The following is a 115,343-nucleotide window of genomic DNA, read 5'->3' as shown; positions in this document are numbered from 1 at the left end:
ATCCGATCTTTTAAAGCTGTTTGTAAAAAATGATGCAGGAGAAATGGTGCCTTACTCGTCATTCATGACACTAAAAAAAGGCCAGGGTCCTAACGAAATCACCCGTTTTAACCTGTACAATTCAGCATCGATCCAAGGTCTTCCGGCAAAGGGATATACAACAGCGGACGCAATTCAGGCAATCCGGGAAGTTGCAGCCAAGACTTTGCCAAAAGGATACGATGTTGCTTTTGAAGGACTTTCTTATGACGAATCGATTCGAGGAAACGAGTCACTTGTCGTATTCATGATCGTATTGGCATTCGTATACTTTGTGCTTGCAGCGCAGTACGAAAGTTTCATTATTCCATTGGCGGTTGTTCTATCGCTTCCGGTTGGGGTATTCGGTTCGTTCCTGCTGTTAAAACTGATGGGCCTTGAAAACAACATTTATGCTCAGATCGGTCTGATCATGCTCGTAGGTCTTTTAGGTAAAAATGCGGTACTTATCGTCGAGTTCGCCGTCCAGAAGCGGCACCAGGGAGAAACAATTCTAAACGCGGCTATTGAAGGAGCGAAAGTACGTTTCCGACCTATTTTAATGACCTCATTCGCTTTCGTTGCAGGTTTGATCCCGTTAATCAGTGCCACAGGTGCAGGAGCAATTGGAAACCGTACGATTGGAGCATCCGCAATGGGTGGTATGTTGTTCGGGACTATTTTCGGAGTAATTATTATTCCTGGCTTGTACTTCATATTCGGCACTTTGGCTGACGGCAGAAAAATGATCAAAGATGAAGAGGACGGTTCGTTGACAGAGCAGTTTGTCCACGCAGTTGATGCTTTTCCTCATACTCAAGAAACTCAAAATGATGCGCAATAACAGAATATTAAACTGGGCAGGATTAACACTCCTCGCCCTGATTTATACCGGATGCAGTGTGCCCCCGATGGTACATAAGACCGAGAACAAAATAACACCTGTGAGCTACAATGGCTCACAGGATTCTACCAACGCAGCAAAACTCAGCTGGAAAGAATATTTTACCGATCCTTATCTGACTGCACTGATAGATACAGCTTTTAAAAACAACCAGGAACTGAACATTACCTTGCAGGAAATAGAAATTTCCAGACAGGAAATCAGAGCCAGAAAAGGAGAATATCTGCCCTTTGTCGGTTTGGGAGGCGGAGCCGGTGTCGACAAGATCGGCCGGTATACTAACCTTGGAGCCAGCGAAGCGACAACCGATATCAAGCCGGGAAAAGAGACGCCGGAATTTTTACCTGATTTTCAGGTCGCCGCTTTTGCAAGATGGGAAGTGGACATCTGGCACAAACTGCGGAATGCAAAAAAAGCCGCTGTATCGAGATACCTGGCGTCTGTGGAGGGTAAAAATTTCATGATGACCAATCTTATTTCAGAAATTGCCAATTCGTATTACGAATTACTGGCACTCGACGCTCAGCTGGCAATTGTCAGACAGAACATCGAAATTCAGAATAACGCACTGAAAATCGTGAGAATGCAGAAAGAGGCAACTCGGGTTACAGAACTGGCAGTTAAGCGGTTTGAAGCACAGGTACTGAATACGCAAGACCTGCAATATGATATCAGACAGCGGATTACAGTAACGGAAAACAAAATAAACTTTTTGTTGGGCAGATATCCTCAGCCGGTTCAGAGAGACAGTGCTAACTTTAGCAATCTTATACCGAATATCATGCAGGCGGGGATTCCATCGCAAATACTGCAGAACCGACCAGACGTGAGACAGGCAGAAAATGAGCTTACCGCTGCAAAACTTGATGTAGAAGTTGCCAGAGCCAATTTTTACCCTTCTTTGAGTCTGGATGCCGGTCTGGGTCTCCGGGCTTTTAATCCCGCTTACATAGCCAAACTGCCTGAATCGCTGATAGCTTCCCTGGCAGGAAATCTTGCCGGTCCATTGATTAATAAAAATGCAATCAAAGCGACTTATGCAAGCGCCAACGCCAAGCAGATACAGGCAGTTTACAATTATGAACGTACAGTTTTAAATGCTTACATCGAAGTTGCCAATCAATTGTCGGCCATCGACAATTTGTCTAACAGTTATAATTTGAAATCGCAGGAAGTTGCTGCGCTTACCGAGTCCGTTAACATTTCCAACCGCCTTTTCACATCAGCCCGGGCGGATTACATGGAAGTTTTGCTTACACAAAGGGAAGCCCTGGAATCAAGGTTCGACCTGGTCGAAACCAAAATGCAGCAGTTGAATGCTACGGTTAATGTTTACCGGGCTTTGGGCGGTGGCTGGAGATAAAGATAATTTATAGTTAAAGCTGAAAGGCTCGTCTCAGATTTTTGAGACGAGCCTTTTTAAAACCCACCTGTCAGAATCAGGATCCATATGATTTTTGATTCAGAATTTTACTCAGACATCCTTACATACATAAACTCATGCAAAGAAAATCCTAATTCCTGATCAGACCTCCTCCGTACCCAAAGTCACAGATACATCGCTTTCCACATATTCCAAAATATCCCCTGGCTGACAGTTCAGGACTTTACAAATAGCATCCAGTGTAGTAAACCGGATGGCCTTTGCCTTTCCTGTTTTAAGAACCGACAAATTTGCAAGCGTTAATCCTACCTTTTCAGAAAGCTCATTTAGTGACATTTTTCGCCTGGCCATCATTACGTCCAGATTTACGATAATAGGCATAGTTTATACGGTCAGGTCGTTTTCTGATTGAATCTCTACACCACGTTTGAAAACCTGGGAAATAATAAAGACAAGTCCGGCCATAAAAATAAACTCTTCTGCCGCCAACGTTTCGCTGGTGATACCTGTTCGCCTTAACAACCATTCCGTCTGTCTGTTGTTTATTACTGCAACGATCCAGACTCCCAACAAATTATAACTGATCTTTTCTAGAATTAAAACCACTTCAATCGTAAAAGGATTCTCCAGGTTAACCTTCGAAAGAGCCTGGATCACCAGAAATAAAACATATGCTTTCATACCTGAGATGGCGACCAAAAATGAAACCGACATGGTATACTGCCAAAAGCTGAATTCCCGAAGCTCCTCTAAATTCAAATCCTTGTACAGGTTTTTTACAGCCTCGGGATTAACACAGCTTACAGCATAGGAAACCAGGATTGCACCTGCCTCTATCATCAAACCAATAAATGCTATCCAGGTAAGTACATGCATCACCTGTAAAATCTGTTTTGTTTTTGTATCCGTTTTCATGTGATCAATGTTTTTTGAGTAAATATAGATAATTATTTATTGTTTATCAATAAATAATAAATTCTATTCAATAAACTTGGTACAGTTTGCGAAGTTCTTCACACAAAATTTAAAACGATTATCTCCATTTATATATAATTAATTTTTATATTTAATTAAATAAATTAATACTTTAAATTTTACTAACATGGCAGCAATTGAAGAATCCGGCAATGATATTGTTAAGGTTAGAGATAAAAAAATTTCAACCCGTATAGATATGACACCAATGGTTGACCTGGGCTTTCTATTGATCACGTTTTTTATGCTTGCAACGACAATGACCAAACCCACGGTAATGTCTGTGTTTTTTCCCGCAAAACAAGATGACGGTACAACAGATCTGAAAGCTTCCGGGGTGCTTACACTGTTCCTGGGCGGGAACGATGACATTTATTATCTGGATGGAATTGCAGCGAATGACGATAAAGCTTTGTCTTCCTTAAAAACGACCCGCCCGGGAGATGCGTTACGAACTCTGATCTTCGCCTCGCAGCGTCGTGTAAGTTCTGTGCGAAATGTTCAGGGTAACGAAGCGCTCACCGTAGTGATCAAACCCACAGCAGTTTCCAGCTATAAAAATATGGTGGATGTAATGGATGAAATGGCCATCACAAAGTCAACGCGATATGCATTAGTTGACGAACTTACAGAATCAGAAAAGAAAATTCTTGGCGACAGGATTGTTGAAAGGAAGTAATGTGTCTTTGTGACTGAACACTGGAATACTTTTTGAATGAAAAAATTGACTGTTTGTTAGTAAAGTAAGCTGCTGTTCATATTATAAAGTACTTTACAAAACAGATCTCTGTATTCTCCATTCAAAAAATTAAAATATGAAATTGACTTTCACCCTCCTGTTTATTTTTCAGGGATTTATTGGTTTGTGCCAAAGCAATGACAGTTCTGCTTATGCATCGATGACAGGCAAATGGATTTTATTGTCTAAAGTAAAAATAGAAACTTCTGACGGACAGCCTCTAAATCAGGAAAAGGAAGTGTACAAACCGGAAGAAAAATCGTTTGAATTTACAGAGAAAGGTGAAGTTATCATTGCGCAGGATTTTGGTAAACACAGTGAAAAATTACCGGTTAGTTTAAAGGGTAATTATCTTTATATTGGTAAATTTCAGAAAAATAAAACACCGTATCTTGTTCGTTATGAAGGAGAACAGATGAAACTGGCGAAAACTGAAACTAAAAATAAGAAAGGAAAAACAATCGTTAAAACCGAGCAGGTTATCATGCAAAAAATGCCGCAGTAGTCTTAGAAGGCAATGCGTGTTCAACTGATAAACTATCGCACTTCCGGCAACTTTCTAAACGATTAACAATCCCACTGTTTTGGTATGGATTTTATATAGGTGACCTAAAATTTTTCCCTTAATAATTTCCGGAACATGGCTGATATAGACGTAATCGTAATTGGCTCTTCCGCTGGTGGAGTTATGGCACTAAAGCAACTGGTCGCTGCTTTACCTGCTGATTTTAAAACCCCTGTTTTTGTTGTCCAGCACCTGGCACCTGGTAAGGATACATTTTTGGCAGACATACTGGATCGAAGCGGCCCTTTGCATGCCATACATCCCGTGGATGGTACTAAAATTGAGGAAGGCACCATCTATGTGTCTTTGCCAGACCACCACATGCTTGTCGAGAGCGGACATATTCTTATAAAAAAAGGCCCGAAAGAAAATAGGTTCCGCCCTTCTATCGATGCCTTATTTCGATCAGCTGCATACAGTTATGGCCCGCGGGCAATAGGAATTGTACTCACCGGAATGCTTGATGACGGATGCTCAGGTATGTGGTCGCTGAAACGACTGGGCGGCATCACCATTGTTCAGGACCCTGAGCAGGCCTTGTACCCCAGTATGCCATTAAGTGTTCTGGAATACATAGCACCGGACCACGTCTGTCCGCTTTCTTCAATGAGCGAACTGCTTGTAGAGCTCACCAGACATTCAATTCCTAAAAAATCCGTTGCGGATCCGTACGAAGTAAAACTCTTGAAAATGGAGGTAGATATTGCCGCTTTGGGAAATGCTTTTGATAAAGGAATTATTTCAATGGGTGAAAAATCTTCGTTAACCTGCCCGGAATGCGGAGGCGCACTTGATTCTTACACCGAAGGGAAACTGGTTCGTTACCGCTGCCATACAGGACATGCTTATTCTTCTGCTTCCCTGTTGTCGGCAGTTAATGAAACAACGGAGCACAAATTGTGGGCTGCGCTTAGAAGCCTGGAAGAGGCAGTTATGATTGTTGAAAAAGATGCAGCTGTAAATCTCCAAATCGCTGAGAGCCAACTGGCGCCGGGCGATGCTATTAAAATCCAGACACTAAAACATCAGGCGACACAGCTGCATAACTTCCTGAATCATTACTTACAGTTAAATGATTTGTCTATCGATTAGCAGGAAAACTTACCGACAGGACACAAATGTATTTGTGCTCCTTAATGCATTTATTTACTTTTTTTGATCCTAAAACAGACATTTTGGGTTGTGTTAACAGGTATACGCAAAAAGTCATGCATATCAGGACTGGTTTTTAAACTGTTAATTATTAAAACAATGAAAAAAAGCACCATTTTAATCATGGCCGGAGCTGTGTTTGCACTTGCTTCATGTCAGAAAAAGGACTCCGAAACTTCGGGCAATTCCCGGGCCGACAGCACCGCTGCACCCGTTGAAACCCAGAAAGCCAACTCTGATTACAAACCGGCTTTTGCCGGTCAGACAAGAATAACCAGCGTGAAATCGGCCATGGCATACGAAGGCAAGGTTTTAACCAGCGAGCTCAAAAATCCATGGGGAATCACAAGCCTGCCGGACGGAAGGTTAATCATTACCGAAAAAGCAGGTACGATGCGAATTGCAACTACCGCAGGTGTATTGAGCGCACCTATTACCGGCATTCCGGCTGTTAACGCCGATGGACAGGGTGGCTTGCTGGGTATCCGCGTTGACCCGGATTTTGAAAAAAACAGGATGGTATACTGGGTATTTGCCGAGGCAGTCAAAGACGGAAACCTAACTGCGGTAGCCAAAGGAACACTATCGGCAGACGAGAAGAAAATCGAAGGTGCGAGGGTAATCTACCGCGCGACTCCGGCTTTCGCTAGTAATCTCCATTACGGCGGACGTATTCTTTTTGATAAAAATGGTGACCTGATCATCAGCACCGGCGAGCGCTCTGATACGATTACAAGACCCCAGGCACAGCAGCTGAATTCAAGTCTGGGTAAAGTAATCCGCATTAACAAAGATGGCAAGCCCGTTGCAGGTAACCCATTCGAAGGCAAAACAGGTGCTAAACCGGAATTATATTCCTATGGGCATCGTAATGTGCAGGGACTTGCGCTTCATCCGGTGACGGGAGATTTGTGGGAAGTAGAATTTGGTCCCAGAGGAGGCGATGAGCTTAACCGCATCGAACCTGGAAAAAACTATGGCTGGCCAACCATCACTTATGGCATTGAATACAGCGGCAGCAAAGTCGGTGGTGCAATTCAGCAAAAAGAAGGATTGGAGCAGCCTGTTTATTATTGGGATCCGGTTCTTTCTCCAAGCGGAATAACTTTTTACAGCAGCGACAGCATTCCGGAATGGAAAAATAACCTCTTCATCGGCGGACTGAGCAGCATGCACATTGCCAGACTAATTATCGAAAATAACAAAGTTATAGGTGAAGAGAGACTCCTTGCAAATGAAGGACAGCGTTTCCGTGATGTTACCGAGGGCAAAGACGGCGCACTGTATGCCGTAACGGACCAGGGAAGACTTTACCGGGTTTACAAAAAATAATATTTAAAAATATATTAATAAAAGGAAGTCATCAGGAATTAAACCTGTGACTTCCTTTTTTTGCTGTAAAATACGCTCAACAACAACTTGTAATTGAATTCAAAATTAAGCCGGTTAAAATCAGTAAATGATCTGCCAACACCCGCCATGTCTCCCGACTGAAGTTCTGATATTTTTGATATCTGAATTCATTCTTCAATCATCCTCCGAGATATGCTTTGTTTGTTTACCGGCGCCCACGGCACCAGGATACTTTTTGCCTGTTTTTGTTTTATAATCAGCATTTCAATTCCCGGGATTCTGCAAACAGCAGCTGCAGCAGAAAAAGAACCTGTCAGGTTTACCGTTTCTATGGACAGTACTGCTGCGCACACCTTTCACGTAACGGTTAAATATAAACCGGAGGCTGCCGACAGCATTTTCTTTAAGATTCCCGACTGGACTCCCGGTTATTACCAGCTCATGGATTATGCAGGAGGTGTGCGGAATTTTTCGGCCAAAAGCGAAAAGGGAAAAAAGTTAGCCTGGCATCGGGCAGGTAAAACCGGCTGGACCGTTGGCCGAAAAGATGCCCGGATTGTAATTCTGGATTATGACGTTGTCACCACACGCAAGTTTGTAGCAACGAGCTATCTCGACGACGAACATGGGTACATTACACCGGCCGGTATCTTTATGTACGTATCCGGAAAAATTGACTTACCAGCCGAAGTTACTATCCGACCCAATAAGGCCTGGCAAAATGTCGCAACGGGACTGGATTCTGCTGCGGGTAAAAAATTCGTCTACACTGCCAGCAATTTCGATATTTTGTACGACAGCCCCATACTTGCCGGCAATCTGGAAGAACTCCCACGCTTTTATGTAAAAGGAATTCCACACCGTTTCATCGGTTACAAGCTTGGGAATTTTGACAAAATAAAATTCATGGCCGATGTGCAGAAGATCGTTGAGAAATCGTCTGCGCTTATCGGCGATTTACCTTACAAACATTATACTTTTATTGCTATCGGGCCCGGTCAGGGGGGGATTGAACATCTGAATTCCACAACCATCAGTTTCAGCGGAGAGCAGCTTAGTTCCCGCGGCTGGGACGGTATGATGGGATTTATCGCGCACGAATACTTTCACCATTATAATGTTAAACGCATCAGACCGGTAGAACTCGGACCGTTTGACTATGACCGGGGAAGTAAAACAAATATGCTTTGGGTTTCGGAAGGGCTGACTGTTTATTACGAACCCATCATTCTAAAGGAATGTGGCTTGCTGACAACACAGCAAATGCTTGAAAAATACAGGCAGCAGATTTTCAATATTGAAAATAAACCAGGCCGGCTGTATCAGACGCTGGCTCAGGCAAGCGCTGAAACCTGGTCAGACGGCCCGTTCGGACGCACGGGCGATGCAGTGAACAAAACGATTTCCTATTATCAAAAAGGTCCTGTTATCGGACTGCTGTTTGATTTTGCAATCAGGCATGAAACACGAAACAAAAAGTCGCTCGACGATGTGATGAGAGCACTTTACAATGATTTTTATAAAGCTAAAAACAGAGGTTTCACGGAACAGGAACTAAGGCAAACATTTGAAAAAGTAGCAGGAAAACCGTTGGACGAGCTTTTTAGCTACATCTATACCACCAACGTTCCGGACTATAAAAAATACTTTGCCTACGCCGGCCTGCAAATTGAAACATCAGCAGCCCTAAGAGACGGTAAAGAAGGAGAAAAACCATTTACAATTACCCCCATGGCTAGTCCTGATGCTTTACAACAGAAAATTTTCACTTCGTGGAGCAGGTCAAGCCCTCAGTAAATGAAGCAGATTAACCACAGGTTCATTCTGGTTAGATTTAAAGACTTTGTTAAATATTAACCACTTCATTACCTATTTTAACAGATAGAGAATGACCTGCATACAGCTTGTTTAAAATGACATATTTTGCATTTATAACCTTATCTATAAACAATTTGCTATGATCAGGAGCTACCTCCGTTACCCGGTGCTGTTACTATTTTTAACGACATCGCTTTTAACTAAAAATCACAGTTATGTAAATGCTCAGGTCCCAGCGAGCCCGGAAAAAGAACTTTATCTGCCGGCTAAAATAATGAGAGTTCCGGAGGGAAACGACTACAACAGCAATGAGAGCGAATTTAGTAGCAAGCGGATGATTCAGTCGGCCAACATCGCGATTTTCTGGCACAAAGAATTTGGGGATGATCCAATGACAAACAATGAGGTTGAGAAACGTTTTGATGTGAATGAAGCGCTCAAAGAATGTGACCGCTTTTACGATTATTATGTCAATGATTTAAAACTTGTTCAAAAGGGAAACTCAGCGACTGATCGTTACAAAATGATTTTGTTCGTCATCAACGGAAAAGAACAAACGGCTTTCGGCGGCGGGGTTGAAAATAAGGTAGGTATTTTATGGACACCCGCTTTGAGAATGTCCAAAGCTCCTTATGGCGCGCTGGCTCATGAATTGGGACATGCCTTTCAATATATTTCCCGCGCCGACAGCAAAACTGGACCTCGCGGACCGATCATGGAAATGTCGGCACAATACATGCTTTGGCAGGTTTATCCGCAATGGATGACTTTTGAGAATTATCACTTGATCAGTTACTTCAAAAAAACACACTTTGCTTTCCTGCACCCGGAGAACATGTACCATTCTCCTTATGTACTGGAATACTGGTCTGAAAAACATGGAAAAGAGTTTTTTGGCAAACTTTGCCGCTCTACTCAGGAAGGTGAAGATCCTGTGATGACTTACAAAAGACTGACAGGTGTAACCCAGGAAGCTTTTAATGACGAAATGTTTGATGCTGCGAGCCGGTTTATTACCTGGGATTTGAAAAGGGTCGAACCCGTAGCCCGTCAATATGCTAATCTTCATACTACTAAATTACATCCCACAACCGATGGTTGGTTTGAAGTCGACTCTGCAAATTGTCCGCAAAACTATGGGTACAACGGAATTGAACTGGCACTGCCGGCAAAAGGGACAAAAGTAACAGTTGATTTCAAAGGCATTTCCGGAGCACAAGGTTACAGCAGCCCAAAATCTGAAAAAGCGGGATGGAGATATGGTTTTGTGGCATTTAAAAAAGACGGTAGCCGCGTGTATGGAAAAGTGTCACGGGATCCAAAAGGAAAAGTCGAATTTAAAGTTCCTGCTAATACCGGACACCTTTGGCTCGTCGTAAGCGCTGCACCCACGGAACACTGGCCGGTTAGTTTTGGCAGACAAAAAACTCCGGTTATACAGGAGCAGTGGCCCTACCAAATCAAAATTACCGGTACTACACTGAGTAAGTCGGAATAAGATTTTTCTAAAAGCGATCCGGCCAACCTGAATTTTGGTTAGCCGGATCGTTTTTTATCAATTTTGTTTAAACGTCTTCGGCAGTGTACCGTAAAAAGGCTGAGCAATTCCTAAATCGATGTAAATGTGATTTAAAATGACGCCGGGATCAATCATATAAATTCTCAAAGTATGTTTACCTGGTTTTAGAATCGGCTCGTTTAATATCCGCTGAGCTGAATTGCTCAACACATTTTTCTTCCATTCGTCGCTTCTCCCAAAAGTCCTGAAATTTAGAATTCTTACCGGACCGTCATCTACACTTACAGCATAACGCACTTCAAAATTTTTATTCAGCGGATAGGTAGGTAAAGATGTAATGGTGATGATAGCAGGTGTTTGACTGAACGAATAAAATTCGTACTCGACAGAGGGATTACTTTTCACTTTAAGCGTATCCAGTTCACCATCCGCCGCTTTTTCAACCAAAGGAAATGCTTCCAGTGCTTTTCCATTGGCACCCAACCCATCCACCACGCTCCATTGACGTGACTTTGTATTTTTTACTGCAGTATAATCAACCGCGTTGATCGACAGGTAGCCATCTGCTTCAACAGAACCTTTGAAACTTTTAAGTTCTTTTAAATCAGTATTGTTTGCTGAAACCGCAAAATCATATTGATCATCACCGGCTTTAACAGTGACTTTTCCTTGTAATGATTTTTGTGCAGGAACTTTTGTCCAGTCAATTTCTACCCAGATACGCTTTTGGCTGTTAAGACCGTCAGGTGTTAGTTCACCTTGTCTACTGCTGGTTTTTATCCAGGTTTCTAAGCATGTAATGGTGAAGTTCTTTTTCTGATTTTGGGTTAAAAAAACATCAATAAAATATTTCTGCTTATTCCATTTGTTGAACTCAGGAAGCTTAAATTGCCTATCAGGCGAAGGTCCGGAAGAATCAGTTTGTTTGTAACCTTCGGGAAGTGCACGAAAAGCGGGTAAACTGTTTGTTTTGGATAAATCAAAAACGGGAAGGTCGAAAACAGGAAGTTTTCTTGGAAACATATCCATCATTCCCTGCCACTTTCCGTTGGCCAGTTTCGTGTTGTAATATTTGGTTTCCCCTCCTATTTTTTCATAAACCTCATCAGATAAAGCAGCGTAAGAAGAAGCACTCAATCTTCCCTGTTTCGCATACAAATAAGCCTTATCCCGATAGAGAAATTTCTTATTTATCAAGGCCGCTCCCCTGACAGGATATTCAATCAATTCGTAAAATGCATCTTTGTCTTTTGCCTCCACATCCCTGCGGATCGCTTCAACTTTGGAAACCAGCGCATCGTATGCGTCGATTCTCAGCTGCGCCTGATCATTGTAAAAAAAATGATTATAAGCAGTGAAATTAATAGCCGTCGTCGGTTCCGTCTGGCTCCAACCCATGTATTCAGGTTTGCGCTCAAATGCCAGGTCATAATACTTCCAAAGCAACGGAGCTATTGAGACTGCCTGCTTACTTCCAAAAATTGCCAACAGCCAGTTTTGTAAATGGGTAAGCGAAAAAGAAGACTTTTCAAATGGTTTGATATCATACGCCATATCCATAAACAGCTGGGTCGCATATTCGGAAGGTTTGATATCGCCAACATTGAGTACCCATAACTGTTTGGCATTCATTGTATAAGCTTTGGTCATTTCCTCCCGGATGTGTGCAGGATGAGAAGTTCCAAGCCATAGGTAGTCATGAGGTCTGCCCCAGTAAGAAGCATGATAGTAAACTCCCGAACCGCCCGACCGCTTGCTCTCCTCTGCATTACTCAACCTTTGGATATAACCATAATTATCGTCGGGCCACACCAGCGTAATATCATCCGGCACTTTAAGGCCCGCATCATATATTTCCAGGACTTCTTTGTAAGGCGTAAATACCTGCGGAACTTTGGTAATATCCTGATTTACATACTTTTTAAGCATGTCTCGCTGAACCCGGATTATGGTGTCCAAAAGCGGAACGGTTTCTTCCATTGTTTTTACACCCTGAATTTCGCCATCATGTATGCCGCGCATTCCGGTCGTGTAAATACCGTTAACTTTGCTGCTTTCTTTTATCCGCGACTCCCAGTAGTCGTTTACTTTTTGTCTGTTTGTCAGATAATTAAAAGGACCCATCGTCTTTTCATTCCATTCACTAACGTTATTTCGAAGCATCGGTTCTGCATGTGAGGAGCCGACTACGATCTGATAATCCTCTGCCGCTTTTATGTTTCCCGGATAGTGGTAAAATGCCTTCGTGCTGGGGTGCATAGCCGGCCATATCAGATTCGCTTTAAGGCGCAGAAGCAGCTCAAAAACTTTGGCATATGTTTTAGGTCCGATATCTTTTGTTTCAGGTTCAAATGTTTTGGCAGACCAGGGTTGTAATCCCCAATCTTCATCGTTGATAAAAATGCCCCTGAATTTTACAGAAGGCGTTTCGGATGTAAAATCATCTATATTTACAGAAAGAGATTTTTGGATTTTCGGAGTAGCGTCCGCCCACCAGTACCACGGCGTTACCCCAATTTTCTCTGAAACAGAAAAAACGCCGTAGGCCGTTCCTCGCACATCACTTCCGGTAATAACCAGTGCATTCGTAATATTTTTTGTTGGTTTGGACAAAATTCGAACCGAGTAACATTCCCACTTTCCTTTCAGGTCCGGATCGGCAGCTTTATTGCCAAAACCTTTGATAAGCCCTGAATCCGTCCGGCCAATGATGATGACGTTGCCCTTCGCACTGGTTATATCATTGTAAACCTTTGGCAAATATCCGCTTACAAGTTTAATGTCTGCGGCAAGTAAATGTGCGGCAATCGAATCAAGTTTGGAATCACCCTTCTGGTAATATATTGTCACCTTATTTTGCGCCGTCACCAGATCAAACTGAGCTGCATTTGCCGTAAATAGACTTCCGGCTGCGATCAGGCAGTATGCTGCAATAAATTTTAAAGGCATTTTTCTCATGTAATCAATATTGTGTTTTAATGCCCTTAGTTCTGAAAATTAAGCACATTTTCATGAATTTCTTTTTTGTCCTGAACCGTATTCGTTTTGATATTTTTCATCGATACATTCTTCACCGGCAGGTCTTTTTGCCCCAAAATCCTTGACACAAACTGTACGTCTTTTGCGACGATATCGCTTAAATAAATATCTGAGATCGGTGTTAGTTTACGAATTGTGGTCGGCACCAAAGTGCGCCATTGATAAAGGACGTCGGTTTCGATACCCAAAACCCCCAGGTCAATTTTTCCGGCCGTCAGATTGGATGCGTAAATATTTTTCACGTAACCGCCCATCCGTTCGTTGGTTTTGATAAATAATAAATGATTCAGCTTTGCACCATCCACCACGGTGCAATTGCTAATGTCTACGTTCTCAACCCCACCGGAAAGTTCACTTCCAATGGCAACAAGCTGATGCCCGTTTTTGACAATGCAATCACGGATCACAATGTTTTTGGAGGGCGTTTTTAGCCGCCAGCCTTCCGGATTCCGTCCTGACTTAATTGCAATAGCATCATCTCCCTGATCAAAAATACAATCTTCAATCAGCACATTCTGACTCATTTCCGGATCAACGCCATCATTGTTATGTCCGTGTGCATAAACTTTCAGCTTTCTGATCACCACATTTTTCGAAAGATAGGGATGTATTGTCCAGAAGGGACTGTTTGTAATGGTAACTCCTTCAAGCAAAATATTTTCGCTCCGGTTGAATTGTATAAACTGCGGCCGGAGATGCGCCGTGTCGTTCACCATCTGACGTTCCTTCACCGGCGTATAAGCTCCCGCCAGGTTGTATAACCGTTTGATACTTTCCATATGCGGCTTAGGACGTGCATACCAGGCTTTCCAAACATCCAGTTTTGCTTTTAACTCACCTTCGCCGGTTATGGCAATGTTTTTACATTCATAGGCATAAATCAACGGCGAATAATTATAACATTCCAACCCTTCCCAGGTGCTGTGAACAGCAGGTAGGTAGTCCTCCGGATTTTCCGAGAAAAGCAGAACGGCGCCTTTATTCAGGTGAAGGTTTACATTACTTTTCAAATGGATTTTTCCGGTCAGCCATTCCCCTTCCGGCACCACAACAATTCCACCGCCCATTTTATTCGCCTGTGTTATCGCCTGAGCAATTGCCTGGGAATTTTTCACTTTGTCACCCTGGGCAGCACCAAAATCCGTGATAAGCAGCTTTTTACTTTTGCTAAAATCCGGAACCAGAATATCAGGCATCGCAAAATGCGCCTTTATCTTTAATTGGGTTGTTGGGACTTCCGCCCAGGTAATAAAGGCAATTAATAGTGAGCTAAAAAATAAAATGACAACAAAGCGTTGTTTCATGTGGTTGAATTTATTTTGAAACAGAAAATTAAAATGTCAAACGTATGGATATCGACGGATGACGTCAGGAACGGGTACGATCAGGAGTCTTGATCCGGCGGAATCCAGATGAAGTCCATCCTTTGTCACGGTATCGATGTTTTGAACCGAAACGGTCAGATAAATATCTGACCGTTTTGGTATTTAACATCAATAATTCGGGTTTTGCGGATATCCTTCCGTATCCCTGTCAATAACCGACTGCGGTATCGGACGCAGATAATATTTGTCAATTACACCGGCAGGATTAGCCAGTTTTGTAAGGATATTATGTTCAAAAGCTCTGGCCAGGCGACGGGTACGTTTGAGGTCCAGCCAGCGTTTGTATTCACCCGCAAGTTCTCTGGCGCGTTCATCCAGAATGAAGTCAATCGTTACGACTGCCGGCGTTATTTCAAGACTTTGCCCGGCCACCGCAGCACGTTTTCTTACGACGTTGAGTTTTTCTGCGGCCTTATCCAGTTGATTCATTTTAAAATAAGCCTCAGCTGCAATCAGATACGTTTCTGCAAGCCGGAAAAGGAAGATATCTCTTGTCGAAGAATAGGCTCTTTCATTATTGCCGGGGAAATTGGCCAAAGGATCAAAGAATTTATTGATCATCGGAAATTTCAAAGCACCTCCTACTCCCTGAAAATCCTGTTTCCAGCGCTCAAATCTAATGATTTCCACATTAGGATTAGCAGCTTTCAAAGCAATGGAATCCTGGCTTGTAAAAGGACGGTCCGGATAGGGAAAGTAAAACCGCAGATCACCTGTTTTGATCACAGAAGTACCAAGTTTATCATCCTTCACCGCTCTGAACTGACTTAAAAAGGTTCCGTCGTAACGGCTGTCTTTTGCTGTATTGTAAAGGGTATACAAAAACTGGGTTGGCATAAAATCGCTCACCCTTCTGCTGTAAACCGCATACTCACCATCATAGAATCCGGGTTCGCGAAAAATCCTCCATCCAAAGAAAAGGTTCTGCCCATGCCCGATGGTCTTATTTTCCAGACTCGCGGGATCAAACTGAATTGAAAAAATAATTTCGTTATTTCTTTGATTGGTGGATTTGAAAACGTCGGCAAAGGAAGGAAGCAAACTGTAATTTCCTCCGGCTATTACCTCCTCTGCATATTGGGCCGACTTTGCGAAATCCGTACCTGCAGCAAAAGTTTTGTAACCACGGGTAAGATGTATCAATGAAAGCAAATGTTTGACGGCTCCCTGGGTTACCCTTCCAAATTCGGTTGTTGTTATATCCACGCTGCCCACCGATGCATTCAGATCTTCTATTATAAAATCATAAACCTGCTGCTCAGAACCAGGCACGAAGTGCGTGATCGGTGTGTTAATTTCATCTTTTACGATTGGAACACCGCCAAAGTTTTCAACGAGCAAATAATAAAAGTAAGCTCTGATAAAACGAACTTCCGCAATACGTTTATTTTTGATTGCTTCTGTAAGGCCCGGAATGCCGTTTGCCTTGTTTATAGCCGTATTACATCGTTGTATGCCCGCATAAAGTCCCGAAAAAATCTCGTCAACACCGGAGTTGTCCGAAGACAGGGTTTTGTACTCATTCAGCTGCGTGGCACGTACCACGCGGTCGCCCACCGTGCCACTCACCGATTCAATTTCTCCCCGTGTTTCCGTATCGGTGCCCCAGGCAAAAAGTTTTGGATCTGTTTTGTAAATGTCACGCAGTGACGAATAACAGGAATTAACCAGTTTTTCGTACCCGGCTGCATCTACATAAAAGTTTTCACTGGTTACACCACTTAGGTTTTCCTCTTTCAAAAACTCCTGGCAGGACACCATTCCTGTGGCTGCCGCAATCAATAATGTATAGAATATCTTTTTCATTAGTCGCTATGAATTAAAATGCAAGGTTGATTCCAAACAGGTATGAAGACGTACTTACTGCCGTTCCGTAGGTATTGGTGGCAGGCCATTCAGGGTCAAAACCTTCATATTTGGTAAACAGGAAAGGATTTGTTGCCGTGGCATAAACTCTCAGATTGCTGATTTTGAATTTCTGGATCAGGCCGGTTGGCAGATTGTAGCCAAGCGTTATGTTACCCACCCTTGTAAAATCAACCTTCCGATAAGTTGGAATCACTGTATAAGGTCCGGGATTCCCCGGCTGAAAATGTGTTTGCGAAGGATTACTTGCCGTCCAGTAATCAACCTTTACCTGATTGTAATCCTGGTTGTAGTTCATCAAAGTGGCGTCAAATGAACTTACATATTGTTCACCGCGGCGTGTATATAACATGATGTACAGGTCAAGATTGCCATAACGGAACGTGTTGGAAAAAGAGCCTGTCCAGGTTGGGATTCTTTTACCAATAATCTGGCGATCACTGGCGTTGATTACACCATTGCCGTCCAGATCTTTAACGCGTATCTGTCCGGGTGTTTGATTGTATTTTTTTGCTGCCTCCAATTGGTCCTGCTGCCATATTCCGTCAAACACATAGTCATAATTTACCTGCACCGGCTGTCCGATGAAGAGTTTATTACCTACGTCGTCCTTTTTACCTCCATTGAGTTCCAGAATTTTATTTTTGTTTTTGTCAAAAACAAAATCTGTTTTCCACATAAATTTTCCTGCATGAACATTTATTGAGCTCAATCCCAGCTCAATTCCGCTGTTTTTAAGCTTCCCAACATTGTCTGTAATGGAGCTAAATCCCGAAGGAGCAGGCAGCTGACGGCTTAGCAAAATGTTATCAATAAGCCTGTTGTACACATCAATGCTTCCTGAAATGCGGTTGCTAAAAAATCCAAAATCCAGACCGACATTAATCTCATGGGTCGTTTCCCAGGTTAAGTTTTTGTTTGGCAGCTGATTGGGTGCATAACCTGGCGCAAACACACCTCCAAAATCGTAGAAAGTCTGACCAAGCGCGGCCTGGGTGGAATACGGATTCACCCTGTCATTCCCTGTTACACCATAACTTACCCTTAGTTTAAGATCGTTGATGGCTGAAACCGTTTTGATAAACTGCTCTTCGGAAATTCTCCATGCCAATGAGGCAGATGGAAAAAAGCCCCACTGATTGCCTTCTGCCAGTCGGGAAGATCCGTCCCAACGTCCGGTTGCAGTTAAAAGATATTTCTCTTTGTAACTATAATTGACCCGTCCCATCGCAGAAGCCAGTGTGGATTTAACATAGCCTGATCCATATCCCAAAACTCTTCCGCCAGTAGCCAGGTTGTACCATAATGACTTGTAAGGTATTCCGTCGACCGTAATTGTACTGGTTTCCGTACGATCTTTCTGCATACTTTGAACGACCGTAGCCGTTAGCTTGTGCACACCAAACTGCGCTTCGTAAGTTGCCTGATTGTCCAAAACCCAGGTCAGTTGCTCCTGACTTGAATTCGATGCCTGTGTAGGAACCGATCCGCCCAGACTCTGTTTTGTAAGTGGTCCAAAATAAAACCCGCTTCTTTCAGTAGAATAGTTTGGCGAAATCGTTGATTTTAATGTCAGGTTTTTGATCGGCTCTACCTGTACATAAATATTACCAAAAGTTCGTGAATTGCGGCTCTGACGGATCTCATTGTCCTGATCGAACAGTGGGTTGGTTACCGAATTGGTACCATAAACCCTGAACGCCGGCGCGCCCGTCTGGTCATAAGGATAAGCCATTGGCGGCAAACGATACGCCGATCTGAGTGCTTCTGAACTCCCCAGATTTGTAAGATTTTGAGAAAAATACATATTCAGCCCTGCTTTCCATTTTGCACTGATCTGGCGGTCCACATTTCCTCTCAGCGTATATCTTTTAAATTGTTCGGGCTTTACGTTGCCATCTTCCTGTAAAAGTCCTGCACTGATCGCAAACCGCGTCTTATCATCTCCCCCGCTGGCTGTGATATTATGGTTCATTTGTAACCCATTTTTCAAAATAAGTTTTGGCCAGTCCGTGAACTTTCCTTCGTCAATATTCTTCCACTGCTCCGGAGTAAAAAACGTTGTGTTATTTCGCGAAACATCTTTACCCTGCGCTTTAAACATTTCGGTTCTGAAAGCTACATATTCCGATCCGTTAAACATTTCTGGCAAATGTGTAGGTGTTCTCACACCTGCGTAAGCATCATATGAAATGCTTGTTTTGCCGGATTTACCTCTTTTGGTCGTTACAATAACAACACCCTTGGCACCTCTCGACCCGTAGATCGCAGTTGCAGATGCATCTTTTAAAATGTCTATTTTCTCAATGTCGGCCGGGTTTAATTCATTCATGCCTGTGGTAGTCGGAATTCCGTCAATAACAAACAATGGAGAATTTGAGCCGCCTATCGAGCTGATGCCGCGAATGTTGATGTTGTAGCCGCTGCCAGGTTTCCCTACATTTTTGACCACCACAACACCTGGCATTTGTCCCTGTAAAGCGCCGGTTGCATCAGGCGTAGCAGCCCTGGCGATTTTCGTACCGTCGAGTGATGCAATAGCACCAGTCACATCTGATTTTTTCTGGCTGCCGTATCCAACGACGACAATTTCTTCAAGTGTTTTGTTATCGACAGCCAACTGAACCGTCAAACTTGTCTGGCTGCCTACCTGAATTTCTTTTTGCAGATAACCCACATAGCTGAAAACAAGGATAGACGCCTTATCGGGTACATTGAAAGAAAATGCTCCCTCCACATCGGTGACAGTTCCCCTTTGCGTACCTTTTAAAATAATACTTACACCAGGAAGACTTTCTCCCTTATCGTCCGTAACCTTTCCCGATACGGTGATATCATCATTGCGAAACACTTCCTCCTTCAAATCCAATACCGATGATTTGGGGGAAGCACTATTCTTTTTAAGAATAATAAACTCTCCGCTTGTCTGATAATCAACATTATAAGGATCCAGAATATGGTGTAAAACATTTTCCAGCGACACATTCCTGAATTTCACTGAAACCTTTGCATCAACCGGAAATATACCTGGTAAATACGTAAACCGTACATTGGTTTTGTGCCCGATGGATGTGAGCACCTTCGTAATTTCTCTATTGTTAAATTCAATTGTCACCGATCTTTTCATCAAATCCTGTGCATTGCCGTCTTTTGCAAGCGCAAGCGTGGCAAGTCCGAGAATGATGACAATTGGTACACCTAATAATTTCATTATAAGCCTTGATTTAGGACCAGTATTGAAAAACTTTTCCATATTTTTACCCATGTTTTGTTTTAATTGATTTTAGAATAGGACATACAATTCCCGCTTCCTGCTCTGCAGGAATTTCGTAACGCGAATTTTGGTGGGAGACTTTCGAACTGGGAGCGTGGCCGCGCTTCCAGTTTTACTTTTCTTGTTTAACTTCTTGTCATGCGTTTTTCAGTTATTTAGGTTAGGTATTATTAAAGATCACAGGCTCCTCCGGAAATAACGATCTCCGTTCCAAACACTTCATAAGTTGCTCCCACTGTCTGGCAGATAATATCAAGTTTTCGAAACAGTGGAAGATCACCCAGAGGCGCCGTTACTTTACAGGTTTTCAGAGATGCATTGTTATAATCTATATTCACGCCGTAGGCAGTTTCAAGTTCGCCGAGAATATCTTTAACTGAGGTATTGTCAAAATAAAATTCTTTCGGATCTCCCGTTCCGGCAAGCTGCACAGGTTGCTCAACAAGCCCTTTCTTAAATATGCTCGTTCTTGCATCATAGACAACCCGCTGATTGGGAAGCAAATAAATCATTTGCTCAGCCTTTTGTTCTGCTGACTCCTCAAATTTATCCGTTGCGAATACTTTTACTTTGCCCGAAGTAACTGAAACATTACTTATCGCTTTTCCCGTATTAGAAACCACGCTAAAACTGGTTCCGACAACCTGTACGACAATTCGACCGGCGTAAACAATGAACGGCTTAGCACTATTTTTCGCAACATCGAAATAACCTTCTCCATCCAGATATACCACTCTTTTATTCGCAGAAAAATCCGAATAACTTAGTTTGCTTCCCGGTTTAAGTTTCACGGTTGACCCGTCTGCCAAAGAGATAGTTTGGCCAGCCTGTGAAACATTAATCTTTTCCCTGAGAGGCATTTTCGCTGCAACAACCTGCGTTTTATATTCTAACGGTACACCTTTAAACGTTGATCGAAATATCCAGGCCAATCCGCCAGCGATCAGCAAGATTGCAGCGGCCATCCACCAACGATAGAAGGGCCGGCGAATGTAATGTGCCTCGCTTTCAGGAAACGTTTTGTCAATTGAACTTTCTACTCTTGTCCATATCTTTTGTTTAACTTCTTTTTCAGCAGGTAACTGAAGCTGGCTCAGTGAAGTAAGAAGTGCCCTGGCAAGTATCAGCTCTTTGTTTTTTTCAGGAAATTGAAGTTTAAAGTTTTCCCAAAACAGGGATTCTTCCTCTCCACCGGATAAAATCCATTTACGAAAACGTTCGTCATGAAGAAAATCTTCGGTTTTATAATTACTGTAATTTTCCAAGGCCTCTACAAGTTAGATCATCATCTTTTGCATTATATACATACAAAGGATGCTTTATCTTATTTGACCCAAAGAAATTTGATATTTTTTTTTGAAAAACTAACAATAGCCGTTTTAAGCGTTGTGGAGCTGATCAATGCCAGAGCATTAGTGTGAGTTTGAGGAAAGTGTAAAGCATGTTGGAATTTTTCCTGAGTAAAGTCAGTGAGTTGTGCAGGGTGTTTCTCACCGTTTTTTCAGAAACATCCATAATGGAAGCTATTTCGGCGATACTAAAATTCTCATAATACCGGAGTGTGATGGATTCCAGCTGGCGCCTGGGCAGTTCTTTAAGGATTGCCACCAGTTTTTGAGTTAGCTCTCTATCGCTATCAGTGCTGCCGTATTCCTCGGCAGGATGGTTATGAGAATCAAGAAAAGAATCAAAGTCGACTTTATTGAATACATTTTCTTTTTCACTGATACGGTGAATGTCCCTTCTCAAACTGCGGAAGAGGTAAAACTTGATGTTATCAACCGCCGAGAGCTTTTCGCGGGTGCGCCAAAGCGTGATAAACAAATCCTGAATCGCATCTTCCACCCTCGTCGGGTCGGACATGAATTTCTTGCCATACGAATAAAGGGAATCAAAATACAGTTCATAAACCTGCGCGTAGGCATTTTTATCTCCCAGGCGGAAGGCATCCCATATTTGTGTATCGTGCTGCGAATCGTGTATCACCTGAACCGAAAGTTTGACCGGTAAAAGTAATCTTTTTAACTAACTACTGTTCCTTTTTTAATTAAAATTTGTCATTTACAAAGAAATACAGAAGCTTTAGTCCATATTCTTCCTAATTGAATTTATAACATGGCAACACAGGCGGAATTTAATACATCAAAGAAAAACCATTTCTGCCAGTATATTTTACATTTGTGTGCTTTCCCACACGGGTTTCCGTAAAATTTCAGCTTCAACGGGCGATCTTTTAAACAAAAATTTACAAATTGTGATCAGTACTAACATCCGATTTTCTTCTATGGTAAAATTCAGTTCGCTCCTTTTATACCTTTTCTGTGTTCCTTTTCTTACATTTTCACAAAGTGGAAAATCTGTTACTTTTCCGGATGGCACAAAAATTCCTGCTTGGTTTTCAGATAGTTCAAAGATCAGTTTAAAGACTTTGGGTAAACAGTATGTGATAACAAAACACGGTGCAAAAACAGATAGTAATGTTGTACAAACAGCTGCCATTCAAAAGATAATTGATCTTGCCAGTAAGCAAGGCGGTGGCGTAATTGTAATTCCAAAAGGGACCTTTTTAAGCGGGGCTTTGTTTTTTAAACCCAAAACCCATCTTTATGTTTCGGAAGGCGGTATGCTGAAAGGATCAGACAAAATTGCCGACTACCCGATCATGGCTTCAAGGATGGAAGGGCAAAATCTGGATTATTTTCCGGCGCTTGTTAATGCCTACGGGGTAAACGGTTTTACGATTTCAGGCAAAGGCATTATCGACGGCAACGGGCTTAATTATTGGAAAGCATTCTGGCAAAGAAGAAAAGAAAACCCCAATTGTACCAATCTGGAAGTGTCCCGCCCGCGTCTGGTTTTTATCTGGAAAAGTAATGATGTGCAGGTTCAGGATGTCCGCCTTCAGAATTCCGGTTTTTGGACAAGCCACTATTATCAGTGTAACAACATCAAGATTATTAACGTCCGCATTACTGCTCCGCACGAACCGATAAAGGCACCGAGCACCGACGCCATTGACCTGGATGTTTGCAGTAATGTGCTGATCAAAGGCTGTTACCTGGCCGTTAATGATGATGCTATTGCGTTAAAAGGCGGAAAAGGGCCTTACGCGGATACCGACCCGGGCAACGGAGCCAATACAAATGTCATTATTGAAGATTGTGAATTTGGCTTTTGTCATGCGGCACTCACTTGTGGCAGCGAGGCCATACACAATAAAAATATCGTGATGCGAAACTGCCATATCACCAACGCCATGCGTGTGCTCTGGCTAAAAATGCGGCCGGATACTCCTCAAAAGTATGAGTTTGTCAGCGTAGAAAACATTGACGGTTATGCATATAGCCTGATTTATGTAAAACCATGGAAGCAATTTTTTGATTTAAAAGGCAGAAAGGACGTTCCCCTATCCTACTGTGACAACATCAGCCTTAAAAACATCAACCTGAAATGCGATGTGTTTTTTGATGTAAGTCCGGGTGAATATGATAAATTATCGAAATTCTACTTTGAAAATCTGAATATTACTGCCAAAAATTCGGATTACGACAAAACCGTTGTGCAGGATTTTAATCTGACGAATGTAAAAGTGAACAACAAAATGATCGATTGATTAATGTTTTATCAATTGTTGATTCTCATAAGTCATTTACTTTATGAGAATCAACTCACTTAAAAAAGTAACTCGTTTTCACCCAGATAATTCCCTATTACTCTCAGCAACTCGCTGCCAAAGTCTGTGGCTTTTACTTCTCCGAAATTCTTAACCTGGGATAGCTGGCTTAACGATCTGGGCAATTTCGCCGAAATTTCTCTCAGTACTGCATCCGAAACGAAGGCGTATTGCTGCACACCCCGCTGAAGGGCAATTTTCTCACGCCAGGCAACCAGCTGCTCATAAAGTTTAGGGTTTATAATTTCGATTTCTTTTGGCCGCTTTTTAGGATTGAGCTCCAATATAACAGGCTGAAAGGACGCGCCAGCCAGCATGAGCGTATCTGAAATATCCTTTCCGGAAGAGGCCTCCGGTAAAATGTCAAAAGCTGCCTTTTTCATCGTTAAATTCAACAGCAAGTGATTTAATCCCGGATAAAAATCTACCGTAACATCACCGGATATTTTTTCTGAATAAATCAGCATTATCGTTTCACCCAGCTTTTCCAGTATTGAAAAAAAGTATCCCGCTGCCTTTTTCAACCTGTCCATGGCGGCGTCAGATTGCCATATGCCTGAACCAGTGAGTAAAACGGAAAGATCGTTTTTTACGAACCTGTTGGAAACTTTAACTATTTCATCTGTCAGAATCGTATTTACTTCTCTTGATCTATCCGAAAGCGCACTTTCCTCAGATACATTGGTTTGCAGAAGGATCTGAAACAGTTTCCAGGAACCATACAGAACAGAAAAATCAAACAAATCTAAAAGTGCCTGCTGATCCGAATCAAGTATGGTCTGATTCAAAAGTCCCATATCCGGTTTTTCGCTCAGCGCCTTTTGCATAAAGCTGACAATCAGCGGATCGCTGAAGATATTCTCCTGTTTTACGGGTTCATTAAGAATCACCCCTTCCAGACTCCGGCAGCGGCTCAGTGCAACATAAGTCTGTCCGTGAGCAAAGGCAGCACTGACATCAATAATCGCCTTTTCAAAACTTAGCCCCTGACTTTTGTGAATGGTTATTGCCCAGGCCAGTCTCAACGGAAACTGCGCAAAAGAACCTTCACTGGATTCTTTGATTTTCCCATCTGTATCCGATAAGGCATATTTGACGTTTTGCCAAATTTCCGGACTGGCAATAATATCGGATCCGTCATCCGGAAAAGTAATGCGGATACGCCGGTCTTCGATGCTGGTAACACGTCCGGTGCGCCCGTTGTAATATTGCTTTTTGCCGGAAGTATCGTTTTTGATAAACATCACAAAAGCACCTTCTTTAAGCACCAGCTCTTCCTCAGCCGGGAAAGCTTCTTTTGGAAACTCACCTGAAACAATGGCTTTAAAAACATGCGCTTCTCCGGGAAGTTGGCTGAGCCGGAGTTGATTTATATCATTGACAAGTTTGTTATGCGTTGAAAGCGTGACATAATCTGTCAGCACATTTGTATCCACAGCTTGCCGGCGGGCATTGAGCTTAGCAAACATACTGCTATCTGATTTTCCGTTACGGACGCCGTTCAGGATATCAATAAATACAGGATCCTTTTGCCGGAAAACCTGTGTCAGTTCGAATGTTAAGAAGGGGAATTTGTTAAAAACAAGACTATCAAAAAAGTAAGGACCACTATAAAACTTTGAAAGCACCGGCCAGTCATTTTGATAGACCGGCGGTAGCTGATACGGATCCCCGATCATCAGCAGCTGCACCCCGCCAAACGGCCGCGACGATGCCCTTACCTGCCTCAGAATCGAATCGATGTAATCCAGGGTATCGGCCCGGACCATACTTATTTCGTCAATGATCAGCAGGTTCAGATTTCGGAGTACTTTTGCCTTTTCCTGGTTTATCTGTTTTAGCGGTGCCTGGTCAGCAGAACTTTCTGTTGAAGGACGTAAGGGCCCGAATGGAATCTGGAAAAATGAATGTAAAGTAACTCCCTGCGCATTGATAGCCGCAACCGCTGTTGGCGCCACCACAGCCATGTTTTTTGAAACCGTCGTTCTGATATGATGAAGAAAAGTCGTTTTACCCGTGCCCGCTTTTCCTGTTAAAAATATTGGCTTATCTGTATTTTCAACAAATTTCAGGATAAGTTCATGTAACTGATTGAGTACCATATGCGTCTTTACTTCATTGCTGATCAATGAACGAAATTAGATCTGCAAGTTTAGCATATTTTAACCCACCAACAGAAAACGAAAATTTTCACACTTATCTTTTATTACATTTAACTGATTATCAGACAAATAAAATCCTTCACTTTTCTATCCTAAGCTAGCTATTGTTTTTTACCGTTACCCACACCTTGTGAAAATTTGTCGGCAAGCAGGTTCAGTATATTTACGAATTATTTATAAAAAACAGATCCTAAATTCAGCACCTCATTTTAGTGAGCCGGGAATCCCGTAAGAAATCCGATTAACGTATGGTTTGCAGAAGCATAAGCAGCAAATCCTGCAAAGAAACCAATTCCCATTTGGCCCAGAACAGCGAATAGTTTTTGGGAAAAGACAGAAAGTGAGAACCACTTATTCCCGGCTTGTCCCAAAATAATAAATGAAAGACTAACGATAAATACAATAATTAACATGTTTTTGAATTTTACGGATGATCAGTTTTAAGGAAATTTCGCTTAAAAGGTAACTTCTTCGGGCCGGCTAACATTTTCTTTTACGGACATATCTGTGATGTTTTCCCGGGGCGTGCCGCTTGTTTCTTTAACTTGATTGGAAACCGGTGTAACTTCCGGCTCCTGGCAGCTGAAAAGAAATGAAGCTGTACATAACACTGCGAATAATTTGATCGTCGTTTTCATGATTTTGAATTGTTTTATGTGTTTGAATGAAACTTTGTCCGTGATGACAAAACAAAGGTGCACGATCAAATTGCTACATAAAATTTGTTGTGATCAACGGTCGGCATGATGTGATCAATGCAGGTCATTGATGGATAAAACCGCAGAAAGCCTGTTTCTGAAAAATTCCGGCTAAAATGAGAATTTTGTCAGCCGGAGCGGCAATTCGGTCAGATAAAATAGCTTGTTCGTAAACCGGCATGTGTCTCCCTCAATCTGCAACGCTAGCAATCGCAGTTGAGATTTAACCATTTCAGCATAAAATGTGTTGGTGACTGTATAGGGCACAGAATTTGTACCTTCACTTTACTACATCAAAAAACAAATTATATGAATACTGAAAAAGCCATTTTGGCAGGTGGTTGCTTTTGGGGAGTAGAAGAATTGATCAGACACTACCCGGGCGTAATTACAACAGTGGTAGGTTACACTGGCGGCGATGTACCTAATGCAACCTACCGTAACCACGGAACGCACGCAGAGGGAATTGAGGTCACATTTGATCCTGCAAAACTGACTTATCGTGGATTGCTTGAATATTTCTTCCAGATCCACGACCCGACAACCAAAAATCGTCAGGGAAATGACATTGGATTATCTTATCGCTCGGCTATTTTTTATTTGGATGAATCACAGCGCGATACCGCCAACGATCTGATAGCAGAAATGGACGCTTCCGGAGTATGGCCGGGAAAAGTAGTCACAGAAGTTGTTCCGGCGGGCGATTTCTGGAATGCAGAAGTTGAACATCAGGATTATCTGCAAAAGAATCCCGGTGGATATACCTGCCACTTCGAAAGACCGAAATGGAAATTGGATTAATTTTTGTCTGAATATTAGTAAAAGCGCGCCCCGAGTGCGCTTTTGTTTTTGAGAGTAACCAGTATGCAAAGGTCAGAGTCAACCGAATTTGTTCAAGCAAAGACTTACTGAATTTGCGGACAATAGATATTAACTATCAAAATATAGAATTAATCGATTGTGATTATTACTTTCGATATTCTAATTTTATCGGCGCGCACAGGATACCGGTGCTGGAAGTTAATTTTAATCATGAACTTATAAAAATGGAGAACGAATCAAACGACAGCAGTCAATGCCCGTTTCTTAACGGAACGCTGGATCAAAGCACACCTGTGAAACAGAATGTTGGAGGCGCAGGAACCAAAAACCGTGACTGGTGGCCTAACCAGCTAAAATTAAGCATCCTTCGTCAGCATTCTTCCCTGTCAAATCCGCTGGGAGAAGATTTTAATTATGCCGAAGCTTTTAAAAGCCTGGACCTTGAAGCTGTAAAAAAGGATCTTCATGCTCTGATGACCGACTCGCAGGACTGGTGGCCGGCCGACTTCGGGCATTATGGCCCATTATTTATCCGTATGGCCTGGCACAGTGCGGGAACATACCGTGTGGGTGACGGTCGCGGTGGTGCAGGTGCAGGACAGCAGCGTTTTGCTCCGCTAAACAGCTGGCCTGATAACGTAAGTCTTGATAAAGCCCGCAGGCTTCTTTGGCCGATTAAACAAAAATACGGACAGAAAATTTCATGGGCGGATCTTCTGATCCTTACCGGAAATGTTGCTCTGGAATCGATGGGCTTTAAAACATTCGGTTTTGCCGGAGGTCGTGCTGATGTATGGGAGCCGGACGAAGACGTCTACTGGGGATCGGAAACAACCTGGCTGGGAAATGACGAACGTTACGGACAGGGTTCACCGGGTGTTGAAGGACATGGCGTAGTATCGTCGGATGAAGATCCCGGACGTAATATCCATACACGTGACCTTGAAAAACCACTTGGTGCGGCACACATGGGTCTTATTTATGTGAACCCGGAAGGTCCCGATGGAAATCCTGATCCGATCGCTTCTGCAAGAGATATACGTGAAACATTCGGCCGGATGGCAATGAATGATGAAGAAACAGTTGCTTTGATTGCGGGTGGACACAGCTTTGGTAAAACCCACGGCGCCGCTCCTTCCGATCATGTTGGAAAAGAACCGGAAGCTGCCGATGTGGAATCGCAGGGCCTGGGATGGAGCAACAGTTATGGCACAGGCGCCGGCGCTGACACCATCACCAGCGGACTGGAAGTAATCTGGACCAAAACACCGACTCAATGGAGCAATAACTTTTTTGAAAACCTGTTCGCTTTCGAATGGGAATTAACCAAAAGTCCTGCCGGTGCACACCAGTGGGTTGCCAAAAATTCAGATGCGATTATTCCTGATGCTTTTGACAGCAGCAAAAAACACGCACCAACCATGCTGACCAGCGATCTTGCTTTAAGACTTGATCCGGCTTACGAAAAAATATCAAGACGTTTCCTGGAAAATCCTGACGAATTTGCAGATGCATTTGCACGTGCCTGGTTCAAACTGACACACCGCGACATGGGTCCGAAAGAAAGATATCTGGGTCCTGATGTACCGGCAGAAGAATTGATCTGGCAAGATCCTATTCCAGCGGTTGACCATGAATTGGTACAGGATTTTGATGTTGTAAACCTGAAAGCAAAAATATTGGCGTCGGGATTGACAGTTTCCGAACTGGTATCCACAGCCTGGGCTTCGGCTTCAACGTATCGCGGTTCCGACAAACGTGGTGGTGCAAATGGTGCCCGTGTTCGTCTGGCTCCTCAGAAGGACTGGAAAGTTAATAATCCTGCGCAACTGCAAAAAGTACTGAATGTGCTTGAGGGAATTCAAAAAGAATTTAATCAGGCAGGTGGTAAAAAAGTTTCTATCGCGGATCTGATCGTTATGGCGGGTAATGCTGGTGTTGAAAAAGCAGCTGGAAATACTATTACCGTTCCTTTCACTCCGGGCCGTATGGATGCTTCTCAGGAGCAAACCGATGTTGAATCAATAGCATTTTTAGAGCCGGCTGCCGATGGTTTCCGCAACTACCAAAAGGCAAAATTCTCTACGTCGACAGAGGAATTACTGATTGACAAAGCACAGTTGCTGACATTAACAGGACCTGAGCTTACGGTTTTGGTTGGTGGTATGCGGGTGTTGGATACCAATTTTGATGGTTCTAAAAACGGTGTTTTCACCACACGCCCGGGCCAGCTGACCAACGATTTTTTCATAAACCTGCTTGACATGCGTACAGCATGGAAAGCTATTTCCGAACATAAAGATCAGTATCTGGGTACTGACCGTACAACCGGCCAGCCAAAATGGACAGCGACCCGTGCAGATCTGGTTTTCGGATCCAATGCAGAACTGAGAGCAATTGCAGAAGTGTACGGCAGTGCAGATTCTCAGGACAAATTTGTAAAAGATTTCGTAAAGGTTTGGACTAAGATTACGAATTTGGGCCGGTTTGATCTGGGTTGATTTTTAAAGTAATATTGTTTTGGAAAGGGATGTCTCGAGTTTTTCGGGATGTCCCTTTTTTTGTTAGGATTAAATTCGATAAACCAAAAAGAGTTTGGTCATGGAGATTTGACAATTTTATTAGCTTTACACTGCTTATTTGAAAAAAGCAATCATTTAACACACACTATAATTATTCATGAAAACACTAAATAAAGTATCTCTCATAGGGAATTTGGGTAAAGATCCTGAAATAAAACACTTACAGGACAACATATCTGTCGCCAAAATAGCTTTGGCAACTACCGAAACATTTAGAGACAATGCCGGAAAACAACATGTACACACCGACTGGCACTCTGTCATATTGTGGAGAGGGTTAGCCGAGCTGGCTGACAAATATCTCCGAAAAGGCAGCTTCGTATACATAGAAGGGAAACTAAAAACCCGAACTTATGACAGCAACGACGGAACCAGGAAACAGGTCACCGAGATCATTGCCGACAAGCTGATTATGTTAGACAAGAAAACGGATGCCTCACCCATAAACAGCGCAAGTCATGATCAACAATAGCATTAAATATGAAATTGCTGTCCACAGCGGTAAAGAAGTGATATTTATTCGGTTTGATTACAACACTGAACTAAATGAAAGAGCCAGAAAGCTAACCGGTGCCAAATGGAGCAACTCCCAAAAGGCGTGGTATGTAGCAGATAGCCATCACTATCGACAAAAATTTGGATTAGAGCCGAAACCTCTGGCCGGAAAAGAAGTGATGGCACATATTTCTGACGTAAATCAACCTGCACTCCGGCTTTACATAGAAACCCTGCAACTGAAAGCGTACAGTCCGAGTACGATAAGAACCTACATCAACGAATTCGCGCAGCTGCTGTATATCATCAAAGATAAACAAGTAAATAATTTAGAACCGGAACAGCTACGCAATTATTTTTTGTACTGTATCAATACCCTTAAGCTCACAGAAAATACGATACACAGCCGAATGAATGCGGTTAAATTCTTCTTTGAGCAAGTTTTGAAGCGGCCAAAGGTCTTTATAGAAATTCCTCGGCCGAAGAAGAGAGTTATCTTGCCTAATGTATTGGCAATCAGTCAGATTGAACGCTTATTTTGCCAACTAGAAAATCTAAAGCATAAAACAATGCTTTTCCTGGCTTATTCGGGCGGACTGAGAGTGAGTGAAGTTGTCAATCTTAAAATCAGAGATATTCATTCAGAACGGATGGTGATCAATATCAAGGGTGCCAAAGGCAAGAAAGATCGAACAGTAGTTTTGTCGCCTGGAATTTTAGACCTGCTCAGAAAATACTATGCATCGTACAAACCGGGCGACTGGCTTTTTGAGGGTCAGTATAAAGATGAACGTTACAGTACCCGAAGCCTTCAGCAAATATTCCAGCGAGCAAAAAATAAAGCTAAAATCATACAACCTGTTACTTTTCACAGCCTAAGACACAGCTACGCAACTCACTTACACGAAAGAGGAACCGACATAAAATTGATACAGGAGTTACTCGGTCATAATGATATACAGACTACCATGCGTTACACCCATGTAAGCAATTTAAAGATAGAAAAAATTGAAAGTCCGTTCGATCAGTTACATTTGAAAAAAGAATAAAGTAATGCCTTGTAACTTGCAATAGGAGCCGTAATTACTTGGCAACAATTCTTATAATAGTTATATTATTTATTGATATATATTAAATAAATACAAAGAGTACTACAAAACTTTCGTATATTACGGAGTTGGCAGTAAGCAAAGACACCGATTATGAAATATCACATTTTGACATTTGCTTTAATAATACTCAACTTATCTTCTTTTGGACAGACAAAGAAGGACTTGAACATTAATTATAAACTTCGAGGTCAAATCTATGCGAAGTCAAGTATTGAAGACTCAACAGCAGCAGGCGGTTTTGGCACTTCGGACAACTTTGCAAAACAAATTAACGACAGTTTGATTTTTAGTGAGACAGGGATATTTTTAAAAATCGACACAGCGAAAACTATAACAATTGCTGACAAATTCAATGCTTACAATTTGTATTTGGGAAATAAATCTGATACGATATTAAGGCTTGAAGCTTCGGACAGCAGACTTTCCGTTGTTGCTGAAGCTTTTTACAAAAATGAATGGAAACCTATTGAATATTTACCGAGTAGTTGGTGTGGAAATAGTTATCACAACATTTACATAAAGACAAATCAATTTTGGATTTTTGTAATTCCAAAGTTTACGGGAAAAATTAAGACCAAAATAAGGTACAGACTTGCAATCTCAAAAGGGCATTACATTTATTCAAACGAAATAAGTACAAGTATAAACAAAGGACAATTATCAGCAAAGCAAGGACACAAGTCACAAGGACTTATGGACCCTTACATTGACTAGTAGCACTACTGCCAACAAGGGTTTGGCGTTATAAGGGCGGACGAACAAATCCTTATCTTTCGTTTTTCAATTTGGCTTTTTGTTGTAGTTTGGCTGACGGAATTCTATTTCCCCTACAACGCCAAGCCCGAAACGTTAGCGGTCAGCTTAGAACGACACCATACAATAAACAATGGGACATAAAAAAGTTTGTTTAGAATGTAAAATATCACTTAACAGACCTTTTGACAGCGTTTCTGAATTAACTTATCCTTGTTCAGAATGTGGTAAGCCAATGACACTTTTACCACATAGATTTCGGCCTCCCAAAAAGACCGAAGACAAAAAATGGGAGACTATTAGGTTTCTAATTGACAATGGATTTTATTATCAGCACATATACGAAAATGTGACCAAAACAGTAAATGGTTTTATAAAGCTTGAAACCTTGGTTAATTACCCAGAAAATATGAGAGATGCCAAAGAGTTTGTAGAAAAGTACAGAAGCAAAACAATGAATATGAAAGACTACAACGTGAAGATATTATTTCAATTTCATAGTGACATTTTTGACGAAGAAATGGTTGAAACTTTGTGGGCTACAATTGTTGACAAGAGCAAAGGGCTTTATAAACTTGACAATATTCCATTCTATGCACCACTTGTCGCTTCTGACGACGTTGTATTTGCGGAATTTGACCAACAGCAACAAATGCTGACATATAGAAAAACCGTAGAATTTTCAGGTAACTCAACAATACAAGTTGTGCTTATGGACAAATCAACAGACATAAATTCTATTCGAAATAAATTTGAAGACCTTGGTTGTGTTTCGGAAAAAGTTAATGACGGATATTTTTCAATGGAAATTCCAGCTTTGATTGACTACAAATTAATAAAACAAAATCTTGACGAATTAGAACAAAATGAAATAATTGGATATGCAGAACCTTGTTTAGCTGACCAACATAGGACGATTTGATAATGAAAGAGATAACGAATAAGACAAAAAGCCGAACCGCTAACATCGGTTTGGCAATATGGCGGCTGATGTGCTAAATTCAATTTCAGTTCTTCGATTAAACTTTTCCACAAAACTGAAATTTTGTGCTTCGATTTCCGCCACATCGCCAAGCCCCAAAACGTTAGCCGCAACCTTTGACCACCATGCAAACCTCAACTGGAGTATTAATAATGACAATGATTAAGTTAAACAGGCACGACTATGATAATTGGAAGGATTACTTCAAAACGACATTTGAGGAGACAAAAAAGTATGACCGTATTCAAGTGGGATTACACGGACAAACAATTATTGAAAAATATGTTCCACTTGACAAGAGTGATAAAACTGAAATCAAAGTTGGCTATTTAGACGAGACACTCATCTACTGGAAATTTGAAAATCCGCTGACAGAAGGGTATAACAGACAACAGGAAGTTGAATATTTTTATCGCTACGACTTTTCTTCTGGACAATCTTACGGTGGACCAGGACTTGAATTTATTGACATTAACGTTCAAGCTATTGATAAACAACTTAGAGAAGGTCTAAAAGGTAAAGAGATTCAATACTTCAAAGACGGACACCTTATAAAATCAGAGGTGTTCATGGACTATGACAGCGACCAAGAGAGTTATCCCAATACAATTTACTTTACCAAGACAAGTGCTTGGCAAAAGTTTCGAAACCTTTTTTCAAAGCCGAAAGACGAAGCCGAGTTACATACAAAGGAGATTGAATTATCAAATATATTTGGAGGGCTGAAATGATCGAAGCATCACACCTTCGGACGGACATTAAGGCAGCCACCAACATTGCATTGGCATTATGGCGGCTGACGAATATAGGCTCAAAAGCTGTACTACTATCGCACCGGCGACCCGGTTAACTTTTGTACTATATTCGGCTGACGGAATGCTATATGTGCCACAAGGCCAACGCTTCAACGTTGGCAGTAATGCTAAACGACCATTCGACTATGACAAGATTTTTAAAACTAAACTTTCTTATTCTCACCGTTATTACTTCTGCACTTTCCAGTTGCGGACAAACCTCTAATTCTAAAAACAAGCCGACAAAAAAATTAGTATTGAAAAATTATTTTGATAGCCGAGACCAAATTTTATTTAGGCTGTATAAGAAAAATACTGATGGAGTTTCCTATTGGGAAACCTGGAATAATGACGACAAAACCGCAGTAGTTCATTGGGGGATAATGGGTACTTATGGAGAACAAAGAACTGTATCATCAGACAACATTTCAAACTTAAAAGACTCTATAAATTCTCTAATTGCAGACAAAATCAAAGAAGGATTTTCAGAAATATCTAATGAAAAGCAATTTACCTTGGCTATTACTTTCAAATTAAAAACTTGGGGGACAACAGAAGACCTTGACATACGAGAAAAGTATAGAAATTTTATAACTGAACATCTTGGGTGGACAGGAAACGGACGTTGCGATGATGGAGATATTGGTAGTGGTGAAATGACTTTGTACGCAGACGTTGTTGACCCATATTTGGCTATCAAGACGATACCAGGTAACTTGTTGAGAAATAACGTAATAGAAAATTATTATTTTACTATTTCTCAAGGTAACAAAACAATTGCAGAAAATATATTGCCTGCCTCTGCTGACAAGCACTAACCACCAACATGGGTTTTTGTGTTATGGTGAGCTGACGAAAAATGGCTCATCTTCATTTTTTCAATTTAACTTTTGGTTACGGGTTGGGCTGACATTCCTTGATTCCCACCACAAAACAAAGCCCGCAATACGTTAACTCCCGCCCCCACAGGACAAAGCGTTCATAAACGGACAGGATAAAAACTAAAAATCCTATAATTATTTTTAAGAGCACCATTGGATAAGTAAGTTTTACCAAAGATGAAAAATAAGATAAACATCAAACTGCCACTGACGGATATTGAAAAAGCGAATTTGAGAAAGAACAAAATCAAAATTGCCAATATTCCTGACTTCGCAACTGACGAGTTGGAAGTGATCCTAAACGCTACAACTGAACGAGCGAGAGAAATTTATGCGTTGGCAGAATTTCAGTCCGTTCCGTCAATAGGAATAAAATTTGCCGAAGACCTTGTGTTTTTAGGTTATTATTCACTCAACGAATTAAAAAACAAAGACGGAGCCAAACTGACAGACGATTACGAACAAAAAAAAGGATTTTGGGTAGACCCTTGCGTTGAAGACCAATTCAGGTTGGTTGTAAACTACGCAAATACAAATGACACAAAAAAAACCTGGTGGAACTTTACCGAAGAACGCAAAAAATATCGTTTGGAAAATGGTTATCCAGCCAGCAGACCCAAAAAAGCGTGGCACGAAACAGTAGAATATAAACGAACGGACGAAATTGAGTGAAATTTAACCTTGTAAAACCAACACTGATTTTTGTAATCGTTGGACTACTAATTCCAGATTTCTCAGCATGATGATCTCATCTGGTCACGACCACATTTTTCCAAAAAAATTCCTGTCCACATCCACCCACCAGAATGTCCAAATAACACATCCTAAATTGCAATCAAAAAATTAATTTTGTGATAAAAAGCCACGAAATAAAATGGATAATTACACACGAAATTTTATAACCCACAAATCGCCGAAGCAGGTTTATGAACTCTTGCTGGATGTGAAGCAATGGTGGTCGGGGATTTACGATGAGATTATTACAGGTGAAAGCCAAAAGGAAAATGATACCTTTTCTTTTTCCGCAGGTGGTGGAATGCACTTTTCTGAGCAAATATTAAAACAGCTGATTCCCTACAAAAGAATTGTATGGGAAGTGACGGAAAGCAATCTGGCATTTTTGAGTGATCCAAACGAATGGGCAGGCACGAAGCTTATTTTTGACATTCAGGAAATAACAGAAACCGAAGCGCAGTTAACCTTTACCCATGAAGGATTAAAACCACAGATAGAATGTTACGGGCAGTGCTCAAATGCCTGGACACAGTACTTTCAAAATTTGCAGCAAAAACTTAATTAAGCTTGTTACACATTTCTTTTGAATATTTCACTAAAATGCATTCTGACACTTAACCAGGATCAAATTGGCAATCGAACAAACGGAGGAAATTTTCAGACATTTTGAAAAGTATATAAAACTCAGCCCCATATTAAAAAATGAGCTCGCTACCCGAATGGTATTTAAAAGCTTTAAAAAGGGTAAGCTGATTCATAGTGCAGACACCATTTGTACAAAGAGTTACTTTATTCAAAAAGGACTTTTGCGAATTTATTTTATCAAAGACGGAAAAGAGATTACCGAGTATTTCAGTGCAGAAAACGAATGGGTTAATTCGCCCAGAAGTCTGATGCAGCAAAAGTTGGATATTTATTATATCGATTCTCTTGAACCAACAGATTGTTTTTGTTTAAACGTCAGAGATCTTGTCTTTCTGTTTGACAATTTCCCTGAGATGGAACGATATGCAAGACTTTCAATGGGTACCGCATTTGGCCATTTTATGGAACGCATAACTTCAATGCGTTTTACAACGGCAAAAGAAAAATATCAGCATTTTTGCGAAACCTATCACGACATTCATCACCGTATTTCCCTAGGTATGGTTTCTTCCTATCTCGGCATCACACAGGAAACTTTAAGCAGAATAAGAGCTGAAAAATGATTTTTTGATCCAGGTCAAAAGTTATTGAAATACGGCAACAGATATTTGTGCTATCATTTAATTCTGATAAAAATGGCAAATATCTCTAAATACATGCTCCTGGTTTCAATGCTGATACTTTCGGCCAATACATTTGCTCAAATCTTTTTACAAACACCTAACGTTGAGAGTGTTTTGTATTTAGGTAAAAGTGAAAATCAACCACTTATTGTGGGCCTGGGAGGTTCCGAGGGAGGCAACGCCTGGACGAGTGATCACTGGAAAAAGACAAGAGATAAATTTCTCGAAAAAGGTTATGCTTTTCTGGCATTAGGATACTTTGGGGCCAGTGGAACTCCCGATACATTGAATAAAATCGCAATTGAAGATGTCTACAATGCGATAAAAATTGCCGGTAATAACAGCTACGTTAACAAGGATAAAATCGCCGTAATTGGCGGGTCCAGAGGCGCAGATCTGGCTTTACTTTTGGCAAGCTACTATAAAGATATAAATTGTGTATTGAGTATTGTTGGCAGTAATGTTGTCTTCCCGGGGCATACCAATCACTTTTCCACTTCCTGCTGGACGTATCAAAATAAAGAACTGCCATTCGTACCGGTGAATGATCCGGCTGTTCCCTTTTTGATGAGGGGGAATTTGAGAGGTGCGTTTGAAGCAATGCTAAACGACACGCTGGCTGCTGCAAAAGCCGCCATAAAAGTCGAGCAAATTAAAGGACCAGTGCTGTTTTTGTCCGCAACCAAAGATGAAATCTGCCCTTCAACACCGATGGCGGAAATGATGGTAGAAAGACTAAAAAGTAAAAATTTCAGCTACCACTTTGAGCATAAGGCCATTGAAGGCGGACATTCAGAACCGTTAAAGTATTTCTACTTGATTTTTGACTTTTTGGAAACCAATTTTGAAAAAAATAATGCTAAGTAAAATGCCGGCACTATTGGCGATCTGCTTTCAACCACGCTTTCTTTTTACGTTTGAAAGTTTTTTGTAAATTTGGCTATTACGGTTCACTGTATACTCTGGTGCAACTTTGATTTCAAACTACTTGCAGATTTTACAATCAATGAACAAATGAGAACCGTCGCACAAAAAATGGGTATTAAGGAAAATGCCAGGACGTTTTTTGTTAACGCTCCGGATGAAGCGATCGAAGCGCTTAATCTTCCTGATGTACAAATAACAAAAACACCGACAGGCGAATTTGATTACATTCATTTATTTGTAAAGCAAAAAAGTGAACAGGAGGATATTTTTCCGAAACTAAAAAGACTGCTGAGCCTCGATGGAATGCTTTGGGTTTCCTGGCCAAAAGGCGGACAGTTAAATACAGATCTTTCTTTACCAAAAGTTATTCAGGTTGGTTACGAATTCGGGCTTGTTGAGAGTAATTGTTTGAGCGTAAATGAAACCTGGTCCGCATTGAAATTTACACATCCAAAAAAAGGAAAAGAGTACAATAACAGTCACGCAAAACTAAAATCAAGAACAACGAACAGGTAGTAAAAATGTGAATTTAACAGGGGAATAATAATTGTCCAAACGAATGAAACTAGTACCAAAAAATTGTTTTTTTGCATATTACTGATACAGAAGGCAATAAAACCAGGCTTCGCTCACTAAGGTAAAAATAAGCGTATACACATATTGCACCGGCGTTATAAAATCCGATAAACAAAAGCTCAACTGTTATACTTTTGAGCTTTTGTGCTATATTGGGCCGTCAAAGTGCTATTTTAACTGCAATAGTTCTGGGCCAAATATTTAAAACAGCATGAAGCAGAACTATCAAATGAGTATAGATTTGGTTGATTGGTTAGCACAAATTCAAAAGCACAATGGAACAAAATAGCAGCAAATCCAGCCCAAGTCCGTTTGCCCAAACCTACTTTCACGGGACAAAAGCAGATTTGGAAATCGGTGACCTGATCGAAGTTGGTTTCAACTCTAATTATGCGAGAAAAAATGCCAGATATATTTTCCTGACCGCTACCCTGGATGCCGCGATCTGGGGAGCAGAATTAGCCTTTGGCGAAGGACGGGAAAGAATTTATCTGGTAGAACCATTGGGAGAAATCGAAGATGATCCTGACCTGACCGACAAAAAATTCCCAGGCAATCCAACCAAATCTTATCGTTCGACCCAGCCATTTAAAGTTGTAGGTGAAATTAGCGGTTGGCAATCACATCCGGCTGAGCAGATTGCAGCAATGAGAGCGCACCTTGACCGTCTAAAACAGCAGGGCATCAATTCTTTGAATGATTGATCCGCCAAATATTCATAATTGCTTGATTATCAGAATAGCTATTACATCTAGTTGCAAGCAGTTGAAAAAATATCAACGATGATTTATAACTTACCCGCATACATATTCCTGACATTTGGACTAACAACCCTAACAACCCTTTTCCTTTTTATTTGGACAATCAGGAGTTCATGTTCGAAACGGACAAGAAAAAAATCACTTTTAATCTTTTTTGGACTTACAATCTGGTTAACATTTCAGGCTGTTTTGACGCTGAATGACATTTACAAAACAAACACAAATTCTCTTCCTCCCAAAATAATGTTAACCGGAATTCTTCCGGCTATTTTAGTAATCATCTTGTTGTTTGCCACCAAAAAAGGCAGACGGTTTATTGATAGTTTGCCACCCAAAAATCTGACTTATTTAAATGTTGTCAGAATTCCGGTAGAGATCGTCTTGTATTGGTTATTTTTAAGTAAAGCAGTTCCCGAACTGATGACTTTTGAGGGACGAAACTTCGACATTCTGGCAGGAATAACTGCACCTTTTATTGCTTATTTTGGCTTAACAAAACAAAAAATCAATAACAACGTAGTTTTAATCTGGAATATCATTTGTCTTGGACTTTTGGCTAATATTGTAGTGAATGCTTTATTATCCGCACCTTCACCCATCCAGAAATTCGCCTTTGAACAACCGAATATTGCAATTTTAAATTTTCCGTTTAGCTGGCTGCCCACTTTTATAGTTCCGATCGTCTTATTTGGTCATTTGACTTCAATCAGACACCTATTGAAACAAGGTGAGAACGGACAAATAAATGAGAAGAAATCGAATGGCTAAATTGTATGATTTTAAAAAAAGCTAATTATGAAAAGCCAGCCAATCGACTGGCTTTTCATAATTAGCAGGTTATATAAACTTTCCCTGAATTTTCCCCAACGGTTTCGCATTTTCCAAAAACTCGGTTCGTGCATTTATCCAGGCATCATCCTTAGTGTAAAGTGCAGAACGCAGGTAAGCCCAGGTAAGCTCCTGCACTGCTGCTACGCGTTCAGGATTTTCATCGGATGTTTCCGTTACCAGATATCCCGAAATCCCGCCGAGCAAGTGCTCACCTCCGAACAAAGTAACCAGCCAGTTGGCGCCGGGGCTTAGCGTGTATGCATCTGTAAACCAATCCCATCCGCGGACGGTCAGTGGAGAAATGTCGTTATCACCGGCTACTACCAGCGTTGGTTTGGTCATTTCAGCATAACCTGGGTTCATAAATGGATAATGTTCTGCCGCGAAATGACTCAGATCTGCTCCGCCTTTTCCCGCTGGTGTAAGCAACACGCCTACTTTGATTCGAGAGTCAGACAAGTCTTCACCCAACGCCCCATCCGAACCGATAATCCTTGCTCCCAGAAGCATCCCGGTAGTTTGTGCTCCAAACGAATGCCCAACCGCCGCGATTCGGCTGGTATCCAGGCGGCCTATCAGTCCTGGTACTGAAGCTTCAATCGAAGTTAAATTATCAAGAATACGTTTGACATCTTCAACACGGAAACGCCAGATCGAAGCGGTTCTGGGATCGTCTGCGCTGAGTGCAAGTGTCCTTGAATCGAGAAAGGTGGGCTGGATTACAACAAAGCCTCTTGCGGCCCAGAAATTTACCAGCGGCGCATAACCATCCAGCGAACTGCCGTATCCATGCGCAAAGACAATGACCGGCAATTGTTGTCCCGTAATAGGTGCTGAAACGCGTATTTGTAAATCTTCGCCACGACCGGGCGCCGAAAGAACAATAGGACTTACTGAGATTACCGCGGCTGGTGCGTTGCTGTCCGGATTATTTGAATTTTGGTTTTCCATGATTTTTGTAATATAAATTCGGGAAGCGCTTATTGATATTGCTTCACCTGATTTGATATTACAAAGCTCCGGTTAACCGGCGGGTATTCTTAAAGAGAATCAAACCAAAAGTTATGATTTTCATACTTCCATTTTAGTTTTCCTGTAAGCATTCGGAGCCAGACCGGCTGTTCTTTTGAAGTAGTTGTTGAAATAACTCGGATACTCAAAACCCAGACTGTATGCAATATCCGACACACTCCAGTTGGTGTGCTGCAAAAGCGCTTTGGCTTCTGCGGCGATGCGCCCGGAGATATGCACCGATATAGGTTTACCAGTAACTTCCTTTACCGAGCGATTCAGATAGTTTTCGTGCACCGAAAGTTGTTCGGCAAAATCCCGGGCTGTTCGCAATCTGAGCGGATCGGAAGTGGTCTCTATTGGAAACTGCTGCTCGAGTAGTTCCATAAATAAACTGGTGATCCTGGTTGCTGCGTTTTTTAGTATCAGCCCGTTTTGCGGCTGAATACGCAGAGCCTCGTGAATGATCAGATCAATACAGCTGCGAAGCATTTCTGCTTTTTGATCGTAATCACCGCTATATACAGCTTGCATCCTTTGAAAAAGAGCGGAGACAAATATGGCCTGCTCCTTGTTTAGAGGAACAATGGGTGTTCCTTCAAAACGGAATATCGGCGCATTTAGCAAACTGTCTGTCCGGTCCCTGCTTCCGATGAAAACCTCGGTAAACACACAGGCATAACCCTGCTGCTCGGGAGAAAGATGTTCGTTGGAATAGGCAATGTGCGGATTACCGAAAAACAGGAAGGTATCATCGATATCAAAAGTCATATCGCCATAACAAATTTTAAAATGCCCGGTCGCCAGGACAATTTTATAAAAGTCTCTCCGGCCATAAAAAAGCGCAGGATAAGCCGGTCCGGTAATCTCATGGATTTTGAAGCCCTTTAGTTTTACATCCGGACTGCGAAAAGCACCGGCTGCACATTCTGGGTTTGTGATCATTGGGCAAAGTTAATGAAATCAAACCTTTGGAAAATGGTTTTTGACAGTACAACCAATAATCTTTCTGAGTTTTTTCCCGACTTCAAATTTCAATTAAAGACTGACTAACCAATATTACTCCAAAGCACCCTACTTTAGCAAAGTTCCCTCCTTCATTTTTTCAAGAGTTGTTTCAAAAGAAGCATGTGGAGTGCCTGTCACTTTTTGCGCTTCCACTGCCTTGGTTTGCCATTCAATTGCTTCTTCCTTCCTGCCAAGTTTATACAAAAGCTGGGCGTAAGTATCAATGTAAGCAGGGTTTCCCAGGCGCATGGGGTGCCCGGTGTTTCTATAAAGGTTATTAAAAAATTCCTGTGATTGGTACGACCACTTCAATGCCCGTTCCAGGTCATCGGTTTTTGACGACATCTGAAAAAAGTGCCACGCATGTTCATTCAGGTCCATGTGTATAAACACCGATTGAGGCATCATCTGTGGGCGGGCTTGTTTCGTTTTCGAACCAGCAGCAACCTTTGGAGGATTCATCATCCTGTCGTCCATCCGCCTTAACGAATCCGCCGTCAGTCGCATGTGCTGGCCGTCCACAAATTGGGCTGTCTCCCGAATATATTGCGTAGTATCCTTAATTTCATACAAGTACCGAAGCATGTTACGCTGACCGGCCATCATACCCAGAAAATGGTCAGGATTGTAACTATTCTGCACAAAATAGGTAAGCTGATAAGCCAGGTTCCGGTCCTTTTTGGCTATTGCTTTTTGCATCGTGGCCGAAATGATCGCATTGTTCATGGCTACTGCTTCCTGATAAGGGCTGGACTTATACATACTGTCAATCATCTGACGGGGCGTGATTGCCTGTATTGCTTTATATACTTTGCTGTCGAGCGAAGGGCCATGCATATAGATAAATTTCACGACCCTGAAACTACTCAGGGAGTCCAGGGGTAGCCCACCGGTATATTTTTCAAGCAGTTCGTCCACCGGCATACCGGCCTGCCTGCGTTTAACAATGTATTCTTCCAGAAATTTTTGAGATCTTACACCGCTGCTGTATTCCCTGGCATAATCGTTCAGTTGCTTTCCTGACCTTCTTTTCAGGGCAACTTCCGCCTGTTCGGCATACATAAATCCGGCCCCGGCTAACCCGTTGAACCTGTTTAAGATGTTACCACCGGCATCAATAAAAAGTGAAACCGGGCCAGCTTTTATCTCAAACTTCTCCGCAAACTTTTGTCCTTCCGCTGTTTCGAGATTTGCTTTTACAGAAATATAATTTTGTCCGAATACGTCCTTTGTATCAGCTGATCCAAAAGCCTTCGTGGTGATCTCGTTACATTCTTCACATTTATCATCTTCCAGGTGCAGAAAAATCAGCTTCTTTTCTGTTTTGGCCAGTGTGGCAACTTCTTCCCAGGTCGATTTTCTGACAAAATTTATTTGAGAAAATGCAGGTATGGCAAATAACGCCAGGATTGTGGAGATAAATATTTTCATGTTTCGGGTAAGTATAGTTTCCCAAATGTAGCAGGGAAAAACACAATCCTGCAACGGATTATGTAAAATTAATATTGAACTTATACCAGTCTACGCATTTTCGATATATTCAATAAAATCAGCGTAGGCTCTGAAAATTTCAGTGTCTTTTTAGTTTTTGGCTAGAATTCCACTCTCACTAAATTCATAAATGATTGAATTTGCGTAAGCAATCGGTATCAGAGGTAGATTAAAAGGATACTTGTCGGGAATGTTATCCTTTTAATGAAATTGAACTTCAAAAAGACTACTACTAAACCTCATATCACGTCTTTATATATGTATAATAATGGCTTTTGTAAAAGGAACATGGTAACGAAGATAATTCATCAGAATTTATTCCGATTCATTCTGTGTGCATACTCCTGATAAAGCAGCCTATATTTACTGGGCGAAATCATGATGCCGCTTACGGAAATGAAAGAGATGTGCAGTAAAAAGGCTTATTACAAACACTGGCACATTATTTTTTTTAAGTTTTGACAATTTAATTATTCAGTACAATGGACTTTGTGATAGAAACGGCTGATATAATCAGCATGCTAATGGCTATACTTTGCGGTGGGATCATCGGTTTTGAAAGAGAGTATAAAAATAAATCGGCAGGTTTCAGAACAATCATTCTCATCACGCTGGGTTCAACTATTTTTACTATTGTATCCAGACATGGTGCCGGTACCGATGATCGCATTTCGGCAAACATCATTACAGGAATTGGCTTTATTGGTGCAGGTGTTATTTTTAAGGATCAGTTTTCTGTATATGGTCTTACAACTGCCGCTGTAATCTGGACTTCTGCGGCTATCGGTATGACAACCGGGATCGGTTATCATGCCCTGGCTTTTGTTTTTACGATTATTACTTTGGTTATATTGTTGTTAGCCAGCAAAATAGAGGATCTGATTGGTAAACTGGATAGACAAAAAATGCTGACTGTTACTTTTAGGAACGCTGATTTTGATCAGATTGAATCACTGGAAAATAAACTCAATTCAAAGGATATGCGTCTGGAACAGTTTCAGGTGAGTAAGGATAATGGTACGTTAACAGTCATTTGGCAGGTATATGGCAAGAAACAGTATTTGCAAATGCTGAACGAGGTACTGGTTAAAACACCTGAGATTATTAGTTTCAAATAAGGTGTGTTTGATGCATTTTTTTGTGTAAACTATTTATCTGTTGCGGTTAATCAAGTAAAAAACAGCCAACGACCTACAAAAGTCAATTGGCTGTTCTTGAAAAAATATATGTAATCCCTAAATCCTACACCAGCTGCGGCGTTGCTTCTTTGGTAGGCTCCGGCAGGCTGTTTTGGTTCATCTTCGCGCTGAATTTTCTGAGATATGCGTACAAAACTACGCCTGTCACTACGCCTACTCCTACTAATTTTTTGAAAGTTCCCATGGTATAATTTATATTAATGAGTCAAAATTTATCTTCCACTTTAACTTGCTACAAAAACAATACCAATAGGCCTAAATCCTGACAATTATTGTACAGAACCCTATTTTTAAGCATTATATCCCCATCTGATTTTCTTTCGACTTCTCCATAGGTAAGGTTTCGTCCGAAATCAGCTGTTTAAATTGAATGTCCAAATCCACACGCGACAAAGTCCATTTAACACCCGGCTGCGCTATTAAACGCTGCGTACATTTGTTGTGTATTAACTACCAGCCAAACCATGTCAGCACAACAGAAACCAACAACCCAGGAGGTTACCGCCAGATTCCATGAGCTTGCTCAGCAGGAAAAATGGTTTGAGATTCAGGATGAGTTTTTTGCCGAGAATGTGAAAAGCATCGATCCGGTAGGCTCTCCCTATTTCGGATATGCGGAGGGGAAAGCGGCTGTTCGTAAAAAAGGAGAAGATTTTGTAAGCCGGATTGAAGCCGGATACAGAACTTACACCGGTGAGCCCATCGTTACCGGAAATCATTTTGCTGTAACCAGGGAAATCGACATTTCCGTAAAACCCCACGGAAGAATCCGGATCAACCAGATCATGCTTTATGAGGTGAAAGACGGAGAAATTATCTCGGAGCAGTTCTTTTATTAGAAAAACTGCCATAACCAGGCTATTCTGTGCGTATTTCGTCGGCGTAGAAGCTGGTTCGATATACCTATTACGCCACCTGCATCAACAACGATTTCAGGATCAGGTCGCCGGAAGCCTGTTAATCTGCCAACTTATCCGGAAAGGCCAGGATTACAGATCTTAGGCGTTCTTCATTATCGTCGCCCCATTTACCCAAAGCCGATAAAACCGGAATTACAGTTTTGCCAAACTCGGTAAGGCTGTATTCGACCTTTGGGGGAACCTGAGCATAAATGATTTTTGAAACCAGGCCATGCTGTTCCAGTTCTTTCAACTGCGTGTTCAGAACCCTTCGTGAAGCACCCGGAATTTTCCGCTGCAGCTCACTCGGTCGTTGAAAACCTTCATCGATAAACCACAGCAAACGGATTTTCCATTTGCCATAAAGCACCTCCCCGATCAGATCCAGTCCGCAGTTTAAATTCAAAGCAATTTTTCTGTCTTTCATATCACAAAAATAACCCTATGTTCCATACGGTACAATATGGGCTAAATTTACCCCTATGCAATTCGATAGCCCGTACTTGTATGAACCTGCTGTATGATCGAATTTTGTCCTATAATCATTTGAATTATATGGAAACGAAATTCAATTTTAACAATGAGTTATCAGGCAAAACTGCTTTGGTAACAGGCGGCACAAAGGGTGCAGGAAAGGCCATTGCAGATCGTCTGCTCAACGCAGGTGCGAAGGTGATCGTAACAGCACGAAATAAACCGGAAGAGAAAAATGACCGGATACACTTTATTCCGGCAGACCTTAGTACTGCCGAAGGTGCTGCAAAAGTGATCCAGCAGATTAAAACAGGTTTTGGCAGACTGGATATTCTCGTGAACAATCTGGGCAGCTCTGAAACCCCGGGCGGCGGATTTGATGTACTTACCGACCAGAACTGGGTGGAAACGATTCAGGCAAATCTGCTGGCGCCGGTCAGACTGGACAAAGGATTTTTGCCGGGAATGATTGAGCGAAAATCCGGTGTCATTATTCATATTGCGTCTACCCAGGCCCGGTTACCCTTGTACGACTCGACCCTGCCCTATGCCGCAGCAAAAGCGGGACTGGTCAACTACAGCAAAAGTTTGTCCAATGAAGTTGCACCAAAAGGCGTCCGTGTGCTGACCGTTTCACCGGGCTGGATCAAAACGACTTCTGCAACACGTCTGATGGAGCGAATCGCAGAAAGTTCTAACACAACCGTTCAGGAGGCTGAGCAAAGTGTGATGGATGCTTTGGGCGGGATACCATTTGGCAGACCGGCCCAGCCCGAAGAAGTTGCAGAACTGGTTGGTTTTCTGGTATCGCCCAGGGCCGGCTATCTGACAGGAACAGAGTTCGTCATCGACGGCGGAACAATTCCGACCATTTAACCATTTCACAAACTTTAGAAATTATGGAATTACCAAAAGTTATCAAAGCGCTGTTATCAGCACAGGCAGCATTTAATAGTGAAGACTATGCAAAATGTTTTACACCGGATGCGGTCGTTTTTGATGAAGGCGCAACGCACACAGGGCGTCAGGAGATAAAACACTGGAATGAAAAGACCAATGCAAATTATCAGATCACATTGGAGCCGGTCGCTTATTCTGCCTCGGAGCAGACCAGTATTTTAAAAACAGAGGTCTCAGGTACCTTTCCCGGAAGCCCGATTGTGTTGCTGTATCATTTTACTTTGAAAGACGAAATGATCACAGCTTTAACAATTACGGGTTCGTAAAAGCAGGCAGCCAGAGAAAACAAAGTTTACCGATCCGGCGGTGTACCAAAGTCTAACTTTACCTACTTTTATCAAATATGCTTTTAAATTTTAACCAGGCAGATCTTAGCCCTTTTTACCAATTTTAACCAATAAACAACGGTAAGGTTTTATGAAGTAATACTTATAATATTTCATAAAAATACTCGCCGCCAGCATGTTTGTTAACAATATTAAAATTGCATTCCGCAACTTACAGAAACATAAAGTTTATTCCCTGATCAACATAGTTGGGTTGGGAATCGGGCTGGCGGCTTCTTTTATTGTCCTGCAGGTTGTCATTCATGAATTGAGCTATGATCGTTTCCATAAAAAAGGCGACCGGATATTCGCTATCCAACATCACAATCCATCGCAGGATTTGGAATTTCCCAACACAAATTACAAGGATGAACTTGCACCTTATTTGAAAGAAATTGATCCGGCAATTGTCAATTACGTGAGAATATCCAACTGGAATTCGGCGTTCGTTCAAAATCCCAGTCAGCCAGACCGGTTAGACACGGATCAGCAAATTGCATTTGCTGACACCTCTTTTTTTAATGTATTTACATTTAAGCTTGTAAAAGGCAACGCTGCAACTGCACTTAAAAAACCGCTCACAGTTGTTATTACCGAAAAAATGGCTGAAAAGTACTTTGGTAATCAGGATCCTGTTGGCCGGAAACTGCTTCACCGAGGGCCTGAGTTGTTTTCGTTTACTGATAAAAAAACAACAGATGCACCCTTTACTAAAGCCAAAACAACACTTTTGGAGGTAACAGGTGTGATGGAAAATACAGCGGCGAATTCCACCCTTGAGTTCGAAATAATCGGCTCTACTGACACGGGCAAAAAATTGGATACATTAATTACCGCACCTTATTATGAAACTTTCCTGATGCTGGATTCCGAAAACTCAGCCAGGAGTGTTTTGAAAAAGATTCCGGCCGCCTGTAAGTTTATCGACGGATACGATTACAACAGTAAGAATAAATATCGCCTCCAGCCGCTTTTTACGATGCATGCCAACGGACCTGCATCCGAAAATATGATGGTTAAAGCCTTCTTTGGTATTGCACTTGGTATTTTGCTGCTGGCCTTGTTTAACTACATCAATCTTACAACTGCCCGTGCGGTTGTGCGGGCGAAAGAAGTGGGCGTCCGTAAAACACTGGGTGTAAGCCGGTTTTCACTACTTGGACAGTTTTTCACCGAATCGATGCTGATCACTTTACTGGCTTTTTTGCTGGCTGTGGTTTTAACATTCGCTTTTCGTCCTTTTTTTAATGATCTGCTCGGTTTTGATATAAAAATCTCAGAGCTCAAAAGAATCCCATTTGTAAGCGCAGCGATACTGGTCCTCGTTCTTACTGCTTTGCTTGCCGGCATTTATCCTTCAATCATACTATCAGGCTTTTCGCCCGCCAAGGTTTTAAGAGGCAATGTATTATTTAATAGCAAAGGCTTATTTGCACGTCGCGTGTTTATCATTTTACAATTTGGTATTTCCACATCGCTGATTCTGGGTAGTGTCGTGGCTGAGAAACAAATCAGTTTTATGAAAAACAAAAACCCTGGCTACAACAAAGAACAACTGGTAAACATTGACCTTGGAAAAAAATTATCCTGGAAGAGCTGGACGCTGAAACAAGAGCTTAAAAATCGCCATGGTTTTGAGAATGTAAGTACATCTGTTTATCCGTTGCTGGGCAGTTTTGTAGGAATTAACCACTACAATCCGGTAAAAAGAGAACAGGCTTTTATATGGTCAAATACGGTTGACGAAGATTTTATTGAAAACATGGAAGTAAAAGTCCTTATACCTATAGATAAAAATATACCCCCTGTTGACGGATATTATTACGTTATCACGGAAACCACGGTTAAAGCCCTTGGACTAACAAATGACAATGCCGTAGGAAGCGACCTATTTTCGGAAGCTAAAAAGCCAATGGGCAAGGTAGCGGGTGTCATCAGAGACATCGACAATCTCGGACCAAAAGTTAAAATGGGAGCTTTTATCTTAAAAGTTCATGACGAAAGAAAGTACAGACAGCCCTTTCAGTCTTTACAGGTTCGGCTAAATCCAAAGGACAACATTCAGCAAAAAATAGCTTTGCTTGAAAAAGTCTACAAACAGTTTGAACCGGAACGTACTTTCCAGTATTCATTCGCAGACGACGATTTCAATGAAATGTTTAAAGAAGATCTCCGGGTTTCAAAAATGCTGAATGTCTTTATGGCAATCGCCGTATTTATAGCTTGTCTGGGACTTTTCGGCCTGGTTACTTTTATGACACAAATACGCATGAAGGAAATTGGTATCCGTAAAGTACTTGGCGCAAATGTATTCAGTATCGTTGCCATGTTCTCATTTGAGTTTGTTAAACTGGTAATTATCGCAATTGTCATCGGCCTTGGTTTGTCTTACCTGGCGGTAAACGAATGGCTGAAAAACTTTGCTTTTCAGGCTGAAATCAACTGGATGATCTACATTTTAGCCGGACTTATTTCGGTTTTCCTGGCATTTATCACAGTCGGTCTTCAAAGCATGAAAGCTGCACTTCAAAATCCGGTAAATTCATTGAAAATTGAATGATTTGGAAAATTGAGTTGATAAGAAGCGATTAGGACGGCGGACTAAAATTTCTTAAAGTAGTCAAGTGCAGGGCCTACTCTTTCAAAACCATGTGCTATTCTAAACGCATCCTGTTCCTTTTCAGATTTCCCTTTCATAACGCCTTCAGAAATTGAAGTGAAAAATTGCTCCATCTTACCCGCCGGCTGGAAGGTAATGATCATTCTGGCAGTGCCTTCACCGACTTTTGAAAAGGTATGAGGAACTCCTCTTGGACCAAAGACGCTATCTCCTGCTTTAACTTCAAAAAGATCCTCTCCAATTTTGATCTTAAATTCACCTTCCAGAATATACCACCATTCATCCTGTTCGGCATGCACATGAAGCGAAGGCCCGCCAATCTTGACACGCGTAGATTCAAACACGTACAAATCACCATTGGTGTCCTTCGAAGATACTTTGGTGTAAAAAGTATCTCCTTCGAGCAGGGAAATGCTCTTGTCAAACCTGTCTTTACCACTGTTTACACCAAAACCTTTTTTAGGCCTTTCAACATCAGAAAAACCACCCATAAAGGGTAAAACAACTGACATTTTAAGAAACTTATCTCTCTTCATAACAATTACTTAGGTTTTTTATTAACATGATTCATGAATGTTTGAGAAGAGCTTATCAAATATAAGTCGTTGCAAGGCAATTGTGACAAACAACTTAGTTAGCGGTTCAATCATTGTATGAAAACCGTTACTTTCAGTGAAGCCACTCCTGAATCGCTTTTAATGTATCCTGGTAAAAGACCTTATACGTGTTTTCAGTTACATAACCGATATGTGGTGTGGCCAGCAGGTTATCCAAACTGCGGTAAATGTGGTCCGCCGGAAGGGGCTCCTGACTGAAAACATCAAGCGCTGCACCGGCAATTTTTCTTTGCTGCAAAACGTCTATTAAAGCAACCTCGTCAACCAGCGGAGCTCTTGATGTATTGATAAAAAAAGAAGAAGATTTCATGCTGTTAAGATCTCCCGAAGTTATTATGCCTCTGGAACGATCGCTTAACACCAGGTGCACGCTTACAAAATCGGCTTCTTTAAAAAGTGTTTCTTTGCTAACCAGTCTGGCCCCGGCGGCGGTAGCTTTTTCTTCTGTCAGGTTTTCACTCCATGCAATTACATGCATACCAAAAGCTTTTGCATAAGAAGCAATTTTAGAACCAATATTGCCGAGTCCTACAATGCCAATAGTTTTCCCTTCCAGATCAATACCAATAGTAGTCTGCCATTTTCCGGAAGTGAAATTTCCATTTTCCTTTGGAATTTTTTTTGCAAGCGCCATCAGCAGCGCCCAGGTAAGTTCAGGTGCACCACTCCACACATAACCTGTATTTTTTACCGTAATGCCAAGCTCCTCTGCCGCCTGAATATCAATTGAAGCGTTCCGGAATCCTGTTGAAACAACCAGCCGCAGGTTAGGCAGCGCGGTAAGCAATGCTTTATTCAAAGGCATTCGTTCCCGCATCACACACACGATTTCAAAGGGATGCAGGTTTTCTGCAATATTTGTCAATGGTTCATTAAAAACAACGACATCAGCCTGATCAGATAAAACAGACCAGTCGGCAAAATCCTGAGAAACATTTTGATAGTCATCCAGAATTGCCACTTTTATTTTTGCGCACATAACTTATTTCAATTTAGTTTTCGTTTCAAGTTCGTCAAAATTACAATAGTTGGCCAACGCTCGTTCCAGCTGATCTTTTAGCTGACAAAATTCATTGGGAATGAATCATTTTATTCAATCCACTTTTCATCCCTGAAATGTGTCAAGGATACCGGATTCTGTATTAAACAGCCGGCACGCCCCCGCAATACCTTTGTAATGTATTAAAAACAAAAATGATATGTCAAAAATAATCTTCATTACCGGCGCCTCACGCGGCTTTGGTAAACTTTGGGCAAAGGCACTTTTAGAACGTGGTGATAAAGTAGCCGCAACGGCAAGAAATGTCAATGACTTAAATGATCTCACAGAACAATATGGCGAAAATATTCTTCCTGTTGAGCTTGATGTCAATGACAGGGAAGCTTGTTTTACAGCCATTAATCAAGCACATTCTTACTTCGGTCAGATTGATGTAGTGATCAACAATGCAGGTTTTGGTCTGTTTGGAGCAATCGAGGAAACAACCGAAAAGCAGGCGCGCAACCAGATGGAAACCAATTTCTTTGGCCTTCTCTGGATTACGCAGGCGGCGCTTCCGATCATGAGAGCACAGAAAAGCGGGCACATTATTCAGGTTTCAAGTTTCCTTGGATTGGTGACACTCCCGGTTCTGGGAATTTACAATGCCTCAAAATATGCAGTGAACGGTTTGAGTGAAACACTTGCCAGCGAAGTCAAAGATTTCGGTATCAAGGTAAGTTTAATTGAACCCAATGGTTTTTCAACAGACTGGTCCGGCGCATCGGCTTTCCAAACAGAGCCCAATGAAGTTTACGCACCGATAAAAAAGGCATTCGCCGAAGGCGCAACTCCGGATAGCTGGGGTAAACCGGTGTCGACCACAAAAGCTGTTTTAGCCTTAATCGATGCAGAGAATCCGCCCCTTCATTTTTTATTGGGAAAAGTAGCCTATCCCGGTGTAAAACAGGTTTACAGTGAGCGACTTGCAGAGTTTGAAGCCTGGAAAGAAGTTTCCGCAGAAGCGCATGGTCACTGATCAAAAGAAGTAATTTTATCCTTAAACACAATCTGCAAACTAATTCTTGTAGATTGTGTTTTGTTTATTTTAACACAAATGAAACATTATAAAAATTTAAGCGAATTACACCGGGAAAACGGATGGCCTCCAAATGAGAACCCGCTATTCAGCATCAATCAGTGTGATGGAACCTGTTCGCTGGGCGACCGCGAGTTTACAAGCGATTTTTATATGATCAGCTTTAAAAAGCTGAAATCGGGCGTTATCCTGTATGGCCGAACGAAATACGATCATGATTGCGGTTCGATGATGTTTGTCAAACCGAGGCAGATCATCGAGATGAAAAACCTCCATCTGGATGAAGATGGCTTTTTGATTTTTATTCATGAAGATTTTTTAAACGGACATGCGCTTCATGACGAAATAAAAAAATACCACTATTTCGATTATGAAACCAACGAAGCACTCCACGTCTCTCCGAGAGAAGAAACAATAATCTGGGAACTGTACCGCAAAATAGAAACCGAGTATCAAAACAACCAGGATGAGTACAGTCGCGAAATCATACTGGCTAATGTTGACACGATGCTAAAATACGCCCAGCGATTTTACAAAAGGCAATTCATTAACCGTTCAGAAATATCGGGTAAAACCGTCAGCCGCTTTACGGAGGAAATGGACAGGTATGTTTCGAATGGCTTACTGACGAGCAAAGGTCTTCCTTCAGTTCACTACATGGCAGAAAAGCTGAACATTTCAGCAGGTTATCTGACAGATGTTCTGAAACAGGAAAGCGGCAAAACGGCTATTGAGCATATTCACATTTACCTGATATCGGAAGCGAAAAATCAGCTTAAATCTGAGCAAAAATCAGTTTCCGAGATTGCTTATACTTTGGGTTTTGAAAATCTGTCGTATTTTTCAAGGTTGTTTAAAAAGGAAGTCGGACTCACTCCTGTTTTATTTAAAAAGCAGATGCTGAATTAAATATAAACTGGCAAGTCATAAAACTTAAAGTAGAAAACAGCGCCAAAGCATTTTTTAAGCAAGCCGGCTTTTGCATTTCCATTTTCACACATCAAGACCATTATTTGCTGCACACGAATTATTTCCAAAGCTTTATCCATAAACCTTACTAAATATCGAGATGAGTCAGATTAGAAAAGAAGACATCAAACAGGAAGTATTTGATCTTTATGACGACTACGCCCACGACCGGATTGACAGGCGAAACTTTATGCAAAACCTATCGGCGTATGCTGTGGGTGGTGTAACGCTGGCTTCACTGATGAGCTTTCTGATGCCTGACTACCAGGGAGCGATCCAGATCCCGGCCAATGATGCAAGGCTAAAATCTGAGTATATTACTTATGATTCTCCAAAAGGCGGCAAGCGGATTAAGGGATTGTTGTCGAAACCTGACGGCGCGACCGGCAAACTTGGTGGTGTGATCGTTGTCCATGAAAACAGAGGACTGAACCCGCACATTGAAGATGTTGGCAGAAGAGCTGCGCTGGCAGGATTTCTCTCTCTTGCTCCCGATGCTCTTACGCCACTTGGCGGCTACCCGGGAACGGATGATCAGGGAAGGGAAATGCAAAGCAAGCGTGACAAAACTGAAATGCAGGAGGACTTTATTGCAGCCTACGAGTATTTGAAAAATCATAAGGACTGCAATGGAAAAATCGGCGTGGTTGGTTTCTGCTACGGTGGTGGCATTGCCAATATGATGGCTGTCCGGGTGCCTGACTTGGCAGCTGCGGTACCTTTTTATGGCGGACAGCCGGCTACGGAGGATGTGCCGAAAATAAAAGCACCTCTGCTCATTCACTATGCGGCTTTGGATACGCGCGTCAACGAAGGCTGGCCGGCTTACGAAAAAGCTTTGAAGGAAAATAAAAAAGAATATACAGCCTACATTTATCCTGATGTGAATCACGGCTTTCACAACGACACAACCCCCCGTTACGACAAACCAGCCGCTGAACTGGCCTGGAAACGTACAATTGACTTTTTCACGGATAAACTGAAAGGTTAACACTTATAAAAGCTTACCGTCCGGTATACTTGTGCCGGACGTTAAGCATTTTTAGTAAAAACAAAGAGCAGTTGATTCGGTTTGCTGATACTGGCTAGCATGCAGCCATTCTTCATTCCAACTTTAAATGAAAATCCAACCGCCGAACAATGCCGTTAAACCTATGCATTATTTTTTAGCCGCCGGAGCTTCGTTGTTGTCCGGGTTATGCTGGTATTTAGGCAACGGACTTTCCGGTGAGTATTGGTATCTGGTTTGGTTTGCGCCTGTTTTCTCTCTGATTACAACATATTATTTTTCACCGAAAGTTAGTTTTTGGCTGGCTTTTGGTTCTTACTTTTTGGGCCGGTTGAGCTGGTTTGCCTATCTGCACACCGTGGTTTCATTTCTGCCGGCAATAGCAATCACACTGGCTCTGCCGTATGTGTACGCAAGAATTGTAGTCAAATCCGGAAATGTTGTATTGACAAATAACAGCTGGCTAACTGTTTTCGCCTACCCCGTTTTATGGACTGCCTTTGAATACCTTTTGTTTCTCTTGTCTCCTGACGGCTCGGCAACCAGTCTTGCCTATTCACAGGCCGGTGTTTTACCACTTATCCAGGTCGCTTCACTAACCGGAATTTCAGGTATCACCTTTTTAATCAGCCTGGCTCCTTCATTGATCGCCGTTTGCTGGTTTACCTTTGAAAGAAAAAGAAAATGGTTTACTGCCCTAACGGTTTTAGCGGCGGTTCTTTTTGCTTTCTCATTTGTCTTTGGAAGTTATCGAATCAATCACCGTTCTGTTTCCGAAGAACGATCAATTAAAACAGGTCTTGTTGCGATGCAGCGAAGGCTTCATTATAACTCCGAGCAAAAGACCATCTCGCAAATAAAATCGGTCACCGAAACTTATGCCAGGGAAATTTCTAAGCTGGCCGGAATCGGTGCCAAAGTTGTGCTGCTGCCCGAAACTGTCATCCAACTCACGAAGCAAAACGAGCAAAGCGTCATTTCGGTTTTTTCAAAAACGGCGAAAGAAAACAGGATTTACATCATTGCCGGTTTTACCAATTACCTGCAGGCACAGGCACGTAATTCGGCTTTAATTTTTGACAGTAATGGCAATATCGCAAACCGGTATGACAAAGTTCACCTTGTTGCAGGCCATGAGCGGCAGTTTGCACCCGGAAGTAAGCCGGGCACTTTTCAGATCGGTTCGTTAAATGCGGGTATCGCTATTTGTAAAGACCTTGATTTTCCACGTTACATTCGTGAATATGGCAAAGAGAAAATCGATCTGTTGTTTGTTCCCGCCTATGATTTTGTTGTGGACGACTGGATGCATTCCCGAATGGCTATTTTGAGAGGAGTAGAGAACGGTTTCGCTATTATTCGTACAGCACGTGACGGAAGGCTTACGATCAGCAATTATCTCGGAGAAGCACTTTTTGAGCGCGACAATTCCTCGGGAGAGAAAACCAATTTACTGGGAACTGTATCCTCCTTTCATAAGGAAACACTCTTTTCGATTGCAGGAGACTGGCTGGGTGCAGTAAGTCTTATTATAGTTTTGATCTATGCTTTTCGAAATAGCAAATCTGTCGGGAAATAGCAAAGGCCAAATCCCGGGAAGCCAATTTTTAACGCAGGAAAAAATCCTCGTTTTTGTCCCAGTCGATTTTCAAAACGGATTCCAGAACCTGAATCAACATTTCAATTGAGTTGGGCTTGGAGATATACCCTTTTGCACCGCTATCTTTTACTTCACTGATAATTTTCAAACCTGAATTTGTGGAAAGAAAAATAACCGGTATCCGGCTTAGCGCCGGCAGGGATTTGATTTGTTGCAGACACTCAATGCCATTGAGCTTCGGCATATTGATGTCTAAAAAAATAAGGTCAGGAATAAAATCACCACAAAGACAGTCTATCACATCCGAACCGTCCGCCACCACCTTCAGACTGACTGCGGTTTTGATTTCAGAAAGAGCATGTTTAAATAAAAAGACATCGTCTTCATCGTCCTCTGCGAGAAGGATCGTAATTTCTCTTTTCAAGTCTTTTGTTGAGTGATTTTTCGCCCCAAAATTATAAAAAAGAATATATTAGTTTGTGAAAATTTCTGTTTGTTCACAAAAACATGACCAAAGTCATAAAATAACTTACCGTTTCAAACTGCATTTGAACACCTTAAACTGTATAATCTTCTGATAACAAATCACTTAAACCACTAATCTCATCTAGAAGCTCAGTGATTTTGATTTCTGTGATATAGGGAGTAAAGAAATAAGTTTTTATAATGCCGTAACCCCAAAGTTCCAACTGCTTGATATGAGCAAAATTGTTCTTCAAAAGAACCTCATAAGCATTTTTTAAATTTATTTTCTTAGGCACATCAAGATTCAACGCGGGCGCTCCCAAAAGCCAAAATAGCTCTCTTAATCTCAAAATACAGTCTCTGAGCGCCATTGTTTGGTTCAGAATATTTATATTTCTCTCCGGATTAACCGATAAATTTATGGTGGTGCTCACCTCTGTTGCAGTAAATACATGGTCTAGATTTGCAACCGCTGCTGACAGCGCAGTAAGCATCGTTTCATATTTTTCTTTCATAGCTATTCAAACATTTTGCGGTGTCAGAATTAAAATTATGCCAGAAAATAAACGGTGATGTATATATGAATCAGATGGTTGTAAAAAGACTGTAGTATTGGAGAAATTCTCTAATAGCCTTGAAAATTATTTCTTTCGCCCCACAAACCGGATTACCGATCCTACGCCCTTATGAAACTGACCTTCATTCAGCATAATTTCCTTTTCCTGCAGTACAATCACATCATATTCCTCAAAATCCGATTGAATTTCTTCAATGGAATATAACATTTCCACATCCTTTGGCCCTCCCACTTTGTCATTTTTGGCGATATAATTCAGATGCTTTTTACTAAATGCCTCGAAAATAACAAATCCACCTTTTTTTAAAAATCTGCTTAGCTGCTTATGATAGGATGATTTAATACCAGCGGGAAAATGTGCGTAGATCAGGGCAATCGTGTCAAACTGATCATCAGTAAAATTTAGTGTTTGCAGCTCCCCGATCTGATAATCTAAACGTACCTGATTTTTCCCGGCCAACTGCATCGCTTTGTTTTTGCCTTCCACACTAATATCAAATGCGGAAACTTCCCAGCCCAGTTTTGCAGCAAAAACGGCGTTACGGCCTTCGCCCTCAGCAGCAAAAAGAATGGAACCGACTGGCAACTGTTCTAATTGTTCTTTGAGATATTCATTAGGTATTTCACCATAGGCAAACGACTCACCAGCGTATCGTTCATTCCACCTGGCTGTCCAGCTGTCTTCCATAATATTTTGATTTTTAAGCTTTTTTCCCTGTCGTAAACTTTCCGGGTTTTTAAGCACTTGAAAATTTTAATCTTATTATCCTACAAAATCAAACCGATATAAAAAGTTCAAAGTTCAGGCTGCATGACGTCATAATCAGGCTTCGCAGATACTAATAGGGCCGGATGAGAAACAGCATTTTCCCAAAACACACCATGCCCTCCTGATTATAAAATCCTTCTTTTGGGAAAAATTCTGCTCAATACGACAGAAGAATATATTTGTTTTTATAACAATTCCTATTTTAGAAAAGATAGAATTGACATCGATTTAATGCGCTTCTCCATACGAATTACATACAGTTTCAACCTGTCATTTGTATAAGATTCTTCAATCACACCTGCGTAAATAAGTTACTAAAACAAAAGATGTCAGTACCCGCATATCGTATACAATTCTTGAAATCAGATATTTTACGGTTCTTAGCTCTTAACTGATTCTATAATTTTTGTCACTCAAACTCTTTCAGTGTCCGGGAGTAAATCTTAATAAAGTCATATTGACAGAAATTTAAAAACGGGAGTAGATGATGTAAGTATTTGCAGTATAGCAGGATTTGAAATTTCCGGGCATTCTATTTGTCAGAAGTGTTTTGGCGGCTTTTGTAATCGCGGCTCATGCATTCTTTCCAAAATTGCAGATTAACAATATACCAATTTTATTTCTATGAATTTAAAGACCAAACTTTTAATATGCCTGGTTCTGCTCGGTCCACTTTCGATACATGCCCAGCAGCTGATTACGATGTCCAATAAATGTTTTAAACAGGTTCAGGCAGGCAACAAACAAAACGATCTGGGACAGTACCAGCAGGCACTCGACACTTTTAAAAAAGTACTGAAAGATTGCTCGGCAAAAGATGCAAAAGAGGAAGCAAACATTGGAATCGCGATTGCAGCAAATGGGCTTGAAGACTATGAAAAGGCCCTTGGTGCTGCCAACAACGCAATTAAAGTAAGCAAACAGAACAACGTAATGGCTTATTATGCCCGAAGTTATGCCTACAGCAAACTAGGCAGAACCACTGATGCAAAAACCGATGTAGTCCGCATTACCGAATTGACCAAAAAGAACAAGGATTTAAAGGGAAGAGCAAGAATGTTTGCTCAGCTGGCCCATCTGGATTTCCAGCTTGATATGCTCGCACAGGCGGACACCAATTTGAATAAAGCAATTGAACTTGACCCCGGCAACCCAGCCTTTTTTATTCAGAAAGGAGACATGATGATCAAGATTAATAATTACGACGATGCATTTGCTGCTTATGACAAGGTAGTGGATCTGGGGAAACGTGATCTGGAAATATATCAGATCCGGACTGAGGCGCGCTTAAAACAGATGCAGCATAAATATGTAACAACCGATATCAAAGAATTGGCAAAGAGGATGACAAAACAGGAACAGAGCGTACTTTGTGCTGATATGAAAAAAGCCCTCGATCTGGGACTGAGAAATTTGCAGCTCGACCTGTTAGCGACAATGATCTGTAAATAATTAAAGAAACTTAAATCATTGAATTGTGAGAAAAAATAGCATCATTATCATTGTGTTAGCCTTTTTTATTGGCTGTAAAAGTTTGAATAACACACAGAAAGGAACCGGAGTAGGCGTTGCTGGCGGGGCGGCCGCCGGCGCAGCCATTGGTGGCTTAACTGGTAAAAACAGCGTTGTGGGTGCTCTGATCGGAGCTGCCGTGGGCGGTTCGGCGGGTTACCTGATTGGCAGACATATGGATAAACAAGCACAGGAATTAAAGCAGGCCATTCCCGATGCAACTGTTGAAAGAGTTGGAGAAGGAATAAATCTGACGTTTAATTCAGGCTTGCTCTTTAAGCTTAACTCTGCCGAATTGAGTGAAGGTGCCAAAGACGAACTTAGAAAAGTGGGTGGCATTTTGATGAAATATGATGATACCCAAATTCTTTTGGAAGGCCATACGGATGATACAGGTTCGGATGATTACAATATGAAACTATCCAAACGCCGTGCAGAAGCAGTATCCTCCTATCTCAAGTCTCAAAATTTGCCTTCTTCCCGACTTAAAACAAAATGGTATGGAGAGTCTCAGCCAAAGTTTGAAAATAACTCAGAAGGAAATCGCGAAAAAAACCGGCGTGTTGAACTGGCCATTTACGCCAATGAGGATATGAAAAAAGACGCTGAGAAGGGAGATCTTAAATAATTATTTTAATCTTTGATCGTCCGGTTGGATTCGAACCAACTAAAACAATTTGAGCGGGGCAATGCTTTACCGGGCTCAAATTGTTTTTTTATTTTACTCCCAATGATAAAAATGATCTGTTACAAAAGCAGTTTATAATGAACGCTGCGTCCCCCGCCTTCAGTGCTAAGTATTCCTAGTTCGAGTAGCTGCTGCAAGTCGCGTGTTGCAGTAGCTTTCGATGTTTTAGTAATAGACATGTACTTTTTTGCAGACATGCCACCCTCGAACCCGTCTTTGCCAGCCTGCATCATTTTGTCTATAACCTTTGTCTGCCGCGGATTCATTTGACTTCCGTGCCGGTCGAAAAACCTGGTTTTTTGTAAGGTGAAATTTATTAGCTGTCTGCTTTCAATCTGAGCATTTAATATTACATCTGCGAAATATCTGATCCATTCCGAAATTTCGTTGCTTTTCTGTGCCTTTTCCAGGGCAGCATAATAACGCTGTTTATCGGCTTCAATGGTTTTTGACAAACTGATCAGTAGCGGCCTTTCTGCTGTTTGCGACAATGCTTTTTCTGCAAGTGCGCGGCCTATCCTTCCATTTCCGTCTTCAAACGGATGTATACTTTCAAAATACAAATGAACGATTGCAGCCCGTACGGGTGCGACTTTGATCGGTTTATTGCCTTGGGGAGCCGTCTGGTTAAACCAAGTTACAAAAAGGTCCATTTCAGCCTCAACCTGCGCGGAAGGTGGCGCCTGGAAATGAATCTTTTCCTTTCCGATGCTTCCGGAAAGGATTTGCATGGGTTCGTTTCCTGTACGCCACTGCCCCGCCCGGATGCGGACGGAATCTATCATCACCATCTGGTGCCACTGCCAGAGCTTATTCGTTGTTAATGCCTGCTGATAGGTACCCCGGATATCGACCATCAGTTGTCCCATTCCCTGGGATTTACGATCATGAACAGGTTCCGGTGTAGCGCTCAGGCCAATATTATTCCGAATAGACGACATTACATCTTGTCTGCTTAAAAACTCTCCCTCAATCTGAGAGGTTTTAATTGCTTCGGAAAGCATGGTCTCAATGATCGACTCCTGTTTTACATGCTCAGGCAAAGATTTCAAAATACCGGTAATTTCTCCGGTTTCCAGCAAAAATGCTTCAAGGACAGACTCCAGGCCCGTCAGAGAATAAGTGAAGTCAGGCCAGTCCGGAAGTTCCCAATTATAACGCATGAGCCGATTGAATTTTCTATTCGGCTCAAATATAGAAAAAAAGTGAGCCGAATAGGTGATTTATTCGGCTCAAAAGCTAGTTTAATATGATGAAAAGAGGAAAACAATCAGATTTTCACACTTTTACCTGAGGCTACAGACTTGTAAATGGCTTCCACCACACGAATATCCTTAAGTCCTTCTTCACCCGGGGCAATCAGTTCTGTGTTATTGATAATTGCCAGGCAATCCTCATCCATCTGTTTTGCCTGCTGACTTTTTACAGGGAAATTAATAATGGTTCCGTCAGAGATGCTCCCTTTGTTACCATTATAGGCCGACTGGGGCTCCATTTTCAGCCAGCCTTTTTCATAATTTACCTGTAAATAATTCATGTTGATCCCAAAACTCGTCTGACAGGCAGCCTTTGCGCCACTTGGAAAATCGAGCATGAACATCATGGTTTCCTCCACTTCCTTATAAATTTCAGGACGGGTCGTGGAAGCCTGGGCAAAAACGCTGATGGGTTCCTCCCCGGTGGCCAGCCTCGCGCCCTGCAATGCATAAACACCCATATCGCCCATCACGCCGCCACCCAGGGCCTTGTTTTGCTTCCAGTGTGTAGTGCGGTTATCGACATAACCCGCTGCGCTGTTCACCATTTTCACTTTGCCCAATTTCTGCTCTTTCGCTACTTTCATGTAAGCCTGGATATTGGGATCGTGCTGGCAGCGGTAACCAATCGCAAGCTTGACCTTATTTGCTCTGCAGGCACTAATCATCGCCTGGCAATCTGCTACGGAAGGTGCCATAGGCTTTTCGCAGAACACATGCTTGCCTGCCTTGGCCGCTCTTACCACAAATTCGCGGTGCATGGCAGGAGGCAAAACAACGTAAACAATGTCAATGTCGGGATTGTTAGCTATCTGATCAAAATTCTTGTAGTTGTAAATATTTTTATCGGGAATATTGTATTTGGCCTTCCAGGTTTCCGCTTTCGCAGGCGTGCCGGTTACAATGCCTGCCAAATAACATTTTTCAGTAAGCTGCAGTGCAGGAGCAAGCAGATCTGTACTGTAATAACCCAGTCCAACGAGCGCTATGCCCAGTTTATCTTTTTTAGGCGATGCCAGTCCAAGGAGTGGATTGCCGGAAAACAAGGTAGCCGCACCGGCCAGTGTCAATGTGGATAAGAAATCACGCCTTTCAATTAACATGGTCTTTCGGAAGTTTAATGTTGTTGGCAAATTAACACTGAAAGTTGATTTTTCTACTCGTTAAATCAGACATTATCATGGACCGATGGTTTTTGCAGCGTTGTTGAGGAACGCCTGCTAAGCTTTAGCTTCCTGGCAAAATTGATCAACTGAACTTTGAGGATAGCCTCCTAGCTAAGCCTTAATCAACAGGAATTATACATGAAACAGGCTTGGTGTATTTAAAGTCAGCAGGTTTTTTCATATATCCGTTACTTGTTTTCCTTCCGTTGTTAAAGCCGTTAAACGGTGTGGGTAACCATAATGCATAGTTGATCACATGCCTGACTCTGCTGCGCTGATCGAACGTAAATGAATTATCATGGCTATAAAAGTAATCCATAAAGTTTGTTGCCACATAAGTTTCTCCGTCGCAACTGGTGCGGTTGTATCGGCTGGCTGTTACAATGTTTTGTTCATAAGCACCCCGGTCATAGTATTTGGTATCCTGACAATAATCCGGATCTCCTTTTGAACATCCGTTGTGAGTCGAAAGGTCTCCATCAAAAACGTGAGATAAACCCAGTGCATGACCCATTTCATGTGCCGTCACCTGCACTCCGTCACCCGGCCCCAAATGCCTGGCATTGAGAAAAGCTCCATACGTGTAATGTATATCTCGGCCTTTAGACAGGACTCCAACTCCCTGCAAATGTTGGGTGACAAACGGAAAATAAGCCCAGCTCGCTCCGTAAAAATCGCCTTCCATATTCGGATAAACCCATATGTTAAAGTACTGCTCCGGGTTCCAGTAATATGCCCAGGCATCTTCAACAGCTTCATTGAGGCTCTTTGAATTATCGACCTTAAAAGTCTGTTTTTGAGACTTCACCCGGTTCAGGCCTTTTATAGCCAGCAAATTTCCGGACGGATCCCGTTCGGCTGCATATACCTCAATAAACAAATCAGATGAATTCGGATCTTTTGGACCACCTGTTGAATTCCACTGGTTTCTGAAAGCTTTGCTGACTCCGCTGATAATCTCGTTAATTTTTGCTTCTGTAAGTGCAGTAGTATTAACTTCATGAAAAATGACGGGAATTCGCACCACTTTATAATTTGCCGGTGCAACTGCCGTAACCGTAATTTCCTCGCTTTCAGAATTAAATCCTTTCGCTTTGAATTTCAAATCCCCACTCTGAGTTGTGGTAAATCTTTTGGTGTAATCAATCACCTGAGATCCGAAAAAAAGTTTCACATCCGGAGTAGGCGCAATGGATTGGCCATTGAAATCAAAAGCCTGTAATGACAATGAAATTTCCGAAACCCCATCTGCCCAGAAAATATTGCCGACTCTGGAATAAGCCAGTTTAAGGCTTTTAACAGGACTCTTTACATCGATGCTTATTTCGTTACTTTCATTTTTGTAACCCTTTGCTCTAAACGTAACCCGACCCAGGTCGTTAGTCTTAAATTTTGTATTTTTATCAATTTCAATGTCATCCTTATATAATTTGATCTCCTCGCTAAGTGCCACGGACTGGCCGTTTCCGTCGAGTCCTTCCAACACCAAACCGGTTTCAGAAATATTATAACCAAAAAAGTTTAAGTCATTATTTTCTTTTGAAAGTCTGAGTGTTTTTACCGGACTGGGAGCTTCTATAACGATTTCATTACTTACCAGATTTGCTCCGCTTGCTTTAAATTTATATTCTCCTGCACGGCGAGTCGTAAACGGGCGATTACCTATCACCTCGTTATTACAATACAAAATAAACTGGGAGGAAAGCGGCACGGCTACTCCGTTGTGAAAAAGCTTTACCTGAAAGTCGAGGCTTGCTTTACCGTCTGCAACAAAACCGGACTGCTGGCTTGCATCCGCGGAGATGTGCAGGGATAATTTCGAAGGATCTAGTGCCCGGACTGTAATTGTATCACTCGCGATTTTACCCAAATGAGCTACAAGCTGATAGGTTCCTTCGGCTTGAGTAGTGAAAGAATTATCATCCAGCCTTTCATCGTTTACAGTAAAATAAATCACTTCATCCGAAACTTCCACTTCCTCCCCGGCGGCATTAAATGCAGTTGCCAGTAGAGGAATGTCGATCCTGTCCAGACCAATAAAGTAATCCGTTTTCGGCACATCAGACAACTTGAGTACGGTTACAGAACGATAGGGATAATACTGATCCAGCCCTTTTTCTGTTTCTGTTTCACAGCTGGCTAACAGTAGAATAAGCAGCAGATATACAGACGATCTTTTTTTACCAAATGTTGAAAATATCATTACCTTATTATTTTAAGAAGAGTTTTTTATTAAAAACGTAGCCTGGCTGCCAGCCCTAAACTTTTGTTACGTAGATTAAAATCGGGGGCGAAGGATAAGGATGGGTTTCGCCGTTTTTCAAGTTGGTCATACATGTTTTTTGCAGCTCCATAATCATCGAACCGGCGGTAGTTTGATCTTGCGAAACCTTCGATGCTTTTGTAGCAGGTGAAAAGGCCAAAGCCCACAGAGAATATTAGTGCTCCGGTCAACAAGTTTTCCGTTTCCTTAAATCCCTCATCGTATGCCACTCCGGCGTAGTGTGAACTGGCTACCACACCACCTGCAAATACGGCTGTCCATATTGCGTTGCCAATACCAGAACTGCGGTTGCCCTTTGCAATCGCTTTTTGCTTTTTCATTATATCACTGTAATGATTCAGCAGCAGTGTGGTTGCCACAAAACTATTTTTGTTATTGGCCGTTTCAAGCAGGAACTTGATTCTGACTTCCTCCAAGTTCTTCAACTGATATGCCTCAGATACTTTCGCAATAGCCTCTTCGTTTCCGTAATTCGCATCGCTCAGATAGAATTTCAGTATTAGATCACCTTTTTCATTATTGGCTTTATCTAAAACCGCTTTTTCCTCCGCACTTCTTCGGTTATTCTCCTCTCTCTGTTCACGAAGGGCCCTTTCGTTATTGATAATATCGGTCGCCATGGTGGTGAGTCCACCAACTATTCGATTTAACTCTTCTTTCTGCTGCTGATTCTTCATTTCAGCTGCTACACGATTTCGTTCCAACTCTGCCAGAGCTGCATCCGCTGCGGCTTTTTTGGCAGCTGCATTTGCCGCCGCATTTGAATTTGCTGTCTGCTGCTTTATGGCCTGATATTGTTGAGCTGTTACCTGATGGTAATCATTATTCACATCTTTCACATAGTGATTACCCTCTTTGTCCATGGCTAAAACCGGTAATGCCGAACGGTCTAAACCACCGGGTGTTGCAACGCCCGCAGCAGAGCCAATTCTGCGATTAGATGTCAGTGAAGGAACCGGGCCCGATGAACCGGTTCGAACAGACGAATTACCAGAACTTACAGACTTATAACCATCTGTATTCCCTTGCAGGCTGGATTGCTGTGCCCGCTGCGCCGTCCTGTTTGCCTGCAGCTGCCGGCTTTTTCCCGATAATTCCTTTTGTAATTTATCGTATTCGTTTTTTTGACTTTGCGTACTCATTCTTTCAATGACGGAAAGGCGGGCCTGAAACGGAGGCTTTTCGTTCGCAGGTAACTGATCAATCAAGAATTGCGTACCATTCTGATAGGATTCATTTTCTTCCTGCAATTTCGTTATTTGATCTTGTTCCTGTTTCTTTCTTGTTTGTTCAACAGCGACTTTCCGGTCTCTGTCACTATAATTTTCAATACTGATCAGCTGGTAGTCAACGGAACTTAATATGGAAATATTTGTCTCTTTGCTGTTTTGTGCAGGGCGGCAATCTGTGGGAACGCCAAATGCCGCATTAAGCGAGGTATACTTAATTTCGGAATATCCGTTTTGGCCGATCGTTTCCTGCGGCATTAATAAAATTCCGTCTCCGGCAATTGCTCCTATACTTTGACTTCTGGATTTCCCACAAGTCAGGTGAGCTGAGAATCGAAGTTTTACAAAGAGCTTGTCATTCGTACGGTTGCTGATAACGACGCCCACGTTCTGGCTATCAAACCACTTATTAAAAAATCTTTCATGTTTCATTGTGACATCGATCAGTGAAGATGATTGTGCCGGGCGATAAGTTACATCGCCGGATTGAGCAAATGCCTGTAAGCCAATAAAAAAAACAAATAGTAACAGCGGTAATTTTTGTAGTATCAAACCTTTCATATCGTTGAAAAAAGAAGGGGAAAAAGACATTTTTAAGTAATCATTTAATCACATTCTTATTCACCAATTCTTTGAAAGCTGAGGAATTTGCAAACGCTTTGTCGACACTTTCAAGAAGCTTATCCTTACGAATGTAGGCCCGGCTGATTGTTCCGGTTTGGAAGGATTTTTCAAACCAGGCCAGTGCCTGCTCAGGCTTTTTTTGCTGAACATAAGCGCAGGCTAAACCATAGTAAGCCTGCCCTTTCACCAGATCCTTTGCCGTTATCCGGGATAAAAATTTAATGGATCGATCCGTTTGCCTCTGATACAAAAATGCAATTCCTGTGTTATAAAACGCATCCGGTATATGTGTAACAGAGTCGATTGCAAAAGCTGATTCATAATCGTCGGTGGCCTGCCGGTATTGTTTCAGGGCATAATAACAATCGCCGCGTTTTAACTTAGAAACCGCCATACAGCAACGATTATCAGCATCAAGCTTGATGGCTTCTGAAAAAGATAAAATTGCATCTTCAAAGTTTTCTTCTTTGTACTGTGCATTTCCTAAAAACTGATATTTAATTGGAGTCTTCCCGTCGAGGCCCGCCGACTTTTTAAAATCAGCCACCGCCCGCCTGAGGCTGTTTTCCTTTTCATAAGCCTTTCCTCTGTTGCAATAAGCATCCGAGAAATTTTCATTTCTCGCAATCGCCCTGTCAAATTCCTCTATTGCTTTGGCAGTTTGTCCGGTTAGAAAGAGGGATACTCCTAACTGATTATAGATATTTGCGAAAACGCTGTCAGAAAATGATTTCCCAATTTTTTTTTCATTTATTTTAATAAACTGATAGGAAACAATGGCTTTATCAAACCATTTTTGTTCGTAATAGGCATGTGCTTCTCCTGCATTAGCCAAATAATTCAGAGGATTGATCTCGTAAGATTTGCGGTAATCAGCGGCAGCTTTTTCAAACTTCCCCAAACCAAACCACAATTGCGCCCTCTCAAAAAAAGCCTGGCTGTAATCCGGGCGAAAGCTGATGGCTCTGTCATATGATTCCAGTGCGGCAAGCGTATCGCTGAGCGCAGTGAAAGATTGGCCCCGATGATACCAGGCTTCCGAAATATCCGGTTTGATGAAGATTGTCTCATCGAACTCTTTTATTGCGTTCTCATATTTTTTGTCTGCCAAACTTTTAAAAGCCTTCTCAAAATAATGGTTGACGATCAGACCGATTTGCTGTTGCTGATCTGCATTGATACCCAGCTTTCTCAGTTGCGCAAAGTCCTGGCCCGCCTGCTCAGGCTGGCTAAGTTTGACGTAAGCCAATCCGCGGTTGTAATAAGACTCACTATGTTTGTTATCAAGCTTTAAACCATTTGAAAAATCGGTCACTGCATTGGGATAATTCTCTGTTTGAAAAAACAATATTCCTCTGCTGAAGTAGTGTCCTGGATATTTGGGAGAGAGCTCAACAGCCTTGTTATAGTCCTCAAAAGCACCGGCAGTATTGCGTGTCAGTATCCGGTATTTGGCACGTCTTGCAAAAACGTCATCCGCACTGTCGTCAATGTTCAGATAGCTTGTCAGGTCGGCAGCCGCTTTGGGATAGTCCTTTTTGGTGGCAAACAATTCAGCTCTGGCTTTGAGCGCGGCCAGGTTTGAAAAATCTAATTCTATCGACTGAGTAAAATCTTTTAAAGCCCGGTCGGACTCGTTGGTCATTACGTAGGCAAGCCCTCTTCCCAGATAATAATCCGAATTACTTTTTTCCTTCCTTAGAATTTTCGAATAATCTTTAATGACTTCTGCATATTTACCGGAATTATACTTTTCATCAAGTTCCGTTTTTACACTCGATTTCTGATTTAGCTGTTTAATTGTAGCACCCAGAGCCAGGGAATCGGGTTTCAGCTCAAACGCCTTTTTATAGTATCCAACAGCTTCCGTGTAATTTCTTTTCTTCTGAGCAATAGAGCCTTTCGCCAGATATTCCCTTAATAGTTCCACCTGGGTTTGTTTCTCTTTTTCGAAAGCTCTTTTTACCTGATAAATCTTCCTGCGGGGCAGTAAATCATCAAAATCATTTCTTTTTTCTGCTTCCGTGTAGGCTTCCAGGGCTTTGTCGTAATCCCTGGAAGCAAAGGCTTTGTCACCGGTCGTTAGCCAGCTGTTGTACTCTTCCAGCGCCTTTCGTTCGGTTTCACGTTCTTTGTTTCTGAGGTTCTCAGCTTCACTAATCACTTCCGCGATCTGCTTCCCGCCGTTTACAGCAATTGAATCGGAAGTTAACAACACATCGTTCAGCGGGCTTTTAGCCGAATCAATTTCTGTTACGAAGGCGACCCTCATGATATAGGTAAGCCATTTTTTACCTTTTTTTTCGGCCCGTACCTCAGCCACACGTCTGACTTGCCCGTAGGGAATTTTTATCTGATTATGCCGGGAATTAAATTGTGATTTAAAATAAACCTTGACATAATAGTATTCCGATTTTTTTAAAGCGGACACGTCAAAATCTGTAAACAGAATAGTCCTGTCCACACTTTTTGGATAAAAAAGCTCAAAGTCACTGAGATATCTGTCGATGGGCAGATCCGTACCTGTTTTGCCGGAAATATGCTCCGGATTGATATCATCTTCAATAATTACTTTATCATTATAAAATACCTTGTTAACCGAATTACCATAACTATCTGTTCTGAGTGCCTTGCGCTCAAAATCGCCCAGGTCCTCAAATGAAATGGTGTTAAGTAAATCATTGAGTCCTTTTTCTACTTTTCGGCGTGCCAGAAGTTGGATTTCCTGACCTTCGCGCACACTGAGTGAATCCTGCGAAAAGACCTCAGGGAGAAAAAACCCATAAAGTATTATCAAAAAAATAGAATAAAAGGCTTTGCTTTTGCAATTTGTAGATAATGTATTCATCTTAAAGTTAGTACTGATCAATTATAGGGCATTTGCGTCATCGAGTATACAGCGATTATTTTTTGAAGATATCGGCCAAACCTACCGCTAATCTTGCTCCCACAGAATGAATGGGATCAGTTAAATCATCAAATGCGCTTTGAGTAAACCGGTAATGTATGTCAGCCTCTACCACAATACGTGAAACCTTTTTGGTAAAACCTATGCCTGCGGAAAAGGATGGACACATCGCTGAAACATCGTACTTATCCTCTTCGCCGTCCCCGGAGTAGGTCACTTTCACTTTTAGGAAATTCGCCCGGCCTTCGCCAAGAATGTATATCGATTCTTTCAAAAAATATTTTACGCCTATCCCTGCATGTGCTCCGTCCAGGCTGTACGTTTCTTTGTACGCTTCGACATCTCCTTCCAGATAATTTTTCTCAACCGATGCACCGTTGTAGCCGGTGGTAAAGTAGATGCTTACAGGTTTATTTAATTTGTAATTAAATCGTAAACTGCCTCCCAGTGAAGTTAAAAAACCAAGTCCATCCTGCTCATCTGTCCAGGCTTTGGTTCCAAGATAATAACCTGCTTCCGGTCCGGCCGTTACAGAAAACTTTCCCGATAACCTGTCTTTCTTCTTTTCTAATTCTTCTTCCTTTTTAACGGGTTCAGATTTCTCAGGTGTCGAAGCACGCGTAACTTTGCCGTCAAACTCTTCAACATTTCCATTTCCATACTCTATTTTGGCCAGATCTTTACGCAGCAATTCGTACACCGGCCCCGAATCATCCTTGCGGTATTCTATCTTCTGGCCGGATACTTTTGTCACCCAGCCGGTCAGCATTGTTTTGTTTTTAAGAAAAATGCGGTCTGCTTCCGAAGCCGCTGCAACTGAAACAGCAGGTGAAGCAGCGGACGGTTCCGTAATCATTTCAATTTCACCGTTGCTGTAAATGATCTTCCAAACTTGTTTACGACTGATGTGTAACAGCGTTCGCTTCGCAGCATCAGCCGGCAGATAATATAAAATTTCAGCATCACCAATTTCATCCACAACAGCTGCAAAATTACTATTATCAGTTTTGTAAATTAGATCGGAACGGGTTTGCCCCTTGGCCGTAAAGGTCATAACCATCGATAAAAAAAGTAAAAAGTGACGCATATGATCGTATTTATAAATGACAGGTTTTTAAAAGCTAAGAAACAGCGACACGCTCAGTCCATGATTTTTGATTTTCAGGTCTTTCATCAGCTCGCCTAATCCATATTCATATTTGAATTCAAGCAGTGGTTTGTGTCCTGAATAAAAACCCAGCATGGCACACAATCCGTAATCATATTTACTTTCAAAAAGCGCTGACGTATCTTCATCGTCTTCGAAATTCTCACCGTCTAACGAATACTGAGAAGATTTTTTGAATAAGTAGGAATAGTAACCTCCTGCGCCTATCACCGGATTAAGTTTTCTTGCCCCTGTTTTTAATATGAGCGGAAGCAGGTTTCCCTGAAAATAGGTGAGTTTATTACGGCTGGTAATTGTCAGCCCATCGTCAGTAAATTTTTCGACAGCCCCTTTATTGGCATAAACCAATTCCAGACGGGCATTGTAGTGTTTACTATTGGCGAGACTAAATCCCAGTCCGGCTTCCCAGTTGTATAAAGGTGTTTCCGGCTTTGCAATTTTATCTTCATAAAACCCTGTCGCCAAACCACCAAATCTGACGCCGACATAATTTTTATATTTGCGACCTTCCGGTTTTGCGGCAGCGTTTTTAGAATCAAAGTCATTTTGAATTTTGATGATGATTTCATTGGACCTGACCGGCTCAGTGGCCTCAGCAGACTCCTGTTTTACTTTGGCGGCAGGCTCAGTTCCGGTATTTTCCTCATCTGTGTTCTTTTTGTTTTTGGATTTCCCTTTGGAAGCTATTTCTGCTTCTTTTTCAGGCACATCTTCTTTTACCTTTACTGACTTATCCCCTTTTTGCTTTTCGGCTTTTATGACTTTGGGTTCGTTTAAAATTTCCTGATGACCGTCTGCGTAGATAATTTTATGAACCTCATTTCTGTCAATTTCACGAACAATACCTTCACCCGCAAATTTATAACTCACCGATTTTAATGTCACTTCTGATATTATGGCTTCCAGGGTTTTGCCATTGCTCAGATTAATTTTATCCAGCACCAATTCAGCTGGAGAATTGAACGTTTCAGTTTCTCCGTTTGCGTACACAATCTTCCATACTTTTGATTTTAGTATGTTTTTAGGCTGTTTTCTAACTAAGTCGCCAGGCAAAAAATAGATGATTTCTGTTTCACCTATTTCATCCACCATTGCCGAGAAATCCGACTGATCTAACTGGTAGATACGGTCTGTCTTGTCCTGGGCATAACAAATGCGGAAAATGCCAAACAAAAAACAGATCAAATAAAAATTTCTCATATTGCTGGTAAAGGGGTTTTGATGATAACTGTTGGTAATAATAATCTTAAAGATTTTTCATAAGCTGAATTTCAACCCTCCGGTTTTTGATTTTATTGGTCTCAATGTCGTTTGCCGCGTTAGGGCTGTTACTGCCAGCGCCCGTGTATTTCATTTGTCCTCTGGCAGCGCCTTTCTCTTCCAGATAGTGATATGCCACTCTTGCCCGGTATTCAGAAAGTATATGATTCAAATTTGCCGGTCCGGTGTTATCCGTATGTCCGGTAATTCTAAGAAAATGAGTGGGATCTGAGCTAAGCCAGGCAGCAATACTATCCAGCCGAAGCTTATTTTCATCACTGAGATGGTAATCACTTTGTTTGAAATAAAGAACTCTTTTAACTGTATCAAATGCACCGGGTTGCATGATTAAAGGTCTTTTAATAGGTTTGGCCAATTTTCCTGCGGGGGCATTAACGTTCAGTGCGTAGAAGTTGATTCCCTCTTTTGAAGAGAATGTTTTTGCTGCCAGTGTCTTCCCGGTTTTATCATTTATTTGTAGGGTGTAACTTTTTCGAGGTAAAATATCGGCGAAAAAATGAACGCCGTCGGAAGACGAGAGCTCAACAGGTTTATCGCCGGTCAGCTGACATTTGATAGATTTTGAATCTGCATTTATAAAAACGGACAGCAGATTTGTACTCCTGCTTAGCCGTATCTGATAAGTGCTTTTTTTACTGTCTAGTTGATCCATGATCAGGTTACCAAAATAGCTTTGATAACCCGCAGATTTTACCTCAATGGCAACAATGTCCGCCTCGCGGAAAGTGGTTTCATAACCGGCACCTCCGGATGCCATTTGCTGACAATCCCTGGCACCCGTTTTTGTATAAAACAAACATAATTCAGCAGCAACGCGCTTTCCTGTCAATGCGTCCACGATCTCAAATACACGAACCGTTGAACCTTGTTTCCCCGTATTATTTTCGTTAAGCGTTACATGATGCTGATCTGTTTGAAAATAGGGTTGATCACTTATTTGTTTATCGGTTGCCACAAGCAAAAGCGGAGCATAAAAACTTGCGTTTTCAAGCCTTTCAATAATATTAAAAGGAAGTTTCTGGCTCCGGTATCCCTTTGCTTCAATCACCACGGATTGCGCATCACAAGGCAGCGATATCTGGTACAGACCATTCATTTTTGTTTCAAATAAAACTTGCTGTTTCTCTTTTGTTTTAAATAGGATCGTGGCACCTGAAACCCGTTTTCCTGAATAAGCATCCGTAATGCGCCCGTATATTTTAAGACATTGCGCCTTACAAAAAGCAGACAAACACAGCATACAGAACAGGCAAAAAACGGCACGTGGCATTTCTATTGATTTACGCTGATCCCTACATTACCAAGTAAAATATCCCAATTGGTGGTTTGCTGTCCTTCTACGGATTTTTTGTAGGATTGCAGCTTAACTTTCACACTTTTCCGGGTAACATCACTGTACATAACATCCTGGCTGTTTGCACCATACCCGGTAAATGTCTGAGAACCAGTGATCGTTCCGTAATAATTGCCGTCACTGGCCTGTGTAAGATCGTTGACATAATTGACCTCATTCCAGGAAATGTTGGTAGATCCATAGGGTAGCAATTTAAGTCTGGTCAGATAGTCCTTAACCGGATACTTCCTTTTCCCCTGTCTGTTAGCCGAAGAGACCTCAATCGTTGCATCTGCAAGAAAAAGCTTGAGTGCCTGTTCAATGGCTTCATCTTTTTTGTCCGGATCAATACTTTTATCGCTGATGATATTAAGATACTGGACAAACTCGTCCACTTTTTTGATACCTTTTTGGCTATACGTACCAAGCTCTTCTTTTGACAAACCATTTTTTTGAGGGATTGCCGACGCGACAACCTCCGCCGGTTTTTCAACGGTGTGTGAAGGTTCCAGTACAGCAGTCGCCGGAGTTTTTATGACGGCAGCACGGATTTCAGTTGCAGCGGTTTTTTTAGCCGGCTGGCTAATTGCCTTTTGAACCTGGGCACTTGCATCTTTCAGAACAGGTGCTGCATCAGCCGGAGAAAGTACAAATTCATGATCGCCGCTTTTAAATATGATCAGTGCCAGTTCATTTCGGTTGATTGAGCCGGTGACTCCCTGAGGTGTGATGTAGTTAACCACATTTTCGCTTTTATAACTGATCGTACATTCAATCACTTTAAGCGGATTGGCTTGCAGCAAAAGATCATTTTGCGGACCGTGAGATGCATAAAAGTTTTGTATTTGCAAAGAAGCCTGTGCAGGATCAGCACTTAAATCTGAAACCAGTAAATAATTACCCTTTGCATTAAACGCAACGAGGACATTTTCTTTTGGCACGCTCCGTTTCACGATCCGGTCACCCTTCATCTCTCCCACCTTTACGATGCTTTCAGTTGCCTCCACCAGTTTGAAAGGAAAACTGCTTCCGTTGGCCCAGTAAAGGGTTTCCTGGGCTTGGGTAGTGAGGGTGGTGAGGAGGAATAAAATAATTGTATATCGTTTTTTCATATTTGACTGTGATGTAAGAGCGAAAAGTTTTGCTATTTTCCTCTTTGATAAAGAGGTGATCTTTTTGAGCGTATTTCTGAATTTGCAGAAGGCGCGACCCGTTGATTAGCACTATTAACTATTCTTAGATTTGGAATTTTGGCAATTCTTTCAAGTTCGAAATAAGAAGAATACCTGACTCCTTCATATATTCCTTCATTAAAAAGTAGCATTTTATGCTCATTCAGAATTATTATATTATCATCGAAGTATCCTCCGTCGTCGTCGCGCTCAGGATCTGTCGGGTCCATTGTAAAGAGTGTTTTTTTATTCTCATCAATTTGATACAAGTAATTGCGTGTATACCATTTTTCTTCTTCAAAATCCTTGCTGACTACGGTTCCGTCATTATTAAATATATAGTAATATTGGTTGCGGCCGTCGTTGATATTTTCATAAGGCTTATTACCCTCCAGCCCATAACTTCTAACCTCACGCCACGTCCCCAAAATCAACTTTGCCAAAGTTCCATCACCAATTTTAGCCTCGAACCGCAATGGCGCCCCCGCTACATAATTCGCATCCTTGTTCTTCACCACAACATCTACCGTCTGTGTACCGGACTGTCCTAAAATCCAGTTTGCACTGGCAGTACCTTCTTCACCGGTAAGCCTGTTTGAATACATAAATGAACCTCCGCCGGATTTAATTTGCCAGTCCACTTCCACTTTAGGAACCGGGTGACCGTACTGGTCAGTCACTTTTATAACCAATGGGTTGGATAGTGCTTTTCCTGCTGCGGCCGCCTGGTTGTTGCCACTTACGATTTCTACTTTTGTCGGAATGCCGGGAATGGCTGTCGCACTAAATGCAACGGTTTTTATTTCTTCGTCTTCATTGACAGAAGCTGTTACCTGCTGAGTGGCAGCCTTCGTACCCAAAGTCCATTTTACTTCAGCTAATCCCTGCGCATTGGTAACGGATTTCTCTGCACTTAGCGAACCCTCGCCGGTATTAATAGTCCAGGTTACATCTGCCTTTTCAATGACCTTACCGGCTTTGTCTGTTACCTTCACGACCAAAGAACTGATTAATGACTTCCCAAATTCACCTTTTTGCGTGTTACCGCTCACAATCTGGATCAGATAATTGAGGTCTTCCCCGCACTTGTACATTTTTAATCCTTTCACCTGAAAACATGTATCGATAGACGATCTTGCCTGAAATAAATCATTAGTATGGGCTGTGATATTCGCACCGGTCATAAACTTGGTCGCATATCCGATCAGTGTAAATGTTCTGCCTATTCCTTTTAGGTATGTAAACATGTCAAGATCACCACTACAACTTTCCAATAGCTCCTCTGCATTTGTCAAAGCTTCGCCAGTTATGTCAAGTGCAATAGATGCAAACACAGCCGATGAACCCGCTGAGTTTAAAGCTGCTTCCTTTTTATCAACTATTGTGGATAGCAATCTAGGAACTCCTTTGGCAAATGCTTCGCCGCAATCCTTCCCAAGTGGCATTATTTCGTTTAGAATTTTAGCCATAAAACCGTAGACATTCCGGGCTCTGGCCATTCTGCTTTCGTCACTGCCATCATCAGTACCGGGTTTACCTGAACGTATTCGGAGCTGATATTTCCCATCCCCTTCTAACGTTATCAGAACCGGCGAAGGAATGCCATATCCATCGCCAAAAACACCAGCCGCAGCTTCTGATAAGCTCGTTGCAAAAATTGTACGTCCGCCAATCACATATTTTCCGCCAACAGGATTCCCCCCTTTATATAACCCAGCCACATAAGTATGAGCTACATTGCTGTTCTGGAGCAGGATAGTTGTATTGGCTGTTTTAATCTCTACCGGTTTACTGTAACTGGTGGTAGCGGAAACCCGTAAATTTGTACTGCTATTAAACAGAGAAGAAATTGCGCTAATCAGCTTCTTATTGGTCGTATCTGTGACTGCTTTGCCGGCTGACAGAGAACCTGATATTTCATTTACAAGTGTCTTATAATTAGAATCCGCTTTTATCCTTCTAACCACTTCAAGCTTACCGGATTCCGATAAAGATCTTAGCGTTAACGTATTCATCAGCAGTGCTAAAGCTGTTGATTCTGTTGAAATATTATTCTCGCTTTGCCCCGGATAGTTGTAGCCCATGAGCACAACGTCACCGGCTTTATTCATTAAAAGCGTAGTGGATGTTTTTCCGGTTGTATCAATCGCGTAACGTGCATTTACAGGCGTTACACTGCCGACTGCTGTAAGAACCTCCAAACCTGTGGTATCCAGTTTTGTATTTGCAGGTAAAATGATCCTTCCGCCCACCTGCCCAGCCTCGGGAAGCGGTCCTGATAACTGAACATCGATTTCATTTTTACAGCCAACAAAAATCAATAGAAACTGAAGAGATAACAGAAGTAGTATTTTTTTCATATGTTGAGTAGGGGGGCTTACGTAAAACAGCATACTAAGGTAATTTTTTACAAACCAATCAGCATGCTTTTCGCTGTGTGCAAAGTTGCACTTACAGCTCAGGAGCTGCAATACCTACTTCGGGGTATTTTTTAATGTACTGTTGTATTTATTTACAGCTTATTTCCTGAAAAGAACATTTAATATCACAGCAGACAAACATAATTTGGATATAACCATGATTTTATTCTTTCAGCAAATTTCTTTTCAATAAACCATACCTACAATACTGATCATTCAGTAATTTACACCACCAACTCCCTCAACGTTTAAAATGAATCATTCAGAACACTACAATTTTGATCTAACTTCATTTCGAAAAATCTGGAAATCGGACATACTCGAATCGGAAATATCTGATATCCAGGGATTGCTTAGCGAAAATCCGTTGCTGAACGAAACACTGTTTCTCCGAAAGTCTTCCCTGGCAATTATCGATTTGCGGACCATGCGTTACACCTGTTCTTTCGGAGATATTGAGCAAGTTTGCGGTTTAAAAAAGGAAGTTATTCTCCGTGAAGGAGTCGCTTATTTTGTTTCAAAACTTCCGCCGTCGGATTATTTAGGACTGCAAAAGATGTCTGAATTAATGGGTAAATATGTGGCTGACCTCTCTAACGAAATGCTGGTAACTTTTAAGGGCATGTTCGACTTTCTGATGGTACAGCCGGATGGAAGCTTTAGACGGATTATTCAGGAAGGCGTTGCCTTAAAGCGGGACGCTAATGGTAATATCCTTTTTTTACTTGCCCTGGTTTCCGACATTACTAACATGAAACGTGAAGGCAGGCAGCATCTTCGGTTAACGGACGGAATAAAAGATCTGATTTACGAGGTGGATTGTACCGGTTTAAATACACGTAAGCTTGAAAGCCTTAGTACCAGAGAAGTTGAAATAGCAAAACTAATAGGGCAGAAATTTACAAGTGAAGAAATTGCGAAAAAGCTGTTTCTAAGTGGTCATACAATAAACACCCACCGACAAAACATGCTTCGAAAACTTGATATGGCTGATACCATGGAGCTGATCAATTTTCTTGGGGTATATCAGCTGATTTAAAGGCGTGCGATGGAAAAGTTAATTGTACAAAACAGGAGCTCCGTATCGAAGCTCCTGTTCCACTATATTCCATAAAAATTCAATTAGAAATCCTGGCGTTTACAAGCGGAATGACTTTTTTACCAATCAGCTCAATGCATTTAAGCAGCTGCTCATGTGACAACCCAGCGTTGTCCATTTGAAAAGTAAATCTTGAAATGCCGCCCAGTGCTTCACTATGGCGTAAGATCTTTTCAGCAACTTGCACAGGATCACCAATGACATACGCGCCGGTATAACCCATTTGTGCATCAAAACCTGCGCGGGTTACCGGTGCCCAGCCCCGCTCCCTGCCTACTCTCGTCATGATTTCAGCATGGCCCGGATAATAATCATCGATAGCTTGCTGCGTTGTATCAGCAACATACCCAAAGGAATGCAGCCCTACCTTTAACTGCTCGGGGGAAAAACCAGCCTTGGCGCCGGCTTGTCTGTAGAGGTCAACCAGTGGTTTGAAACGATGCGTTTCCCCTCCGATAACGGCCACCATTAAAGGCAGTCCAAGCGCACCTGCCCGCACAAATGATTCGGGCGTACCTCCCACTCCAAGCCAGACCGGCAATTTTTTCTGTAATGGTCTGGGATATACCGGCTGGTTTTTAAGTGCTGCACGGAATTTACCCGACCAGGTAATGGATTCGTTTTCCCGGATGGAAAGAAGCAGTTGCAGTTTTTCTACAAAAAGCTGATCATAATCCTGCAAATTAAAACCGAAAAGCGGGAAAGCATCAACAGACGAGCCGCGGCCCACAACCATTTCGGCACGGCCTTTTGAAATAAGATCCAGGGTAGCAAATTCCTGAAAAACGCGGACAGGATCAGCAGCGCTCAACACAGTCACGGCACTGGCTAACTTGATTTTTTTTGTGCGTGAAGCAGCAGCAGCCAGAATTATCGCTGGTGCCGAATCAAGAAACTCTTTTTTATGATGCTCGCCAATCCCAAAAACATCCAGTCCCGACTGGTCTGCAAATTCAATTCTGTCAAGCAATTCGCTCATTGCATCGACGCTGCTGAGTGGCGTTCCGCTTACGTTATTAAGCATTGCCGAAGCAAAACTATCAATTCCTATTTCCATAATTCATTCCTTTGAAACTTTTCCATTGACCGTGAGCGGCCGTGCACAAAGCAATTTGATTTTGTTGACTTAATAAACCAGAAACAAATTGTCTGTTTCGGATAAAACGGTAACTATTACACTTGTTTCGCAAGCTGAATATTTGCGATAATCTTGATATTTTCACCCAAAGCCAAACCGCCTGTTTCGGTAAGTGCATTAAAGGTAACATTAAAGTCCTTGCGGTCGATGGTGCCCGTCACTTCAAAACCTACTTTGATATTGCCATAGTTATCCTTTTCAGTTCCGCCATATTCGGCTACCAATTCTACCTCTTTTGTGATTCCCTTGATAGTCAGGTTTCCAACCAGCTTGTATAAATCTCCCGAAGTCTTTTTAAATGAAGTCGAGCTGAACTTGAACTCAGGATAAGTTTCTGCTTCAAAAAAATCAGCGTTACGAAGATGCTCATCACGTCCTGGCTGGCCGGTATCAATGCTGTTTACATCGATGGTAAAATCGATCTGAGCATTTTCAAACTGGTCGCCGTCAGTTGCTGCCAACCCGCTGAAAGACTTAAATGAACCGGTTACAGTTGAAATAACGAGGTGTTTTACTTTAAACAGAACTTCCGAATGAAGTGCATCTACATTCCAGATTGTATTTGACATTTGTAAAAAAATTATGTGAACTACTTATTTATTAACGAAAAGAATTACTTGTTAAAACCTTTATTATTATTATCACAATCAGCTGATTAACAATCATTTACCCCTAATCAATTCTATTTTGAGCGCCGTAGATATATTGAATTTTGTTGCTGTTTTTAATATGACAATACAAATTTATCTATCTTTGATATGAAAAAGATACTAGTATACAAAAGGATACCGGTATCCTTTTGTATAGTGACATGTAAACGAGAGCATTATGGAAAGAGCAAAAATCTCAACTGAAGTTTGTAATCAGAATATTACAGCAGTACGTGATGCATTGTATGTATTAAACGGAAAGTGGAAAATACCGCTGATCGTGTCGCTGATTCACGGACCAAAACGGTTTAAAGAAATACAAAGAGAACTCAAAGACATTACCCCAAAGGTACTTTCCAAAGAACTCAGGGAATTGGAGCAAAATGAGTTTGTTACGCGAAAGGTATTCGATACGGTGCCGGTCTCGGTCATTTACGAACTGACCGAATATAGTAAATGCCTGGATGATTTGATCGAAGCACTCAGGGCTTTTGGTCAGCAGCACAGAGAAAGGATCATTGGCGGAAACCGCAGGGAAGAAATTATGGAGGACAGTACGGTTTTAGAGGTGGAATAAAAAGACAGACAAAATGTAATGATTGAACTAAGCAAAGGAAAAGTTCCCGTTACTTGTCTGTCAGTGAAGTTGCTTATGAACTCGGTTTCGAATATCCGCAATCATTTAGTAAATTATTCAGGACAAAAACCAAACTTTTACCACTGGAGTTTAGGCAATCGTTTAATTGAGAGTGAAAATTATGCTCTTGCTTTTGGCAACCTTATCTTACACAAGAACCACCGGGCTGATCTCCACTTTTATCGTTTCTTCTAATTCAAAGCGGTGGTCTTCTCCCCATTGCGCTATGAAAGTAATAGCGGGAATCAAGGTTTCTCCTAAGGCTGTAAGCTCATACTCCACTTTTAACGGAAGTTCATTAAAAACAATTTTGGACAGTATGCCATGTTCTGTCAACTGTCGCAGTTGAGTATCCAGTACTCTTCTTGTGGCCTTAGGTATTTTTCGCTGTAATTCTCCCGGGCGCTTAATTCCTGAGTAAATGTTCCAGATCAGGTTAGCTTTCCATTTTCCATTCATCACTTCCATAAACAGGTGAAGCCCGCAGTCCAATAAAACCGGTATCTTTTTTTCGTACATCACAGATAATTTTATCTACAAATATACGCGATACGAGCCTTTTTTTGGCATAGATAAATTTAGCCGTACTTGTATGTTACAATCTGTGCAATCAATTTTGTACCAAAAAAGAGACCATTATGAAGTATAAGTTATTTGGAACGAAGACTGGTTTATATGCCAGTGAAATCATATTAGGTGCAGCCAGTTTTGGAACGCGAAAGGGTTATGGAACAAATCCCGAAGATGCCATGCAGATATTAACTGCATATGCAGATGCCGGTGGAAATTTCATAGATATATCCGACCGGTATCAGTTTGGTGAATCCGAAGAAATTGTAGGCGAGTTTATTGAACATCAACGCAGTAATTTTATTATTTGCACCAAATATACACAAAGCAGTGAAGCTAATCCCGCGATCAGTAATTTCGGGAATCACCGCAAAGCAATGCGACAAGCGGTAGAATCCAGCCTGAAACGGTTAAAAACGGATTATATTGACATTTACATGCCGCACTATGATGACGGTGTAACGCCAATTGAGGAAATTGTAAGAGGATTGGAAGATTTGGTTAATTGCGGAAAAGTTCTGTATACTGGTTTAACAAACTTTCCAGCCTGGAAAGCTGCCGTCATTGCAAGTTCAACACCGTTAACCGCCATCCAAATTGAATACAACTTATTAAATCGTACAGCAGACCGTGAACTTATTCCAATGGCTGCGCAATTTGGTTTAGGCACAATGATGTATTCGCCACTAGCTGGTGGCTTACTGACAGGTAAATACCGCAAAGGAGAAACCGGCCGTATCACATTGGGCTCCAATACTGAATACCAGGAAAATGAGACTGTAAAAGCAATTATCGATCAACTTTTTGTGATTGCAGCGGAACTTGATGTTACGCCCGGCCAGGTAGCTTTTGCATGGGTTTTGTCAAAAGGTGCTTTTCCAATTGTCGGATCACGCACCGTCGATCATATCAATGATGGCTTAAAAGCAGGACTGATTGAATTAAGTCCCGAACATATCGATCAACTCACTCAATTAAGTGCCGTTTCATTAGGTTATCCCCATGATTTACTGGCAACCGTTCAAAGATAATTACGATAATATATTGCTAATTTTACCGGATGAACGCTTTGTTTTTTAAGTCTATAAAGGAATTCACCAACATCTCACCGGAAGTTGCGCCTTTCCTTTTTCACGAAAAGAAATATAAAAAAAACACTGTTTTACTACGTGAAGGAAAAGTAGCTAACGAGTTATATTTTGTTCTGAATGGAGCCTTACGCCAATTCTTGTCAAAGGAAAATGGTGTAGAAAAACATGCGATTTCTCTTTAAGAACTAAACTTTATATTTATGCAAACTATATTAGGTGCCGGAGGCGATATATCAAGTTTACTGGCAAAGGAATTAAAACAATTTACATCAAAAATCCGGTTAGTATCGCGTAATCCCCAGCGCATAAACGCCGATGATGAATTGATGGCACTGGATTTGTCGAAAAGGGAAGACGTATTGAAAGCCATAGAAGGATCGGATGTCGTTTATCTTACCGTCGGACTAAAATACGATTTCAGAATTTGGCAGGAACAATGGCCGGTTATAGTGCGGAATGTGATCGAGGGATGCCTCAAATACAACTGCAAACTTGTCTTTTTCGATAACGTCTACATGTATGATAAAGATGCGATTCCTAATATGACGGAAGAAAGTCCAATCAACCCTCCGTCTAAAAAAGGAAAAGTAAGGTTGCAGGTGGTAGAATTAATTAATGACGCCATCAGGAATAAAAACCTGAAAGCACTTATTGCCCGCAGCGCGGATTTTTACGGTCCCGGTGCAAAAAACGGCATTCTCAACATATTGGTCCTGGATAACCTGGTAAAAGGAAAAAAGGCGAATTGGCAGTCAGATGTCGATAAAATCCACTCTTTCACCTACGTGCCGGACGCTGCCAAAGCTACCGCATTGCTGGGAAACACAGATAGCGCGTATGGTCAGGTTTGGCACTTGCCGACATCAGCCGAGCGACTGACCGGAAGACAATTTATAGAAAAAGCCACCGGAATGTTGAATAAGAAAAATTCCTACATGTTGCTCAGTCCCTTTGTATTGTCTTTTTTAGGCATTTTCATAAAAACATTAAAGGAGCTCGTAGAGATGCAGTATCAGAATACACAGGATTATTTTTTCAATAGTGACAAGTTCTGTAAAAAGTTCTCTTTTACACCAACAAGCTATGAAGATGGGATGCGGGAAGTATTAGCGCATAAGGGCGCCTCTAGCTGATAAAACGAAATACCATCCGATGCACAATCAAAAACTTTATCGAAACATAAGTCAGGCTTACCTGTCCATGATACCCATTGTAACTGCCGTGCTTGGCTTTACCTTAAACAATGTGAGTTATCAAACCTACCTGCCGATATGGCTCACAAGTGCCTTCCTGATGATGGCGGCTTCATGGATACTTGGTGCCCGCAGCTTTACGAATACCAACAATGAGAAGCAGTATTTGGCGGTAAGCGGATTTTTATTGGTTGCGCCATGGATATTCTTTTCCATTTTTGCAGGAATGGGTTCTCCTCCCGAAACTTATGCGGAATGGGTATCAAATGCATTTGAACAACAGGTAAGATATGCTTTTCTTATAACAGGCGGCGTGTTACTCACATTTGGTTTTGCAGTTTTAAGAGACGGCATCAAAGATACCAGCGGGCGAATTTTTTCTATCATTGGGTTTACTGCAATTGCTATTGCAATGACCTTTTTTATTTTGGATATGGGTTATTGGCATAGCTTTCTGCTTGAAACATTTAAAACGAAAGAAGCCGTTTCACTAAATAAATTACCTGAATGGCATAAGCCGGTTCAAAAACTTTTCCTGCTAATATCAATTGTTGAAGTCTCCCTCGCTTATCTTGCAACGGCTGCTTTTGTTGCATCATTGAAATCGGCAGGATGGTTAAAAAATAACGCTTCCCGGATATACATTGTAATAAGTTTACTGGCTTTTATTTTAGTCTCTCTTTACGGTTTTTATCCTGAAAAAGTCACAAACAACGGTTTTCCATTTTATCCATTTATGATTCCTGCTATTCCTTTTGTAATGCCTTTTTATATAGGTGTAAATTTATTGAGGCGTGCCGGAAATTAATTTCAAACGTGGTCCGCACCAGTTCAAAACTATACCTTGCTATCTTAAATATCAAAACTCCCGCAGACCAAACCTCGTATATGCACCAGAAACTTAAGGAACATATCGAAAAAATAATACCGCTTAGTGATGATGAGTTTGCGTTTGTGCTTTCTCATTTTTCTGCCAGAAAATTTAAAAAACACCAGTTTCTTATCCAGCCAGGCGAACCTGTGAAGTATCACTACTTTATCGTTTCCGGACTTACAAAGCTTGTTTTTACAGAAGATTCAGGGAAACAGCATATCGTTTCTTTTGCAATGGAAGATTGGTGGGAAAGCGATTTTTACGCCTTCTATACCCAGACCAATGCAACCATGTCGCTGGAATGCCTGGAAGATACAGAAGTATTCTGCATCTCTTACGAAAACTACAAAAAGCTTCGTAACGACTTTCAAAAAATGGAGCGTTTTTTGCTTGAAAAGGCAAATTTAGGTTTCCTCAGCGCGTAGAGACGTATCATTTCTTCGTTAACGTCCAGTTCCAGAGAACGTTATGAACAGCTCCTTACACAATATCCTTCGCTTGTTCAGCGTGTACCCAAAAGCCTCTTAGCTGCCTATCTGGGCGTTTCGCGCGAAACTCTGAGCAGATTTTCTTCATAATGTGACAAACCTCACACCAAAATCTTGAGGTTTGTCAAGATTTCAATTTCCAGCTTATCCTGAACTTTGCAGTATAATTTTCAACAATGGCCTGAAAGGGCATAAACGCAAAGCAGAATGGAAAAGAGAATCATCAATCCCTGGAAATGGCAGGATGAACGCAGCTATGTACAGGCTGTTGAGGTAAAAAATGTTGAAAGCACATTGTATGTTTCCGGTCAGACAGCCATAAGTGCCGATGGAATATCAAGCAATGAAGACATGAAATCCCAGATGGTTCAGGCTCTGAAAAACCTGGAAACGGTGATTGATGAAGCCGGATTTGAATGCAAAGGAATTGTCAGGTTGAATATCTACACCACTTCGACGGAAGAACTTTGGCCACACTTTCCTGTTTTTCAGGAATGGATTGCCAAACACGGTATCAGGCAGGCAACCATGCTAATGGAAGTAAAAAGTCTTTTTGAAACATTAAAAGTTGAACTTGAAGCAACGGTGGTTAAGTAGTCGTAAGGCTAACCCAATTCTCTGACTTTACAAAAACCACCTCCTTTTCTCTAATTAAACGTCTGCCTGAATTCCAAAGGCGAGAAGTTGGTTTTCTTTTTAAACAGTTTGTTGAAAGACTGAGGGTATTCAAAACCAAGTTGATACGCAATCTCAGAAACAGACAGGTTTGTAACGGCAAGGTATTCTTTCGCTTTATCAATCAGCTTTTCCTGAATGTGCTGCTGGGCGCTTTGCCCGGTAAGCGAGCGTAACATATCACTCAGATAATGAGGTGATAAATTGAGTTTCTCTGCAAGGAGTTCAACTGAAGGGAGTTTGCGATCAGGCGTTTGTTCATTCTCAAACAATTCGCTTAGCACTTTTTCCATTTTGGTAAGCAAATCGTGATTTACAGCTTTTCTGGTAATGAATTGCCGCTCATAAAAACGGTTACTGTAATTTAATAACAGATCGAGTTGTGACAAAACAATTTCCTGTGTGTGCCGGTCGATATGCTGGCATTCCTCATCAATTTTTTCAAAAATTTCAAAAATGTTTTTCTCTTCCTTTTCTGAAAGATGCAGGGCTTCATTTACAGCGTAGGAAAAAAAACCGTAATTTTTTATTGCTGCTGCAAGGGGATGTTTGTAAAGAAAATCCGGATGAAATAACAGCGCATAACCCGTTCCCGATTGCGGACCAAGTATTTCTGCATGAGGCGCACTAAGCGACTGAATTTGTTTGGGAGCAATAAAAGTCATTAATCCCTTATCATAGTCGTAGTACTGCTGGCCATATTTCACTTTGCCTAAAACGTCTCTTTTCAGCGATACACAGTAAAAGTTCAGCGAAAACTGCTCCCAAACCCGATCATCCTTAAAGCGCATATCTGCCACGCGGGCTATGCTTATCAGCGGATGCAAAGGTTCCGGTAAGGAAACCAGACGATGGAATTCGGATATTGAATTAATAATATTCATTTCAACTTTTTTAAAGTTTTAAACAGACAGCTGCTGTTGACAGCTGCCTGGTATGTAAGGCTAGCTCAGAATCTGCTGCCTGATTTCCTTCCGGAACTCCTCGGAGCCGATTTCCAGACGTCTTGCAAACAGCGCTTTTGAATCTTCTCCGGCAACGTAACGAATCTGGTCTTTCCCATCTGTTGCTGCTTCGTAAACTACTTCTGCAACTTGTTCCGCACTGGCAGCGGCGTCCATCATAGAATCGGTTAGCGAGAATAATTTTTCTTCTAATCCCGCATATTCCGGGTGAAAATTTCTGTCGAGCGACCTGCCCAGAAATTCAGTTGCAATGCCACCGGGTGCAATGGTTTTGATTCCGATGTTATGTAATCCCAATTCAAATGACATACCTTCTGACCAGCCTTCGACAGCAAATTTGGTAGCATGGTAAATGGAATGCAAAGGAAATGCCAAAAATCCGCCCATGGAAGTTGTGCTGATAAACAAGCCGCTTTTCCGTTCTCTAAAATAAGGAATAAATGCCTGCGTAACCCGCAAAACACCTAAAAGATTGGTATTGACCTGTTTCAAAATCTGTTCATCGGTGAAGGCTTCCATGGCTCCCATCAGTCCATAACCTGCGTTGTTAAATACCACGTCAACGGATAATGAAATTGCTTTTGCAACAGTAATTTTGATTTGCTCAGTATCTGTAACGTCAAGCGGTAAAATCGTAACGTTTTTCAGTTGATTCAGTTCTGTTTCTTTTTCAGGATTGCGCATGGTGGCAAATACATTCCAGCCTTTTGACTGAAATAATCTGGCGGTGGCTTTTCCCAAACCTGCAGACGCACCTGTTATAAAAATTGTTTTTTGCATGATCTGTTGCGTTAATTTGATCATGCAAAATTCCAAAAACCGCCATAAAACACTGTTTCCAAATCGGGTTATGTTGTTTCCAAATTGACGGATCTTCAAAAAAGCGCAGCTTTCAGGTTATTTATCAATCAAATTTATTGGTTTTGCCAGCAGCTGTGATATAAAACTGTTGACGGTTTTTTCACCACCTCCGAGGTTATTGTAAACCGCCACGACACGGGGATTGATTGAAGGTTTACCCGAGTAAATACTCGCCCTGATGGCACCAAGCGACTGAATCGCATTTTGAACCGAGGTCTGGTTGATCTCACTGGGTAAAGGAATGGAGCCCGTGACACCTTCTCCGCTGATTCCAAGCGTTTGAATCACCAGGGTTCCCAGCACTTTTTTAGATTGTGCCGAAACACCCAAAGCCAGCAGATTTCCCAAGTCGACCTTTCCTGATCTCGGCAGTGTAAATCATCCTGAAATGAAAGAAGTTGTTGTATTGCGAAAAAATGTAAAAAGTGAATGAAGGATTCGCCCGGATGCTTTGCAAAGCTCATTACTACATTGCCAGATTTACTGTCCTGATTATCGTGTATGCAAAAACGGCTGAAATACACAAATTGACAATGGCCACAAACTGCGCTTTATGAAATCCGGAACTGTATCTGAAAGGTGTCAGTTCCATAAAAATAGTGACCACAGAAAAAAGAAAGTAAGAAGTCACCATCAGACGGATGTCTTTCCAGATCATACTTTTGCTAATCTCCCTTAAATCTGTGCTAAAAAGACTCTTTGTTACAAACAGATCATTTGGAAATAACCGAAGTGTGTACCAGGTATAAAAAATCGTCATCAAAATTACCACCAGAGAAAGCAGGTTCAGAATTTTAAGGTTTCTGAGATGTCTTTGATAAATTTTCATCGCCGGTTAATGTTGATGTTCCGTTTCACACTCATTTTCCTCATCATCAGGCTCTTCCTGATCCGGCGTATAAAAAAGCATAGCGGTACAAAAACAGTTTTTACAATCCTTGCTTAACAGGGTCTGGTAGTTCACACAACTTTTACAGCCCTGCCAGAATTTCTTCTCCTTTGTAATTTCATTGTAGGATACGGGCTCAAGCAACCGCTGGATGGATTTGTAAATGTCACTGCTCAGTGCGCTTCTTTTATACAGGCGTGTTAACTGAGGAAATTCTGTTTCTATTAACTGAATGCCTTCTGACTGGGAAATCATGGTTTAAATGTTGGTTGTTATTCAAACCTGGTTATTCCAAACCTGTACCCAGTCGGTTTTTTTTAGACAACAAAATCATAAGTAACTAAATATAAGCAACTTATTGTTTTAAATTTTATCTAGTAGTTATTTTTTAACACAAAACGTTTTATCAAATTGATAGGTTTTATCATTATGGAAGGCGGTAGTAAAATTGTTTTAGACACGGAAGAAAACTCGCGGTTATATCCCGTGGTAAGTTTTACCGTTTGGATGTCATCGCCCGTAGTGAAAAACTTTTCTAGATTTTGGAGCTTATGAGTTTAACATCACACAGCCTTCCCGATATGTCAAATGAAAAAGGTACGCTTCTAGGATACCTGGCCCTAAGTGGCGGGTAACTAATCATGTTTTTGAAAAAATCGCATTAAACTCTTCTACTACCCCCTACCCAACTCAAAAAAGAAAGTACTTCCCATGCCAATCTCACTATTTACCCCAATGTGGCCGCCCTGGGCTTCGATGAATTCTTTGCTGATGGCGAGGCCGAGGCCGGTTCCGGTTTTTGCGCTTCCGGGGACCTGGAAATAGCGGTTAAAAATCTTGGCCCGGTAACGGCTGTCTATTCCCTTGCCTTCGTCCTTTACCGAAAACTGAACTCCGCTGTTTAGTTCCTTGATTTGAATATGTATTTGTCCCTGCTGCTGTGAATACCGGATGGCGTTGGTCAGGAAATTGATGAGCACCCAGGCTGTTTTTTCCGTATCTGCTTTTACATCCGGGAGGTCCTCTTCCATCTCCACAACCAGTCCGATCTGTTTTTGCTCGGCCTGTACTTTCACGGCTTCCAAGGCATACTCCAGAATCTGTTCAGGCCGGGCCTGGTGGATATTGAGCTGAATATTCCCCGTCTCCACCTGCGACATATTCAGCAGTTCGCCTGTGATCTTCAAAAGGCGGTTACTGTCTTCCTTAATGCTCTCGATCAGCTGCTGCTGCTCGGGATTAACATGGCCGGTATTCTGGTTTTCAAGCAAAAGCAGGCTCATTTTAATCGACGAAATCGGTGTTTTCAGTTCATGCGAAACCGTGGCGATAAAGTTGGTTTTGGCGAAATCCAACTCTTTGAAAGGTGTAATATTTTTAAGAATGATAACATGACCAATCAGCTTTTTTTCTTTTTCGCCGGTCGGTGTGATGGAAATACTGACGATCTCTTTTTCAAAATAACTTTCCTTATTATCCGCATAAATTTTTAGCGGCGCAGACTGCTGATTATCCGTTTTTTCAGTCTGTGTCAGGTCATCAACCAGCGAACGCAGCAGGTCGTTATTCAGCGCCGCATCCTGTGCGGGTTTTCCTATGATATCAGCCGGCCGGAGCCCGGAGATTTTAAGTGCTTCGTTATTGATAAAAAGTACAATCTTGTTTTCATCCAGGCCAATGACCGGCTCGTGCATGTTGTTGATCAGCGTTTCGATCCGCATTTTTTCGACCAGAATCCGCGACAGGTTACTGCTGTTGTATTCTTCCAGTTTTTCGGCCATGGTATTAAACGAATTTGCCAGTTCCCCAAACTCGTTATTGCCACGGTAATAAACCCGCTGAGAATAGTTTTTAGCAGCTATCTCCCGGATGCTGTTGGTGAGCTCCCTGACCGGATTGGCAATATTCCCCGGCAGATTGACCAGCAAAGTCATCCCCAAAAGAAAACAAAGTGTGCTGGTTATCACGATCCACTGGTTGGCGGTTTCCGCAGTATTTTGTGCCAGGTCACTTTTACGCTGAATGGCAGCCATATTCAGCTCCATAAGCCGCGATACGTCTTTTCGGATCAAAAGATGAAGATTTACATCCTGCGGATTTTCTTTGAGTTTGACCAGCCGGAGACTTATCTGTTCCGTTGCCTGCTTTTCTCCCGGCTCGGTTATATTGCTTTTTTGCAAATTCAGATTCTTCTCAAAATCAGGAAAGCCGTTCTGGTTTTGCTGAATAACATCCAGGGCAGCAATCATGTTTTTGGCATACTCGAGTGTGTTATAATTGTCGGCAAGAATGTTTTTAGTGTCATTCTTAAGCGCATTGATGTTTCTTAGACCGACCGCCGAAAGCAGCAGGATCATCATAAACAAAAAGCCAATGCCCAGTCTTAGTTTGGTTTTAATATTCATCAGGATAGGATCACTAAGTCAATTTCAGAAACAGAAAGTTTTTTAAGAAGCTGGTTAAATATGTTGGTTGCCAGTATGACCCGAAACAGGTTCATGTGCGGCTTTCCAATACAAATTGTGGTTACCTGACGCTGCTCGGCTACTTCCATAATAGTCCGGGAAACGAACGGACTTTCTACGCGGATGATTTCCCCGCCCAGCTCGGTCGCCAGCTTAAAATTATTGATCAGGTGCCGTTGCTTGTCGAGCGCAATTTTATCGGTGCTTTCCTTTGGCGTCTGCACATAAAGCAACACCCACGGACTGTTGTAATAACTCGCAAGACGGGCGGTTTTACGGATCACATTTTTGGCTGTAACGGCATTACTGCTTATGCAGGCCAGAAACCGGTTTGGTTTTAACGCAGTCAGCCCCCGGGAAGAAATCTGCGTTTCCACTTTGCGAACCACCTGACTGGCCACTTCTTTTAAAGCCAGTTCACGCAGCTGTAAAATGTTGTTGGAAGTAAAAAAATTTCCCAGCGCTGTCGGTACTTTTTCAGGTGCATAAATCTTGCCTTCTTTCAACCGGGTAATCAGCTCATCGGCTGTCAGATCTATATTGACCACTTCATCCGCTGCTGCAAGCACGCTGTCCGGAATTCGCTCTTTGACCTCAACACCGGTGATATCCTTTACTTCTTCATTCAGACTTTCGATGTGCTGGATATTTACCGCACTGATCACATTGATGCCCGCATCGAGGATTTCCATCACATCCTGCCAGCGTTTGTCATTTTTGCTGCCTTCAATGTTTGTGTGAGCGAGCTCATCGATAATCACGATTTCAGGCCGCAAACTGATTACGGCCTGAATGTCCAATTCTTCAAGTTCTTTTCCTTTGTAAAAAAGTTTCCTGCGTGGAATCACCGGCAGGCCTTCCAACAGTGCATGCGTTTCCTGCCGGTTGTGGGTTTCGATGTATCCGATCTTGACATCAATTCCGTTTCGCATCAGCGTATGCGCCTCCTGCAACATCCGGTAAGTCTTGCCCACACCGGCGCTCATACCGATGTAGATTTTAAACTTGCCTTTGCGGGACTGCTGGATCAGGTCCAGAAAATGTTTTACGTGGCTTTCCTTTTCAGTCATCTAAAATGATAATGAAACAGATGTTGTTAAAAAGTAATTCTGCTTTTTGGCCGTATCGTTTTGTGTAAAGATAGCGTCTTTACTATTCAGAGACCTGGCTTCAACCCGCCACAAAACATTTGGTACTGGTAAATAATCAAAGTTTGCAGAATAGCCAAAGGTTTTGAAGCCGCTAGGCGTTCCGGTGCTGATGATCACACCGTTCTTGTCAGCATAATATTCCCCCCGTGCTGCAAGCCGAATTTTATCTGTTGGTGTAAACCGGGCAATTAAAACAGGTGTGTACCAGCTATTACTTCCGCTTCCCTGCACTTTCCTTTCAGTTCCAAAATCCAGACCGGCTATCAGCCCAAATTTTTCAGTCAGCTGAAAAATACCGTAAACATTGTGAAAATAACGCATTTGTTTCAAACTGTCCGGTTTATCATTTCCGATAAATGTGCTGTAATTCAGCGTTACAGACCCTGCCGGTTTGTAAGTGATCTGCGTTCCAAAGGCAGGCGTAGAATTGCCGTCTACCCGTTGAATATGCTGCCAGCCGTTGAGATACATGGCTGAAAGATATAGTTTATCGTCTTTCGTTGTAAAACCAAGTTTCAGTCCTGATTCAAAATAGGGAGAATTTTCAGCCAGGAGACTCCGGCTTAACGTCCAGTTGTCTTTCCCGATCGCGCTTTCAAAACCGATGTGCGAAGGCATAATCCCGGCATCCAGCCAAAGGTTGCTTTTTTGGGAAAGTTTTACGCCAATGTTCGCCTCATAAATGTTCTTCAAAACGCCTGGTTCCGCGCTGTAATTCGCATTCATGTAGGTTCCTGCTGCCAATGCCACGTTGGCCCTGACGCGGTCGGTCTGGTAGTTAATTTTAATAAAAGCCAGGTTCAGATTCACCTCATTAGCCCTGTTAAAATTGTAAAGAAAACCAGGGATGGTGTTGTTGTCCGGCCGGTTAAAATCATGACTATAATACGCCTCAGCATAACCGCTGATGGTCAATTGATTTTTTGTTTCTGTTGAATCCTGCGCGAAAGCCGGCTGCAAAATGGTTAAAGCTATCGCGCTTAAAAGTAAATTTTTCATTCGTACTGTACTTAAATTGGAAATGTAACGACGCTATTTCTCTCACCGGCCGCCGGACCGTAGCGTCGTTTTAGTTGATGGCAGGCGATTTTTTATTTAAGCTCATCAAGAGCGATATTGAGTTTCAACACATTGACTTTTTCCGGCCCGAACATACCCAGCAATGGAGCTTCGGTGTTTTTAGCAATCAACTGTTCCACTTTCTGCTGAGATACTTTTCTGATAGCTGCAATTCTTTTAACCTGTACCAAAGCAGAGTTAGAAGTGATATCCGGGTCAAGTCCGCTACCGCTGGCGGTCACCAATTCAACAGGAATATCCTTTTTTTCAACGCCGGGATTGTGTACCAGAAACGTATCGATACGCGCCTGCACAGTAGCCAGATAATCGGGATTGGAAGGTCCTTTGTTACTGCCGCCACTTCCGGCCGAGTTATACCCAACAGCCGAAGGGCGCGAATAGAAGTATTTATCCTGGGTAAATGTCTGCCCGATATTGGTGTAATACCTTTTACCACCTACCGTAACGACTTGGCCTTTACCTCCGTTTGGAGCCAGCTGGGCAACACCCCAGATCACAGCCGTATAAACCCCTGAAAAGAAAACCAGGGTAATCATTGTTAATTTAATTGCGGGAAATATGTTCGTTTTCATTATCGTTAATTTTTCTTTATTTTTGAGAATAAACACATGTCGTATGTTTCGAAAAATCTTTGTTGCGGAAAGTGCCTCTCAGCTAACTATTAACTTACCAATGGAATACCTTCATAAAGGAATTGAAGTTATTGCTTTTGAAGTAGAGGAAGATTTTAACTCTGTAGCATTAGCTAAGAAAACAGCAGCCCGTAACGCCATTCAATTTTTTAAGACTCTACAAATTGACATGAGTGACTTTAAATTTGACAGAGATGAGGCCAATAAGCGGTAGCTTCTTCGTTGATAGCAATATTGTACTGTATCTTCTTGACCATAATGATAGTCGAAAGAAAGAAATTGCTTCGGCGTTAATCGAAGAAGTCGCTTTTATCAGTCCCCAAGTCATTTTCGAATGTTTGAATGTTTGTATTAAAAAGTTTAAAATGGAACGGCCTCTGGTTGCTGCATTTTTAACTGAACTGATGAATGCCTCATACATACAATCTGAGAATGAGTCAACTGTCAACCAAGCCCTAATCATCTTCCATAAATATCTGATGCAACCTTTTGACTCTAAAATAATCGCTTCTGCTTTGGAAGCGGGTTGCAACACACTTTATTCAGAAGATATGCAGCATGGACTGATCATTGAAAAGCGGCTTACCATTATCAATCCCTTCTTGTAATATTTACAACCAGATACTCACTACCATATCAATCACTTTGATTCCGATAAAAGGGACGATCACGCCGCCTAATCCGTAGATAAACAAGTTTCTGCGAAGCAACGCGCTGGCTCCGATTGGTTTGTAGGCAACACCTTTTAAGGCGAGTGGTATCAGGATCGGAATAATGATTGCGTTAAAAACCACTGCTGAGAGAATTGCACTTTCGGGACTGTTCAGATTCATAATGTTCAAACCTTTTAAAGCCGGAATCGAAGCGATAAACAGGGCTGGAATGATGGCGAAATATTTGGCGACGTCATTGGCAATCGAGAAGGTGGTCAGCGTTCCGCGCGTCATCAAAAGTTGTTTTCCAATTTCCACGATCTCAATCAGTTTAGTCGGGTCATTATCCAGATCGACCATATTACCTGCCTCTTTGGCTGCCTGGGTTCCGCTGTTCATGGCCACACCTACATCAGCCTGCGCAAGTGCCGGCGCATCATTGGTCCCGTCTCCCATCATCGCTACCAGTTTACCGCTTTCCTGTTCACGTTTGATGTAGTTCATTTTATCTTCAGGCTTTGCTTCGGCGATAAAATCATCTACGCCTGCTTTTTCCGCAATAAATTTGGCAGTCAATGGATTATCACCTGTAACCATTACCGTTTTCACACCCATTTTGCGAAGACGCTCGAAACGTTCACTGATCCCGGTTTTGATGATATCCTGCAATTCGATCACACCCAGAACATGTTCGTTTTCTGAAACTACCAGCGGGGTTCCGCCGTTGCTGGAGATGTCTTTTACAGTTTGTTCAATATCGGATGGAAATTTGTTTCCGGCATTGACCGTCAGATTCCTGATCGAATCAAAAGCGCCTTTGCGAATCCGTGTCTGGTCAAAATCGACGCCGGAGCTTCTGGTTTCAGCAGTAAATTTGATAAAAACCGGGTTGTTGAGATTACTGTAAACAGACGGGTTTAAATTTGCCAGTTCGAGGATCGATTTTCCCTCCGGCGTTTCGTCCGCAATTGAACTTAAAACCGCGCATTTTATAAAGTGATTTTCTGTCACACCTCTGGCTGCATAGAAATGCGTGGCTTTTCTGTTTCCAATCGTGATCGTTCCTGTTTTGTCCAGAAGCAGTACATCAATATCCCCGGCTGTTTCCACCGCTTTACCTGATTTTGTAATGACATTCGCACGAAGCGCTCTATCCATCCCCGCGATCCCGATCGCTGACAGAAGCCCTCCGATGGTGGTTGGTATCAGACAAACGAAAAGGGAAATAAAAGCAGCGATCGTGATGGGCGTATTGGCAAAGTCGGCAAAAGGTTTCAGCGTCACACACACAATGATAAAGACCAATGTAAAACCTGCCAAAAGGATCGTCAGTGCAATTTCATTTGGTGTTTTCTGGCGGCTCGCACCTTCTACCAGAGCGATCATTTTATCAAGAAAACTTTCACCCGGAGCTGTGGTAACCATTACTTTGATTTTGTCGGAAAGCACTTTGGTACCACCCGTCACGCTGCTTTTATCTCCGCCAGCTTCCCGGATAACCGGAGCCGATTCTCCCGTGATCGCGCTTTCGTCTATGGTTGCAAGCCCTTCGATGATTTCACCGTCGGTCGGGATGTTATCGCCCGCTTCACAGATAAATACATCGCCTTTTTTCATCGAGGCAGACATTACATTTTTCGTATCCAGACCGAAACCCGGTTTGTTACTAAGAACCAGTTTAGCGGGTGTTTCTTCCCTGGTTTTACGAAGGCTGTCGGCCTGTGCTTTCCCCCTTGCTTCGGCAATTCCCTCTGCGAAATTGGCAAAAAGGAGCGTGAGCAAAAGCACCAGAAAAACTACAAAGTTATAAGCAAAACTACCTTGCGATTTTTCTCCTGCGAGCACCCAAAGGCTCACGATCAGCATGACAAACGTTCCGATCTCGACTGTAAACATAACAGGATTACGAAACATAATTTTAGGATTCAATTTGATAAATGATTGCTTTAAAGCCTCATTCACCAGTTCCTTTTGAAATAAGGAAGTATTTTGATTTTTCATTTTCTGTTAGCTATTGGCTACGGTCCGTCGCACGGCTAGCTTTAGCGGTTAGCCTTGGCTCGTAGCTGTTACTTTAAATAATAAGTGAGTTTAACGCATGCTGAAATACTCAGCGATTGGGCCTAAGGTTAGGGCTGGAAAGAACGATAGCGCGGTAATGATTACAATCACGGCCAGTACCATCACCCCGAACGTGCTTGAATCTGTACGCAGCGTACCCGCACTTTCAGGGATAAACTTCTTGTTTGCCATCAGACCTGCGATCGCAATTGGTCCTATGATCGGGATGTATCTTGACAAGATCAGTACAAAACCAGTTGTGATATTCCACCAAAGATTGTTGTCTCCCAGACCTTCAAAACCACTACCGTTGTTGGCTGACGATGATGTATATTCGTAAAGCATTTCACTGAAACCATGAAAGCCCGGATTATTTAATGTACCCGACGTAATTTCAGGAAAGGCAGCTGCAAGTGCGGTACCGGCCAGGATCAGCAACGGATGTAAAAGTGCAACGATCATGGCGATTTTCATTTCCCTGCCTTCAATTTTTTTACCCAATAATTCCGGTGTACGCCCAACCATCAGTCCTGAGATAAACACAGCCAGAATGATAAAAATAAAGAAGTTCAGCATACCAACCCCGCAGCCCCCGTAAAAGGCATTGGTCATCATGGCAAGCAGCTGCGTCATGCCGGAAAGCGGCGTGAAGCTATCGTGCATCGAGTTGACGGAGCCTGTTGAAATCACCGTTGTGGCGATACTCCAGTATGCCGATGCGGTACTTCCCAAACGAACTTCCTTGCCTTCCATCGCGCCTGAACTGTTGTCGATTCCCATGGCCGTAATTGCGTGGTTACCGCCATTTTCCCAGCTAATTGTTGGAATAGTTAGCACCAGAAACCCGATCGTCATTACCCCGAAGATCATCCAGGCCATTTTCTTTCTTTTTAAAAAGAAACCGAACGCAAATACCATCGCTATCGGAACGATCATCTGGCCGATCATTTCGGCCATGTTCGTCAGGTAATTAGGGTTTTCAAGCGGATGAGCTGAGTTGGCACCAAAATATCCGCCTCCATTGGTCCCCACGTGTTTGATAGCCACGAAAGCCGCAACCGGCCCGGTTGAAACACCAACGGTATCGCCCTGCATATTGACAATGGTATCCTTTCCATCAAAGGTCATCGGCGTGCCGTTAAAGACCAGGATAATGGCAATAACGATGGAAACAGGAAGCAAAATCCTTGTACATGATTTCAACAGCAGATTGTAGAAATTACCCAGCTTATCCGTTGTCCGCTCTCTTAAAGCCATAAACAAAATGGCTGCCGCTGCCAAACCCGTCCCGGCTGTTACAAAGTGCAGGAACATCAGAAACAATTGTGATAAATAACTAAGTCCGCTCTCTCCTGAATAATGTTGCAAATTACAATTTACTACGAACGAGATGCTTGTGTTGAATGCAAGATCAGCGCTTTGGGAAGGGTTTCCATCCGGATTAAACGGAAGCGATCCCTGGCTCATCAATACAAACATACCCAGCAGAAACCATACAAAATTAATCGTCAGCAGCGCAGTCATGTGCTGTTTCCAGTTCATTTCCGACTTTTCGTCAATACCGCTAATGCGGAAAAAGAACTTTTCGATTGGATTAAAAACGGGATCAAGAGGCGTTTTATCGCCTGAGTAAACTTTTGCGATGTACTTGCCAAACGGTATCGCGAATGCAACCGTCAGAGCAAACATGGCAATGATTCCTAATAATTCAGTTTTCATTTTTTTAGTTTTTAAATTCGATTTTAGAAGAATCGAAAAATATTCGGATTAGAATTTTTCGGGTTTGATCAGCACGTAACAGATGTAGACAAAAACCCCGATTGCAATAAAAAATAGCGCTGCCATGGTGTTAGATTTTTTCGAAGAATTGAATGGTTTTGTAAAAAAGCAGGAAGCATAAACTGCCCGCTGCCACTAAGAGGATTGTGATCATTGGATATGGTGTTAAAGTGGTACTAAAATGCGTTGTTCTGTTTGATATATTCTTTTTGAAGACTCGCCGGAAGAAGCATTTTCACATTGCAATGATGCAGCTCTAATATGGATGACAAATCGTATAGAAAGACGTTGATGACAGCATTTCTGGTTTGATAACTGCCACTCAAAAAAAGCTTTTCTGCTGCATCCAGACATTTACAGGCTCTCGCTATTTTACCTGCCAAAACCATCGTCACGGTCAGCTCAGCCATACGCTGCATCCGATTGTAAATACTGCTGTAATTCCCCGTTTTCATGGTTATTTATTTAAGTCTGCCAGAGTTGAGACCAAACTCATTCCATAAAAATTGATTTACACATAAGGAACTGATAAACAAATACTTGTATAAATAAAAATAAGTTAATCACAAAAAAAACCTTATCAATATGATAGGGTCTTATCAAAATGGATGGATGATGGAATGGGATTGACATTTTATTCCGACTGATATAATATCTTGTAACTGCGATTCAATCCAGAGTTACTATATCCAAAAGTGTATCGATCCCAATTGTAAGAAGGTGATTGAAAAATCATTACTTGACAGCCATTATCCATTTAGTAATCAACACATTATATTCAAAAGAGAAAATAATATCCAATTTTAAATAATTTTATTGTTGCCAAACAGTAACCCTCCCCGCGTCCGAATACCCATCCTGGCACGATATTCATAAATGCTTTTATTCACAACAACAAAAAAAGAAACCGTTATGGCAACTACAGCAAATTCAACAGGGGTAATCAACGATTTGATAGAAATTAACAATGACCGCGTAGCGGGTTTTGAAAAAGCAATTGCAGATATCAATGATGAGAACATTGATCTTAAAGCATTGTTCCAGGGTTACGCGGAACAGAGTCGTAAAAACAGTCTTGAACTGGCTGCAATAGTTGGTTCTGCGGAAGAAGTGGAAACTGGCAACAGTGTAAGCGGAACTTTGCACCGTGCATGGATTGATGTAAAATCACTATTTGGTGGCAGCGATCGCGCAAGCATTTTATCAGAAGCTGAACGCGGCGAAGATGCGATTAAAAAAGCATACAAAGATGCGCTAAGCGAAGGTGAACTTCCAACGGAAGCGCTTAATACCGTAAGCAGCCAGGCTGAGGGAATCAACGCTGCACATGACAAGATCAAAGCTTTGAGAGATGCAGCGAAAGCGTAGTCTTAAAATAATTTAAAGCAAAGCCGCCTCGGAAGAGGTGGCTTTTTTTATGGATGAATAACACTATTATGCCGCTGGCAGATATAATTTACTTACTTCTTTTCAATCTTTGGATCAATAAACTCCCATTCCCTGAGCGTTGCCTGATAATGCTCCTTACTTACGATGCCATTTAGTTTTTGAATAATTTCGGGATGGTTTGAAGCGATATCTTTTGTTTCCTTTTCATCCACCTGCATATCGTAGAGCTCCCAGGCTGTGTTGAGATTTATTTTCACATTGCTTTTTACGGCTTTGAATCTTTCGAAACGGATAGCGATTTCTCCGGACTTTTCAGGGAACTCAAAATAGAGATATTCCCGCGGTGTCATTTTTCCCACACCCGTTAAGGCAGGTACCAGCGAAATTCCGTCGGAGTGTGGCGGAGATTCAACCCCGGCTATTTCAGAAAGTGTAGCGAAAATGTCATACTGCACAGACACGTAATCGGTTGTGGTTCCCGGTTTGATATGCCCGGGCCAACGGGCGATAAACGGCTCGCGGATACCGCCTTCGTAAATATCCATTTTCATCCCCCTTAATCCGGCCACGCTGTTGAAAAACTTGGCATCCGTTCCGCCGTTGAAAGTCGTTCCATTATCACTCGAAAACATGATAACTGTATTTTCATCTAATCCAAGTTTTTTGATCTGCTCCTGGATTTTCCCAACCTGCTTATCCAGATAAGTGATCATCGCAGCATAGGTAGCGCGTGGGTATTTTGTGGAAGCATAACTTTTTTCTCCGTAATAAGGCTTTTCTTCAAACTTACCCAAATACTCCTTCACAGCTTCATCGGGAACCTGTAAAGAAACATGTGGTATCGTCATGGGCAGATACAGAAAAAAAGGTTTATCCTGGTTTTCTGTAATGAATTTTTGGGCTCGGTCAGCAATTTTATCGATGGCGTAGTCATTTCCCCTGAAATAATTAAACGCACTATCAGGAGCACCGGGTGCCAACTTTTTGTGCACATCAATGAAAGGATTATTGAGCTTATCCCGTTTACCATTATCCCATAAATGTGTCGGATAATAATTGTGTGCCTGCTTCTGATCGAGGTAACCATAAAAATAGTCAAAACCCTGATTATTGGGATTCCCGGTCGTATTGGCCATTCCAAGTCCCCATTTCCCAAAAGCACCGGTAACATATCCGGCATTTTTCAGCACTTTGGCAATTGTCACTGTTCCGTCCGGCAGCGGCATTTGGCCTCCCTCCTTGTCGTCTGCAAAACCTCCCATTTCGTAGTTGCCGCGGATAAAGGAATGCCCTCCGTGTCGGCCAGTCAGCAACATGCATCTTGCCGGCGCACAAACCGGTGTACTGGTATAATGTTTGGTAAAACGAATACCCTCTTTGGCCAATTTATCCAGATTGGGCGTTTTGATCTTTGTCTGGCCATAACAACCCAGCTCACCATAACCCAGATCATCCGCATAAATGTAAATGATATTGGGTTTTCGGGTTGTTTTCTGCGCAAAACCGGTTGAAAAGAAAAACAAGATCAAAAAAGTCGCCCTGAAAAAATTCATAAAATCCTAGTTGATGTGTTCAATTTAAATCTACCCGCTGTTGAAATATTATTTCTTTCCCGATGTTCCCACAGGCCTTCTGTTTTTACCCTCAGCCTTTTGCAGGTCATCGCCCAGATCTTCTCGTGCGGCTGCAGCAATTTTCTCCAGTTCTGCGACTATCTCCGAATTTTGTTCCAAAACATTATAACGCTCACCCGGATCCCGGGCCAGATTGTAGAGTGCTTTCGGAAACTGGTGATCCTCAGGGGCGGGTCCTGGCTGTCCGTTTTTTCCTGGCAGTGAACCTTCGTAGGTTCTTCCGGGATGTTCAAAAACCAATTTCCAGTCGTGCTTTCTAACTGCTTCAAGGCTGTTTCTACGGTAGTAATACAGGAACTCCTCTCTAGGTGTTTTACTTTCGTCTCCTTTTAACAACTCCACGAATTCAATCCCGTCAATTTTCTGTTTTGGCAGTTTCGCACCGGTGAGTTTTGCGATTGTAGGCAAAATGTCTATTGCCGAAAGCAGCTTATTGGAAACCCTGCCGGCTGGTACCACGCCTGTCCAGCGCATAATCGTTGGTTCGCGCTGCCCGCCTTCAAAAGAGGTTCCTTTACCTTCCCTGAAACCACCCGACGAACCGGCGTGGTCCCCGTAATTTAGCCACGGACCATTATCACTTGTAAATATTACCAGCGTATTTTGGTCAAGTCCCTGACTTTTAAGCTCTTTCAGAATTTCACCCACGGACCAGTCCAGTTCCATGAGCACATCTCCAAAAATCCCTCTTTCACTTTTTCCCTTAAAACGGGCAGAAGCCGCCAGCGGAACATGCGGCAACGGGTGCGGCACATATAAAAAGAATGGCTTGTTTTTATTTTTCCTAATAAATCCTACCGCTTTCTCCGTGATTACAGGCGTGAGTTCACTGGCATCTTCCAGTGTCCTGATTTCTTTACCGGGTTTATTACCATCAATCCAATGAAGCGGAGGATATTTTGCCCGTTCCTGCCATGGGTGCAGCGGCCACATGTCATGAGAATACGGCACACCATAATATTCATCAAATCCTTGCTGCTTGGGTAAAAATTCTTCATCACTGCCCAGGTGCCATTTGCCAAAAATACCCGTCGCGTATCCTTGTGCTTTCACTACCTCCGCAATGGTTTCTTCACTTTGGCTCAATCCGGTATGGCTTTGCGGGCCAAGTGCTCCCGAAATCCCTACCCGATTGGGATAACACCCCGTCAGCAAACCTGCCCGTGATGCGCTGCAAACTGCCTGGGCTGCCATAAAATTCGTAAAACGCGTTCCTTCTGCTGCCATACGATCCAGGTTCGGCGTTTTATAACCGAGTGCTCCGGTTACAGAAAGATCGCCATAGCCCAGGTCGTCTATAAAAAATAAAACAATATTGGGTGTTTTTGCCTTAGGTTTACTTACCAGGGCAGTCATGACGGTTGCAGTACCAAGCAGGATACCTGCAAAAAGCAGGGTTTTATATTTTTGAACTTTTGAAACAAACATACTGACTGTTTTAAATAAAAACGAAACTCAAATATCGCATTCAGAACCCAATTACCAATTAGGATTTTGCTTCAATAACGGGCTCAAATTGATTTCTTTTTGGGGTATTGGCCAAAGATAATGACGGCTGGAATCAAAAACTTTGTTAACAGATACTGCCTCCACGGTTACCAATTGCCCTTGTGCATTGGTAAAAGTGATCCCATAAACCGGACCGGGGATTACTTTTTCAGCCGTTTTCCAGCGACGGATATCGAAAAGATGCTGCCCCTCAAAAGCGAGCTCAACCGTTCTTTCTCTACGGATCAGATCCCTGAGTTCGGCCTGCGTACCAGCTGTAACAGAAGGCTGTTTTACATCATTTCTACCATTTCTGACTAGATTTATTGCGCTGAAAACACTTGCGTCAATCTGATTAAGCTCAATTTTTGCCTCTGCAAATGTGAGAAGAACCTCAGCGTAACGCAGCAGAATGATGTTAATTCCACTGTTTCCCGGATTCGCGTAGTCATCCGTGTTAATATACTTTTTAATATTAAAACCCGTCGTTGAAGCGATGTAGGTACTTCCGATGGCGTCTGCGGTCCCGCTTGTTGGCTGTGGCTTAAAAACAATTCCGCTGGGAAGCACATCGCCTTCAAGAAATACAGAATATTTAAGACGGCTATCTCTTTTTTCATAAGGTTTGGCGGGATTGTACCCACTTCCTGCGTCTGTAATCTTTTTGCCATCAGTCGTTTCATAAGTATCTACCAATGCTTTGGTTGGAACGAAAGTACTTCCGCCGTTTTTCTGGCTGTAAGGCGCAAGCTGCTGGAAAATACCATTGGAATAGGTGTCCTTGATAAATTGCTTATCCAGCAAAACCTCTTTATTGTTCTCAGCTGCATAGGAAAATAACTTTTCGTACGACTCGTACAGACCGTATGCGCCCGACTTGATAACCAGATCCGCAGCATCGGCGGCTTTTTGATAACGGCCGGCAAGCAGATTTGCCCTTGCTAGTAATCCGAGCGCTGCACCTTTTGTAACACGGCCTTTGTCAGCTGCCGGATAGGTTGCCGGCAATAGCGCCGCTGCCTCGGTAAGTTCTTTGTCAATAAAATCCCAAAGCTCCGGCACCGTTGCATTTACAACTTCACGTCCTTCCTGCAAAGAAAGGGAAGTTGTGACCAGAGGCACCGGGCCAAATAATCCAGTCAATTTGATATATTGATAAGCCCGCAGAACTTTGGCTTCACCTTTTAGCTGATTAATAACCGTAGCATTGGCCGAAGGAATTTTATCCACATTCTCCAGAAAATAGTTGGCCGCCCTAACTCCTTTGTAAGCAGCACTCCACTCGTTAAAAACTTTCGAACTTGTGGCGTCGTAGGTACCCGACTCAATATATGCCTCTACATTGAAAGGCTGATTGGTATGTGCAATGTCTGTAACCGCATCCCAGCTGACCAGGTTAGTACCATCCAGATCAGTGTAAAGCGAGTTCACTGCAATCTTGGCATCGTTTTCCGTTTTCCAGAAAACATCCACCGACAGCCGGTCATTGGGAATTGTTTCAAGCAGATTGTTATCACAGGACCATAATCCAAAGCCCAGCAACGTTAGAGCAAAAAGCCGAAATCTTTTATTATTTGTATATTTTTTCATCATTTCAGGTGTTTTCAACAGTTTGTATCTGCTGTCAGTTTTTTTTCAAATACTCGTTTGACAGAGAAAAGATTAAAATTGAAGATTTAAGCCCATGGTGTACAACTTCGTCTGAGGGTAATACACACCGCGGCCGGAAGGGATTTCCGGGTCAAGATTCCATTCGTTTAACTTCGAGATCGTGAAGACGTTTGTAGCAGAAGCATACACCCGGATTTTGTTTAAATGGATTTTCCGGGACAAAGCCGAAGGCAGATTGTAAGCAAGCTGAACGTTTTTGAGGCGTACATAAGCGCCGTTGATTACCAGCCGGTCGGAGGTTGCAACATTCCTCAAATCAAACTTAACAGGACGGGGAAAACGGGCTCCGGTATTTTCAGGTGTCCAGTAATTGTTGGTATAAATCTCGTGTGTAAATCCTTCCTGGTTTCCCATTTCGGCAAGAGCACCGGCAAGTCTGGCATCCACTTTTGCTGTTCCCTGGAAAAGAATATTCAGTTCAAAATTGCGGTATGAAAAGTCTGTGTTAAGACCAAAAGTGTATTTCGGGAAGGAATTACCAATCGCCGTCATGTCGTCCGCGTTGATCTTGCCGTCGTTGTTCAAATCAATATACTTTACGTCACCCGGTTTGGTATTGGCAGCGTAAGTAGCTTTGTACTCCGTAATTTCCTGCTGTGTTTGAAATAAACCCGCAGTTTTAAAACCCCATAAGGTATTGATCGGCAAACCCTTAGCAATAATATAACGTGGATCAATATCGGATCCTGCGATGTAGGGGCCGGTACCTTTCAGGTCAACCACTTTGTTTTCGTTAATACTCAGATTAGCGCCAAGATTATATCTGAAACCCGAAGCAGTCGCAGCCCCACGATAGTTAAGACTAAACTCCCAGCCTTTGTTTTCCACTGTTCCGGCATTCTGAGGGGAAGCAGTCAGTCCGATTGTAGCCGGAATTTCAAGATTTAATAAAATATCGTTGGTCAATTTTCTGTAGTAGTCCACCGTAAGATTCAGTTTTCTGTTTAGGAAAGATGCATCCAAACCTAAATCCAGCTGTGTAGTTGATTCCCACCCCAGGTCGGTGTTGGCCAGCGTAGTTTGGCGGTAACCAGGTACGGCTGCTCCTCCAAAATTATATCCGGACACGGTGAGAGCCGAATAATAGCTGTACAGATCAACAGACTGATTTCCGGTAATTCCCCATGAACCTCTCAATTTCAGATCGTTGACTGTCTTTTCAAGCGGTTCCCAGAATTTTTCTTTTGAAATACGCCATCCTGCCGAAAACGATGGAAAAACGCTGTATTGTTTTTCGCCGGTGAATTTGGATGATCCGTCGTAACGGGCGTTTACTTCCAGCAGATATTTTTCATTAAAGTCGTAATTGATTCTTCCAAAAAAGGATCTGAGCCCGAATTCCGCGTCATTTCCTGAATTACTTTTGGTCCCGTCGTTGGCTCCCTGCCCTATCGAGCCAATGTCATTATTGTAGAAACGCTCGCGATAGGCAGAAAGGAATGTTTGGGTATTGCCAATCTGCGAGTATCCGAGCAACCCTTTGAAATTATGGCTGCCCCAGCTTTTTTCGTAGGTCAACAGATTATTAAGTGTATATTCTTTTAGGTTGTCCCGGACTTCGGTGAGACTGTTATTGGCTACGATTTTGGTAATATTCGTGTTTTTGTCAAGATTGGTATAAGCATTTGTGTAATTTTTCTGTTGGCTGAAAAATCCCCTCCCGGCTAATTGCGTGGAGAAAGTAAGCCCGTCAACGATGTCCCAGTCGGCCTTTACATATCCGGCCAGGTAATCCGTATTCTGCCGCGACAACCCACCGATTTCGACAAACATCAGCGGATTATTTCCCTGTGTGCTCAGCCCGTAGGTTCCGTCGGGATACTTCGGCACTGCCCAAAGTGTTCCATGAAAAAAGTTATTCAGCGGAGCAGAGGCATTGACGGTAGGATTTATCGTTTTGTTATATCTGTAATTCACATCAGCGCTAACACGGACTTTCTTTGAAATCTCATAATCAGAATTAAGCCTGATCTCACCGATTTTATTACTGAAATTCGAAATTACTCCATCCTGATCCTGGTACCTTACACTCAGCCGGGTCCGTAACACTTCATTTCCACCAGCTACCGAAATGGTATGGTTTTGCTGTGGTGCGGAGTGAAGCATTGTTTCAAACCAGGTATTAGGCATCGGATATTTTTCCCGGTCGGTTGCTGTCAGGTAAGTTTGTATTGATGCTTCTGTAAAACGCGCAGGCAAGGCAGCACCGGCGTTGGTATAGGCAGCAACCTGTTCGCGCATGTATGCTTCAAGCCCCATCATTTTTGGCACATTTGTGGATTTTTGAATTGCATAATAGCCATGATAATCAACCTGAACCTTACTTCCTTTCGACCTCTTGGTCTTCACCAGAACAACGCCATTGGTAGCGCGGGAACCATAAATGGCCGTTGAAGAGGCATCTTTCAGAACCGAAACAGATTCAATATCATCCGGATTGATATCACTTAACCGCTGCTCAATACCATCCACAATAACCAAAGCATCATTTTTACCAAGGTCATAACCACTTGTACTGCTGCTGTTTATATTAAAAGTTGTGATACCACGAACACGGATAGTAGCGTTTGACTTACCGGGAGATCCACCCAGGTCGGTTACGGTAACCCCGGGCATTATACCCTGAAACGACTGCTGAATGTTCGAAACCGGTCTGCGGGTAATTTCCTCACCGCTGATCTGGGAAATGGAATTGGTAAGACTATTTCTTTTTTGCGTGCCATAACCTACAACTACCACTTCTTCAAGTAGCTTGGTATCCACGTCCAGCGTAACATCAACAGTCGTTTTTTCTGAAACAGCAATTTCTTTTGTGATAAAACCAATGCCTGAAAAAACCAGGGTAGCACCGGCAGCGGCATTAATTTCATACTGGCCGTCGGCATTGGTCGTGGTACCGGTCACGGTGCCCTTCACAATGATGTTGATTCCCGGCAAACCTGCACGGTCTGCAGCAGAAAACACTGTCCCGCGAACACCCGGATTTTGTGAAAAAACCTGCACGCTGAAAAGCATTGCCACTGACAACAGGATCCACTTTCTGAAAGTAAAACTTCGTTTAGATAAATTTCCAGTCATTTTTTGTTTAGAAATAATTGTTTGATTTTAAAACTTTAAACACAGTACAAACCGAATGAGCGCCTAAAACAACGGTACATAATTGGTAAGACAGCCATCAAAAAAATGGCTTGGAGAAGCGAAAGAATTGACATTCAGCTACAACAATGGCATCGAAGCACTATTGTCCGGCTATGGCCGGGGGGGAAAGAATATTTTACAAAAAAACTTAAATTGCCTTTGTTTTTCATCAATCAGGTTCGTCATAAAGTTAAGATGTAACACTTAACTCTACTTAATCAATAGACAAAGTAAAATATATAATTAGTAATTCGCAACGGATCAGTCAAAGAAATTTCAAATTGAACGACAATTCAATTTAAAATGATGTAGTAAAATAAAATAGTGCAAATTTTAACCGGTGAAAAGGTAAAATTTAAAATCATTTTCGCAACTATCATATTATCAGCCGGTACCGGAACGGGTGGATATCAATTGGGTTCCGGTTAAAAAACTTTCTTGTGGCTGTTTTTTTGTTTTATGAGTCATTGAATCCAATATTTGCAAAAATGACTACTTATCTGGTAGAGTTTATAAGCAGGCTTCTACCATAGAAGGTCAGTTTCAAACAACTTCAGAGCATGCTAACCTGGTTCACAACGATTTCAAATACATTTTACAATGCATTTAATTAAACCCCTGATTACCATCGTATTGATTTTCAATATATCTCTTAGTACCGAAGTACATGCTCAGACTAAGCAGAAAACCGCTTCGCGACCGAATGTGATCATCATCTATTCGGATGATCAGGGGACGATTGACCTGAATATTTACGGTGCAAAAGATCTGACTACGCCAAACCTTGACGGACTGGCACGTAAAGGGACCAGGTTTACGCGTTTTTATGCTGCATCACCAATTTGTTCTCCTTCCCGTGCTTCCCTGCTAACCGGGAGGTATCCGCAACGAGCAGGCCTGGTTGACAATGCAGCGGGCAGTTACGGCGGTGGCGGCATGCCTGGCAACCAATATACACTGGCTGAACTGTTTAGGGATAATGGCTATAAAACGGCTCATATTGGTAAGTGGCACGTAGGCTACTCTCCTGAAACGATGCCCAATCAGCAGGGTTTTGATTATTCATTTGGTTTTATGGGTGGCTGCATCGACAGTTACTCGCACTTTTATTATTGGGGTGGGCCCAACAGACATGATCTTTGGCGCAATGGAAGTGAAATATGGGAAGCTGGTAAATATTTTCCGGATATGATGGTTAGTGAGGCGGGTAAATTTTTAGAGGAAAATAAAAACAAACCATTCTTTATGTATTTCGCCATTAATATGCCGCACTACCCTCTGCAGGGAGAAAAAAAATGGCTCGACCATTACAAAAACTTACCGGTACCACGGAATATGTACGCCGCTTCGGTTTCAACCATGGATGAAAAGGTTGGTTTGCTTTTAAAAAAACTGGATGCGCTGGGACTTACAGAGAATACGATTATTGTTTTTCAGGCCGATCAGGGGCATTCGGAAGAAGAGCGTTCTTTCAGCGGCGGGGGTTCTGCTGGACCTTACCGCGGTTCAAAGTTCAGCCTTTTAGAGGGAGGTGTACGCGCTCCGGCATTCATCAGCTGGCCGGGTCATATTCCTGCCAATGCGGTTCGCGACCAGTTTGCCACCAATCTGGACTGGTTCGTAACACTGCCTGAATACTGCAATATACCTTTGCCCAAACATAAACTGGACGGCCGCAGTTTAACAAAAGTAATCGCTTCACCACAGGCAAAATCACCGCATGAAGATTTTTACTGGCAGAGTCTCGGCACGACCGACAACCCGCAATGGGCAGTGCGCGAGGGCGACTGGAAATTGCTGCATTCACCCAGGCAGGCAAAACAAGGCGAGCTGAATCAGGACAACTACCTGTTGGTCAATATGAAAACAGATAGTTCCGAAAGCACCAACGTGGCTCTTAAACACCCGGATATTGTAAAACGCCTCGAACAAAAATATCAAACCTGGATCAAGGAAGTGTTTGAGCAGTAAAACAGTTTTATTGCTCTTATTTATTTAAGCTCAAGAAGCCGTGATTTAGTCATACGCATCGTTTTTCCAGTGTGAAGACCACGACATTAGACAGATAAGGCCAATGGAGGCTATTTCCCGCCGCTGCGTAATGTAGATACAAGCCTCTCCAACAACCGGCGATCTGCTGTAATAATTTCCGCTGTACCTTTTAAACCGTTGCGGTAAGGCAGATCTTTCCCATAGCGTGTTTTTAGTTTAAAAGGCAGATCCACATAAGCCCAGTAGGCTGTGTCTTTACCAGGTGTTAGGGATGGCCGGGCCAATTTTCCTTCCAGCATTCCATATTCACGGTAAGGAAATCCATCCATTTTGATCAGAACAGCTTGCCCCTCAAGCACCTTCCCAAGATTAGCCTGTGGAAGTTTTACCAAACCACGAAAACTGCTGGTTTGTGGTTCGATCAGCATCAGTTCCTGCCCGGATGTAAGATGCTGCTGTTCCTGCCAGGGAGCGGAAAAAGATGCCGTCCCGGCTACGGGAGCGGTCAATATATACCGTAATTTCCAGTTTTCGATGTTGCTTCTGAGCGTTTGTAACGATTGAAGAAAATTACTCTTCCGCTCCTGAATAGAATTTTCAAGTTCGAGCAATTCCTTTTGTTTTGCAGTTTGAGCCGACCGGTTTTGTATCAGCGAAGCGGCCAGATTCTTTACCGGCATTTCCCTTGAAAGAACTTTGGCTTTTTCACGTTTATACTCCAAAGATGAAATCACCTTTCCCTGGTGGAGCTTCTCCTGTACCTGGAATTCGTCCTTCGCAAGTTCCAGGTCTTTGTCCTGAAGCACCAGTTGCTCAGCGAGGATGTGCTCCATAGCAACCAGATCATTCCGGTCATCCAGGAGCAATTTTTGTTTTTGTAAAAAAAAGCCTCCGGCTAAAAATGATTTCAGTTCGGTAAGCTGCTGATTAAAGGTCTGGAAATCATTCTGAATTTCGCCCAGAGAGGTATACTGAACGTTCGAGAATCGAATCACGGAGGCCCATTGACCTTTGGTAGCAGACAGACTGAGCTGCTCCATTGATCTGGCCAGCTGAACGACCTGTTCAGGTGAAGCTGTACTTTCTGAATAGGCTACTGCCTGTCCTTTGTTTACCCTCTGTCCATCGCGGATCAAAAGCTTTCCAAGTTTCCCCTCGGTTCTGACCACAATCACGCGGGGTGCGTTTGTTGCTGTTAGGGTAAAAGGCGTTGTCACAATATCCGGATAACGTATCCACCATGTACCCAATCCCAACAGTACCGTCAGAACAAAAAATAGGGTTATACCCCAACGAACCAGCCAATGAGGCGGTCGGCTGATAATCTCCTGAACTTCTTCTGAGTGGAGTTTAGGGAAGGGGGCAGGTTTGTACTTTGTGGAAAGGGTTTCGGACATGGGATTTATTTATGATTAAACTGCCAATTCCAGCTGATTACTTACGAGTTTAAAATATTTTCCTTTGGCAAAAACCAACTCTGCGTGTGTTCCAACTTCGACAACTTCTCCTTTTTCCATCACTACAATCTGATCCGCATGTTTAACCGTGCTTAGCCGGTGTGCAACCACCACGACGGTTCGTCCCTGAAAAAATTCTTCCAGATTCCGGATGATTACTGCTTCGTTATTCGCATCCAGCGCATTCGTCGCCTCATCAAAAAGAAGCAGCTGTGGGTTTTTGTACACGGAGCGCGCGATGAGTATCCGTTGTTTCTGCCCCTGACTGATTCCGTTACCTTCAGCGCCTATTTTGGTGTAGTATCCAAGAGGCAGAGATTCAATGAATTCGTGAATATTAGCCAGGTGAGCAGCCTGGTATAACCGTTCCTGATCGATAATTTCGTCGGCCACCGCTATGTTGCGGGCAATGGTATCGGAAAAGATAAAGCCTTCCTGCATTACTACGCCACATTGCTGGCGCCAGGCTTTGTGGGAGATATATTTTAAATTGAGTTCGCTTGCTTTTCCCGGCAATAAGTAGAGATTCTCAACACCTAAAGGATTCACCAGCTGTTTTTTCAAAGAGATCGAGCCGCTTTGAGGTTCATAAAACCGTAGTAACAATTTTAACAGAGTTGTTTTTCCACTACCGCTTGTCCCTACAATGGCAGTCGTTTGTCCATGGGGAATTGTTAGATTTATGTTTTTAAGGACCGGCTCATTTCCCGCACCCGGGTATGTATACGTTACTTTGGTCAGATGAATATCCTGCTGGTTGTTCCACTCTTTACGCCTGATCTCGTTGGCAGGTTCTTCATCAGCCAGGCCATGCACTTCATTCAACCTTTCCAGACTGATCTGCGCATCCTGCCAGGACTGAAGAAAACCAATCATCTGTTCGATAGGCGCATTAAATTGACCCAGAATATACTGAACGGACATCATGCCACCCAATGTAAGCTGGCCATCCACCACCGCTTTTGCGGCAAGAAAGGTAATAAATATGTTTTTGCTCTGGTTGATCAGTAAAGCCCCTGCCTGCTGAAATTGTGATAAAGACAGACTTTTGATACTCCATTTGAAAAGTCTCGCCTGTGTTCGCTCCCATTCCCACCGTTTGGATGTTTCGGCTCCCGAAAGTTTGATATCCTGCATACCTTGTATGAGCTGTACTAACTGACTTTGGTTAGCGGATGAAACATCAAAACGTTTGGTATCCATCTTACGACGCTGTTTCAGAAACAGGATTACCCACACTGCGTATAAAACAGAAGCACCCACAGCGACAGCAAATATGGATAAATGGTAGTAAGCCAGCACAAAACCAAAAACAACCAGATTGAAAAGCGAAAAGACCACACTCAAAGTCTGCCCTGTCAGGAAGGATTCAATCCGGCGGTGATCTCCAATGCGCTGCATAATGTCACCAAATTGTTTGACGTCAAAAAACGAAACCGGCAACCGCATCAGTTTGGAAAGAAACTCGGATAGGATCGTTAGATTGAGCCGCGTACTGATGTGGAGTAATATCCAGCTGCGCAGAAAAACCAATCGCAGCTGTGCTTAGCAACAGCATCATTTGCGCGATCAGTATCAGGTGGATAAACGACAGATCCTGTGTACCGATTCCTACGTCCACTACGGACTGGGTAAGAAAAGGCATCAGTAAAGATAACGCACTGCCTACCAGCGTTCCCAGGCCAAGCTGAACAACAAGTTTTTTGTATTGCCAGAGGTATTCCATTAACTGACCAAACCGCAGGCCATTTACCTTCTCACCCTCCTCGACATAAAAACGGGGAGTTGGTTCCAGCAGCAGTGCCAGGCCCTGCTTTCTGTTTCCCTTATTGCCAGCAAGCCATTTCTTCTCAAATTCATCGGCGGTGTATGTGATAAGACCTTTGGCGGGATCGGCGATGTGAAAGATATCCTGGCGATGCCTGGGGCGCAAATCATCGCTTCCTTCACGCTCTGATGCTCCTTGATATTTGGTTTTTGGCGAATTGTTATCTGGCTGCAACTCCGTATCTAAATACGGATCCATATCAATTTGTTGTTTCCTGCCTCCGGGTCGCCGGCCTCCCCAAATGCGGGCAAGCATCTGGCGGCCAATTGCTGATGGCCGAGAGCCGATAGCGTGTAATACCACAAAATGGTTCTGCCCCCAATGTAACACACATGGTAACGGAGCTTCTTCAACGAGTTTGTCCAGCGTAACCTTTACACCAATAGAGTGAAAACCAATCGCCTGTGCCGCTTCAGCAATGCCTAACATGGACACCCCATCCCGGCTTATCTGGGCTTTTTCCCTGAGCGTCTGGGCAGTAAAGTGTTTACCGTAATGTTTGGCAACCATGCGTAGGCAGGTCGGGCCGCAATCCATTTGATCGAGTTGGTGGTAGTGTGTGAAGGACATGTGGATGGATTTGTACTTCTATCTAATTCTGTTAATCAACTAGCTCTTTATAATGAAGTCATGCCTATTGTCCTTATACTAACCACGGGAGCTTACCTCTATACTTTTCAAGCATGAATTCGTTCCCTTTAAGGAAGAACTCAGGAAAAAGAGGCCGAGCTTCCTTCAGTCGATAATTTACTGTGTACTTGCGACTCGATTTGAATTTGGGTGAATACTTTTTGATGTGATGGAAAAAATAACGGTCCGCTTTCAACGGATGGTACCATAAATATGCAGATTTGACAAGTCTCGATCTTCGAAAACCGTAACAATTCGTATCTACCAAATTATTTTGATTGGAGTATGGCCTGAAATTTCCCAGACTTTCACAATTATCCATGGCCACAAAATTTTCATCATGGGTATAAATGTTACGCATTGAATATATCCAGTCCAATCCTTCTTTCTCCATTATATCAACCAGAGAGCTAACATGATTTGGCTCGTACCAATTGTCTTCGTCTAACAAAAAAATGAAATCTGAGTTAACCAAGTACGGGATAGCTGCATAGATCCGATGACCATTCATACCTCCTTTACCCGTATTGTGAGGTATCACCATTAGTTTAAGCTTAGTGGAATTGAATTCTTTCATGACTTTCTCTGTATTTTCTAAACTTTGCTCTCCGTCAACAATAATAAGATGTAAAACATCCACATAGCTTTGATTTATAACACTTTCAATTGCTTTCCCAAGAAACTGACTACCAGTGGTGGGTGTGATAATTGTTACCTTCGACGTGTTTTGATGATGACTGATGATATTTTCCACTTTGCTTAGCGCTTTGTTTCGGTCCAGATCCAATTTATTTGGAATCTCAATACTTTTGAATGTTCTACGAATCATCGATTGCAGAAATTGGAATTGGGTCAGCAGTTTATACTTAATAGAAAGACGACTCATTGTGGTTGTGTGTTATTTCCCGTTATCCCATAAAATAGGCCTCCAGCCCAAATCATCAATTAAATAATGCAGCACATCTTTCCTTTTGTCATAAAACCCGGATTTTGTCCACGATGCAAATTGGTCCCGTCCATAACTAATTTTTAGATTGCCGCTGGATTCTTCATCTAGTTGTTTCAACACAATTGTTTGGACGCCAACTTCAACTTACAAATTGCGGAAAGATGCATGTCTTCTGACATTTCTAAATTTAGTGGAGGAGTACTCCAAAATAATTCTATCAGCTTCTTCTCAAAAAACCATCCATTACATCCAAAATCCACCACAGTATTATTCTCACAAAAATGATAGGCCAGTCCGGGTGAAACATCTCCATAATAATATTTGAAAATATCTTTCCTATCTCCTAAATAATAAGTCTCGTTGGGTATCCTTCTTCCAGCACAACTAATTATACAACTGTTAACGGATTGCATATTTAAACACATTTCAATCCATTTTTTCCCTGGTACTACATCGTCGTCTAAGATCCAGACGTGCTTCGTATTAACATATTGTGCAAGTGAAAATCGTCCAAAATACTTTAAATTTATACTAGACTTTATATATTGGACTTGTGGAAATTTATTTATGATATCTTCCGCATTGACATATTTCTCATTTTGCAAAACCCATATTTGATTTGGTCTAATTGTCTGATTTTGCAGTGCTTGTAACTGTTCCTTCAAATTGTTTCTTTTCCAAACTGTAAGTATAACAGTTAAACCGGAGGAATAATCGTTGTTACTTTCTGCTGTTGACAGCTCAATTGTAGTACCCGATCGGGTGCATTTCAATTTTACGCAGCCTGTGTTAGCATGTTCGTGACGCAATCCCATCGATTGCTTTCTCTTATGACTCTAAGATTGAGCATGGCCTGCGCACCAACAGGTGTCCACCGCTGACCACTGCGCTTCATTCGTGTTTGAATAACAGTTCTATGGGCTGCTTCCATTGGACCACTTCCAATCATAAGGCCTTGACTACGAAAAAGTTTATAATGCATCCTTTCGATATTGTTTTTGTAATACTCCACCAGGCTTATTCGTCTCTTTTTCGCATCGTGGGATAGGTTTCTGAGTTT

General features: G+C 42.2%; 101 protein-coding genes and 3 pseudogenes (1 of these 104 running past the window's edge). 48 read left to right on the top strand and 56 right to left on the bottom strand.

The window, feature by feature from the left end:
• Together E0F88_RS04420 and E0F88_RS04415 are read left to right on the top strand one after the other, a co-directional pair.
• A protein-coding gene (locus tag E0F88_RS04420) for an efflux RND transporter permease subunit (protein WP_131956915.1) crosses the window boundary here: on the top strand, nt 1-862 show its 3' portion. 2,345 nt of this gene lie to the left of the window's left edge; the window shows 862 of its 3,207 coding nt (coding positions 2,346-3,207); the start codon falls outside the window, past its left edge; its stop codon occupies nt 860-862.
• Nucleotides 852-2,285 carry a TolC family protein gene (locus tag E0F88_RS04415; RefSeq protein ID WP_131957635.1) on the top strand — a complete coding sequence of 478 codons (1,434 nt, stop codon included), beginning with the start codon at nt 852-854 and terminating at the stop codon, nt 2,283-2,285. The genes E0F88_RS04420 and E0F88_RS04415 overlap by 11 nt, the downstream gene beginning before the upstream one ends.
• A 162-nt stretch (nt 2,286-2,447) precedes the next feature.
• Here E0F88_RS04415 and E0F88_RS04410 read toward each other — a convergent pair whose 3' ends face one another.
• Nucleotides 2,448-2,687 (bottom strand): helix-turn-helix domain-containing protein, encoded by a 240-nt coding sequence (locus tag E0F88_RS04410; protein WP_131956914.1) that lies wholly within the window; start codon nt 2,685-2,687, stop codon nt 2,448-2,450.
• Between the two features lie 3 nt (nt 2,688-2,690).
• Nucleotides 2,691-3,221, bottom strand: coding sequence for a DUF2975 domain-containing protein (locus E0F88_RS04405; RefSeq protein ID WP_131956913.1), 531 nt, complete (start codon nt 3,219-3,221; stop codon nt 2,691-2,693).
• Nucleotides 3,222-3,408: 187 nt separating this feature from the next.
• On the opposite strand from E0F88_RS04405, the gene E0F88_RS04400 reads away from it, so the two are divergent.
• The 6 genes from E0F88_RS04400 to E0F88_RS04375 all read left to right on the top strand — a co-directional run bounded on the left by E0F88_RS04400 (nt 3,409) and on the right by E0F88_RS04375 (nt 10,406).
• Nucleotides 3,409-3,960: an ExbD/TolR family protein gene (locus E0F88_RS04400; protein ID WP_131956912.1), complete on the top strand. Its 552-nt coding sequence runs from the start codon at nt 3,409-3,411 to the stop codon at nt 3,958-3,960.
• A gap of 136 nt (nt 3,961-4,096) precedes the next feature.
• Nucleotides 4,097-4,525, top strand: a complete 429-nt coding sequence (locus tag E0F88_RS04395) for a hypothetical protein (protein WP_131956911.1) — start codon at nt 4,097-4,099, stop codon at nt 4,523-4,525.
• A 135-nt stretch (nt 4,526-4,660) separates the two neighbouring features.
• Nucleotides 4,661-5,677, top strand: coding sequence for a chemotaxis protein CheB (locus tag E0F88_RS04390; protein ID WP_131956910.1), 1,017 nt, complete (start codon nt 4,661-4,663; stop codon nt 5,675-5,677).
• 159 nt (nt 5,678-5,836) lie between these two features.
• Complete coding sequence (locus E0F88_RS04385; RefSeq protein ID WP_131956909.1) at nt 5,837-7,069, top strand: PQQ-dependent sugar dehydrogenase; 1,233 nt, start codon at nt 5,837-5,839, stop codon at nt 7,067-7,069.
• A 213-nt stretch (nt 7,070-7,282) separates the two neighbouring features.
• Nucleotides 7,283-8,887 (top strand): M61 family metallopeptidase, encoded by a 1,605-nt coding sequence (locus tag E0F88_RS04380; RefSeq protein ID WP_131956908.1) that lies wholly within the window; start codon nt 7,283-7,285, stop codon nt 8,885-8,887.
• Between the two features lie 160 nt (nt 8,888-9,047).
• Entirely contained in the window at nt 9,048-10,406 is a 1,359-nt protein-coding gene (locus E0F88_RS04375; protein ID WP_181956077.1) for a DUF6055 domain-containing protein, read from the top strand.
• A gap of 57 nt (nt 10,407-10,463) precedes the next feature.
• Here the strand turns inward: E0F88_RS04375 and E0F88_RS04370 are convergent, their stop codons facing one another.
• The 6 genes from E0F88_RS04370 to E0F88_RS04345 all read right to left on the bottom strand — a co-directional run bounded on the left by E0F88_RS04370 (nt 10,464) and on the right by E0F88_RS04345 (nt 21,977).
• Nucleotides 10,464-13,385, bottom strand: a complete 2,922-nt coding sequence (locus E0F88_RS04370; protein ID WP_220466230.1) for a glycosyl hydrolase 115 family protein — start codon at nt 13,383-13,385, stop codon at nt 10,464-10,466.
• Nucleotides 13,386-13,411: 26 nt separating this feature from the next.
• A complete protein-coding gene (locus E0F88_RS04365; RefSeq protein ID WP_131956907.1) occupies nt 13,412-14,770 on the bottom strand; it encodes a glycoside hydrolase family 28 protein in 1,359 nt (452 codons plus the stop codon).
• 189 nt (nt 14,771-14,959) lie between these two features.
• Nucleotides 14,960-16,657 (bottom strand): RagB/SusD family nutrient uptake outer membrane protein, encoded by a 1,698-nt coding sequence (locus E0F88_RS04360; protein WP_131956906.1) that lies wholly within the window; start codon nt 16,655-16,657, stop codon nt 14,960-14,962.
• Nucleotides 16,658-16,670: 13 nt separating this feature from the next.
• A complete protein-coding gene (locus E0F88_RS04355; protein ID WP_229213674.1) occupies nt 16,671-19,928 on the bottom strand; it encodes a SusC/RagA family TonB-linked outer membrane protein in 3,258 nt (1,085 codons plus the stop codon).
• 233 nt (nt 19,929-20,161) lie between these two features.
• Nucleotides 20,162-21,256, bottom strand: coding sequence for a FecR family protein (locus E0F88_RS04350; protein ID WP_131956904.1), 1,095 nt, complete (start codon nt 21,254-21,256; stop codon nt 20,162-20,164).
• Between the two features lie 133 nt (nt 21,257-21,389).
• Nucleotides 21,390-21,977 carry an RNA polymerase sigma factor gene (locus tag E0F88_RS04345; protein ID WP_131956903.1) on the bottom strand — a complete coding sequence of 196 codons (588 nt, stop codon included), beginning with the start codon at nt 21,975-21,977 and terminating at the stop codon, nt 21,390-21,392.
• Nucleotides 21,978-22,275: 298 nt separating this feature from the next.
• Between E0F88_RS04345 and E0F88_RS04340 the strand changes: the two genes are divergently transcribed.
• Nucleotides 22,276-23,604 carry a rhamnogalacturonidase gene (locus E0F88_RS04340; RefSeq protein ID WP_131956902.1) on the top strand — a complete coding sequence of 443 codons (1,329 nt, stop codon included), beginning with the start codon at nt 22,276-22,278 and terminating at the stop codon, nt 23,602-23,604.
• Nucleotides 23,605-23,663: 59 nt separating this feature from the next.
• Here E0F88_RS04340 and E0F88_RS04335 read toward each other — a convergent pair whose 3' ends face one another.
• From E0F88_RS04335 to E0F88_RS04325, 3 genes are all read right to left on the bottom strand, one after another.
• Complete coding sequence (locus E0F88_RS04335) at nt 23,664-25,766, bottom strand: HRDC domain-containing protein (protein WP_131956901.1); 2,103 nt, start codon at nt 25,764-25,766, stop codon at nt 23,664-23,666.
• A 269-nt stretch (nt 25,767-26,035) separates the two neighbouring features.
• Nucleotides 26,036-26,239: a hypothetical protein gene (locus E0F88_RS04330; protein ID WP_131956900.1), complete on the bottom strand. Its 204-nt coding sequence runs from the start codon at nt 26,237-26,239 to the stop codon at nt 26,036-26,038.
• 42 nt (nt 26,240-26,281) lie between these two features.
• A complete protein-coding gene (locus E0F88_RS04325; protein ID WP_131956899.1) occupies nt 26,282-26,464 on the bottom strand; it encodes a hypothetical protein in 183 nt (60 codons plus the stop codon).
• A gap of 369 nt (nt 26,465-26,833) precedes the next feature.
• Here E0F88_RS04325 and msrA point away from each other — a divergent pair, with 369 nt between their 5' ends.
• From msrA to E0F88_RS04250, 15 genes are all read left to right on the top strand, one after another.
• Complete coding sequence (msrA, locus tag E0F88_RS04320; protein WP_131956898.1) at nt 26,834-27,325, top strand: peptide-methionine (S)-S-oxide reductase MsrA; 492 nt, start codon at nt 26,834-26,836, stop codon at nt 27,323-27,325.
• Between the two features lie 245 nt (nt 27,326-27,570).
• On the top strand, nt 27,571-29,847 hold the full coding sequence (gene katG, locus E0F88_RS04315) for a catalase/peroxidase HPI (RefSeq protein WP_131956897.1): 2,277 nt from the start codon (nt 27,571-27,573) through the stop codon (nt 29,845-29,847).
• 178 nt (nt 29,848-30,025) lie between these two features.
• Entirely contained in the window at nt 30,026-30,400 is a 375-nt protein-coding gene (locus E0F88_RS04310; RefSeq protein WP_131956896.1) for a single-stranded DNA-binding protein, read from the top strand.
• Nucleotides 30,387-31,472: a tyrosine-type recombinase/integrase gene (locus E0F88_RS04305; RefSeq protein WP_131956895.1), complete on the top strand. Its 1,086-nt coding sequence runs from the start codon at nt 30,387-30,389 to the stop codon at nt 31,470-31,472. The genes E0F88_RS04310 and E0F88_RS04305 overlap by 14 nt, the downstream gene beginning before the upstream one ends.
• A gap of 153 nt (nt 31,473-31,625) precedes the next feature.
• Nucleotides 31,626-32,249: a hypothetical protein gene (locus E0F88_RS04300; protein WP_131956894.1), complete on the top strand. Its 624-nt coding sequence runs from the start codon at nt 31,626-31,628 to the stop codon at nt 32,247-32,249.
• A 172-nt stretch (nt 32,250-32,421) separates the two neighbouring features.
• Nucleotides 32,422-33,210, top strand: a complete 789-nt coding sequence (locus tag E0F88_RS34210) for a DUF4265 domain-containing protein (protein WP_229213673.1) — start codon at nt 32,422-32,424, stop codon at nt 33,208-33,210.
• A 185-nt stretch (nt 33,211-33,395) separates the two neighbouring features.
• Entirely contained in the window at nt 33,396-34,001 is a 606-nt protein-coding gene (locus E0F88_RS04290) for a hypothetical protein (protein WP_131956893.1), read from the top strand.
• A gap of 209 nt (nt 34,002-34,210) precedes the next feature.
• On the top strand, nt 34,211-34,882 hold the full coding sequence (locus tag E0F88_RS04285; RefSeq protein ID WP_131956892.1) for a hypothetical protein: 672 nt from the start codon (nt 34,211-34,213) through the stop codon (nt 34,880-34,882).
• A gap of 240 nt (nt 34,883-35,122) precedes the next feature.
• Nucleotides 35,123-35,617: a helix-hairpin-helix domain-containing protein gene (locus tag E0F88_RS04280; RefSeq protein WP_131956891.1), complete on the top strand. Its 495-nt coding sequence runs from the start codon at nt 35,123-35,125 to the stop codon at nt 35,615-35,617.
• A 202-nt stretch (nt 35,618-35,819) separates the two neighbouring features.
• A complete protein-coding gene (locus E0F88_RS04275; RefSeq protein ID WP_131956890.1) occupies nt 35,820-36,245 on the top strand; it encodes an SRPBCC family protein in 426 nt (141 codons plus the stop codon).
• A 64-nt stretch (nt 36,246-36,309) separates the two neighbouring features.
• Nucleotides 36,310-36,888 (top strand): Crp/Fnr family transcriptional regulator, encoded by a 579-nt coding sequence (locus E0F88_RS04270; protein WP_131956889.1) that lies wholly within the window; start codon nt 36,310-36,312, stop codon nt 36,886-36,888.
• Nucleotides 36,889-36,960: 72 nt separating this feature from the next.
• Nucleotides 36,961-37,815, top strand: a complete 855-nt coding sequence (locus E0F88_RS04265) for an acyl-CoA thioester hydrolase/BAAT C-terminal domain-containing protein (RefSeq protein WP_131956888.1) — start codon at nt 36,961-36,963, stop codon at nt 37,813-37,815.
• Between the two features lie 147 nt (nt 37,816-37,962).
• The gene (locus tag E0F88_RS04260) at nt 37,963-38,391 is read left to right on the top strand and encodes a hypothetical protein (RefSeq protein WP_131956887.1); all 429 of its coding nucleotides are present in this window, start codon (nt 37,963-37,965) and stop codon (nt 38,389-38,391) included.
• Between the two features lie 335 nt (nt 38,392-38,726).
• Complete coding sequence (gene arr, locus E0F88_RS04255; protein ID WP_131956886.1) at nt 38,727-39,155, top strand: NAD(+)--rifampin ADP-ribosyltransferase; 429 nt, start codon at nt 38,727-38,729, stop codon at nt 39,153-39,155.
• Between the two features lie 78 nt (nt 39,156-39,233).
• A complete protein-coding gene (locus E0F88_RS04250; protein ID WP_131956885.1) occupies nt 39,234-39,980 on the top strand; it encodes a DUF8737 domain-containing protein in 747 nt (248 codons plus the stop codon).
• A gap of 69 nt (nt 39,981-40,049) precedes the next feature.
• Here E0F88_RS04250 and E0F88_RS04245 read toward each other — a convergent pair whose 3' ends face one another.
• The 3 genes from E0F88_RS04245 to E0F88_RS04235 form a co-directional block, all read right to left on the bottom strand.
• Nucleotides 40,050-40,994 carry an alpha/beta hydrolase family protein gene (locus E0F88_RS04245; protein WP_131956884.1) on the bottom strand — a complete coding sequence of 315 codons (945 nt, stop codon included), beginning with the start codon at nt 40,992-40,994 and terminating at the stop codon, nt 40,050-40,052.
• Between the two features lie 120 nt (nt 40,995-41,114).
• The gene (locus E0F88_RS04240; protein ID WP_131956883.1) at nt 41,115-41,999 is read right to left on the bottom strand and encodes a helix-turn-helix domain-containing protein; all 885 of its coding nucleotides are present in this window, start codon (nt 41,997-41,999) and stop codon (nt 41,115-41,117) included.
• A 129-nt stretch (nt 42,000-42,128) separates the two neighbouring features.
• Nucleotides 42,129-43,493, bottom strand: a complete 1,365-nt coding sequence (locus E0F88_RS04235; protein ID WP_131956882.1) for a hypothetical protein — start codon at nt 43,491-43,493, stop codon at nt 42,129-42,131.
• A gap of 542 nt (nt 43,494-44,035) precedes the next feature.
• Between E0F88_RS04235 and E0F88_RS04230 the strand changes: the two genes are divergently transcribed.
• The gene (locus tag E0F88_RS04230; protein ID WP_131956881.1) at nt 44,036-44,671 is read left to right on the top strand and encodes an MgtC/SapB family protein; all 636 of its coding nucleotides are present in this window, start codon (nt 44,036-44,038) and stop codon (nt 44,669-44,671) included.
• Between the two features lie 124 nt (nt 44,672-44,795).
• Here the strand turns inward: E0F88_RS04230 and E0F88_RS33590 are convergent, their stop codons facing one another.
• The gene (locus tag E0F88_RS33590; protein ID WP_165939991.1) at nt 44,796-44,936 is read right to left on the bottom strand and encodes a hypothetical protein; all 141 of its coding nucleotides are present in this window, start codon (nt 44,934-44,936) and stop codon (nt 44,796-44,798) included.
• A gap of 280 nt (nt 44,937-45,216) precedes the next feature.
• On the opposite strand from E0F88_RS33590, the gene E0F88_RS04225 reads away from it, so the two are divergent.
• Nucleotides 45,217-45,591, top strand: coding sequence for a nuclear transport factor 2 family protein (locus E0F88_RS04225; protein ID WP_131956880.1), 375 nt, complete (start codon nt 45,217-45,219; stop codon nt 45,589-45,591).
• A 118-nt stretch (nt 45,592-45,709) separates the two neighbouring features.
• Here E0F88_RS04225 and E0F88_RS04220 read toward each other — a convergent pair whose 3' ends face one another.
• The gene (locus E0F88_RS04220; RefSeq protein ID WP_131956879.1) at nt 45,710-46,078 is read right to left on the bottom strand and encodes a winged helix-turn-helix transcriptional regulator; all 369 of its coding nucleotides are present in this window, start codon (nt 46,076-46,078) and stop codon (nt 45,710-45,712) included.
• Nucleotides 46,079-46,206: 128 nt separating this feature from the next.
• On the opposite strand from E0F88_RS04220, the gene E0F88_RS04215 reads away from it, so the two are divergent.
• The 3 genes from E0F88_RS04215 (at nt 46,207) to E0F88_RS04205 (ending at nt 49,971) form a co-directional block, all read left to right on the top strand.
• Nucleotides 46,207-47,001: an SDR family oxidoreductase gene (locus tag E0F88_RS04215; protein ID WP_131956878.1), complete on the top strand. Its 795-nt coding sequence runs from the start codon at nt 46,207-46,209 to the stop codon at nt 46,999-47,001.
• A 23-nt stretch (nt 47,002-47,024) separates the two neighbouring features.
• A complete protein-coding gene (locus E0F88_RS04210; RefSeq protein WP_131956877.1) occupies nt 47,025-47,351 on the top strand; it encodes a nuclear transport factor 2 family protein in 327 nt (108 codons plus the stop codon).
• A 196-nt stretch (nt 47,352-47,547) separates the two neighbouring features.
• Nucleotides 47,548-49,971, top strand: coding sequence for an ABC transporter permease (locus E0F88_RS04205; RefSeq protein WP_131956876.1), 2,424 nt, complete (start codon nt 47,548-47,550; stop codon nt 49,969-49,971).
• A 41-nt stretch (nt 49,972-50,012) separates the two neighbouring features.
• Here the strand turns inward: E0F88_RS04205 and E0F88_RS04200 are convergent, their stop codons facing one another.
• Entirely contained in the window at nt 50,013-50,567 is a 555-nt protein-coding gene (locus E0F88_RS04200; protein ID WP_131956875.1) for a cupin domain-containing protein, read from the bottom strand.
• 133 nt (nt 50,568-50,700) lie between these two features.
• Nucleotides 50,701-51,627 (bottom strand): D-2-hydroxyacid dehydrogenase family protein, encoded by a 927-nt coding sequence (locus E0F88_RS04195; protein ID WP_131956874.1) that lies wholly within the window; start codon nt 51,625-51,627, stop codon nt 50,701-50,703.
• Between the two features lie 220 nt (nt 51,628-51,847).
• On the opposite strand from E0F88_RS04195, the gene E0F88_RS04190 reads away from it, so the two are divergent.
• The 4 genes from E0F88_RS04190 (at nt 51,848) to E0F88_RS04175 (ending at nt 56,283) form a co-directional block, all read left to right on the top strand.
• Nucleotides 51,848-52,666, top strand: a complete 819-nt coding sequence (locus E0F88_RS04190) for an SDR family NAD(P)-dependent oxidoreductase (RefSeq protein ID WP_131956873.1) — start codon at nt 51,848-51,850, stop codon at nt 52,664-52,666.
• Nucleotides 52,667-52,744: 78 nt separating this feature from the next.
• The gene (locus E0F88_RS04185) at nt 52,745-53,635 is read left to right on the top strand and encodes a helix-turn-helix domain-containing protein (protein WP_131956872.1); all 891 of its coding nucleotides are present in this window, start codon (nt 52,745-52,747) and stop codon (nt 53,633-53,635) included.
• A gap of 160 nt (nt 53,636-53,795) precedes the next feature.
• Nucleotides 53,796-54,686, top strand: a complete 891-nt coding sequence (locus E0F88_RS04180) for a dienelactone hydrolase family protein (protein ID WP_131956871.1) — start codon at nt 53,796-53,798, stop codon at nt 54,684-54,686.
• A 163-nt stretch (nt 54,687-54,849) separates the two neighbouring features.
• A complete protein-coding gene (locus E0F88_RS04175) occupies nt 54,850-56,283 on the top strand; it encodes a nitrilase-related carbon-nitrogen hydrolase (protein ID WP_165939990.1) in 1,434 nt (477 codons plus the stop codon).
• Between the two features lie 28 nt (nt 56,284-56,311).
• Here E0F88_RS04175 and E0F88_RS04170 read toward each other — a convergent pair whose 3' ends face one another.
• From E0F88_RS04170 to E0F88_RS04160, 3 genes are all read right to left on the bottom strand, one after another.
• Nucleotides 56,312-56,728 carry a response regulator gene (locus tag E0F88_RS04170; protein WP_165939989.1) on the bottom strand — a complete coding sequence of 139 codons (417 nt, stop codon included), beginning with the start codon at nt 56,726-56,728 and terminating at the stop codon, nt 56,312-56,314.
• Nucleotides 56,729-56,861: 133 nt separating this feature from the next.
• Nucleotides 56,862-57,284: a hypothetical protein gene (locus E0F88_RS04165; RefSeq protein WP_131956868.1), complete on the bottom strand. Its 423-nt coding sequence runs from the start codon at nt 57,282-57,284 to the stop codon at nt 56,862-56,864.
• Nucleotides 57,285-57,410: 126 nt separating this feature from the next.
• A complete protein-coding gene (locus E0F88_RS04160) occupies nt 57,411-58,034 on the bottom strand; it encodes a class I SAM-dependent methyltransferase (protein ID WP_131956867.1) in 624 nt (207 codons plus the stop codon).
• A gap of 705 nt (nt 58,035-58,739) precedes the next feature.
• Between E0F88_RS04160 and E0F88_RS04155 the strand changes: the two genes are divergently transcribed.
• Together E0F88_RS04155 and E0F88_RS04150 are read left to right on the top strand one after the other, a co-directional pair.
• Nucleotides 58,740-59,567 (top strand): tetratricopeptide repeat protein, encoded by an 828-nt coding sequence (locus tag E0F88_RS04155; protein WP_131956866.1) that lies wholly within the window; start codon nt 58,740-58,742, stop codon nt 59,565-59,567.
• A 25-nt stretch (nt 59,568-59,592) separates the two neighbouring features.
• The gene (locus E0F88_RS04150; protein ID WP_131956865.1) at nt 59,593-60,255 is read left to right on the top strand and encodes a YiaD family glycine zipper/OmpA-like lipoprotein; all 663 of its coding nucleotides are present in this window, start codon (nt 59,593-59,595) and stop codon (nt 60,253-60,255) included.
• A 119-nt stretch (nt 60,256-60,374) separates the two neighbouring features.
• Here E0F88_RS04150 and E0F88_RS04145 read toward each other — a convergent pair whose 3' ends face one another.
• The 10 genes from E0F88_RS04145 to E0F88_RS04100 form a co-directional block, all read right to left on the bottom strand.
• Nucleotides 60,375-61,478 carry a Fic family protein gene (locus tag E0F88_RS04145; protein WP_131956864.1) on the bottom strand — a complete coding sequence of 368 codons (1,104 nt, stop codon included), beginning with the start codon at nt 61,476-61,478 and terminating at the stop codon, nt 60,375-60,377.
• A gap of 107 nt (nt 61,479-61,585) precedes the next feature.
• On the bottom strand, nt 61,586-62,674 hold the full coding sequence (locus E0F88_RS04140) for a Gfo/Idh/MocA family protein (RefSeq protein ID WP_131956863.1): 1,089 nt from the start codon (nt 62,672-62,674) through the stop codon (nt 61,586-61,588).
• Between the two features lie 181 nt (nt 62,675-62,855).
• Complete coding sequence (locus E0F88_RS04135; protein ID WP_131956862.1) at nt 62,856-64,940, bottom strand: M43 family zinc metalloprotease; 2,085 nt, start codon at nt 64,938-64,940, stop codon at nt 62,856-62,858.
• Between the two features lie 29 nt (nt 64,941-64,969).
• Nucleotides 64,970-66,841: a hypothetical protein gene (locus tag E0F88_RS04130; RefSeq protein ID WP_131956861.1), complete on the bottom strand. Its 1,872-nt coding sequence runs from the start codon at nt 66,839-66,841 to the stop codon at nt 64,970-64,972.
• Nucleotides 66,842-66,851: 10 nt separating this feature from the next.
• Nucleotides 66,852-69,671, bottom strand: coding sequence for a tetratricopeptide repeat protein (locus E0F88_RS04125; RefSeq protein ID WP_165939988.1), 2,820 nt, complete (start codon nt 69,669-69,671; stop codon nt 66,852-66,854).
• Between the two features lie 106 nt (nt 69,672-69,777).
• Nucleotides 69,778-70,869, bottom strand: a complete 1,092-nt coding sequence (locus E0F88_RS04120) for an outer membrane protein (RefSeq protein ID WP_131956859.1) — start codon at nt 70,867-70,869, stop codon at nt 69,778-69,780.
• A gap of 27 nt (nt 70,870-70,896) precedes the next feature.
• Nucleotides 70,897-72,150, bottom strand: a complete 1,254-nt coding sequence (locus E0F88_RS04115; RefSeq protein WP_131956858.1) for an outer membrane beta-barrel protein — start codon at nt 72,148-72,150, stop codon at nt 70,897-70,899.
• 46 nt (nt 72,151-72,196) lie between these two features.
• Entirely contained in the window at nt 72,197-73,501 is a 1,305-nt protein-coding gene (locus E0F88_RS04110) for an OmpA family protein (protein WP_131956857.1), read from the bottom strand.
• 2 nt (nt 73,502-73,503) lie between these two features.
• Nucleotides 73,504-74,676, bottom strand: coding sequence for a hypothetical protein (locus E0F88_RS04105; RefSeq protein ID WP_131956856.1), 1,173 nt, complete (start codon nt 74,674-74,676; stop codon nt 73,504-73,506).
• 32 nt (nt 74,677-74,708) lie between these two features.
• The gene (locus tag E0F88_RS04100) at nt 74,709-77,096 is read right to left on the bottom strand and encodes an Ig-like domain-containing protein (RefSeq protein WP_165939987.1); all 2,388 of its coding nucleotides are present in this window, start codon (nt 77,094-77,096) and stop codon (nt 74,709-74,711) included.
• Between the two features lie 313 nt (nt 77,097-77,409).
• On the opposite strand from E0F88_RS04100, the gene E0F88_RS04095 reads away from it, so the two are divergent.
• Entirely contained in the window at nt 77,410-78,195 is a 786-nt protein-coding gene (locus tag E0F88_RS04095) for a helix-turn-helix transcriptional regulator (RefSeq protein WP_131956854.1), read from the top strand.
• Nucleotides 78,196-78,274: 79 nt separating this feature from the next.
• Here the strand turns inward: E0F88_RS04095 and E0F88_RS04090 are convergent, their stop codons facing one another.
• Nucleotides 78,275-79,312, bottom strand: a complete 1,038-nt coding sequence (locus tag E0F88_RS04090) for an LLM class flavin-dependent oxidoreductase (protein ID WP_131956853.1) — start codon at nt 79,310-79,312, stop codon at nt 78,275-78,277.
• Nucleotides 79,313-79,428: 116 nt separating this feature from the next.
• On the bottom strand, nt 79,429-79,962 hold the full coding sequence (locus tag E0F88_RS04085) for a YceI family protein (protein WP_131956852.1): 534 nt from the start codon (nt 79,960-79,962) through the stop codon (nt 79,429-79,431).
• 259 nt (nt 79,963-80,221) lie between these two features.
• Here E0F88_RS04085 and E0F88_RS04080 point away from each other — a divergent pair, with 259 nt between their 5' ends.
• Both E0F88_RS04080 and E0F88_RS34205 read left to right on the top strand, forming a co-directional pair.
• Entirely contained in the window at nt 80,222-80,620 is a 399-nt protein-coding gene (locus E0F88_RS04080) for a winged helix-turn-helix transcriptional regulator (protein ID WP_131956851.1), read from the top strand.
• A 47-nt stretch (nt 80,621-80,667) separates the two neighbouring features.
• Nucleotides 80,668-80,790, top strand: a pseudogene (locus tag E0F88_RS34205) (helix-turn-helix domain-containing protein); the annotation flags it as partial.
• A gap of 37 nt (nt 80,791-80,827) precedes the next feature.
• Here the strand turns inward: E0F88_RS34205 and E0F88_RS04070 are convergent.
• Nucleotides 80,828-81,199 (bottom strand): winged helix-turn-helix transcriptional regulator, encoded by a 372-nt coding sequence (locus E0F88_RS04070; protein ID WP_131956849.1) that lies wholly within the window; start codon nt 81,197-81,199, stop codon nt 80,828-80,830.
• Nucleotides 81,200-81,318: 119 nt separating this feature from the next.
• On the opposite strand from E0F88_RS04070, the gene E0F88_RS04065 reads away from it, so the two are divergent.
• The 6 genes from E0F88_RS04065 (at nt 81,319) to E0F88_RS04040 (ending at nt 85,493) form a co-directional block, all read left to right on the top strand.
• The gene (locus E0F88_RS04065; RefSeq protein ID WP_131956848.1) at nt 81,319-82,281 is read left to right on the top strand and encodes an aldo/keto reductase; all 963 of its coding nucleotides are present in this window, start codon (nt 81,319-81,321) and stop codon (nt 82,279-82,281) included.
• Nucleotides 82,282-82,310: 29 nt separating this feature from the next.
• Nucleotides 82,311-82,523 carry a cyclic nucleotide-binding domain-containing protein gene (locus tag E0F88_RS04060; protein ID WP_131956847.1) on the top strand — a complete coding sequence of 71 codons (213 nt, stop codon included), beginning with the start codon at nt 82,311-82,313 and terminating at the stop codon, nt 82,521-82,523.
• 18 nt (nt 82,524-82,541) lie between these two features.
• Nucleotides 82,542-83,474 carry an NAD-dependent epimerase/dehydratase family protein gene (locus E0F88_RS04055; protein WP_131956846.1) on the top strand — a complete coding sequence of 311 codons (933 nt, stop codon included), beginning with the start codon at nt 82,542-82,544 and terminating at the stop codon, nt 83,472-83,474.
• Nucleotides 83,475-83,493: 19 nt separating this feature from the next.
• On the top strand, nt 83,494-84,342 hold the full coding sequence (locus tag E0F88_RS04050; protein WP_131956845.1) for a hypothetical protein: 849 nt from the start codon (nt 83,494-83,496) through the stop codon (nt 84,340-84,342).
• An 80-nt stretch (nt 84,343-84,422) separates the two neighbouring features.
• Nucleotides 84,423-84,833, top strand: a complete 411-nt coding sequence (locus E0F88_RS04045; protein WP_229213672.1) for a Crp/Fnr family transcriptional regulator — start codon at nt 84,423-84,425, stop codon at nt 84,831-84,833.
• Nucleotides 84,834-85,103: 270 nt separating this feature from the next.
• On the top strand, nt 85,104-85,493 hold the full coding sequence (locus E0F88_RS04040; protein WP_131956844.1) for a RidA family protein: 390 nt from the start codon (nt 85,104-85,106) through the stop codon (nt 85,491-85,493).
• A gap of 50 nt (nt 85,494-85,543) precedes the next feature.
• Here E0F88_RS04040 and E0F88_RS04035 read toward each other — a convergent pair whose 3' ends face one another.
• From E0F88_RS04035 to E0F88_RS03995, 9 genes are all read right to left on the bottom strand, one after another.
• Nucleotides 85,544-86,455, bottom strand: a complete 912-nt coding sequence (locus E0F88_RS04035) for a helix-turn-helix domain-containing protein (protein ID WP_131956843.1) — start codon at nt 86,453-86,455, stop codon at nt 85,544-85,546.
• A gap of 60 nt (nt 86,456-86,515) precedes the next feature.
• On the bottom strand, nt 86,516-87,316 hold the full coding sequence (locus tag E0F88_RS04030; RefSeq protein WP_131956842.1) for an SDR family oxidoreductase: 801 nt from the start codon (nt 87,314-87,316) through the stop codon (nt 86,516-86,518).
• A 117-nt stretch (nt 87,317-87,433) separates the two neighbouring features.
• Complete coding sequence (locus E0F88_RS04025; RefSeq protein WP_181956076.1) at nt 87,434-87,745, bottom strand: hypothetical protein; 312 nt, start codon at nt 87,743-87,745, stop codon at nt 87,434-87,436.
• Between the two features lie 118 nt (nt 87,746-87,863).
• Entirely contained in the window at nt 87,864-88,226 is a 363-nt protein-coding gene (locus tag E0F88_RS04020; RefSeq protein WP_131956841.1) for a hypothetical protein, read from the bottom strand.
• A 6-nt stretch (nt 88,227-88,232) separates the two neighbouring features.
• A complete protein-coding gene (locus E0F88_RS33940) occupies nt 88,233-88,541 on the bottom strand; it encodes a hypothetical protein (protein ID WP_181956075.1) in 309 nt (102 codons plus the stop codon).
• 419 nt (nt 88,542-88,960) lie between these two features.
• On the bottom strand, nt 88,961-90,691 hold the full coding sequence (locus tag E0F88_RS04010; protein WP_131956840.1) for a HAMP domain-containing sensor histidine kinase: 1,731 nt from the start codon (nt 90,689-90,691) through the stop codon (nt 88,961-88,963).
• A complete protein-coding gene (locus E0F88_RS04005) occupies nt 90,691-91,821 on the bottom strand; it encodes a sensor protein KdpD (protein ID WP_131956839.1) in 1,131 nt (376 codons plus the stop codon). The genes E0F88_RS04010 and E0F88_RS04005 overlap by 1 nt, the downstream gene beginning before the upstream one ends.
• Nucleotides 91,822-92,901: a porin gene (locus E0F88_RS04000; RefSeq protein WP_131956838.1), complete on the bottom strand. Its 1,080-nt coding sequence runs from the start codon at nt 92,899-92,901 to the stop codon at nt 91,822-91,824.
• 92 nt (nt 92,902-92,993) lie between these two features.
• Nucleotides 92,994-93,554 (bottom strand): K(+)-transporting ATPase subunit C, encoded by a 561-nt coding sequence (locus E0F88_RS03995; protein WP_131956837.1) that lies wholly within the window; start codon nt 93,552-93,554, stop codon nt 92,994-92,996.
• 43 nt (nt 93,555-93,597) lie between these two features.
• On the opposite strand from E0F88_RS03995, the gene E0F88_RS03990 reads away from it, so the two are divergent.
• Both E0F88_RS03990 and E0F88_RS03985 read left to right on the top strand, forming a co-directional pair.
• Nucleotides 93,598-93,828, top strand: coding sequence for a hypothetical protein (locus E0F88_RS03990; protein ID WP_131956836.1), 231 nt, complete (start codon nt 93,598-93,600; stop codon nt 93,826-93,828).
• On the top strand, nt 93,809-94,222 hold the full coding sequence (locus E0F88_RS03985; protein ID WP_131956835.1) for a PIN domain-containing protein: 414 nt from the start codon (nt 93,809-93,811) through the stop codon (nt 94,220-94,222). Before E0F88_RS03990 ends, E0F88_RS03985 begins: the two co-directional genes overlap by 20 nt.
• 3 nt (nt 94,223-94,225) lie before the next feature.
• Here E0F88_RS03985 and kdpB read toward each other — a convergent pair whose 3' ends face one another.
• The 4 genes from kdpB to E0F88_RS03965 all read right to left on the bottom strand — a co-directional run bounded on the left by kdpB (nt 94,226) and on the right by E0F88_RS03965 (nt 98,562).
• The gene (kdpB, locus tag E0F88_RS03980) at nt 94,226-96,268 is read right to left on the bottom strand and encodes a potassium-transporting ATPase subunit KdpB (RefSeq protein ID WP_131956834.1); all 2,043 of its coding nucleotides are present in this window, start codon (nt 96,266-96,268) and stop codon (nt 94,226-94,228) included.
• A gap of 90 nt (nt 96,269-96,358) precedes the next feature.
• Nucleotides 96,359-98,047 carry a potassium-transporting ATPase subunit KdpA gene (gene kdpA, locus E0F88_RS03975; protein ID WP_131956833.1) on the bottom strand — a complete coding sequence of 563 codons (1,689 nt, stop codon included), beginning with the start codon at nt 98,045-98,047 and terminating at the stop codon, nt 96,359-96,361.
• A gap of 48 nt (nt 98,048-98,095) precedes the next feature.
• A complete protein-coding gene (locus E0F88_RS34730; protein WP_131957632.1) occupies nt 98,096-98,173 on the bottom strand; it encodes a potassium-transporting ATPase subunit F in 78 nt (25 codons plus the stop codon).
• Between the two features lie 110 nt (nt 98,174-98,283).
• Nucleotides 98,284-98,562 (bottom strand): DUF7674 family protein, encoded by a 279-nt coding sequence (locus E0F88_RS03965; protein WP_131956832.1) that lies wholly within the window; start codon nt 98,560-98,562, stop codon nt 98,284-98,286.
• Between the two features lie 457 nt (nt 98,563-99,019).
• Here E0F88_RS03965 and E0F88_RS03960 point away from each other — a divergent pair, with 457 nt between their 5' ends.
• Nucleotides 99,020-99,475 carry a ferritin-like domain-containing protein gene (locus E0F88_RS03960; RefSeq protein ID WP_131956831.1) on the top strand — a complete coding sequence of 152 codons (456 nt, stop codon included), beginning with the start codon at nt 99,020-99,022 and terminating at the stop codon, nt 99,473-99,475.
• 92 nt (nt 99,476-99,567) lie between these two features.
• Here the strand turns inward: E0F88_RS03960 and E0F88_RS03955 are convergent, their stop codons facing one another.
• The 4 genes from E0F88_RS03955 to E0F88_RS03940 form a co-directional block, all read right to left on the bottom strand.
• Nucleotides 99,568-101,049 (bottom strand): arylsulfatase, encoded by a 1,482-nt coding sequence (locus E0F88_RS03955; RefSeq protein WP_131956830.1) that lies wholly within the window; start codon nt 101,047-101,049, stop codon nt 99,568-99,570.
• A gap of 48 nt (nt 101,050-101,097) precedes the next feature.
• The gene (locus E0F88_RS03950) at nt 101,098-102,486 is read right to left on the bottom strand and encodes a sulfatase family protein (RefSeq protein WP_131957631.1); all 1,389 of its coding nucleotides are present in this window, start codon (nt 102,484-102,486) and stop codon (nt 101,098-101,100) included.
• 123 nt (nt 102,487-102,609) lie between these two features.
• Complete coding sequence (locus E0F88_RS03945; protein WP_229213671.1) at nt 102,610-104,211, bottom strand: RagB/SusD family nutrient uptake outer membrane protein; 1,602 nt, start codon at nt 104,209-104,211, stop codon at nt 102,610-102,612.
• Between the two features lie 69 nt (nt 104,212-104,280).
• Entirely contained in the window at nt 104,281-107,367 is a 3,087-nt protein-coding gene (locus E0F88_RS03940; protein WP_131956829.1) for a SusC/RagA family TonB-linked outer membrane protein, read from the bottom strand.
• Nucleotides 107,368-108,027: 660 nt separating this feature from the next.
• On the opposite strand from E0F88_RS03940, the gene E0F88_RS03935 reads away from it, so the two are divergent.
• Nucleotides 108,028-109,398 carry a sulfatase-like hydrolase/transferase gene (locus E0F88_RS03935; RefSeq protein WP_131956828.1) on the top strand — a complete coding sequence of 457 codons (1,371 nt, stop codon included), beginning with the start codon at nt 108,028-108,030 and terminating at the stop codon, nt 109,396-109,398.
• Nucleotides 109,399-109,508: 110 nt separating this feature from the next.
• On the opposite strand, the gene E0F88_RS03930 is transcribed toward E0F88_RS03935, so the two are convergent.
• The 5 genes and pseudogenes from E0F88_RS03930 to E0F88_RS34005 form a co-directional block, all read right to left on the bottom strand.
• Complete coding sequence (locus E0F88_RS03930; protein WP_131956827.1) at nt 109,509-110,816, bottom strand: HlyD family secretion protein; 1,308 nt, start codon at nt 110,814-110,816, stop codon at nt 109,509-109,511.
• 15 nt (nt 110,817-110,831) lie between these two features.
• Nucleotides 110,832-113,274: pseudogene (locus E0F88_RS34725) on the bottom strand (peptidase domain-containing ABC transporter).
• 73 nt (nt 113,275-113,347) lie between these two features.
• Complete coding sequence (locus E0F88_RS03915; protein WP_165939986.1) at nt 113,348-114,163, bottom strand: glycosyltransferase family 2 protein; 816 nt, start codon at nt 114,161-114,163, stop codon at nt 113,348-113,350.
• A 233-nt stretch (nt 114,164-114,396) separates the two neighbouring features.
• Nucleotides 114,397-115,098 carry a glycosyltransferase gene (locus E0F88_RS03910; RefSeq protein ID WP_131956823.1) on the bottom strand — a complete coding sequence of 234 codons (702 nt, stop codon included), beginning with the start codon at nt 115,096-115,098 and terminating at the stop codon, nt 114,397-114,399.
• Nucleotides 115,059-115,343: pseudogene (locus E0F88_RS34005) on the bottom strand (ISKra4-like element ISAcce1 family transposase); the annotation flags it as partial. The pseudogene E0F88_RS34005 and the gene E0F88_RS03910, both read right to left, overlap by 40 nt.

Source organism: Dyadobacter psychrotolerans, assembly GCF_004349265.1.
Taxonomy (GTDB): Bacteria; Bacteroidota; Bacteroidia; order Cytophagales; family Spirosomataceae; genus Dyadobacter; species Dyadobacter psychrotolerans.
The sequence above is the reverse complement of the archived record's forward strand: the minus strand, read 5'-3'. Positions and strand labels throughout refer to the sequence as shown.

What these genes read in the sequence shown, in the direction of transcription:
- E0F88_RS04415 (WP_131957635.1), top strand. Translation starts at nt 852, where the DNA reads ATGCGCAATAACAGAATATTAAACTGGGCAGGATTAACACTCCTCGCC.
- E0F88_RS04410 (WP_131956914.1), bottom strand. Translation starts at nt 2,687, where the DNA reads ATGCCTATTATCGTAAATCTGGACGTAATGATGGCCAGGCGAAAAATG.
- E0F88_RS04405 (WP_131956913.1), bottom strand. Translation starts at nt 3,221, where the DNA reads ATGAAAACGGATACAAAAACAAAACAGATTTTACAGGTGATGCATGTA.
- E0F88_RS04400 (WP_131956912.1), top strand. Translation starts at nt 3,409, where the DNA reads ATGGCAGCAATTGAAGAATCCGGCAATGATATTGTTAAGGTTAGAGAT.
- E0F88_RS04395 (WP_131956911.1), top strand. Translation starts at nt 4,097, where the DNA reads ATGAAATTGACTTTCACCCTCCTGTTTATTTTTCAGGGATTTATTGGT.
- E0F88_RS04390 (WP_131956910.1), top strand. Translation starts at nt 4,661, where the DNA reads ATGGCTGATATAGACGTAATCGTAATTGGCTCTTCCGCTGGTGGAGTT.
- E0F88_RS04385 (WP_131956909.1), top strand. Translation starts at nt 5,837, where the DNA reads ATGAAAAAAAGCACCATTTTAATCATGGCCGGAGCTGTGTTTGCACTT.
- E0F88_RS04380 (WP_131956908.1), top strand. Translation starts at nt 7,283, where the DNA reads ATGCTTTGTTTGTTTACCGGCGCCCACGGCACCAGGATACTTTTTGCC.
- E0F88_RS04375 (WP_181956077.1), top strand. Translation starts at nt 9,048, where the DNA reads ATGATCAGGAGCTACCTCCGTTACCCGGTGCTGTTACTATTTTTAACG.
- E0F88_RS04370 (WP_220466230.1), bottom strand. Translation starts at nt 13,385, where the DNA reads ATGAGAAAAATGCCTTTAAAATTTATTGCAGCATACTGCCTGATCGCA.
- E0F88_RS04365 (WP_131956907.1), bottom strand. Translation starts at nt 14,770, where the DNA reads ATGAAACAACGCTTTGTTGTCATTTTATTTTTTAGCTCACTATTAATT.
- E0F88_RS04360 (WP_131956906.1), bottom strand. Translation starts at nt 16,657, where the DNA reads ATGAAAAAGATATTCTATACATTATTGATTGCGGCAGCCACAGGAATG.
- E0F88_RS04355 (WP_229213674.1), bottom strand. Translation starts at nt 19,928, where the DNA reads ATGAAATTATTAGGTGTACCAATTGTCATCATTCTCGGACTTGCCACG.
- E0F88_RS04340 (WP_131956902.1), top strand. Translation starts at nt 22,276, where the DNA reads ATGGTAAAATTCAGTTCGCTCCTTTTATACCTTTTCTGTGTTCCTTTT.
- E0F88_RS04335 (WP_131956901.1), bottom strand. Translation starts at nt 25,766, where the DNA reads ATGGTACTCAATCAGTTACATGAACTTATCCTGAAATTTGTTGAAAAT.
- E0F88_RS04330 (WP_131956900.1), bottom strand. Translation starts at nt 26,239, where the DNA reads ATGTTAATTATTGTATTTATCGTTAGTCTTTCATTTATTATTTTGGGA.
- E0F88_RS04325 (WP_131956899.1), bottom strand. Translation starts at nt 26,464, where the DNA reads ATGAAAACGACGATCAAATTATTCGCAGTGTTATGTACAGCTTCATTT.
- msrA (WP_131956898.1), top strand. Translation starts at nt 26,834, where the DNA reads ATGAATACTGAAAAAGCCATTTTGGCAGGTGGTTGCTTTTGGGGAGTA.
- katG (WP_131956897.1), top strand. Translation starts at nt 27,571, where the DNA reads ATGGAGAACGAATCAAACGACAGCAGTCAATGCCCGTTTCTTAACGGA.
- E0F88_RS04310 (WP_131956896.1), top strand. Translation starts at nt 30,026, where the DNA reads ATGAAAACACTAAATAAAGTATCTCTCATAGGGAATTTGGGTAAAGAT.
- E0F88_RS04305 (WP_131956895.1), top strand. Translation starts at nt 30,387, where the DNA reads ATGATCAACAATAGCATTAAATATGAAATTGCTGTCCACAGCGGTAAA.
- E0F88_RS04300 (WP_131956894.1), top strand. Translation starts at nt 31,626, where the DNA reads ATGAAATATCACATTTTGACATTTGCTTTAATAATACTCAACTTATCT.
- E0F88_RS34210 (WP_229213673.1), top strand. Translation starts at nt 32,422, where the DNA reads ATGGGACATAAAAAAGTTTGTTTAGAATGTAAAATATCACTTAACAGA.
- E0F88_RS04290 (WP_131956893.1), top strand. Translation starts at nt 33,396, where the DNA reads ATGCAAACCTCAACTGGAGTATTAATAATGACAATGATTAAGTTAAAC.
- E0F88_RS04285 (WP_131956892.1), top strand. Translation starts at nt 34,211, where the DNA reads ATGACAAGATTTTTAAAACTAAACTTTCTTATTCTCACCGTTATTACT.
- E0F88_RS04280 (WP_131956891.1), top strand. Translation starts at nt 35,123, where the DNA reads ATGAAAAATAAGATAAACATCAAACTGCCACTGACGGATATTGAAAAA.
- E0F88_RS04275 (WP_131956890.1), top strand. Translation starts at nt 35,820, where the DNA reads ATGGATAATTACACACGAAATTTTATAACCCACAAATCGCCGAAGCAG.
- E0F88_RS04265 (WP_131956888.1), top strand. Translation starts at nt 36,961, where the DNA reads ATGGCAAATATCTCTAAATACATGCTCCTGGTTTCAATGCTGATACTT.
- E0F88_RS04260 (WP_131956887.1), top strand. Translation starts at nt 37,963, where the DNA reads ATGAGAACCGTCGCACAAAAAATGGGTATTAAGGAAAATGCCAGGACG.
- arr (WP_131956886.1), top strand. Translation starts at nt 38,727, where the DNA reads ATGGAACAAAATAGCAGCAAATCCAGCCCAAGTCCGTTTGCCCAAACC.
- E0F88_RS04250 (WP_131956885.1), top strand. Translation starts at nt 39,234, where the DNA reads ATGATTTATAACTTACCCGCATACATATTCCTGACATTTGGACTAACA.
- E0F88_RS04245 (WP_131956884.1), bottom strand. Translation starts at nt 40,994, where the DNA reads ATGGAAAACCAAAATTCAAATAATCCGGACAGCAACGCACCAGCCGCG.
- E0F88_RS04240 (WP_131956883.1), bottom strand. Translation starts at nt 41,999, where the DNA reads ATGATCACAAACCCAGAATGTGCAGCCGGTGCTTTTCGCAGTCCGGAT.
- E0F88_RS04235 (WP_131956882.1), bottom strand. Translation starts at nt 43,493, where the DNA reads ATGAAAATATTTATCTCCACAATCCTGGCGTTATTTGCCATACCTGCA.
- E0F88_RS04230 (WP_131956881.1), top strand. Translation starts at nt 44,036, where the DNA reads ATGGACTTTGTGATAGAAACGGCTGATATAATCAGCATGCTAATGGCT.
- E0F88_RS33590 (WP_165939991.1), bottom strand. Translation starts at nt 44,936, where the DNA reads ATGGGAACTTTCAAAAAATTAGTAGGAGTAGGCGTAGTGACAGGCGTA.
- E0F88_RS04225 (WP_131956880.1), top strand. Translation starts at nt 45,217, where the DNA reads ATGTCAGCACAACAGAAACCAACAACCCAGGAGGTTACCGCCAGATTC.
- E0F88_RS04220 (WP_131956879.1), bottom strand. Translation starts at nt 46,078, where the DNA reads ATGAAAGACAGAAAAATTGCTTTGAATTTAAACTGCGGACTGGATCTG.
- E0F88_RS04215 (WP_131956878.1), top strand. Translation starts at nt 46,207, where the DNA reads ATGGAAACGAAATTCAATTTTAACAATGAGTTATCAGGCAAAACTGCT.
- E0F88_RS04210 (WP_131956877.1), top strand. Translation starts at nt 47,025, where the DNA reads ATGGAATTACCAAAAGTTATCAAAGCGCTGTTATCAGCACAGGCAGCA.
- E0F88_RS04205 (WP_131956876.1), top strand. Translation starts at nt 47,548, where the DNA reads ATGTTTGTTAACAATATTAAAATTGCATTCCGCAACTTACAGAAACAT.
- E0F88_RS04200 (WP_131956875.1), bottom strand. Translation starts at nt 50,567, where the DNA reads ATGAAGAGAGATAAGTTTCTTAAAATGTCAGTTGTTTTACCCTTTATG.
- E0F88_RS04195 (WP_131956874.1), bottom strand. Translation starts at nt 51,627, where the DNA reads ATGTGCGCAAAAATAAAAGTGGCAATTCTGGATGACTATCAAAATGTT.
- E0F88_RS04190 (WP_131956873.1), top strand. Translation starts at nt 51,848, where the DNA reads ATGTCAAAAATAATCTTCATTACCGGCGCCTCACGCGGCTTTGGTAAA.
- E0F88_RS04185 (WP_131956872.1), top strand. Translation starts at nt 52,745, where the DNA reads ATGAAACATTATAAAAATTTAAGCGAATTACACCGGGAAAACGGATGG.
- E0F88_RS04180 (WP_131956871.1), top strand. Translation starts at nt 53,796, where the DNA reads ATGAGTCAGATTAGAAAAGAAGACATCAAACAGGAAGTATTTGATCTT.
- E0F88_RS04175 (WP_165939990.1), top strand. Translation starts at nt 54,850, where the DNA reads ATGCATTATTTTTTAGCCGCCGGAGCTTCGTTGTTGTCCGGGTTATGC.
- E0F88_RS04165 (WP_131956868.1), bottom strand. Translation starts at nt 57,284, where the DNA reads ATGAAAGAAAAATATGAAACGATGCTTACTGCGCTGTCAGCAGCGGTT.
- E0F88_RS04160 (WP_131956867.1), bottom strand. Translation starts at nt 58,034, where the DNA reads ATGGAAGACAGCTGGACAGCCAGGTGGAATGAACGATACGCTGGTGAG.
- E0F88_RS04155 (WP_131956866.1), top strand. Translation starts at nt 58,740, where the DNA reads ATGAATTTAAAGACCAAACTTTTAATATGCCTGGTTCTGCTCGGTCCA.
- E0F88_RS04145 (WP_131956864.1), bottom strand. Translation starts at nt 61,478, where the DNA reads ATGCGTTATAATTGGGAACTTCCGGACTGGCCTGACTTCACTTATTCT.
- E0F88_RS04140 (WP_131956863.1), bottom strand. Translation starts at nt 62,674, where the DNA reads ATGTTAATTGAAAGGCGTGATTTCTTATCCACATTGACACTGGCCGGT.
- E0F88_RS04135 (WP_131956862.1), bottom strand. Translation starts at nt 64,940, where the DNA reads ATGATATTTTCAACATTTGGTAAAAAAAGATCGTCTGTATATCTGCTG.
- E0F88_RS04130 (WP_131956861.1), bottom strand. Translation starts at nt 66,841, where the DNA reads ATGTCTTTTTCCCCTTCTTTTTTCAACGATATGAAAGGTTTGATACTA.
- E0F88_RS04120 (WP_131956859.1), bottom strand. Translation starts at nt 70,869, where the DNA reads ATGCGTCACTTTTTACTTTTTTTATCGATGGTTATGACCTTTACGGCC.
- E0F88_RS04115 (WP_131956858.1), bottom strand. Translation starts at nt 72,150, where the DNA reads ATGAGAAATTTTTATTTGATCTGTTTTTTGTTTGGCATTTTCCGCATT.
- E0F88_RS04110 (WP_131956857.1), bottom strand. Translation starts at nt 73,501, where the DNA reads ATGCCACGTGCCGTTTTTTGCCTGTTCTGTATGCTGTGTTTGTCTGCT.
- E0F88_RS04105 (WP_131956856.1), bottom strand. Translation starts at nt 74,676, where the DNA reads ATGAAAAAACGATATACAATTATTTTATTCCTCCTCACCACCCTCACT.
- E0F88_RS04100 (WP_165939987.1), bottom strand. Translation starts at nt 77,096, where the DNA reads ATGAAAAAAATACTACTTCTGTTATCTCTTCAGTTTCTATTGATTTTT.
- E0F88_RS04095 (WP_131956854.1), top strand. Translation starts at nt 77,410, where the DNA reads ATGAATCATTCAGAACACTACAATTTTGATCTAACTTCATTTCGAAAA.
- E0F88_RS04090 (WP_131956853.1), bottom strand. Translation starts at nt 79,312, where the DNA reads ATGGAAATAGGAATTGATAGTTTTGCTTCGGCAATGCTTAATAACGTA.
- E0F88_RS04085 (WP_131956852.1), bottom strand. Translation starts at nt 79,962, where the DNA reads ATGTCAAATACAATCTGGAATGTAGATGCACTTCATTCGGAAGTTCTG.
- E0F88_RS04080 (WP_131956851.1), top strand. Translation starts at nt 80,222, where the DNA reads ATGGAAAGAGCAAAAATCTCAACTGAAGTTTGTAATCAGAATATTACA.
- E0F88_RS04070 (WP_131956849.1), bottom strand. Translation starts at nt 81,199, where the DNA reads ATGTACGAAAAAAAGATACCGGTTTTATTGGACTGCGGGCTTCACCTG.
- E0F88_RS04065 (WP_131956848.1), top strand. Translation starts at nt 81,319, where the DNA reads ATGAAGTATAAGTTATTTGGAACGAAGACTGGTTTATATGCCAGTGAA.
- E0F88_RS04060 (WP_131956847.1), top strand. Translation starts at nt 82,311, where the DNA reads ATGAACGCTTTGTTTTTTAAGTCTATAAAGGAATTCACCAACATCTCA.
- E0F88_RS04055 (WP_131956846.1), top strand. Translation starts at nt 82,542, where the DNA reads ATGCAAACTATATTAGGTGCCGGAGGCGATATATCAAGTTTACTGGCA.
- E0F88_RS04050 (WP_131956845.1), top strand. Translation starts at nt 83,494, where the DNA reads ATGCACAATCAAAAACTTTATCGAAACATAAGTCAGGCTTACCTGTCC.
- E0F88_RS04045 (WP_229213672.1), top strand. Translation starts at nt 84,423, where the DNA reads ATGCACCAGAAACTTAAGGAACATATCGAAAAAATAATACCGCTTAGT.
- E0F88_RS04040 (WP_131956844.1), top strand. Translation starts at nt 85,104, where the DNA reads ATGGAAAAGAGAATCATCAATCCCTGGAAATGGCAGGATGAACGCAGC.
- E0F88_RS04035 (WP_131956843.1), bottom strand. Translation starts at nt 86,455, where the DNA reads ATGAATATTATTAATTCAATATCCGAATTCCATCGTCTGGTTTCCTTA.
- E0F88_RS04030 (WP_131956842.1), bottom strand. Translation starts at nt 87,316, where the DNA reads ATGCAAAAAACAATTTTTATAACAGGTGCGTCTGCAGGTTTGGGAAAA.
- E0F88_RS04020 (WP_131956841.1), bottom strand. Translation starts at nt 88,226, where the DNA reads ATGAAAATTTATCAAAGACATCTCAGAAACCTTAAAATTCTGAACCTG.
- E0F88_RS33940 (WP_181956075.1), bottom strand. Translation starts at nt 88,541, where the DNA reads ATGATTTCCCAGTCAGAAGGCATTCAGTTAATAGAAACAGAATTTCCT.
- E0F88_RS04010 (WP_131956840.1), bottom strand. Translation starts at nt 90,691, where the DNA reads ATGAATATTAAAACCAAACTAAGACTGGGCATTGGCTTTTTGTTTATG.
- E0F88_RS04005 (WP_131956839.1), bottom strand. Translation starts at nt 91,821, where the DNA reads ATGACTGAAAAGGAAAGCCACGTAAAACATTTTCTGGACCTGATCCAG.
- E0F88_RS04000 (WP_131956838.1), bottom strand. Translation starts at nt 92,901, where the DNA reads ATGAAAAATTTACTTTTAAGCGCGATAGCTTTAACCATTTTGCAGCCG.
- E0F88_RS03995 (WP_131956837.1), bottom strand. Translation starts at nt 93,554, where the DNA reads ATGAAAACGAACATATTTCCCGCAATTAAATTAACAATGATTACCCTG.
- E0F88_RS03990 (WP_131956836.1), top strand. Translation starts at nt 93,598, where the DNA reads ATGTTTCGAAAAATCTTTGTTGCGGAAAGTGCCTCTCAGCTAACTATT.
- E0F88_RS03985 (WP_131956835.1), top strand. Translation starts at nt 93,809, where the DNA reads ATGAGGCCAATAAGCGGTAGCTTCTTCGTTGATAGCAATATTGTACTG.
- kdpB (WP_131956834.1), bottom strand. Translation starts at nt 96,268, where the DNA reads ATGAAAAATCAAAATACTTCCTTATTTCAAAAGGAACTGGTGAATGAG.
- kdpA (WP_131956833.1), bottom strand. Translation starts at nt 98,047, where the DNA reads ATGAAAACTGAATTATTAGGAATCATTGCCATGTTTGCTCTGACGGTT.
- E0F88_RS34730 (WP_131957632.1), bottom strand. Translation starts at nt 98,173, where the DNA reads ATGGCAGCGCTATTTTTTATTGCAATCGGGGTTTTTGTCTACATCTGT.
- E0F88_RS03965 (WP_131956832.1), bottom strand. Translation starts at nt 98,562, where the DNA reads ATGAAAACGGGGAATTACAGCAGTATTTACAATCGGATGCAGCGTATG.
- E0F88_RS03960 (WP_131956831.1), top strand. Translation starts at nt 99,020, where the DNA reads ATGGCAACTACAGCAAATTCAACAGGGGTAATCAACGATTTGATAGAA.
- E0F88_RS03955 (WP_131956830.1), bottom strand. Translation starts at nt 101,049, where the DNA reads ATGAATTTTTTCAGGGCGACTTTTTTGATCTTGTTTTTCTTTTCAACC.
- E0F88_RS03950 (WP_131957631.1), bottom strand. Translation starts at nt 102,486, where the DNA reads ATGACTGCCCTGGTAAGTAAACCTAAGGCAAAAACACCCAATATTGTT.
- E0F88_RS03945 (WP_229213671.1), bottom strand. Translation starts at nt 104,211, where the DNA reads ATGATGAAAAAATATACAAATAATAAAAGATTTCGGCTTTTTGCTCTA.
- E0F88_RS03940 (WP_131956829.1), bottom strand. Translation starts at nt 107,367, where the DNA reads ATGACTGGAAATTTATCTAAACGAAGTTTTACTTTCAGAAAGTGGATC.
- E0F88_RS03935 (WP_131956828.1), top strand. Translation starts at nt 108,028, where the DNA reads ATGCATTTAATTAAACCCCTGATTACCATCGTATTGATTTTCAATATA.
- E0F88_RS03930 (WP_131956827.1), bottom strand. Translation starts at nt 110,816, where the DNA reads ATGTCCGAAACCCTTTCCACAAAGTACAAACCTGCCCCCTTCCCTAAA.
- E0F88_RS03915 (WP_165939986.1), bottom strand. Translation starts at nt 114,163, where the DNA reads ATGATTCGTAGAACATTCAAAAGTATTGAGATTCCAAATAAATTGGAT.
- E0F88_RS03910 (WP_131956823.1), bottom strand. Translation starts at nt 115,098, where the DNA reads ATGGGATTGCGTCACGAACATGCTAACACAGGCTGCGTAAAATTGAAA.